The 112159-nt window shown below is 59.5% G+C and carries 112 protein-coding genes, 1 tRNA gene and 1 pseudogene (1 of these 114 running past the window's edge); 47 read left to right on the top strand and 67 right to left on the bottom strand.

Going from position 1 to position 112159, the window contains the following annotated elements:
* The 3 genes from xdhB to ACQZ5F_RS01345 all read left to right on the top strand — a co-directional run.
* Positions 1 to 2078: the 3' portion of a xanthine dehydrogenase molybdopterin binding subunit gene (gene xdhB, locus ACQZ5F_RS01355; RefSeq protein WP_225339228.1), read on the top strand. Its footprint begins 262 nt before the window's first position; the window shows 2078 of its 2340 coding nt (coding positions 263–2340); its start codon lies off the left edge, out of view; its stop codon occupies positions 2076 to 2078.
* A gap of 195 nt (positions 2079 to 2273) precedes the next feature.
* Positions 2274 to 3128 (top strand): xanthine dehydrogenase accessory protein XdhC, encoded by an 855-nt coding sequence (gene xdhC / locus ACQZ5F_RS01350; protein WP_046797884.1) that lies wholly within the window; start codon positions 2274 to 2276, stop codon positions 3126 to 3128.
* A 237-nt stretch (positions 3129 to 3365) separates the two neighbouring features.
* Positions 3366 to 4295 (top strand): LysR substrate-binding domain-containing protein, encoded by a 930-nt coding sequence (locus tag ACQZ5F_RS01345; protein ID WP_046797883.1) that lies wholly within the window; start codon positions 3366 to 3368, stop codon positions 4293 to 4295.
* On the opposite strand, the gene ACQZ5F_RS01340 is transcribed toward ACQZ5F_RS01345, so the two are convergent.
* Entirely contained in the window at positions 4271 to 4609 is a 339-nt protein-coding gene (locus ACQZ5F_RS01340) for a hypothetical protein (protein WP_046798405.1), read from the bottom strand. The two genes, ACQZ5F_RS01345 and ACQZ5F_RS01340, sit on opposite strands and share 25 nt — an antisense overlap.
* A 462-nt stretch (positions 4610 to 5071) precedes the next feature.
* Between ACQZ5F_RS01340 and puuD the strand changes: the two genes are divergently transcribed.
* From puuD to ACQZ5F_RS01325, 3 genes are all read left to right on the top strand, one after another.
* Positions 5072 to 6334: a urate hydroxylase PuuD gene (gene puuD / locus ACQZ5F_RS01335; protein WP_137085038.1), complete on the top strand. Its 1263-nt coding sequence runs from the start codon at positions 5072 to 5074 to the stop codon at positions 6332 to 6334.
* Positions 6331 to 7641, top strand: a complete 1311-nt coding sequence (gene guaD / locus ACQZ5F_RS01330; RefSeq protein WP_225339229.1) for a guanine deaminase — start codon at positions 6331 to 6333, stop codon at positions 7639 to 7641. Before puuD ends, guaD begins: the two co-directional genes overlap by 4 nt.
* A gap of 307 nt (positions 7642 to 7948) precedes the next feature.
* Complete coding sequence (locus ACQZ5F_RS01325; RefSeq protein ID WP_225339347.1) at positions 7949 to 8671, top strand: sulfite exporter TauE/SafE family protein; 723 nt, start codon at positions 7949 to 7951, stop codon at positions 8669 to 8671.
* 30 nt (positions 8672 to 8701) lie between these two features.
* Here the strand turns inward: ACQZ5F_RS01325 and ACQZ5F_RS01320 are convergent, their stop codons facing one another.
* On the bottom strand, positions 8702 to 9283 hold the full coding sequence (locus ACQZ5F_RS01320) for a hypothetical protein (RefSeq protein ID WP_448731024.1): 582 nt from the start codon (positions 9281 to 9283) through the stop codon (positions 8702 to 8704).
* Between the two features lie 177 nt (positions 9284 to 9460).
* Here ACQZ5F_RS01320 and ACQZ5F_RS01315 point away from each other — a divergent pair, with 177 nt between their 5' ends.
* A complete protein-coding gene (locus ACQZ5F_RS01315) occupies positions 9461 to 10594 on the top strand; it encodes an alpha-hydroxy acid oxidase (protein ID WP_448731025.1) in 1134 nt (377 codons plus the stop codon).
* A gap of 205 nt (positions 10595 to 10799) precedes the next feature.
* Here the strand turns inward: ACQZ5F_RS01315 and ACQZ5F_RS01310 are convergent, their stop codons facing one another.
* Positions 10800 to 11144 carry a DMT family transporter gene (locus ACQZ5F_RS01310; RefSeq protein WP_137085044.1) on the bottom strand — a complete coding sequence of 115 codons (345 nt, stop codon included), beginning with the start codon at positions 11142 to 11144 and terminating at the stop codon, positions 10800 to 10802.
* A complete protein-coding gene (locus tag ACQZ5F_RS01305; RefSeq protein ID WP_052818174.1) occupies positions 11141 to 11725 on the bottom strand; it encodes a TetR/AcrR family transcriptional regulator in 585 nt (194 codons plus the stop codon). Before ACQZ5F_RS01305 ends, ACQZ5F_RS01310 begins: the two co-directional genes overlap by 4 nt.
* 191 nt (positions 11726 to 11916) lie before the next feature.
* Here ACQZ5F_RS01305 and ACQZ5F_RS01300 point away from each other — a divergent pair, with 191 nt between their 5' ends.
* Positions 11917 to 13218: a serine hydrolase gene (locus ACQZ5F_RS01300; RefSeq protein ID WP_448731046.1), complete on the top strand. Its 1302-nt coding sequence runs from the start codon at positions 11917 to 11919 to the stop codon at positions 13216 to 13218.
* A 3-nt stretch (positions 13219 to 13221) separates the two neighbouring features.
* Here the strand turns inward: ACQZ5F_RS01300 and ACQZ5F_RS01295 are convergent, their stop codons facing one another.
* From ACQZ5F_RS01295 to ACQZ5F_RS01245, 11 genes are all read right to left on the bottom strand, one after another.
* Positions 13222 to 13965 carry a metallophosphoesterase family protein gene (locus ACQZ5F_RS01295; protein ID WP_052818178.1) on the bottom strand — a complete coding sequence of 248 codons (744 nt, stop codon included), beginning with the start codon at positions 13963 to 13965 and terminating at the stop codon, positions 13222 to 13224.
* A gap of 5 nt (positions 13966 to 13970) precedes the next feature.
* Positions 13971 to 14327 (bottom strand): hydroxyisourate hydrolase, encoded by a 357-nt coding sequence (gene uraH, locus ACQZ5F_RS01290; RefSeq protein WP_052818179.1) that lies wholly within the window; start codon positions 14325 to 14327, stop codon positions 13971 to 13973.
* Positions 14324 to 14824, bottom strand: a complete 501-nt coding sequence (locus ACQZ5F_RS01285) for an ureidoglycolate lyase (protein WP_448731026.1) — start codon at positions 14822 to 14824, stop codon at positions 14324 to 14326. Before ACQZ5F_RS01285 ends, uraH begins: the two co-directional genes overlap by 4 nt.
* Before the next feature lie 3 nt (positions 14825 to 14827).
* Positions 14828 to 15190 (bottom strand): HepT-like ribonuclease domain-containing protein, encoded by a 363-nt coding sequence (locus ACQZ5F_RS01280; protein ID WP_046797872.1) that lies wholly within the window; start codon positions 15188 to 15190, stop codon positions 14828 to 14830.
* Positions 15187 to 15480 (bottom strand): nucleotidyltransferase family protein, encoded by a 294-nt coding sequence (locus ACQZ5F_RS01275; protein WP_003509513.1) that lies wholly within the window; start codon positions 15478 to 15480, stop codon positions 15187 to 15189. The genes ACQZ5F_RS01280 and ACQZ5F_RS01275 overlap by 4 nt, the downstream gene beginning before the upstream one ends.
* Positions 15481 to 15548: 68 nt before the next feature.
* Positions 15549 to 15911: a HepT-like ribonuclease domain-containing protein gene (locus ACQZ5F_RS01270; protein WP_448731027.1), complete on the bottom strand. Its 363-nt coding sequence runs from the start codon at positions 15909 to 15911 to the stop codon at positions 15549 to 15551.
* The gene (locus ACQZ5F_RS01265; RefSeq protein WP_312361676.1) at positions 15908 to 16198 is read right to left on the bottom strand and encodes a nucleotidyltransferase family protein; all 291 of its coding nucleotides are present in this window, start codon (positions 16196 to 16198) and stop codon (positions 15908 to 15910) included. Before ACQZ5F_RS01265 ends, ACQZ5F_RS01270 begins: the two co-directional genes overlap by 4 nt.
* Before the next feature lie 53 nt (positions 16199 to 16251).
* The gene (uraD, locus tag ACQZ5F_RS01260; protein ID WP_448731028.1) at positions 16252 to 16749 is read right to left on the bottom strand and encodes a 2-oxo-4-hydroxy-4-carboxy-5-ureidoimidazoline decarboxylase; all 498 of its coding nucleotides are present in this window, start codon (positions 16747 to 16749) and stop codon (positions 16252 to 16254) included.
* Positions 16749 to 17672, bottom strand: coding sequence for an allantoinase PuuE (gene puuE / locus ACQZ5F_RS01255; protein ID WP_137085060.1), 924 nt, complete (start codon positions 17670 to 17672; stop codon positions 16749 to 16751). The genes uraD and puuE overlap by 1 nt, the downstream gene beginning before the upstream one ends.
* Positions 17673 to 17877: 205 nt before the next feature.
* Entirely contained in the window at positions 17878 to 18585 is a 708-nt protein-coding gene (locus tag ACQZ5F_RS01250) for a DUF1045 domain-containing protein (RefSeq protein ID WP_046797869.1), read from the bottom strand.
* A gap of 96 nt (positions 18586 to 18681) precedes the next feature.
* Positions 18682 to 19905 (bottom strand): NAD(P)/FAD-dependent oxidoreductase, encoded by a 1224-nt coding sequence (locus ACQZ5F_RS01245; RefSeq protein ID WP_225339236.1) that lies wholly within the window; start codon positions 19903 to 19905, stop codon positions 18682 to 18684.
* Between ACQZ5F_RS01245 and mnmD the strand changes: the two genes are divergently transcribed.
* Positions 19904 to 20659: a tRNA (5-methylaminomethyl-2-thiouridine)(34)-methyltransferase MnmD gene (mnmD, locus tag ACQZ5F_RS01240; protein ID WP_225339237.1), complete on the top strand. Its 756-nt coding sequence runs from the start codon at positions 19904 to 19906 to the stop codon at positions 20657 to 20659. The two genes, ACQZ5F_RS01245 and mnmD, sit on opposite strands and share 2 nt — an antisense overlap.
* Positions 20660 to 20692: 33 nt before the next feature.
* Here the strand turns inward: mnmD and ACQZ5F_RS01235 are convergent, their stop codons facing one another.
* Positions 20693 to 24391 carry a PAS domain-containing hybrid sensor histidine kinase/response regulator gene (locus ACQZ5F_RS01235; protein ID WP_225339238.1) on the bottom strand — a complete coding sequence of 1233 codons (3699 nt, stop codon included), beginning with the start codon at positions 24389 to 24391 and terminating at the stop codon, positions 20693 to 20695.
* Between the two features lie 476 nt (positions 24392 to 24867).
* On the opposite strand from ACQZ5F_RS01235, the gene ACQZ5F_RS01230 reads away from it, so the two are divergent.
* Positions 24868 to 26343, top strand: coding sequence for a DEAD/DEAH box helicase (locus tag ACQZ5F_RS01230; RefSeq protein WP_046797866.1), 1476 nt, complete (start codon positions 24868 to 24870; stop codon positions 26341 to 26343).
* Positions 26344 to 26504: 161 nt separating this feature from the next.
* On the opposite strand, the gene ACQZ5F_RS01225 is transcribed toward ACQZ5F_RS01230, so the two are convergent.
* The 4 genes from ACQZ5F_RS01225 to ACQZ5F_RS01210 form a co-directional block, all read right to left on the bottom strand.
* Positions 26505 to 27413, bottom strand: a complete 909-nt coding sequence (locus ACQZ5F_RS01225) for a DMT family transporter (protein WP_225339239.1) — start codon at positions 27411 to 27413, stop codon at positions 26505 to 26507.
* Positions 27414 to 27581: 168 nt separating this feature from the next.
* A complete protein-coding gene (locus ACQZ5F_RS01220) occupies positions 27582 to 27971 on the bottom strand; it encodes a DoxX family protein (protein ID WP_046798401.1) in 390 nt (129 codons plus the stop codon).
* A 241-nt stretch (positions 27972 to 28212) separates the two neighbouring features.
* A complete protein-coding gene (locus ACQZ5F_RS01215; protein WP_046797864.1) occupies positions 28213 to 28830 on the bottom strand; it encodes a L,D-transpeptidase in 618 nt (205 codons plus the stop codon).
* A 78-nt stretch (positions 28831 to 28908) separates the two neighbouring features.
* Positions 28909 to 29805 (bottom strand): DMT family transporter, encoded by an 897-nt coding sequence (locus ACQZ5F_RS01210; RefSeq protein ID WP_046797863.1) that lies wholly within the window; start codon positions 29803 to 29805, stop codon positions 28909 to 28911.
* Positions 29806 to 30282: 477 nt separating this feature from the next.
* On the opposite strand from ACQZ5F_RS01210, the gene ACQZ5F_RS01205 reads away from it, so the two are divergent.
* The 7 genes from ACQZ5F_RS01205 to ACQZ5F_RS01175 all read left to right on the top strand — a co-directional run bounded on the left by ACQZ5F_RS01205 (position 30283) and on the right by ACQZ5F_RS01175 (position 35780).
* Positions 30283 to 31692, top strand: coding sequence for a circularly permuted type 2 ATP-grasp protein (locus ACQZ5F_RS01205; protein WP_046797862.1), 1410 nt, complete (start codon positions 30283 to 30285; stop codon positions 31690 to 31692).
* Between the two features lie 3 nt (positions 31693 to 31695).
* Positions 31696 to 32637 carry an alpha-E domain-containing protein gene (locus ACQZ5F_RS01200; protein WP_046797861.1) on the top strand — a complete coding sequence of 314 codons (942 nt, stop codon included), beginning with the start codon at positions 31696 to 31698 and terminating at the stop codon, positions 32635 to 32637.
* 21 nt (positions 32638 to 32658) lie between these two features.
* Positions 32659 to 33480, top strand: coding sequence for a transglutaminase family protein (locus ACQZ5F_RS01195; protein ID WP_046797860.1), 822 nt, complete (start codon positions 32659 to 32661; stop codon positions 33478 to 33480).
* Positions 33481 to 33484: 4 nt separating this feature from the next.
* A complete protein-coding gene (locus ACQZ5F_RS01190) occupies positions 33485 to 34081 on the top strand; it encodes a class I SAM-dependent methyltransferase (protein WP_448731029.1) in 597 nt (198 codons plus the stop codon).
* 117 nt (positions 34082 to 34198) lie between these two features.
* Complete coding sequence (locus tag ACQZ5F_RS01185; protein ID WP_052818189.1) at positions 34199 to 34663, top strand: GNAT family N-acetyltransferase; 465 nt, start codon at positions 34199 to 34201, stop codon at positions 34661 to 34663.
* A 48-nt stretch (positions 34664 to 34711) separates the two neighbouring features.
* Entirely contained in the window at positions 34712 to 35128 is a 417-nt protein-coding gene (locus ACQZ5F_RS01180; protein WP_448731030.1) for a VOC family protein, read from the top strand.
* A 19-nt stretch (positions 35129 to 35147) separates the two neighbouring features.
* Positions 35148 to 35780 (top strand): histidine phosphatase family protein, encoded by a 633-nt coding sequence (locus ACQZ5F_RS01175; protein WP_448731031.1) that lies wholly within the window; start codon positions 35148 to 35150, stop codon positions 35778 to 35780.
* A gap of 161 nt (positions 35781 to 35941) precedes the next feature.
* On the opposite strand, the gene araD1 is transcribed toward ACQZ5F_RS01175, so the two are convergent.
* The 4 genes from araD1 to chvE form a co-directional block, all read right to left on the bottom strand.
* Positions 35942 to 36937, bottom strand: coding sequence for a 2-keto-3-deoxy-L-arabinonate dehydratase AraD1 (araD1, locus tag ACQZ5F_RS01170; RefSeq protein WP_448731032.1), 996 nt, complete (start codon positions 36935 to 36937; stop codon positions 35942 to 35944).
* A 115-nt stretch (positions 36938 to 37052) separates the two neighbouring features.
* Entirely contained in the window at positions 37053 to 38249 is a 1197-nt protein-coding gene (gguB, locus tag ACQZ5F_RS01165) for a sugar ABC transporter permease GguB (protein ID WP_046797854.1), read from the bottom strand.
* The gene (gene gguA, locus ACQZ5F_RS01160) at positions 38246 to 39784 is read right to left on the bottom strand and encodes a sugar ABC transporter ATP-binding protein GguA (protein WP_046797853.1); all 1539 of its coding nucleotides are present in this window, start codon (positions 39782 to 39784) and stop codon (positions 38246 to 38248) included. The genes gguB and gguA overlap by 4 nt, the downstream gene beginning before the upstream one ends.
* A gap of 90 nt (positions 39785 to 39874) precedes the next feature.
* Complete coding sequence (gene chvE / locus ACQZ5F_RS01155; RefSeq protein WP_046797852.1) at positions 39875 to 40939, bottom strand: sugar ABC transporter substrate-binding protein ChvE; 1065 nt, start codon at positions 40937 to 40939, stop codon at positions 39875 to 39877.
* 255 nt (positions 40940 to 41194) lie between these two features.
* On the opposite strand from chvE, the gene ACQZ5F_RS01150 reads away from it, so the two are divergent.
* Together ACQZ5F_RS01150 and ACQZ5F_RS01145 are read left to right on the top strand one after the other, a co-directional pair.
* A complete protein-coding gene (locus ACQZ5F_RS01150; protein ID WP_448731033.1) occupies positions 41195 to 42199 on the top strand; it encodes a LysR family transcriptional regulator in 1005 nt (334 codons plus the stop codon).
* Between the two features lie 102 nt (positions 42200 to 42301).
* Positions 42302 to 42763: a hypothetical protein gene (locus tag ACQZ5F_RS01145; RefSeq protein WP_046797850.1), complete on the top strand. Its 462-nt coding sequence runs from the start codon at positions 42302 to 42304 to the stop codon at positions 42761 to 42763.
* Positions 42764 to 42815: 52 nt separating this feature from the next.
* Here ACQZ5F_RS01145 and ACQZ5F_RS01140 read toward each other — a convergent pair whose 3' ends face one another.
* Positions 42816 to 43091, bottom strand: coding sequence for a hypothetical protein (locus tag ACQZ5F_RS01140; protein WP_046797849.1), 276 nt, complete (start codon positions 43089 to 43091; stop codon positions 42816 to 42818).
* A gap of 251 nt (positions 43092 to 43342) precedes the next feature.
* A complete protein-coding gene (locus ACQZ5F_RS01135; protein ID WP_046797848.1) occupies positions 43343 to 43849 on the bottom strand; it encodes a MarR family winged helix-turn-helix transcriptional regulator in 507 nt (168 codons plus the stop codon).
* A gap of 520 nt (positions 43850 to 44369) precedes the next feature.
* On the opposite strand from ACQZ5F_RS01135, the gene ACQZ5F_RS01130 reads away from it, so the two are divergent.
* A tRNA-Arg gene (locus ACQZ5F_RS01130) sits at positions 44370 to 44446 on the top strand.
* 333 nt (positions 44447 to 44779) lie between these two features.
* Positions 44780 to 45109, top strand: a complete 330-nt coding sequence (locus ACQZ5F_RS01125; protein ID WP_046797847.1) for a hypothetical protein — start codon at positions 44780 to 44782, stop codon at positions 45107 to 45109.
* 170 nt (positions 45110 to 45279) lie between these two features.
* On the opposite strand, the gene ACQZ5F_RS01120 is transcribed toward ACQZ5F_RS01125, so the two are convergent.
* The 4 genes from ACQZ5F_RS01120 to ACQZ5F_RS01105 all read right to left on the bottom strand — a co-directional run bounded on the left by ACQZ5F_RS01120 (position 45280) and on the right by ACQZ5F_RS01105 (position 50609).
* Entirely contained in the window at positions 45280 to 47229 is a 1950-nt protein-coding gene (locus ACQZ5F_RS01120; protein WP_052818194.1) for a methyl-accepting chemotaxis protein, read from the bottom strand.
* A 443-nt stretch (positions 47230 to 47672) separates the two neighbouring features.
* Positions 47673 to 48872, bottom strand: a complete 1200-nt coding sequence (locus ACQZ5F_RS01115; RefSeq protein WP_225339245.1) for an MFS transporter — start codon at positions 48870 to 48872, stop codon at positions 47673 to 47675.
* A gap of 2 nt (positions 48873 to 48874) precedes the next feature.
* Entirely contained in the window at positions 48875 to 49075 is a 201-nt protein-coding gene (locus ACQZ5F_RS01110; protein WP_137085096.1) for a hypothetical protein, read from the bottom strand.
* A 184-nt stretch (positions 49076 to 49259) separates the two neighbouring features.
* On the bottom strand, positions 49260 to 50609 hold the full coding sequence (locus ACQZ5F_RS01105) for an O-antigen ligase family protein (protein ID WP_175414502.1): 1350 nt from the start codon (positions 50607 to 50609) through the stop codon (positions 49260 to 49262).
* Positions 50610 to 51133: 524 nt separating this feature from the next.
* Between ACQZ5F_RS01105 and ACQZ5F_RS01100 the strand changes: the two genes are divergently transcribed.
* On the top strand, positions 51134 to 52204 hold the full coding sequence (locus ACQZ5F_RS01100) for a GNAT family N-acetyltransferase (RefSeq protein WP_175414561.1): 1071 nt from the start codon (positions 51134 to 51136) through the stop codon (positions 52202 to 52204).
* A gap of 43 nt (positions 52205 to 52247) precedes the next feature.
* Here the strand turns inward: ACQZ5F_RS01100 and uppG are convergent, their stop codons facing one another.
* Both uppG and uppI read right to left on the bottom strand, forming a co-directional pair.
* Entirely contained in the window at positions 52248 to 53327 is a 1080-nt protein-coding gene (gene uppG, locus ACQZ5F_RS01095) for a polysaccharide biosynthesis glycosyltransferase UppG (RefSeq protein ID WP_175414503.1), read from the bottom strand.
* 2 nt (positions 53328 to 53329) lie between these two features.
* Complete coding sequence (uppI, locus tag ACQZ5F_RS01090; protein ID WP_137085102.1) at positions 53330 to 54400, bottom strand: polysaccharide biosynthesis UDP-hexose transferase UppI; 1071 nt, start codon at positions 54398 to 54400, stop codon at positions 53330 to 53332.
* 212 nt (positions 54401 to 54612) lie between these two features.
* On the opposite strand from uppI, the gene uppH reads away from it, so the two are divergent.
* Both uppH and uppJ read left to right on the top strand, forming a co-directional pair.
* Complete coding sequence (gene uppH / locus ACQZ5F_RS01085; protein WP_225339246.1) at positions 54613 to 55524, top strand: polysaccharide biosynthesis endo-1,4-beta-xylanase UppH; 912 nt, start codon at positions 54613 to 54615, stop codon at positions 55522 to 55524.
* 8 nt (positions 55525 to 55532) lie between these two features.
* Complete coding sequence (gene uppJ, locus ACQZ5F_RS01080; protein ID WP_137085106.1) at positions 55533 to 56477, top strand: polysaccharide biosynthesis UDP-hexose transferase UppJ; 945 nt, start codon at positions 55533 to 55535, stop codon at positions 56475 to 56477.
* 24 nt (positions 56478 to 56501) lie between these two features.
* Here uppJ and ACQZ5F_RS01075 read toward each other — a convergent pair whose 3' ends face one another.
* On the bottom strand, positions 56502 to 56747 hold the full coding sequence (locus ACQZ5F_RS01075) for a hypothetical protein (RefSeq protein WP_052818201.1): 246 nt from the start codon (positions 56745 to 56747) through the stop codon (positions 56502 to 56504).
* Between the two features lie 239 nt (positions 56748 to 56986).
* Positions 56987 to 57781 (bottom strand): polysaccharide biosynthesis UDP-hexose transferase UppL, encoded by a 795-nt coding sequence (gene uppL, locus ACQZ5F_RS01070; protein ID WP_046797840.1) that lies wholly within the window; start codon positions 57779 to 57781, stop codon positions 56987 to 56989.
* 246 nt (positions 57782 to 58027) lie between these two features.
* On the opposite strand from uppL, the gene ACQZ5F_RS01065 reads away from it, so the two are divergent.
* A complete protein-coding gene (locus ACQZ5F_RS01065; RefSeq protein WP_003509414.1) occupies positions 58028 to 58237 on the top strand; it encodes a hypothetical protein in 210 nt (69 codons plus the stop codon).
* A gap of 19 nt (positions 58238 to 58256) precedes the next feature.
* Here ACQZ5F_RS01065 and uppM read toward each other — a convergent pair whose 3' ends face one another.
* Positions 58257 to 59882, bottom strand: coding sequence for a polysaccharide biosynthesis protein UppM (gene uppM, locus ACQZ5F_RS01060; protein ID WP_046798397.1), 1626 nt, complete (start codon positions 59880 to 59882; stop codon positions 58257 to 58259).
* Between the two features lie 257 nt (positions 59883 to 60139).
* On the opposite strand from uppM, the gene uppO reads away from it, so the two are divergent.
* The 5 genes from uppO (at position 60140) to ACQZ5F_RS01035 (ending at position 63155) form a co-directional block, all read left to right on the top strand.
* Positions 60140 to 61555 carry a polysaccharide biosynthesis phosphomannomutase UppO gene (gene uppO / locus ACQZ5F_RS01055; RefSeq protein ID WP_225339247.1) on the top strand — a complete coding sequence of 472 codons (1416 nt, stop codon included), beginning with the start codon at positions 60140 to 60142 and terminating at the stop codon, positions 61553 to 61555.
* Positions 61556 to 61593: 38 nt separating this feature from the next.
* Entirely contained in the window at positions 61594 to 61890 is a 297-nt protein-coding gene (locus tag ACQZ5F_RS01050) for a nucleotidyltransferase family protein (RefSeq protein ID WP_003520575.1), read from the top strand.
* Positions 61890 to 62243 carry a HepT-like ribonuclease domain-containing protein gene (locus tag ACQZ5F_RS01045; RefSeq protein ID WP_448731034.1) on the top strand — a complete coding sequence of 118 codons (354 nt, stop codon included), beginning with the start codon at positions 61890 to 61892 and terminating at the stop codon, positions 62241 to 62243. Before ACQZ5F_RS01050 ends, ACQZ5F_RS01045 begins: the two co-directional genes overlap by 1 nt.
* A gap of 103 nt (positions 62244 to 62346) precedes the next feature.
* Positions 62347 to 62748, top strand: coding sequence for a group II truncated hemoglobin (locus ACQZ5F_RS01040; RefSeq protein WP_052818362.1), 402 nt, complete (start codon positions 62347 to 62349; stop codon positions 62746 to 62748).
* Positions 62745 to 63155 (top strand): DUF423 domain-containing protein, encoded by a 411-nt coding sequence (locus ACQZ5F_RS01035; RefSeq protein WP_408606453.1) that lies wholly within the window; start codon positions 62745 to 62747, stop codon positions 63153 to 63155. Before ACQZ5F_RS01040 ends, ACQZ5F_RS01035 begins: the two co-directional genes overlap by 4 nt.
* A gap of 6 nt (positions 63156 to 63161) precedes the next feature.
* Here the strand turns inward: ACQZ5F_RS01035 and ACQZ5F_RS01030 are convergent, their stop codons facing one another.
* The 3 genes and pseudogenes from ACQZ5F_RS01030 to ACQZ5F_RS01020 all read right to left on the bottom strand — a co-directional run bounded on the left by ACQZ5F_RS01030 (position 63162) and on the right by ACQZ5F_RS01020 (position 64649).
* Entirely contained in the window at positions 63162 to 63449 is a 288-nt protein-coding gene (locus tag ACQZ5F_RS01030) for a hypothetical protein (protein ID WP_225339248.1), read from the bottom strand.
* Positions 63430 to 63753: pseudogene (locus tag ACQZ5F_RS01025) on the bottom strand (DUF2325 domain-containing protein); the annotation flags it as partial. The gene ACQZ5F_RS01030 and the pseudogene ACQZ5F_RS01025, both read right to left, overlap by 20 nt.
* 254 nt (positions 63754 to 64007) lie before the next feature.
* Positions 64008 to 64649, bottom strand: a complete 642-nt coding sequence (locus tag ACQZ5F_RS01020) for a TetR family transcriptional regulator C-terminal domain-containing protein (protein ID WP_046797836.1) — start codon at positions 64647 to 64649, stop codon at positions 64008 to 64010.
* 260 nt (positions 64650 to 64909) lie between these two features.
* Between ACQZ5F_RS01020 and ACQZ5F_RS01015 the strand changes: the two genes are divergently transcribed.
* The 11 genes from ACQZ5F_RS01015 to ACQZ5F_RS00965 all read left to right on the top strand — a co-directional run bounded on the left by ACQZ5F_RS01015 (position 64910) and on the right by ACQZ5F_RS00965 (position 78516).
* Complete coding sequence (locus ACQZ5F_RS01015; RefSeq protein WP_225339250.1) at positions 64910 to 66157, top strand: Zn-dependent hydrolase; 1248 nt, start codon at positions 64910 to 64912, stop codon at positions 66155 to 66157.
* Entirely contained in the window at positions 66154 to 66780 is a 627-nt protein-coding gene (locus ACQZ5F_RS01010) for an endonuclease domain-containing protein (RefSeq protein WP_225339251.1), read from the top strand. Before ACQZ5F_RS01015 ends, ACQZ5F_RS01010 begins: the two co-directional genes overlap by 4 nt.
* A complete protein-coding gene (hydA, locus tag ACQZ5F_RS01005) occupies positions 66777 to 68234 on the top strand; it encodes a dihydropyrimidinase (RefSeq protein ID WP_225339252.1) in 1458 nt (485 codons plus the stop codon). Before ACQZ5F_RS01010 ends, hydA begins: the two co-directional genes overlap by 4 nt.
* Before the next feature lie 2 nt (positions 68235 to 68236).
* The gene (locus ACQZ5F_RS01000) at positions 68237 to 68674 is read left to right on the top strand and encodes an NUDIX hydrolase (protein ID WP_052818205.1); all 438 of its coding nucleotides are present in this window, start codon (positions 68237 to 68239) and stop codon (positions 68672 to 68674) included.
* On the top strand, positions 68671 to 69465 hold the full coding sequence (locus tag ACQZ5F_RS00995) for an ABC transporter ATP-binding protein (protein WP_225339253.1): 795 nt from the start codon (positions 68671 to 68673) through the stop codon (positions 69463 to 69465). The genes ACQZ5F_RS01000 and ACQZ5F_RS00995 overlap by 4 nt, the downstream gene beginning before the upstream one ends.
* Positions 69466 to 69705: 240 nt before the next feature.
* Positions 69706 to 70581 (top strand): ABC transporter permease, encoded by an 876-nt coding sequence (locus tag ACQZ5F_RS00990; protein WP_225339254.1) that lies wholly within the window; start codon positions 69706 to 69708, stop codon positions 70579 to 70581.
* Positions 70578 to 71450, top strand: a complete 873-nt coding sequence (locus ACQZ5F_RS00985; protein ID WP_046797830.1) for an ABC transporter permease — start codon at positions 70578 to 70580, stop codon at positions 71448 to 71450. The genes ACQZ5F_RS00990 and ACQZ5F_RS00985 overlap by 4 nt, the downstream gene beginning before the upstream one ends.
* Before the next feature lie 21 nt (positions 71451 to 71471).
* The gene (locus ACQZ5F_RS00980; protein WP_046797829.1) at positions 71472 to 72464 is read left to right on the top strand and encodes an ABC transporter substrate-binding protein; all 993 of its coding nucleotides are present in this window, start codon (positions 71472 to 71474) and stop codon (positions 72462 to 72464) included.
* A gap of 363 nt (positions 72465 to 72827) precedes the next feature.
* Positions 72828 to 74021, top strand: a complete 1194-nt coding sequence (locus tag ACQZ5F_RS00975) for an efflux RND transporter periplasmic adaptor subunit (RefSeq protein WP_046797828.1) — start codon at positions 72828 to 72830, stop codon at positions 74019 to 74021.
* Between the two features lie 13 nt (positions 74022 to 74034).
* Positions 74035 to 77355, top strand: coding sequence for an efflux RND transporter permease subunit (locus ACQZ5F_RS00970; protein WP_046797827.1), 3321 nt, complete (start codon positions 74035 to 74037; stop codon positions 77353 to 77355).
* A 471-nt stretch (positions 77356 to 77826) separates the two neighbouring features.
* The gene (locus ACQZ5F_RS00965; protein ID WP_046797826.1) at positions 77827 to 78516 is read left to right on the top strand and encodes a Crp/Fnr family transcriptional regulator; all 690 of its coding nucleotides are present in this window, start codon (positions 77827 to 77829) and stop codon (positions 78514 to 78516) included.
* A 71-nt stretch (positions 78517 to 78587) separates the two neighbouring features.
* Here the strand turns inward: ACQZ5F_RS00965 and aidB are convergent, their stop codons facing one another.
* The 22 genes from aidB to ACQZ5F_RS00855 form a co-directional block, all read right to left on the bottom strand.
* Positions 78588 to 79412 carry an AidB family quorum-quenching N-acyl homoserine lactonase gene (gene aidB / locus ACQZ5F_RS00960; protein ID WP_225339255.1) on the bottom strand — a complete coding sequence of 275 codons (825 nt, stop codon included), beginning with the start codon at positions 79410 to 79412 and terminating at the stop codon, positions 78588 to 78590.
* 3 nt (positions 79413 to 79415) lie between these two features.
* Entirely contained in the window at positions 79416 to 80027 is a 612-nt protein-coding gene (gene ureG / locus ACQZ5F_RS00955; RefSeq protein WP_046797824.1) for an urease accessory protein UreG, read from the bottom strand.
* Positions 80028 to 80289: 262 nt separating this feature from the next.
* On the bottom strand, positions 80290 to 80961 hold the full coding sequence (locus ACQZ5F_RS00950; RefSeq protein WP_225339256.1) for an urease accessory protein UreF: 672 nt from the start codon (positions 80959 to 80961) through the stop codon (positions 80290 to 80292).
* Between the two features lie 3 nt (positions 80962 to 80964).
* Positions 80965 to 81450, bottom strand: a complete 486-nt coding sequence (gene ureE, locus ACQZ5F_RS00945; protein ID WP_052818209.1) for an urease accessory protein UreE — start codon at positions 81448 to 81450, stop codon at positions 80965 to 80967.
* 297 nt (positions 81451 to 81747) lie between these two features.
* Positions 81748 to 82284: a peroxiredoxin gene (locus tag ACQZ5F_RS00940; protein WP_046797821.1), complete on the bottom strand. Its 537-nt coding sequence runs from the start codon at positions 82282 to 82284 to the stop codon at positions 81748 to 81750.
* Between the two features lie 153 nt (positions 82285 to 82437).
* Positions 82438 to 83109 carry a TIGR02117 family protein gene (locus ACQZ5F_RS00935; protein WP_225339257.1) on the bottom strand — a complete coding sequence of 224 codons (672 nt, stop codon included), beginning with the start codon at positions 83107 to 83109 and terminating at the stop codon, positions 82438 to 82440.
* Between the two features lie 9 nt (positions 83110 to 83118).
* A complete protein-coding gene (gene ureC, locus ACQZ5F_RS00930; RefSeq protein WP_046797819.1) occupies positions 83119 to 84828 on the bottom strand; it encodes an urease subunit alpha in 1710 nt (569 codons plus the stop codon).
* 4 nt (positions 84829 to 84832) lie between these two features.
* Entirely contained in the window at positions 84833 to 85477 is a 645-nt protein-coding gene (locus ACQZ5F_RS00925) for a Urease operon accessory protein (protein ID WP_225339258.1), read from the bottom strand.
* Between the two features lie 5 nt (positions 85478 to 85482).
* Positions 85483 to 85896, bottom strand: coding sequence for a lysozyme inhibitor LprI family protein (locus ACQZ5F_RS00920; RefSeq protein ID WP_137002528.1), 414 nt, complete (start codon positions 85894 to 85896; stop codon positions 85483 to 85485).
* A 9-nt stretch (positions 85897 to 85905) separates the two neighbouring features.
* Positions 85906 to 86262 carry a GFA family protein gene (locus ACQZ5F_RS00915; protein ID WP_046797817.1) on the bottom strand — a complete coding sequence of 119 codons (357 nt, stop codon included), beginning with the start codon at positions 86260 to 86262 and terminating at the stop codon, positions 85906 to 85908.
* A gap of 1 nt (position 86263) precedes the next feature.
* Entirely contained in the window at positions 86264 to 86569 is a 306-nt protein-coding gene (locus ACQZ5F_RS00910) for an urease subunit beta (RefSeq protein ID WP_137085124.1), read from the bottom strand.
* A gap of 20 nt (positions 86570 to 86589) precedes the next feature.
* Entirely contained in the window at positions 86590 to 86847 is a 258-nt protein-coding gene (locus ACQZ5F_RS00905) for a DUF1272 domain-containing protein (protein WP_046797815.1), read from the bottom strand.
* An 11-nt stretch (positions 86848 to 86858) separates the two neighbouring features.
* Positions 86859 to 87161 (bottom strand): urease subunit gamma, encoded by a 303-nt coding sequence (locus ACQZ5F_RS00900; RefSeq protein WP_006315002.1) that lies wholly within the window; start codon positions 87159 to 87161, stop codon positions 86859 to 86861.
* Positions 87162 to 87272: 111 nt separating this feature from the next.
* A complete protein-coding gene (locus tag ACQZ5F_RS00895) occupies positions 87273 to 88124 on the bottom strand; it encodes an urease accessory protein UreD (RefSeq protein ID WP_046797814.1) in 852 nt (283 codons plus the stop codon).
* Positions 88031 to 89284: a CE1 family esterase gene (locus tag ACQZ5F_RS00890; protein ID WP_225339260.1), complete on the bottom strand. Its 1254-nt coding sequence runs from the start codon at positions 89282 to 89284 to the stop codon at positions 88031 to 88033. Before ACQZ5F_RS00890 ends, ACQZ5F_RS00895 begins: the two co-directional genes overlap by 94 nt.
* A gap of 254 nt (positions 89285 to 89538) precedes the next feature.
* Complete coding sequence (gene urtE / locus ACQZ5F_RS00885) at positions 89539 to 90234, bottom strand: urea ABC transporter ATP-binding subunit UrtE (RefSeq protein WP_225339261.1); 696 nt, start codon at positions 90232 to 90234, stop codon at positions 89539 to 89541.
* A gap of 14 nt (positions 90235 to 90248) precedes the next feature.
* Positions 90249 to 90767, bottom strand: coding sequence for a hypothetical protein (locus ACQZ5F_RS00880; protein ID WP_225339262.1), 519 nt, complete (start codon positions 90765 to 90767; stop codon positions 90249 to 90251).
* Positions 90768 to 90843: 76 nt separating this feature from the next.
* Complete coding sequence (urtD, locus tag ACQZ5F_RS00875) at positions 90844 to 91605, bottom strand: urea ABC transporter ATP-binding protein UrtD (protein WP_142168913.1); 762 nt, start codon at positions 91603 to 91605, stop codon at positions 90844 to 90846.
* A 7-nt stretch (positions 91606 to 91612) separates the two neighbouring features.
* Positions 91613 to 92788 carry an urea ABC transporter permease subunit UrtC gene (gene urtC, locus ACQZ5F_RS00870; RefSeq protein ID WP_225339263.1) on the bottom strand — a complete coding sequence of 392 codons (1176 nt, stop codon included), beginning with the start codon at positions 92786 to 92788 and terminating at the stop codon, positions 91613 to 91615.
* On the bottom strand, positions 92785 to 94398 hold the full coding sequence (urtB, locus tag ACQZ5F_RS00865; RefSeq protein WP_448731035.1) for an urea ABC transporter permease subunit UrtB: 1614 nt from the start codon (positions 94396 to 94398) through the stop codon (positions 92785 to 92787). Before urtB ends, urtC begins: the two co-directional genes overlap by 4 nt.
* 287 nt (positions 94399 to 94685) lie before the next feature.
* Positions 94686 to 95975, bottom strand: a complete 1290-nt coding sequence (gene urtA / locus ACQZ5F_RS00860; RefSeq protein ID WP_003520618.1) for an urea ABC transporter substrate-binding protein — start codon at positions 95973 to 95975, stop codon at positions 94686 to 94688.
* Between the two features lie 346 nt (positions 95976 to 96321).
* Positions 96322 to 96528 (bottom strand): DUF2735 domain-containing protein, encoded by a 207-nt coding sequence (locus ACQZ5F_RS00855; protein ID WP_046797807.1) that lies wholly within the window; start codon positions 96526 to 96528, stop codon positions 96322 to 96324.
* A gap of 480 nt (positions 96529 to 97008) precedes the next feature.
* On the opposite strand from ACQZ5F_RS00855, the gene ACQZ5F_RS00850 reads away from it, so the two are divergent.
* From ACQZ5F_RS00850 to ACQZ5F_RS00830, 5 genes are all read left to right on the top strand, one after another.
* On the top strand, positions 97009 to 98043 hold the full coding sequence (locus ACQZ5F_RS00850; RefSeq protein WP_046798392.1) for a glutamine synthetase beta-grasp domain-containing protein: 1035 nt from the start codon (positions 97009 to 97011) through the stop codon (positions 98041 to 98043).
* A gap of 219 nt (positions 98044 to 98262) precedes the next feature.
* Positions 98263 to 99033, top strand: coding sequence for an SDR family oxidoreductase (locus ACQZ5F_RS00845; protein WP_225339265.1), 771 nt, complete (start codon positions 98263 to 98265; stop codon positions 99031 to 99033).
* Positions 99034 to 99064: 31 nt separating this feature from the next.
* Positions 99065 to 102460, top strand: a complete 3396-nt coding sequence (locus ACQZ5F_RS00840; RefSeq protein WP_225339266.1) for a hybrid sensor histidine kinase/response regulator — start codon at positions 99065 to 99067, stop codon at positions 102458 to 102460.
* A complete protein-coding gene (locus ACQZ5F_RS00835) occupies positions 102457 to 103386 on the top strand; it encodes a response regulator (RefSeq protein WP_225339267.1) in 930 nt (309 codons plus the stop codon). Before ACQZ5F_RS00840 ends, ACQZ5F_RS00835 begins: the two co-directional genes overlap by 4 nt.
* A gap of 278 nt (positions 103387 to 103664) precedes the next feature.
* Entirely contained in the window at positions 103665 to 104189 is a 525-nt protein-coding gene (locus ACQZ5F_RS00830; RefSeq protein WP_225339268.1) for an AAA family ATPase, read from the top strand.
* A gap of 29 nt (positions 104190 to 104218) precedes the next feature.
* On the opposite strand, the gene ACQZ5F_RS00825 is transcribed toward ACQZ5F_RS00830, so the two are convergent.
* From ACQZ5F_RS00825 to ACQZ5F_RS00795, 7 genes are all read right to left on the bottom strand, one after another.
* Complete coding sequence (locus ACQZ5F_RS00825; protein ID WP_225339269.1) at positions 104219 to 104935, bottom strand: polysaccharide deacetylase family protein; 717 nt, start codon at positions 104933 to 104935, stop codon at positions 104219 to 104221.
* A gap of 132 nt (positions 104936 to 105067) precedes the next feature.
* Positions 105068 to 106186 (bottom strand): branched-chain amino acid ABC transporter substrate-binding protein, encoded by a 1119-nt coding sequence (locus ACQZ5F_RS00820; protein WP_046797801.1) that lies wholly within the window; start codon positions 106184 to 106186, stop codon positions 105068 to 105070.
* Between the two features lie 117 nt (positions 106187 to 106303).
* On the bottom strand, positions 106304 to 106657 hold the full coding sequence (locus tag ACQZ5F_RS00815) for a DUF6867 family protein (RefSeq protein WP_046797800.1): 354 nt from the start codon (positions 106655 to 106657) through the stop codon (positions 106304 to 106306).
* A 170-nt stretch (positions 106658 to 106827) separates the two neighbouring features.
* Positions 106828 to 107556, bottom strand: a complete 729-nt coding sequence (locus tag ACQZ5F_RS00810) for an ABC transporter ATP-binding protein (protein WP_046797799.1) — start codon at positions 107554 to 107556, stop codon at positions 106828 to 106830.
* Positions 107556 to 108446: an ABC transporter ATP-binding protein gene (locus ACQZ5F_RS00805; RefSeq protein ID WP_052818227.1), complete on the bottom strand. Its 891-nt coding sequence runs from the start codon at positions 108444 to 108446 to the stop codon at positions 107556 to 107558. The genes ACQZ5F_RS00810 and ACQZ5F_RS00805 overlap by 1 nt, the downstream gene beginning before the upstream one ends.
* A complete protein-coding gene (livM, locus tag ACQZ5F_RS00800) occupies positions 108446 to 109843 on the bottom strand; it encodes a high-affinity branched-chain amino acid ABC transporter permease LivM (RefSeq protein WP_046797797.1) in 1398 nt (465 codons plus the stop codon). The genes ACQZ5F_RS00805 and livM overlap by 1 nt, the downstream gene beginning before the upstream one ends.
* Positions 109844 to 109847: 4 nt before the next feature.
* Positions 109848 to 110750, bottom strand: coding sequence for a branched-chain amino acid ABC transporter permease (locus ACQZ5F_RS00795; protein ID WP_046797796.1), 903 nt, complete (start codon positions 110748 to 110750; stop codon positions 109848 to 109850).
* Positions 110751 to 111083: 333 nt separating this feature from the next.
* Here ACQZ5F_RS00795 and cysQ point away from each other — a divergent pair, with 333 nt between their 5' ends.
* Positions 111084 to 111872: a 3'(2'),5'-bisphosphate nucleotidase CysQ gene (gene cysQ / locus ACQZ5F_RS00790; RefSeq protein WP_225339271.1), complete on the top strand. Its 789-nt coding sequence runs from the start codon at positions 111084 to 111086 to the stop codon at positions 111870 to 111872.
* The last annotated feature ends 287 nt before the right edge of the window (positions 111873 to 112159 follow it).

Genomic DNA, 112159 nt, shown 5'->3' with positions numbered 1-112159 from the left:
ACGATATCTCGTCAGGCGGTCGCCACGATGAACCTTTGCTGGCCGAGACAAAGGTCGAATTCCACGGGCAGCCGATCTTCGCGGTCTTTGCCGAAACCCGCGATATCGCCAGAAAGGCGGCCCGCAAGGCAAAGATCACCTATAAGGACCTGCCGCATTTCACCGATATCGACACGGCGATTGAAAATGGCGGCGCGCTTGTCATCGATCCGATGACGCTGAAACGCGGCGATGCCAAGATCGAAATGGATGTCGCGCCGCGCCGCCTCACCGGCACGATGCGTATCGGCGGGCAGGAACATTTTTATCTCGAAAGCCACATCGCCATGGCCGTGCCGGGCGAGGATGACGAGGTGACGTTGTGGAGTTCCACCCAGCATCCAAGCGAAATCCAGCACATCGTCAGCCACATCCTGCAGGTGCCGTCCAATGCGGTTACCGTGCAGGTGCGCCGCATGGGCGGCGGCTTCGGTGGCAAGGAAACGCAGGGCAACCAGTTCGCAGCCCTCTGCGCCATCGCCGCCAAGAAGCTGAACCGAGCGGTGAAAATTCGCCCGGACCGCGACGAGGATATGAGCGCCACCGGCAAACGCCATGATTTCCGCGTCGATTACGAACTGGGTTTCGATGAGGAAGGCCGCATCCATGCTGTCGACGCCACCTATGCCGCCCGCTGCGGCTTTTCCTCCGACCTGTCCGGCCCGGTCACGGATCGTGCGCTGTTCCACGCCGATTCCAGCTATTTCTACCCGCATGTGCACCTCACCTCGCGGCCTCTGAAAACCCACACCGTCTCCAACACCGCCTTTCGCGGCTTCGGCGGCCCGCAGGGCATGCTGGGCGCGGAACGTTTCATCGAAGAAATCGCCTATGCCGTCGGCAAAGACCCGCTCGATATCCGCAAGCTGAATTTCTACGGCGAGACCGGCTCGGGCCGCACCACGACGCCCTATCACCAGGAAGTCGAAGACAACATCATCGCCTGCATCGTCGAGGAGCTGGAAACCTCCAGCGACTATCGCGCGCGGCGAGAGGCGACTATCGAGTTCAACAAAACGAGCCCGATCATCCGCAAGGGCATCGCGCTCACGCCTGTCAAATTCGGCATTTCCTTCACCATGACAGCCTTCAATCAGGCCGGCGCGCTGGTGCATATTTATAATGACGGCTCCATCCACCTGAACCATGGCGGCACCGAAATGGGCCAGGGCCTTTATACCAAGGTGGCGCAGGTGGTGGCCGATGCCTTCCAGGTGGATATCGGCCGGGTGAAGATCACAGCCACGACGACGGGCAAGGTGCCGAACACGTCAGCTACTGCAGCCTCCTCCGGCACCGACCTGAACGGCATGGCCGCCTATGACGCGGCCCGTCAAATCCGGGAAAGGCTCGTCAAATTCGCCGCCGAGAACTGGAACGTGCCGGAAGAAGAGGTCGTCTTCCTGCCGAACCGGGTGCGCATCGGCCTTGAGGAAATCGCCTTCAACGACTTCATCAAAAAGGCCTATTTCGCCCGCGTGCAGCTTTCCGCCGCCGGTTTTTACAAGACGCCGAAAATCCACTGGGACCGCGCCGCCGGCCGCGGCACGCCGTTTTATTATTTCGCCTATGGCGCGGCCTGCTCGGAAGTGTCGATCGATACGCTGACCGGCGAATACCTGATGGAACGCACCGATATCCTCCACGATGTCGGCAAGTCGCTGAACCCGGCCATCGATATCGGCCAGATCGAGGGCGCCTTCGTGCAGGGCATGGGCTGGCTGACCACGGAGGAATTGTGGTGGGACGGCAAGGGGCGGCTGCGCACCCATGCGCCCTCCACCTACAAGATCCCGCTCGCCTCCGACCGGCCGAAGAGTTTCAACGTCAGGCTGGCGGAATGGGCGGAAAATGCCGAACCCACCATCGGCCGCTCCAAGGCCGTGGGCGAACCGCCCTTCATGCTGGCGATCTCGGTTCTCGAAGCGCTCTCCATGGCCGTCGCCTCCGTCGCCGATTACAAGGTCTGCCCGCGCCTCGATGCGCCGGCAACGCCCGAGCGGGTGCTGATGGCGGTGGAACGGCTGAAGAAGGTGTGAGGGAGGACGTACCCATGCGGCCGAGCCCCCTCATCCGTCCCTTCGGGCCACCTTCTCCCCGGCGGGGAGAAGAAATATGCCGCGCCGGCTCGCCTTTCCTGAAAGCATGTAAGGTGGGAAAAGCCAGCGCTCCGGGTTTCTTCTCCCCGCCGGGGAGAAGGTGGCGCGCAGCGCCGGATAAGGGGGCCAGCCCCAATGCCTGACACTTCCTTATCCACTTTCCTCGCCCGCTCTCCCGCAACGATCCTCGTGGAAATCGAGGCCGTGAAAGGCTCATCCCCGCGCGAAGCCGGCACCTTCATGCTGGTCTCAGAGGCTGACTTGTGGGAAACCATCGGCGGCGGGCAGTTCGAATATATGGCCATAGACCACGCCCGCGCCATGCTGCGGAGCGGCGTTGCCGAAGACCGGATGGATATCCCGCTCGGCCCGGAAATCGGCCAATGCTGCGGCGGCCGCACCCTCATCCGGTTCCGGCTGATAACGGCGGAAATCGCGGCAGCGCTTGAAGCACGGGTTAAGGGCGAGGCCGAGCAGCAGCCCGCAGTCTTCATTTTCGGGGCGGGCCATGTCGGCAAGGCGCTGGCCGAGGCCCTGTCGCTTCTGCCTTTGACGCTAACCGTGGTGGAAACCCGTGAAAACGAGCTGCGCGATCTTTCTCCCGGCGTCGCATCCGTGCTGACCCCGATGCCGGAGGCTCTCGTCGCGGAAATTCCCGCAAACGGTGCGGCCATCATCGTCACCCACGATCACGCACTGGATTTCCTGATTGCGAAGGAAGCGCTTGCCCGCGACGATCTCGCTTATGTCGGCATGATCGGTTCCAAGACCAAACGCGCCACCTTCGCCCATTGGCTGGAACGGGAAGGAGAGCCCCCTTCCCGGCTTCAAAAACTCATCCTGCCCATCGGCGGCACAAGCGTGAGGGACAAGCGCCCCGCCGTCATAGCGGCCCTTGTGGCAGCCGAGTTGCTGCAAGCATTTTCCGCTGCCGAAATCCGTCGCAACGAAAATCGACACGCCCATCCTCAAGACCAAGATCACGCTTGAGCCCATCGGGCAGGCTTTCATCAGCCAGATTGTCCGGCTGAAAGCTCTCAAAGGCAAACTGTTCCGCTGTCCGCAGGCCCGCACGCAGGCGGGACCACGCGCGCAAAAGTGCTGTGCGCATGTTCGTCTCCATTCAAAAATGTCAGAAGCTCAGTTGATGAATTGAGCTAAAAATGCTCTGGTTTCAGGAGAAAAACCAATGAAACCTTTGGCCTTTGGCATAAAGAGAACTTATCCATGAAGATGTCTCGCCAGTTCCCCCTGAATGCCCTGCGCGTCTTCGATGCCGCCGCAAGGCATCTGAGCTTCACCAAGGCCGGCGAAGAGCTGGGCATGACGCAGACGGCAGTAAGCTATCAGGTGAAGCTGCTGGAGGAGAACATCGGCGAGCCGCTTTTCCTGCGCACGGCACGGCAGGTATCGCTGACGGAGGTGGGAGAGAAACTGGCGCCCAAGGTTGCCGACGCCTTCAATACGCTGCGGGAGGCCGTCGACAGTGTGCGCGAGACACCCGACGCCACCCTGACCATACATTCCACGGCCACCTTCGCATCACGCTGGCTGTCGCGACATCTGGGCGCCTTCCAGCTTGAACATCCCTCCATCGCCGTCAGGCTGGAAACATCGGGCGCCCTGATTGATTTCAACCAGTCGGACTGCGATGTCGCCATTCGCTGGAGCCGGGACGACGGCAAGGGATTGACCTATCATCGGCTGCTTCGCGGCGTTTATACGCCGATGCTGCATCCCGATCTTGCGCAAAGCATCGATGGTTTGAAGACGCCTGAAGACCTTCTGCGCCTGCGTATCATCGATCCCGGTGACGTGTGGTGGAGCCAATGGTTCCGGGAAGTCGGTATTGAAAATCCTGATCTGGAGCGTTATCCGCGCAGCCGCCTCAACGTGCAGGCTTTCGAAGCCGCAGCGGCGATCGCCGGTCAGGGTGTGGCCATGCTCACCCCTGAACTCTACGCCGATGAGATCGCGCTTGGCCGTCTTTACCAGCCCTTCGAGCATCTCAGCAGCGAAGGAAAGAACTACTGGCTCGTCTACCCCGAAAACCGCAGGAACATCCGCAAGATCAAACTGTTTCGCGACTGGATATTGAAGCGGATCGAAGAAAGCCGGCCGCCGCAGCCCCATCAATACCCCATGTCAGGCGCGTAAAAACAGCGCGGCGTATCCTCGTCCGGAAACAGGCAAAGATGATATTCGCCGTCCTCCGACCGTCTTGCCTCGCTCTGCGACCAATTGAACGTGTGGCGTCGCGTCACCATGCGATGATCGCCGGGGGCGAGCGAAACCTCATATCCGTCGGGCGTGACACGAACGCTGCGCGTGGGGATCATCTGGCAGTCGCCGGTTTCGGCATCGCCATTGCAGCAATAGCTTTCATATTTGAACCCCTTGTGGGATTCATGGGCAAGTGCTGTGGCGGTGAACGCCAGAGATAAGAAAAGGACCGTCAGAACAAGGCGCATCGGCATGGTCTCCGTTGAAAACAACGGCGGCTGCCGGAAGGTCATTGCGTCCCTTCATTCAAATTCCACACATCAACACGCACCCGGACACAACGGCACCGGGAACCGCGACACCTGCCCCTGATCTCCCCCGCCACAGGGTCCGCAGCACCCGCTTTCGGAATAACCGCCAGCGAAACATGTCATGGAAGCTTTAAAAGCTCCGCAGCCCTATATTTTAGCACATCACCAGACTGCTCACGAAATAATAGCTGAGTCGCGTTAGCCAGCTAAGCACAAACTATGCGGCAGCAAACCGTCACCGCAACTTTGCCGGGCCTGTTGTCGCAAATATTCCACCCGATTGATGTTGTGCACACAAGCGAACCGGATTGTGAACAATCGCCTCCCATCCTCTGCTTTTCCCTTCCCTAACGGCCAAATTTCTCGCAAGGTGCGCTGCACAAGGATCAGGGGAACCGCATGTACGAATATGCCATTGCGTGGGAATGGATGGCCTTTGCCGTCCGCTGGCTCCACGTCATCACCGCCATCGCCTGGATCGGCTCGTCCTTCTATTTCATCGCGCTCGATCTCGGGCTGGTCAAACGGCCGCACCTGCCGCCGGGGGCCTATGGCGAGGAATGGCAGGTGCATGGCGGCGGCTTTTATCACATCCAGAAATATCTGGTTGCGCCTGCCCAGATGCCCGAGCACCTGACATGGTTCAAATGGGAAAGCTATGTCACCTGGCTTTCCGGCTTCGCCATGCTCTGCATCGTTTATTACGGCGGCGCGGATCTCTTCCTCATCGATCATTCGGTGCTGGCGCTCACCCAGTTCCAGGCCATCTGTCTGTCGCTCGCTTCACTGGCCATCGGCTGGCTGTTTTATGATTTCCTCTGCAAATCGCCGCTCGGCAACAATACCTGGGGCCTGATGATCGTGCTTTACGTCGCGCTGGTGGCAATGGCATGGGGTTATACGCAGGTCTTCACCGGCCGCGCCGCCTTCCTGCATCTCGGTGCGTTTACCGCCACCATCATGTCGGCGAATGTGTTTTTCATCATCATCCCGAACCAGAAGATCGTCGTCGCAGACCTGATCGCCGGGCGCACGCCGGACCCGAAATATGGCCGCATCGCCAAGCAGCGCTCGTTGCACAACAACTACCTGACGCTGCCGGTCATCTTCTTCATGCTGTCGAACCATTATCCGCTGGCCTTTGCTACCGAGTTCAACTGGATCATCGCCGCACTGGTCTTCCTGATGGGCGTCACCATCCGCCACTGGTTCAACACCACCCATGCCCGCAAGGGCAAGCCGACATGGACCTGGCTCGCGACCGCGCTGATCTTCATCGTCATCATGTGGCTTTCCACCGTGCCGAAGGTGCTGACCGGCGAAGAGGAACAAAAGGCCGCCACCCTCTCCCCCATGCAGCAGCAATTCGTCAGCGACGCCCATTTCGCCAAGGCCCGCGATGTGGTTCAGGGCCGCTGTTCCATGTGCCATGCGGCCGAGCCGGTGTGGGAAGGCGTGCCCTTCACACCGAAATCGGTGAAGCTGGAAACCGACGAGCAGATCGCCGCCCATGCCCGCGAAATCTATTTGCAAGCCGGCCGCAGCCATGCCATGCCTCCCGGCAACATCACCGCCATCACCCCGGATGAGCGCAAGGTGCTGACCGCATGGTATGAAAGCGCGGTTTCCGGGGCCGGAAAAGCCGAAGGAAAGACTGAATGAGCATGGTTCTGCTGCGTGGCCGCCTGCTGAGCTTCCGCCGCGCGCCGCTCGCAATCGACGATACGCAAAGCTATCTTTACATTGAGGATGGTGGCCTGCTGATCGAAGACGGCCGGATTGCCGCCATCGGCGAATACGCCGATATCCGCAAGCAAGCCTCCGAAGATATCGAGGAAAAGGACCACCGGCCGCATCTCATCGTGCCGGGCCTCATCGACATGCACCTGCATTTCCCGCAGATGCAGGTCATTGGCTCCTATGCCGCCAATCTCCTGGAATGGCTGAACACCTATACTTTCCCGGAAGAATGCCGCTTCGTCGAAAGCGCCCATGCCCAGCGCATCGCCACGCATTTTTACGATGAGCTGCTGCGCCACGGCACCACCACGGCCGCTGCCTATTGCTCGGTGCACAAGACCTCCGCCGACGCCTTCTTCACTGAGGCCATGAAGCGCAACATGCTGATGGTGGGCGGCAAGGTGATGATGGACCGCAACGCCCCGCAGGGCCTGCTCGACACGCCGGAAACCTCCTATGACGAGACGCGTCAGGTCATCGCCGACTGGCACGGCAAGGGCCGCAACCACGTCGCCATCACCCCCCGCTTCGCCATCACCTCCACGCCGAAGCAGATGGAAGCCGCACAGGCGCTGGCGCAGGAATTCCCCGATCTCTTCATCCAGACGCATCTCTCGGAAAATCTCGACGAGATCAAATATACCTGCGAACTCTACCCTGATGCGACCGACTATACCGATATCTATGTGCGTTACGGCCTGATGGGCAAAAAGACCCTGCTCGGCCACGCCATCCATCTCTCCGAGCGCGAGGCGGACGTGCTGTCGGACACCGGCGCGGTGGCGGTGCATTGCCCCACGTCCAACCTCTTCATCGGCTCCGGCCTCTTCCCGATGAAAAAGCTGCAGCGTCGGGAAAAGCCCGTGCGCATCGCGGTTGCGACCGATATCGGCGGCGGATCGAGCTATTCCATGCTGCGCACCATGGACGAGGCCTACAAGATCCAGCAATTGCTGGGAGAGCGCCTGAACCCGCTGGAAAGCTGGTATCTGATGACCCGCGGCAATGCCGAAGCGCTTTCCATGGTCGATCGCATCGGCACGCTGGAGGCCGGCACGGACGCGGACATCACCGTGCTGAACGCCTCTTCCACCCCCGCCATGGCGCTGAAGATGGAAGTGGTGAACAGCCTGACGGAAGAACTCTTCCTGATGCTGACCATGGGCGACGACCGCACGGTGGTGGAGACCTATGTGGCCGGCAGGGCGATGAAGAGCGTGCTGGCATAGTTCGGCTGAGGCCGAAACATAAAGCTGCGGCCTCCTTTATATCGGTCACATATTGGAGTGAGCGGGTGCTGCTCGTTTCTTCTCCCCGCCGGGGAGAAGGTCGCGGCAGCGGGATGAGGGGGCAAGCTTGCGGTCTATCGCTGGCGTTGCCCCCTCATCCGACCCTTCGGGCCACCTTCTCCCCGGCGGGGAGAAGAAGCCGTATCGCACCCGCTCGATTCTTAATGATCGTCCGACGCCATACCGGCCAAAACGAGAACGACCTCTGGAGTGCGCAGTGCCGGATTTGGACACAACCACAATGCTCATGGTTTTCGCGACCTTCACCGTCGCGGGCATCGTCAAGGGCGTGACCGGCATGGGACTGCCCACCGTCGCCATGGGCGTGCTCGGCCTGTTCATGCCGCCTGTCGTCGCCGCAGGCCTGCTCATCCTGCCATCCTTCATCACCAACATCTGGCAATTGCTGGCCGGGCCTGATTTCCGGGCCATCGTGAAGCGGCTGTGGCCGATGATGATCGCCATTGCCCTCGGCACCCTCATCGGCATCCGGCTGATGACATCAGGCACCGGCGTCTGGACCACCTCGGCGCTCGGCCTGTGCCTTGCGGCCTACGCGGCCTATAGCCTGTTTGCCAGACCCGTCTCAATTCCCGCCGGGCTGGAACCGAAGCTCTCCCCAGTCGTGGGGCTGGCAACCGGCCTCTTGACCGGCGGCACCGGAATTTTCGTCGTGCCCGCCGTGCCCTATATCCAGTCGCTCGGTTTCAACCGCGATGATCTCGTACAGGCGCTCGGCCTTTCCTTCACCGTCTCCACCGTCGCGCTCGCCGCAGGCCTTGCTTCCCAGAATGCTTTTCATGTCGAGCATCTGTCGCTTTCCGCGCTGGCCGTTCTGCCAGCGCTTCTCGGCATGTGGCTTGGCCAAAAAATCCGCCATATCGTCAGCCCGGCGACGTTTCGGAGCTGGTTTCTCATCTGTCTGCTTCTGCTAGGCTTCGAATTGTTTCTGCGTGCATTCTGGAATTAACCCGCGCTGTCGCCAAGCACGGCAAGCACATTATTTCAACGGTTTGATAGCCGTGTAGCTTACGGTTTCTTCGTTACTGGTACCTTCGTCGTAGATCTTTGCAACCGTTGCAAGCAGATCCGGCGCATAAACCGCCGTCCAGCGTTCAACTTCCTCACCGTTTCTTCTGACGTCGTAAAGGACGTTGAAAACGTCATAACTGCAATAACCGATAGAAAAAGCCCGTCGTTTTGCAACGGCAAGGTCCAGAGTCCACTTCTCCTTAAAAGCATCGGCGTCCAGCGGAATGAATTCGAAAGTGCGGCGGGCACCGACTCTCAACGGCCAGAAATCGTTCAAATTCGACGTGAAATACTGATTGTAATTCCCGTCATTTCCCGAACGGAAAATTTCTATAAGCCCTTGATACAGGAAAGCCTTCTGTTTTCCACCGTCAGCAAAGCCATGTTGAACGGAAACCACCGGTCCCGATGTTTTGAATTCGCTTTGCACGCCACTATGACTAAGGACAAATCCGCTCTTATGACTCTTGACCGAAGGGCACTCCGCTGCAAAAGCAATATTTGGAACTATAAGAACGGCAGCAAAAATTCTAAGTAAGTATATAAACATGATTAAAAATTCCAATTCGGAGATATACTTATAGAATTGCCCGATACCAAGAAAATATCAACTATAATTTTGAGGTGAAAGCGATTCAAAAAAACCTTCAAACTGCGACTGTCCAACTCGCGCACCGACATCGAATATGATATGTGAAGCCATCATTTAAATGTGAAGGCTTTATCCATGGGCAAAATCCTGACCATAGCTGACCTGAAAAATCAGGCCCAGCGCCGTGTGCCAAAAATGTTTTTCGACTATGCCGATAGCGGCGCGTGGACGGAAAGCACCTACCGCGCCAATGAGGATGATTTTGCCAAGATAAAGCTGCGCCAGCGCGTGCTGGTTGATATGACCGACCGGTCGCTGACCACCGAAATGGTCGGCGAGAAGGTTTCGATGCCGGTGGCGCTCTCCCCCACCGGACTGACGGGCATGCAGCACGCCGATGGCGAAATGCTGGCCGCCAAGGCAGCGGAAGAATTCGGCGTGCCCTTCACGCTTTCCACCATGAGCATCTGCTCCATCGAGGATGTCGCCTCCGTCACCTCGAAACCCTTCTGGTTCCAGCTCTACGTGATGAAGGACCGGGATTTCGTCAACAATCTCATCGACCGCGCCAAGGCCGCGGGCTGCTCGGCGCTGGTGCTGACGCTCGACCTGCAAATTCTCGGCCAGCGCCACAAGGATTTGCGCAACGGCCTCTCCGCACCGCCGAAATTCACCCCGAAACATATCTGGCAGATGGCGACCCGGCCGAAATGGTGCATGGATATGGCTCGCACCAAACGCCGCAGCTTCGGCAATATCGTCGGCCACGCGAAAAATGTCTCCGACCTCTCTTCCCTCTCCTCCTGGACGGCGGAGCAGTTCGATCCGCGCCTGTCCTGGAAAGATGTCGAATGGATCAAGGAACGCTGGGGCGGCAAGCTGATCCTCAAGGGCATTCTTGACGAGGAAGATGCGCGCGCCTCGCTCGATACAGGCGCCGATGCCATCATCGTCTCCAACCATGGCGGCCGCCAGCTCGATGGCGCCCATTCCTCCATCGCCATGCTGCCGAAGATCGTCAATGCCGTCGGGGATAAGGTGGAGGTGCACATGGATGGCGGCATCCGCTCCGGTCAGGATGTGCTGAAAGCCGTCGCACTCGGCGCCAAAGGCACCTATATTGGCCGCCCCTTCCTTTATGGCCTCGGTGCCGATGGCAAGCAGGGCGTGACAACTGCGCTCGAGATCATCCGCAAGGAAATGGATGTCAGCATGGCGCTTTGCGGCAAGCGGCTGATGACGGATGTGGACCGCAGCATTCTGGCGTGATGTTGGAAAAGGCAGAAGACGTTCCGGAGATGCGTCGGAGGCCGCTCCATTCTCTGCCGTCATGCCGGACTTGATCCGGCATCCAGCCACGACGCGTCTGCGCCGTGAAAGAGTCTCGCGCGATCAAGGACTTGATCGCGCTGGACCCCGGATCAGGTCCGGGGTGACGGCGTGAGGATGTTGATCCCGCATACGCCCCGCCCTATCAATGCCCCACCGTCTTCGAAAACACGTTGACGATCACCACCCCGGTCACGATGAACCCAAGACCAACCACCGCAGCAATATCCAGCGTCTGGCGAAACACGAAATATCCGATGCCAGAAATCAGCACGATGCCGAGCCCGCTCCAGATCGCATAGGCCACACCGACCGGCATGGCGCGCAACGTGAACGACAGCAGATAAAAGGCCGCACCGTAAAACAGTGCCATCAGCACCGTCGGTAGCAGCCTCGTGAACTGTTGCGACTGCTGCAGGAAAGACGTCGCGATAACCTCGCAGACAATGGCCGCGACAAGCGCCCCATAGGTAAAAAGTGCCGCGTTCATCGTTCCAATTCCTTTTTCGTCTGGGCGATCATCCGGGCCTTGAGAGCCGCCCTGTCGCCACCTGCCCTGCTATCATCAGCCAAAAGATCGGCAAACCAGATGCCATCAGCCGCGAGCCGCACCATCTCCAGTACCACCCCGTCATCCGTATCTTTATGACGGGCAAGACGCCCCTCGACCCAACTGGTCCACATGCGCCGAAGCGACGGTTCACCGACCATGGAAACCGAGATCGCCGCCCATTGCCTGCCCGAATCTCGGTCACGATCATCGAAAACCGCGTTCGCATAGGCCCGCGTGAAGCATCCGTAAGCTTCACAATCCTGTGAGATCAGTGCGTCGATTTCCGCGTCCAGCGCCGAAAGAAGGTCCGCCATCACCGCCTCAAGCAGGGCCTGCTTGGAGGCGAAATGATGGAACAACCCACCTTTCGTCACCCCCGCCGCATCGGCCACGGCCTGTATCGAAAGTGCCGCAACGCCCTGATCGGCAGCAAGTTTCGCCGCGCAGTCGAGCAGGCTGCGACGCACGATCTCGGGCTGTTTCTTTCGTTCGTGAGCATTTGTCATGTCGCAAAACATACCGGATGGTAGGTTTCTTTTCAAGAAAATTGTGAGGGCAGCGGATGGGTTGAAATTCATACTTAATTAAGCATGAAAGCGATCTCTAAAGTTTTAGCAGTTTTGTTGCCGGAAAGTGTCAGTAAAACTTGAAATCAACAGCGGCGGTCAAACAAAAGGGGCGGATTATGTCGGGAACGGTCAAACGGGGAATGGCGGGAACATGGGTCTTCGCGCTCGCCTTCTTTTGCGCGATCCTCTCATTGCAGGCATCGCCCGCGCAGGCCGGCTACGCCCATTTCATCATGGATGCCAATACCGGCAAGGTTCTGGCGTCCCGCAATGCCGATGTGCTGAACCACCCCGCTTCGCTTACCAAGATGATGACGCTCTACATGACCTTCGAGGCGCTGCATGCCGGCCGGATTCGCTGGGACCAGAAGATAAAGATGTCCAAGAATGGTGCAGCCGTCATCCCCTCGAAGCTTTATGTGCGCCAGGGCCAGACCTTCACCGTGCGCGAAGCCGTTTATGGCATGATCGTCAAATCCGCCAATGACATGGCGGAAGGCATGGGCGATCACCTCGGTGGCTCCGAGGCAAGGTTTGCCGAGATGATGACCCGCAAGGCCCGCCAGCTCGGCATGTCGAAAACGGTGTTCCGCAATGCTTCCGGCCTGCCCAGCAAATCGCAGGTGACGACGGCGCGTGACATGGCGAAGCTCGGCCTTGCGCTGCAGCGCGACTTCCCCAAGGAATATGACCTCTTTGCCATGGAATCCTTCAGCTTCCGGGGAAAACGCATCCGCGGCCACAACAATCTGATGTATCGCTATCGGGGCATGGATGGCATCAAGACCGGTTACACCAATGCCTCCGGCTTCAACCTCGTCAGCGCCATCAACCACAATGGCCGCCGCGTCGTCGGCGTCGTGCTGGGTGGCAAGACCGCACGCAGCCGCGATGCCCAGATGGCCGCCCTTCTCGACAAGGCCGTGCCGCAGGCATCGAGAAGCCGCAACACAGAACAGCTCGTCGCCAGCGCCAATGTCAGCCGCACCTTCGATGTGCCGCCCGCAACCGCGCGCCCCGCTGCTGTGCCGCCTGCCTCCGTGCCATTACCGATGTTCGCCGAACGCCGCGCCGATCCGGTCGCCATGCAGATCGCCACGGCCAACAACCAGATGGCCGATATGATGCAGGTTTCGGCCATTCCGCGGACGGCTCCCGCGGCAGCCTCCGCCGGCCAGTCCACGGGCCAGAGAAGCCGCTGGGAAGTGCAGATCGCCGCAGCCGACAGCGAAGCCGCCGCCCGCTCGCTGCTCGCCAATGCCCGCTCCAACATCGGAAGCTATGCCGGGATCGCCCCCTATACCGAAGCGGTGCAAAGCGGCTCGGCAACCCTCTACCGCGCCCGCTTCACCGGCTTCGAAGACCAGTCTTCGGCGGTTTCCGCCTGCAAGGAATTGAAGGCGCAGTCTTACGCCTGCGTGGTGATGAACAGCGAGGGGTAAGTTTTACCGCTTGAGCCAGCCGCTCGCCAGCGCATCGGCCAGATAGGGAATGCCGTTGACCCGTGCCATCTCGGCCATGGCCAGATTGTCATAGCGGATATTCCGGAAATAGACCTGCCAGCCGCGCCCGGTTTCTTCCAGCACGGCATAGCTGGCAAGCGGATGACCGGCCTCGACGTGGTGGTCGAAAGGCGTATCGTCCTTCCAGCCGGGGCAGCCGACGCTGCCGGGATTGACGATCAGCCGGCCATCGGAAAGCTGCACCGCGCGGGGAATATGGGTATGGCCACACAGCATCAGCGGCTGAGTGATCCCTTCCGCCCTTGCCTCGATTTCAGCCAGCGGCCGCAATTTCAGCACACCTTCCGGCGAAAGCGTTTCCAGCCAATAGTCGAGATCGTCAAGCGGCGAGCCGTGGCAGCAATAGGCGACGTCCTTGAATACCATGCTGAAGGGCAAAGTCTGAAGCCAGTCCAGATGCGCAGCGGTCATCTGCGCATGGGCCGGCCTTTCCCAGCTCCCCATATCCTCCGGTGCCCGCTCGATAAGTTCCCGGTCGTGATTGCCGCGAATGCTGGGTATCCAGTTGCCCACCAGCACATCACCGGTAAAACCCGCCTCAAGCGGCCCGCTGAAACAATCACCGAGATTGACGATCTCCTTGATCCCAAGCCTGGCGATATCCTCCAGCACGGCTTCAAGCGCAGCGCAGTTTCCGTGAATATCGGCGATGGCGGCAAAGATCATGGCAATCAGCTTCCTCGATAGGTGGAATAGCTATAGGGCGAAAGCAGAAGCGGCACATGGTAATGGCCGCTCTCATCGGCAATGCCGAAACGGATCGGGATAATGTCGAGAAAGGCCGGTTCCGGCAGCGCCAAGCCCTTGCCGCGCAGATATTCGCCGGCATGGAAAACCAGCTCATATTCGCCCGCCTTGAAACTCTCTCCAACTAGCAGCGGCCCGCCATCCACCCGGCCGTCACTATTGGTCTTCACCGTCTTCAGCTTCTCGCGGCGATCGCCGGAGAGCCGGTAAAGCTCGATTGTCAGCCCTTGCGCCGGCGTACCATGGGCGGCATCGAGAACATGGGTGGTCAGACCGGTCATAGCTTAGGCTCCGCGATCATGAAGGGCTCATCGAAAAAATACTCTTCCAGATTGTTACCCGGCCCTTCGCGGTCAGCAACCAGAAAATCCGAAACCGCTTGCAACGGCATCAGCGGATAATGCCAGACATTGCGGCGGTAATTCACGCCCTGATCGCCACGCGCCAGAAACACCTGCGGCCGCGCCGGCCGGCCTCCGTCATCTTCCGCAACGACGACGAGGAAAGGCCTGCCGGAAAGCGGCGAAAAACTCTGGCTGCCGAGCGGATGCCGCTCCATCATCTCGATTTCATGCGGAAAGACGCGCGGCTGCCCACGGAAAATATTGAGGATGACACGCCCACCCTCGCCCGCCGCCTCAGGTGCGGCAAGCGCATGGTGCCTCTCGGTCTGGCCGCCATTGATGTGGCGCATGGAAGAAGGCGTAGCTTCGATCACATCACCGAAGGATGCGAATGCTTGCTTGGTAAGGGGTTTTATGTCGAGAAAATCAGTCAAATGTCATTCACCTTGGGCATGCCAGTTATGCAGAAGAGAGAGTTTGTCCAGAAGATCAGGTATAGCCGTCTGGGTCGTATCCCAGACCGTTTCCAGATTGATGCTCATATAGCCGTGCGCGATCCTGTTTCGCATTCCGCGCATCTTGACCCAGGGAATATCGGGAAAATCCGCCACGAAAGCAGGGAACTCTTCCATTATCCGCGCAGTCGTTTCGCCGATAATCAAAAGGTTCATCGCGACCGCCCGTTGGCGGACGAGATCAGCCAAAAATTCATCCTTTGTTTTCGGTCGAACGAAGTCGATGGTTTCCGAAGCAACCTGCCTGATATCCTGAAGATAAACGTGCAGCCGCTCGACCCTCATACAGGCTTCGCTTCCTGCAGAACCTTCACACGAACGCGCTCGGGAAAGTCCCCAGGCGTCAACAGATGAATTTCCGTGCCACGCATGATGGCCGATAGCTCTTCCAACAGGCCGCCCAGATCAAACAAAGTGGCCCCCGGCAGCGCATCCACCAGAATATCCAGATCGCTATCCGGCCGGTCCTCGCCGCGCGCAACGGAGCCGAACACGCGCGGGTTTGCCGCGTTGAAGCGTTTCGTCGCTTCGCGGATCGCTTCCCTGTTCTTTTCCAGCACCTCGGACGGTCTCATGGTTTTAATCTCCAGACCACACCACCATAGCGAAACGATCTCTTTCTTAGGAGCGCCATCTCGGAAAATCATTCACCCTGAGCATGCCAGCTGCGGAGAAGCGCGAGGCGCGCCTGCAAATCGGGAATACTCTCCGTTATCGTTTTCCACACGACTGAAAGCTCCGCTCGAAAATAATCGTGCACGATCAGATTACGCATACCCTTCATTTTCAGCCACGGGATTTCCGGGTGCTGCTGTAAAAATGCGGGGTATTGCTTGTCCAGCTTGGCGACCGCCTCGCCAATCAGGGCAAGACCCATCATGACCGCCATCTGCGTCCGCGTGTCGGAAGAAAAAGCGGCCTCATCCATATCCTGAATGAAATCCTGTATTCTGGAGGCGGCAACATCCATATCCTTCAGATAGAGCAGAAGCCGATCCATACTCATACCGCTTTGGCTTCCTTCAGAACGCGCGCCCGTATATCCGAATGCAGGCCGCCTGAGGTGACGACGTCGACCTCCACACCAAGCAGCGCCTTCAATTCCTCCAGCAGACCGCCGAGATCGAACAGGGTCGTGCCCGGCAGCGCATCCACCAGAATATCCAGATCGCTGTCCGGCCGGTCCTCGCCGCGCGCAACGGAGCCGAACACGCGCGGGTTCGCCGCGTTGAAGCGTTTCGTCGCTTCGCGGATCGCTTCCCTGTTCTTTTCCAGCGCCTCGGACGGTCTCATGATCTCAATCTCCAGACGGCGCGATTCTAGCAGAACGGCCACCGCTCGCCAATTCAACCCTCCGGCAGCATCGCGGAAAGGCGAAGCCAGGCGATCTTCTCCACCTGCGCCGTCGCGGTCGCGAGCTCTTGCGCCGCGTCATTGCCAATGCGGGTTTCGAAGGCGGAAAGAATATCGTGCCTGTTCAACCCCTTGACCGCGATGATGAAGGGAAAGCCGAATTTTTGGGTATAGGCGCTGTTCAGCTCAGTGAAACGGGCGTGCTCTTCGGGGGTAAGCCGGTCCAGCCCCGCCCCCGCCTGTTCGTTGCGGCTATCGGCCGTCAGTTCGCCCGCAATCGCCAGCTTGCCGGCAAGATCGGGATGCGCCCGCAACACGCCAAGCCTTTCGGCCTCGGAAGCGGCACGGAACTGCGCGGTGAGTGCGGCATGAACCGCCTTCGCCGCCAAATCACCCTCGACCGCACCGGCATCATAGGCACGTTCGGCGATGAAGGGCGAATGTTCGAACACGCCACCAAAACGGGCGACAAATTCCTGCCGCGCCGACATCACGGAGCCACCGGCTTGTGGTGTTCATGCCAGTGCCGGGCGATCTCGATCCGCTGCGGGATCCAAATCTTGTCATGGCTGAGCACATATTCGATGAAACGGCGAAGTGCCGCCGCGCGGCCGGGCCGGCCGACAAGACGGCAATGCAGGCCGACGCTCATCATCTTCGGCGCGCCTTCAGCGCCTTCCCGATAAAGCACGTCGAACGCGTCTTTCAGATAGGTGAAGAACTGGTCACCGGAATTGAAACCCTGCGGAGTGGCGAAACGCATATCGTTGGTGTCAAGCGTATAGGGAATGATCAGGAAAGGCTCATTCTTCGCACCCTTCACCCAGTAGGGCAGATCGTCGGCATAGGAATCGGACGAATAGAGAAAACCGCCCTCTTCCATGACGAGGCGCAGCGTATTGTCCGAAGGCTTGCCCTGATACATGCCGTAGGGCCGCTCGCCGGTTACCTCCTTATGCAGGCGCACGGCTTCGGTTATGTGCTTGCGCTCTTCCTCTTCGGAGAAATCCTTATATTCCAGCCAGCGATAACCATGGCTGGCAATTTCCCAGCCCGCTTCCTTCATGGCCGCAACGGCTTCCGGATTGCGGGCCATGGCGGCGGTCACGCCATAAACGGTGGTGGTGACGCCAAGACCTGTGAACATGCGCCACAGCCGCCAGAAGCCGGCGCGCGAACCATATTCGTAGATCGATTCCATGTTCAGGTTGCGCTGGCCGGGCCATGGCTGGGCGCCGACGATTTCCGACAGCAGCGATTCCGAGGCCTTGTCATTATCGAGAATGCAGCTTTCGCCGCCCTCCTCGTAATTGATGACGAATTGCACGGCGATGCGCGCGCCGCCCGGCCATTTCGGATCGGGAACATGACGGCCATAGCCCACCAGATTGCGGGAGTAATTGTCGGAAATCATTCAGCCACCCAAGACATCTCTCCCCAGGCGAAAACCGATTTGGGGAGACATAAACAAATCTCCAAAGCGCGCCGACCCCGGAATGGGTAACCGGCGCAAACTTCGGATATGCGATGCCGAACGGTATCATCCGCATCCGGAATGTCGAGATCAATTTTGCCGACATTCCGATGCTTTTTTGTATACGATTATGGGCAGCCGTTTCTCAGGCAATCTTGCGGGCGGACACGCGGCCCATGGGATGCAGCGAATGCACCCGGAAGGGCGCACCCGGTTCATCCTCGATGAAGAGAGCAAGGCTGGAAAATTGCAGTTCCCGGGTCAGCAACGGCTCGAAAACCTTGCGCACGGCACGCTCGATTCTCTGGCTGCTGGCAGGCTCAACACCACCCGTCAGCGACATCTGGAACCGGAACTCATCCATCACATGCGGGCTGCCCCAGCGATGCAGGTTGGTGAGCTGCGAGGCCGAAAGCCGGTCCGGATCCGCCCGTTCGATTTCCGCCTCGGAAAGCGGCGCGCGGTAACGGTCGAATTCCTGTACCACGCGGGCGGCGAAAAAATGCAGCACTTCGCAGGGGCGCTCGGGGACGAGGCTGAAGACATTTCCATGCCTTGCCACCACGAGTTGTGGAAGCGTGAAAGGATCCTGCTTGCCGGAAAAATACATCAGGTCGCGCAAAAGCGCGGCCTCGGAGTGCCCCTCGGCAAGCCGGAAAGGCGCCTTGATCGTGCCATGGAAACCGTAACGGCGTGGCAGCGCCGTGTGGTATGAAATCTCCTGCATGCCGAGATCGATCATGCCCGGCGGCTCCACCGCCTGACCGGAATAGGCATCGCGCCCCAACCACGCGGCGGCTGCCTGCGTCAGGGGGTCATTGGGGGTAGGCGTGAAATGAATGGCGTATCGCATGCGCTGTCACCTCGCCGCAAAAGCGGCCAAACCGGCCTCGTTGCAGGCCAGCAAATAGGTGATTTGCATGACAGATTAACGACGTGGACGGCCTGATCAGCACTTTCCAAAGTCCGTGACGGCAATATTCACGTGTTGTTGAAGGCGAAACCCGGCGGGCAGGTCAGGTGTCTCCCCGCACACGGTTTGCAACGCCGCATCGGCAAGAAAATGGGCAAGACCGAAGCTGACCTTGAAACCACCCGAAAGCGCAACAAGCTTCGGACAACCGGCAACCGACCCCACCATCGGGTCTCTCCCGACCGCCTTTGGCCGCAGGCCGGCCCACCGCTCGAGAACTGGTGCGTGGGCAAGCGATGGCACCACCGCACACGCCTCGGCTAGCAGCTTTTCCAGCTTTTCGTCGGTGCTGAAAGGCGCAGAAAAACAATCTTCGCTGGTACTGCCGATGGCGACGGTGCCATCCTCATGCGGCACGATGTAAAGACCGTTCAGGAAGACGACCGGCATGGCCGGGTCAACCGCCGCGTCAAGAAGCGCTGCCTGCCCCTTCACCGCCTGCCCGAGCGCAACGCCGGTCTCCAGGCCGAGCGCATCGCGGATCAGGGGGAAAGAGCCATGCCCGTTGGCGACAATGGCATGGCCGAAGACAATCTCTTCCCCCGAAGACAGCACTGCCCGCCCGGCCTGCGGATCGAGTGAGACAACACGGCGCTGCCCCGCCACCCGCACGTGATGCGCCTTGCGGAGAAATGCCGAGAGAAGGGCGATCATCGCGCGCGGCGAAACCCGCGCCGCCAGCGTATCCAGCACAAAACCCGCCTGACCCGCCGCATCATCCACCCATTCAAGAACGGAAGGCCGGTCGCCGACATGCCAGTGGAACCGGCGCTCGCCCAAAACCCAGTTTTCCCCGGCATCCCGCTCGTGCCGCTCCGCGATGCCGCGCAAATGCGGCTTGGGCAGCGGAATGATCCGGCCGCAACGGCGATAACCGGCGGAAAGCCCGGTCTCGGCCTCCAGCTCGGCAATTTCCGTTTCCAGCGCCACGAGGGCATCGAACTGGAACTGCTTCTTGTCCGACCAGCGGTCCGGCATATGCGGCATCAAGGCGCCAAGCAGCCCGCCGCTTGCTCCACTGCCAAGCTGCTCCGCCTCGACCAGCAGAGTGTCTATTCCGAGCCGTTCTGCCTTGACGGCGGCCCATAGCCCCATAATGCCGCCACCGACGATGAGGAGCGGTATGGAACCGGGCAATGTTGACACTGCCAATCTTGGAGATTGACCCTGTTCGAAAGCAGGATTATCGGCATTAGCCATGAAAAATTCCAACGACACTATCCCAGAGGCTGGCACAGAGACCGGTTCCGCAACCGGAGAAACCCGCACCGCGCTCGACTGGCGTGACGGGGATATGCCCTATTCACTGGCCTTTGACGACCATTTTTATTGCCAGACGGATGGCCGACTGGAATGCGGCCATGTCTTCCTGTCCGGAAATGGCCTGCCAGGGCGTTGGCTTGAACGGGAGGGCGTCTTCCGCATCGGCGAACTGGGCTTCGGCACCGGCCTTAATCTCTGCGAGACATGGCGCCAATGGAAAGAAGTCCGCAACGGCCGCTCCAGGCTGCATTTCATCTCCTTCGAGCTTTATCCGATGAAGGCGGACGAAATCGACCGGGCGCTTTCCCGCTGGCCGGAGGTAGATACTGAGCGCAAGGCGCTCGTCGCCCTCTGGCCGGAAGAGCCACAAGGCAGGGTCGAAATCGAGCTGGATGGCGAGACGCGCCTGACGGTGGTCTGCGGCGAGGCCCTTGCCGGAATCTCCAACAGCAACGAGAGTTTCGACGCCTGGTTTCTGGATGGCTTCGCGCCGGCGCGTAATCCAGACATGTGGTCGCTGGAAATCATGCAGGCGCTCTTTGCCAAAACGGCGTCGGAGGGCACATTCGCCACCTATGCCGCCGCCGGTTTCGTTCGCCGCAACCTCATCGCCGCCGGTTTTGATCTGGAGCGCCGCAAGGGTTTTGCCGGAAAGCGGGAGATGCTCTGCGGCACCAAACGGCCCGCCTGAGGCAATTCCGAAAACCGTCGCCGCGCCGGATGATCAGACGCCTGGCGCGTCACGGCGGGGCATGGCATCCCCCAGCCATTGCGCGATCTTGTCCTCGAGAATTTCAGGACTGATCGGTTTCGACAGATAATCATCCATGCCCGCCTGCAGGCAAAGTTCCCGGTCAGCCTCCTGCGTATGGGCGGTAACACCGATGATCGGCACATGCCGGCCGTCAGCCGCCGCCTGTTCGGCGGCGCGGATGGCAAGCGTGGCCTGATGGCCGTTCATGACCGGCATCGAGACATCCATGAGGATGATGGCGGGATTGTTTTCCTCCCACGCCTGAACCGCCTTCTTGCCGTTGCCGACGATCAGGAAACGCAAACCCGCCTGCTGCAAAATCTGGGTGAAGACAATCTGGTTGACGTCATTGTCCTCGGCCACCAGCACGTCGATCAGGCTCGGCCTGCGGCGTTCGGGAACAGCCGGGGCCGCTGGCAGAATACGCTGTTTCTTTTCAGCCAGACGCCTTTCCGGGCGCACGGCTCCGCCGCTTGGCTCCAGCGCCAGCGGCTGCAAGCGGGCACGCTTCAGCCGCACATCCCGCACCACATCGAACAGGGTGGAGCGCAAAAGCCGCGCCCGTGCCGGCTTCATCAGATGCGCCTGCACGTTGAGATCGGTAAACAGCGTCTCGTCGCCCACCACATCCATGGAGGTCAGGAACACGATGGCAATCTCATCGAAACGTTGGTCCGCACGAATACGCTCGACCACATCCAGCCCGTTCATGACAGGCATATGATAATCGAGAATGACGGCATCGATGGCAAAGCCGAGCGACACGGCCTCCTGCAGCACGGCGATGCCGGACGGGCCGTCCTCCACCGCATGGCCATCAATGCCCCATGTCTTCAGCTGCTCGGTCAATATACGGCGATTGACGTCGTTGTCGTCGATGACGAGCACCCGGATATCGTCGATCGCCACGGACATAAGCGGAACGTCGCGCCGTCTTTCGGTGACCTGAAACGGAATATTGACCTCGAAGGTCGATCCCTTGCCGACCTCGCTCACGACATTGATCGAACCGTCGAAGAGACCGACAAGGCCGACCGTGATCGCCAGTCCAAGCCCTGTTCCCTCGTGCCGGCGCGTCGCCGAACCATCCACCTGGATGAACTTGTCGAAGATGGTCTCGAGCTTGTCGGGCGGAATGCCGATGCCGCTGTCTTCAACGCGCAGCGAGAGCATGGTTTCGGACGCCTCAGCCGACTGCGCAGCAAGCTCAATCAGCACATGCCCCGTTTCGGTGAATTTAACGGCATTGCCGACGAGATTGGTGACGATCTGACGGAACCTCCCGGCATCGCCCATGACCTTGCCGAAAACCGACGGGTCGATCCGGACAACCAGTTCTATGTCCTTTTCCAGCGCCGCCGAGGAGAGGAGCGAAACCACATCCTCCACCGCTTCGGCCGGATCGAAAGGCACGCTGCGCAGCTTCATCTGCCCGGCCTCGATCTTGGAAAAATCGAGAATGTCGTTGATGATCGTCAGAAGGGCATTGCCTGACTTGACGATGATATCGGTAAAGGTCTTCTGGCGCGTATCCAGATTGGATTTGGCCAGAAGCTCCGCCATGCCGAGCACGCCGTTCATCGGCGTGCGGATTTCATGGCTCATATTGGCCAGGAATTCCGATTTGGCGCGATCCGCCGCTTCCGCCCGCGAAAGCAGCCGCTGCAACTCTTCCTCGCGCAGCTTCATCTCGGTCACATCAGTGACGATGACGAGCCAATAATTGCCGGAACTATTGGTGGCTTCCAGATTGAGCCAGGTTTTGCCTGCCACATGGATGAGCCAGGAAAACGGCTGGTTGGCGGCGATATTGTCTTTCCAGGCGGCGAGCGTCGCCGCCGCCTCCTCGGCGGTGCCGAAATCTCCGCGCTTGGCACAATGGGCAAAGAAACCCGACCAATTGCGGCCTTTTTCCAGGAGATGCGGCGGCACGTCGAACATCCGCGCCATCGCTTCGTTGGACATGATGATCGTGCCCTGCTCGACCAGCACCAGGCCCTGCGCCATGGCGCGCGTGGCGCCCTGCATATATTCGCCGACGCGCTCCAGCTCGGCCTTGGCCTTCATGATCTCTGCATCGCGCATGCGCACATCGGTCACGTCGGCGTAAGTGCTGAGGATTTTCCCGCCATTGAGGCGGGTTTTCGAGATGACGGTGACCTTGCCGCTTTTGCTGCGCACTTCGCGGGGGGCAGAGGCCTCCTTGCTGAGAAGCCGCTCCGTTCGCTGGCTATAAAGATCGTCGAAAGACATGTCGCCGTAGTCGTAAAGGCCGCTTTCGAAATTCAGCTCCATGAAGTCGCGATAACTTTTGCCGACCAGCGACTTCTCGCCGCCAATTTCGCCCCAGACCTCGTAAAAGAACGGATTGACATATTCGATGACGAGATCGGCATTGATGAGCAGCACCCCCACCGGCAGGGCGTGAAGAATCGCCTCCAGCTGGCGGTGCAGCGCCTCTGCCCTGGCCTGTGCCGCGATCAGCGCATTTTCACGGTCCTGCAACAGGCTGACATCGGTGATCGAGCCGACCAGATAATATTCGTCGTCAGGCGTCGCCACCCGGCCGAGGCGGGTGATGACGGGGACGGAGCCGCCATCCGGCAGCGGCAGGGTTTCCGCCTTCTCAATCGCCTCGCCGGTTTCAAGCAGCCGCTCGTTTTCAAGGCGGGACTGCTCGCCGGTCGCCGGAAACATCTCGTTTTCGGTCTTGCCGATGAAATGGGCGAGATCGCCTCCGACAAATTTTTCATAGGCCGCATTGGCAAAAGTCAGCCGCCTGTCGTGATCGCGCAGGAACACCGCCACCGGCAATTGCTCAAGCGCGGCGCGCAGCAGCCAGGTCTCGCGGATCTGCGTGCTGAGCAGGGTCTCATGCGCCTTGAACTCGGTCACGTCGATGCGCAGACCGACCAGCATGCCGTTTTCCAGCCGCTTGTTGACCATGCGCACCCAGCGGCCATCGGCAAACTGCTCCACCCTTTCCAGATAGGGCAGGGAAAAATCCCGCAGCTGCTCCTGCTTCCAGCTTTCAAAAGCCGGATCGTCCACTTTCGCGCGGCTGTAACCGCTGGAAAAATAGACCGCTTCCATCAGCGCTTCGAGCCGCATGCCCGGCTTCAGCGCAACACCGAAGGCACTGTAGAATTCCACGAAGCGGGCGTTGCAATAAATCAGCCGGTTTTCATCGTCATAGATAACGATACCGGCGTCGATGAGATCGATCACACCGCTGCCGAACAGCAATTCGGAGGCGTTATCGCCGCTGGAAAAGCCCTCAATGGCAACCGCCGGCATTTCCTCGAATGCTTCGAACAGGAAGAGATTGCCGTCATCGCCGATAAAACGTTCGCAACGAAGCGTATATGGCCCGGAAGACGCCGCACCATGACAGGCGATAAGCTCATCCGTGGCGAAGACCAGCGAGCGGCGCTCCCTGTCTTCCCGCTCGGCATCGCGAATATCGGCGGAGAGGGAAAGGCTCGTTTGCCCCTGAAACGCTGCGGGTGGACGCCCCATGATCCGGCCATAGGCGGCGTTGACCATGAGATAGCGCAGCTCGCTGTCCTTGATGCACGCGGGCAGGTCCAGGGCGGCGACGGCCCTGTAAGCTTTTTCCAGCAACCCGCTGCCTTCGGTCAATCGATACTCCACACCGTGCAGTTCCATTTCTGTCGAATCAAATATTTCCGGATATCGTCGTAAAAACGTTATGTGATAAAATCGCCGTTTGCTATGTACCGAGCGGCACCGCTACCCTTTTTTAACCATAATTATTCGCCCCGACGCGCCATTCCAGCCATAACCGCCCGACCTTGCGCATGGCTGCCATGCGTCGCCCGACAGCGGCATTATAAAACTATCGCTTGACTTTAACGCGCAAAACGCCCACATGCCGGTCAAGCTTTCACCTTCGGCAGCCGCGTGAGCTGCAGCGTATGTCCAGAACGACTTGTTCCAAGAGAAATCTGGCCCGCATGAAGGAAAAGCGCAACGAATACAGAAGACGGCATTTGCCGCACTGATGCGCAGAAAGTTATTCCAACCCACAAGTTCCCAATTCACGCGGGGTTCTTGACGCCGAAACCACCGGACAGCAGCCCTGCTCCGGCTGAGTTTGTTTTGGCGCCCCGAAAGGCAATATATTGACCAGTTTTAGCGAACTCGGCCTCTCCGAAAAGATCGTGGCCAGCGTTACCCAGCTTGGCTACACAACCCCTACCCCCATTCAGGCAAAAGCCATTCCGCTGCTGCTCGAAGGCCGTGACCTCATCGGCCTCGCACAGACCGGCACCGGCAAGACCGCAGCCTTCGGCCTGCCGATCATCGAAATGCTGATGAAGCAGGCCGACCGTCCGGCAAACCGCACCACCCGCACGCTGATCCTTGCACCGACCCGCGAACTGGTGAACCAGATCGGCGAAAACCTGCGCTCCTTCGTGAAGAAGACACCGCTGCGCATCAACCAGGTTGTCGGCGGCGCGTCGATCAACAAGCAGCAGCTGCAGCTCGAAAAAGGCACCGACATCCTCGTCGCCACGCCCGGCCGCCTGCTGGACCTGATCGCCCGCAACGCCATCTCGCTCTCCAAGGTCACCTATCTGGTGCTTGACGAAGCTGACCAGATGCTCGATCTCGGCTTCATCCATGATCTGCGCAAGATTTCCAGAATGGTTCCGCCCAAGCGCCAGACGCTGCTTTTCTCGGCCACCATGCCGAAGGCGATTTCCGAGCTTGCCAGCAACTTCCTGACCGACCCGATCAAGGTCGAGGTTACGCCTCCGGGCAAGGCTGCCGACAAGGTCGAACAGTACGTGCATTTCGTCGCCGGCAAGAACGACAAGACCGATCTCCTGAAGAAGTCGCTGAACGAGAACCCGGACGGCCGCTCGATCGTTTTCCTGCGCACCAAGCACGGCGCGGAAAAGCTTTACAAGCATCTGGAACATATCGGCTTCAAGGTCGCCTCCATTCACGGCAACAAGAGCCAGGGCCAGCGCGAGCGGGCACTGAAGGGCTTCAAGGATGGTGACATCAAGGTTCTGGTCGCAACCGACGTCGCCGCCCGCGGCATCGACATTCCGGCCGTAACGCACGTCTTCAATTATGACCTGCCGGAAGTGCCTGATGCCTATGTTCACCGCATCGGCCGTACCGCCCGCGCCGGCCGCGACGGCATCGCCATCGCTTTCTGCGCACCGGACGAAACCCGCCTGCTGCACGACATCGAAAAGCTGATGAAGATCGATATCCCGGTCGCGTCAGGTGAACGTCCGGCCGGCCTTGCCAGCCCGACGCGTCCCAACAACAACCGTGGCGGCCGCAACAACAATAATGGTGGCCAGCAGCGAGGCCCGCGTGAAGGTGGACGTCACAACGGCGAATCCCGCCCGTCCCGCAACCACGCACCGCGCGATGCGGACAATGATCTGGAAGTCACCTCCGACTTCAAGCGCGTGAAGCAGGCCGAAGGCGATGCAGGTCGTCCGGCCGGCCCGCGCAAGCACCGCCGTCCGGCCCGCAAGCCCGGCGGCAGCGGCGCCAACCGCCACGCACCTGCTGGCGGCAACGGCCAGGAAAAGCGCGCTTCCGGCAACGGCAATCGCGGCCGCAACCGTTAAGTTGCTTCGCGTGGATTGAGGACGCTCGCGGCCCATTTCTTCTCCCCCTCGGGGAGAAGAAACAAGCGGCACCCGCTCGGTCTATTATGCGGTTGTTCTCTGCCGAGACGCCTTCAGGTCACACCCCGCAAGCCACCGGCCTGCGGGGTTTTTCTTTGCCGTCACCCGCCCTGCACAACCGGCCGGCGCCGGGATGGCAAGGTCATGGCCAGCACGCCGGCGATCACACAGACAAGACCGACCCACATGGCAGGTGTCGGCGCCTCTCCCAGAAATGCCATGCCGATCGCCACGCCGACCGGAACCCGGAGATAGGCCTGGGAGGTGGTGCCGACCGAACCGAGCGTCTGCATCAGCCGGAAATAGATCATGAAGGCGAGCGCGGTTGAAAACACGCTCAGGCACACAAGCGAAGTGAGCGAGGCGGCCGAAGGCGACAATGTCCACGGCCGGTCAACGATCAGGCTGACGGGCAGCAGCAGGACGGCCCCGCAGATAAGCGAGCCAGCCGCCGGCATGATCGGATCGAGCCCCTTGAAGTTCTTGCTGAATATCGCCGCACAGGCATAAGAAAACGCCGCTGTCAGCACGGCAAGCTGGCTCCATATCGCCTCGCCCGCACCACTCAGCGCCTCCATGCCGATGATGAGGCACACGCCCGTCATGCCGGCAATGGTGCCGAACAGCTTGCGTCCGCTGACCGCCTCGTGCCTGATAACCAGCGCGGTGAGAAGAAAGGTGAAGATCGGCGTTGTTGCATTGAGAATGACCGCAAGACCGGCATCGATGCTCTGCTCCGCCCAGGCGATCAGCGTGAAAGGCAACACGCTGTTGATACAGGCCTGAATGAAGAACAGTCGCCAGGTCGCCAAATCCTTCGGCAATCGCAGCCCGCGCAGCCGGATCACGACCAGAAGAAGCAGACCGGCGATCAGGGTTCGCCATGCGATGAAGGTGATGGGCGGTATCGTCTCCACGCCGATCTTGATGAACGTATAAGAAGCCGCCCACAGCGTGGACAGGAGCGCGAGCAGCAGCAATTCACGGGCAATGGGACTTTGAGTGTTCACGGATCGACTTTCCAACTGCGTTCAGGATGAACCCTTCGTAGCCCGGAAACAAGCATCGGTGCTTCGGCCGTGGCCGAAGTTTCTCCCCCTTTTAATCACACGAAGCCCCGCACGGCATGACCATGCGGGGCTTCGGCAAAAAGGATCCATGATGATCGGTCGGGCAGATCAGGCCCGGCGCTCATCCACCGAGAAAGCTCCCGGACCGGCAAAGACGAAATAAAGGAATACGAAGCAGAACAGGATAGCCGCATCGCCGCCGTTCAAGGCCGGGAAAAAGCTGCTTGGCGCATGCGCCATGAAATAGGCGACGGCCATCTGGCCGGAAAGGATGAAGGCGACCGGTCGCGTGAACAGGCCGATCAGCACGAGAATGCCGCCGACGAGTTCCAGAAGCGCCGCCACCAGCATCAGGGTCGGCAGCGAGCCTTCCATCTGCGATGCCGGAAAGCCGAACAGCTTCTGCGTTCCGTGTTCGATGAAAAGCAGCGCTGCGATGATGCGCAGTGCCGCCAGAGCATAAGGCCGATAGCGAGAAAGATTATCGAAAGTTGCCATGTTCATGTGTCCCCGTTGAAGTGGTGCCGCGCTCGATACAGTGCATTTTCTCCTTTATGGATACACGTCTCGAACACCGGAAATCACGTTTCCGATATTGCAGAACTCCCTTAAATACGGAAAGGGAGGCATTCTACACATGGTTGATTTTCCAGCATAAAATTGGTCATCTTCTGAAAAAATCAACTCAAGGGTACAGGCATTTTTCGACGAGGCAAAGGCGGAAAAATCCGCCTCTCCATCACGCCTGCAGCACAACCACCTTGGAGCCGACAGGCACGCGGCTGTAAAGATCGATGATATCGTGGTTGAGCATGCGGATGCAGCCGCTCGACATGGCGTGGCCGATGGATTGCGGCTGGTTGGTGCCGTGCAGGCGGAACATGGTATCGTTGCCGCCGCGATAGAGATAAAGCGCGCGTGCGCCGAGCGGATTGTTCGGGCCGCCCGCCATGCCACCGGCAAACTTCAGGTTACGTGGATCGCGACGCATCATGTTTGCGGTCGGCGTCCAGGAAGGCCACTCGGATTTGCGGCCGATATAGGCGTCGCCCTTCAGCGCGAGACCCTGCCGGCCGACACCGACGCCGTAACGCATGGCGCGACCATCGCCCATGACGTAATAGAGCCGCCGTGCCGGCGTATCCACCACCACCGTGCCAGTCGGATGGCTGGTGTCGTAGGTGACCTCCTGCCGGCGAAGTTCCGGCTTGACCTTGTCGAGATGCATGGCGGGAAGCGGGAATTTCTCTTCCGGCTTCGCCGCATAATTAAGCCTTTGCTGGCCGATGCCGGTATTCGCGCAGCCCGCCAGAAACAGTGGCAATCCGAACAGAACCCCACGACGTGAAATAGACATGTAACCCCCGCCAAATCATGTGATTAACGAGAGGTATAATTTTATGGTTAACAAACCCCTAATATGAGGTTGCAGTAATCAACCCGCCGCAACCGACGCGGCAGGCCGGCGGTTGGCGAGATAGACCCCCGTGACCGCCAGAACCGTGCCGGCAATCATGGCTGGCGTCAGCGTTTCCCCGAAAAGCAACGCAGCTTCCACGGCGGCAAGTGGCGGCACGAGATAGATCAGCGAGGCCGCGCGCGAGACCTGACCGCGCCGGATCAGATACAGAAGCAGCGCCACCGCGCCGATGGAAATCGCCCCCACCGACCAGCCAAGCGTGGCAGCAAGCCCAAGGCTCCAGTCCACATGCCCGTCTTCCAGCAAAAGCGCAAAGGGAACGGTGACCAGCAGCGCGCCGACATATTGCAGCGTCGCCACCGCCATGATGTTTCCGCCATGGACATATTTCTTCTGATAGAGCGTACCATAGGTCACCGAGACCATGCCCAGCACATTCACCGCCACGGCATAAAGCGGCACGGACATGCCCAGTGCACCTGTGGCCATAACCTTCGGCAGCACGGCAATGGCAATGCCGGCAAAACCGAGCAGCAACCCGGCACGCTGTATGGGTGAGATTCTCTCGCCAATCATGAAACGGGCGGCCACCGCCGTCATCAGCGGCTGCAGGCCGGCAATAATGCCGCCAATCGCCGCCGGCACGCCCTGCCCGATGGCCCACCAGATCATGCCGAGATAAATGCCGTGCAGGAACACGCCGGACAGGATCGCCCGCAGGACATCAGCCCGCTTCTTCGGCCAGGAAATGGCGGACAACCGGCAGATCGCCCACAATATCAGGCCGGCCAGCAGATAACGCAGACAGAGGAAGGTCAACGGCCCGGTATAATAGACCGCATATTTGGCAGTGACCCAGCCGGTCGACCAGAGAAACACGAAAATGGCCGGAGCCAGGCGGTCAAGCGACATGGGAACATCCCCTGTGCGGCATGATCCCGCCTCTCGGACATTGCCGGGGACGCAAGGTCATGCAGCGAATTGATATTTCGGCCAAGGCACACCGGCGAAAGAGCAGGCCGGCCTGTCATCTGGCCTGCGGCGGCACCCGGACCCTTTGCCAAGGCGGTATCGCCATCCCCGCCAAAGGTCAAAGGCGTTTTCGTGATCACATCTTTCAGTTTTTCTGATGCGGCATCCGAGATCCATCAACCGAAAACGAACGAACAAATTTTGTGCATTCGCCCACAGCGCGCACAGCACCATCATGCCCTTCCGCCCTGCCGCGCCGCGCAACCATTTTGACGATGCCGCATTTATAGGCTGAAACCGAAAAAACGCTTCTTTTTTAAAACTCTAGGGCGACAAAAAATCTTCATGAGGAGGTCCGCATAGTTCTTGCATTGCATTTGGCCTTGTATTCATATGGTAAAAAAGGGGACATCGAAGTTGGCATTTGACGAAATGATAAATGCGGACAACACTCCGCGAAGCCCATATGAAAACTATAACGAGTGGTACAGCCGACAGGACAGGTCGCACCTGATCCAGAAATCAAAAGACGCGGAAAACATCTTTCGAAAAACCGGCATTACTTTCGCAGTCTACGGCCATGCCGACAGTTCAGAAAAACTGATCCCCTTCGATATCATCCCGCGCATCATCTCCGGACGGGAGTGGCGCAAACTGGCCCAGGGCATCGAACAGCGTGTTCTCGCCCTCAATGCTTTCCTCGACGATATCTACCACAAGCAGGAAATCATCCGCGCCGGCCGCATCCCCCGCGAAATCATCGAGAAAAACGAAGCCTTTTTGCCGGAAATGATCGGTTTTACGCCGCCCGGCGGCGTCTATACCCACATTGTCGGCACTGACATCGTCCGCACCGGTGAAGACCAGTTTTATGTTCTGGAAGACAATGCCCGCACGCCCTCCGGTGTCAGCTACATGCTGGAGAACCGCGAGACGATGATGCAGATGTTCCCGGAACTTTTCCATGAAAACCGCGTGCGGCGGGTGGAAGATTATCCCTATCTGCTACGGCAATCGCTCGCCTCGCTCGCCCCGCCCGGCTGCACTGGCAAGCCGCGTGTAGCGGTGCTTACCCCCGGCATCTATAATTCCGCCTATTACGAACATTCCTTCCTCGCCGACATGATGGGCGTGGAACTGGTGGAAGGCTCCGACCTGCGTGTCATGGACGGCAAGGTCAAGATGCGCACCACCCGCGGTTATGAAGCGATTGATGTGCTTTATCGCCGCGTCGATGACGACTACCTCGATCCGCTGACCTTCCGGCCAGATTCCGCACTCGGCGTGCCCGGCATCATGGATGTCTACCGCGCCGGCAACATCACCATCGCCAATGCGCCCGGCACGGGCATTTCCGATGACAAGGCCGTCTATTCCTACATGCCTGAGATCGTCGAATTTTATACCGGCCGCAAGCCGCTCCTGGAAAACGTGCCGACATGGCGCTGTTCGGAGCCGGACAGCCTGAAATACGTGCTCGACAATCTTGCCGAACTGGTCGTCAAGGAGGTCCACGGTTCGGGGGGGTACGGCATGCTGGTCGGCCCCACGGCAACGAAAAAGGAACGGGCGCTGTTTGCCGAAAAGCTGAGAGCCCGCCCCTCCAATTACATAGCGCAGCCGACGCTGTCGCTTTCCACCGTGCCGATCATGGTGAAGAACGGCATCGCGCCGCGCCATGTCGATCTGCGCCCCTATGTGCTGGTGTCGGACAAGGTGAAGATCATTCCCGGCGGCCTGACCCGCGTCGCGCTCAAGCAGGGCTCGCTGGTGGTCAATTCCAGCCAGGGCGGCGGCACCAAGGATACATGGGTACTGGAGGACTAAGCCATGCTGGGCAGAACGGCAAACGGGCTCTACTGGATGTTCCGGTACATCGAGCGCGCTGAAAACATCGCCCGGCTTATCGATGCGGGCTTGCGCGTTTCACTGACGCGCTCAGGCAGCGGCGATGAGGACTGGGACGGCGTCTTGCAAAGCGCCGGCGTGCACGAGGCCTTTCTCGAAACGCACGACAAGGTAACGACGGCGGATGCGATCGATTATCTCCTGCGGGATAAAGCCAACCCTTCCAGCGTCCTCTCCTGCATCGAGGCGGGCCGCAACAATGCCCGCATGGTTCGCACCGCGCTGACGCGCGAGACCTGGGAAGCGACCAACGAATTCTGGATCGAGCTCAAGACCAGTCTCGAGCGCAGGGTAAAGCCGGCGGACATGCCGCAGACCATCGACGGCATAAAACACCGCGCCGGTCTGGTGCGCGGCGCTTTCCATGGATCTATGCTGCGCAACGATCTCTACAATTTCTCCCGCATCGGCACCTTCATCGAACGCGCAGACAACACCGCCCGCATTCTCGATGTCAAATATTACGTGCTGCTGCCGGCTGTGGCGCATGTTGGCTCCTCGCTCGACAACGCACAATGGGAATCCATCCTGCGCTCGGTCTCGGCGCACCGTTCCTATGGCTGGGTCTATGATGCGGAATACAAGCCGGCCAATATTGCCGACTTCCTCATTCTCAATGGTCGCATGCCGCGTTCGCTCGCCTATTGTTACGAGAAGATCGCCAGCAACCTCAACTATATAGCAGAAGACTACGGCGAAAGGCACAAGGCGCATGAGACGGCCGAGAGCATTCGCGACAGCCTGCGCAAGACGACGATCAACCGCGTCATGGATGAAGGTCTGCACGAGTTTCTGGAGAGATTTATCAACCGGAACGGGCAGCTGGGACAGGAAATCATGGAAGGCTACCGCTTTTATCAATAAGCGCGTGGACGGGGACAGCTTATGCGTCTGAAAATCACCCATACGACGGAATATGTCTATGACGAGCCGATGCCCTATGCGTTGCAGCGGCTGCGCCTGACACCGCAGACCGGCCCCTGCCAGACGGTGGAGAACTGGGACGTCTCGGTCGATGGCGCCACCGTCGAAGTGACCTATGACGACCATTTCGGCAACCGGGTTGCGCTGGTGGAAACGGAGGGGCCGCAACGCAAGGTCAAGGTTGTGGCAAGCGGTCTCGTCACCACCGAAGACAAAGCCGGCGTGTTCGGGCACCATGTCGGCAATGCGCCGCTCTGGCTCTTCCAGCGCGAGACGCCGCGCACCAAGCCGGGAAAGCTGGTGCGTGAACTGGTAAAAGTCAGCACGGGCGATACCGAACTCTCACGCCTGCACGACCTCATGGAGAATATTCACCGCAAGGTGGACTATGTTCCGGGTTCGACCGACATTGAAACCACGGCGGAAGCGGCGCTGGAAGCCGGCAAGGGCGTCTGCCAGGACCATGCCCATATCCTGATTTCCGCCGCCCGGCTGATGGGCCTGCCGGCCCGTTATGTTTCCGGTTATCTGATGATGGAAGAGGTGGAGGAACAGACAGCCACCCACGCCTGGGCCGAGGTGCATCTTCAGGGGCTTGGCTGGGTCGGCTTCGACGCCGCCAACAATATCTGCCCCGATGACCGTTATGTCCGCATCGCGTCGGGCCTGTGCTACCGCGACTGCGCGCCGATATCAGGCATGCGCATCGGCCCCGCCGGTGAGACGCTGAATGTGACTGTCACCGTGCAGCAGTCGCAGAGCCAGAGCCAGTCGCAAAGCTGAGACCATGACCGGCAAGGACGACGAAACGATCGGCTTCTATACGGGTAACGCCGCGGCATACACCTCGCGCGGACAGGCGGCGGATCGTCCGCATCTCGAAACATTCCTGGCGCAGCTGCAAGAGGGTGCAAGCATTCTCGAACTCGGATGCGGCGGTGGGCAGGACAGCGAATTTATGCTGGCTGCCGGTTTCGACGTTCACCCCACCGATGGAACACCCGAGATCGCCAAGGCGGCGCAAGCCCGGCTTGGAATTCCCGTCGCGACATTGCTGTTCGAGGATATTGACGACAGGGAACGTTATGACGGTGTCTGGGCCAATGCCTGCCTGCTGCATGTGCCACGCGCAGCACTTGCCGGCATTATCGGCCGTGTTCACGGGGCACTGAAACACGGCGGTGTGTTTTACGCGAGTTTCAAGGCCGGAGAGGCGGAAGGCCGCGACACGTTTGGCCGTTATTACAACTATCCTTCCAGAGCCTGGCTCGAAAATGCCTACGGTCAATTTGACTGGACGAGCGTCGGGATCACATCCCGCCACGGCAGCGGTTACGACAAGATGCCGACCGACTGGCTGCATGTCACGGCAACGAAGTCCTGATCCATTTCCGGAACTTGCCGGTTGCGAAAGCGTCTCCCGACCGTTTAAATCGCCGCATTGATTTGAAAGCATGATCCGGCTTCAGCCTGCGGGAAGGAAGCCGGCCGGGAGACGGCCTTGTACACTATTTCCGACTATCGCGACTGCCAGTCCCACGGCCCCGTCATCGCGCAGCGCGTCTGGACGGCATGGTGGCAGGATAGCGGCCTTCAGGTCGGCGACGTCGCCGAACACCTGAAGGACATGACCAATCCCCATGCACTGCCCACCGGTTTCGTTGCCCATGACTGTGAGGCTTACGTCGGCTCCGCATTCCTTATCCATTGCGATCTGGAGGAGCGGCCGCAATATCTGCCGTGGGTTGCCGCTCTCTGGGTGGAAGAAGACCGACGGCGCTCAGGTGTGGCGCGGGCCTTGATGCAGGCCGCCACACAAAGGGCCGCCGAACTCGGCCATCACACCAGCTATCTCTGCTGCCAGCGCGATCTCGAAACCTATTACATCAATTGCGGCTGGACCGTTCTGGAACGCGGCGTCGGCAAACACGATCTGACCGTGCTGACCTTCAGCACCAAAACATAAGCGTCCCGCCACTTCCAGTGTCGGACAACAGTAGATACCGGAGGAAACATGCACCCGCCAACAGCCGTCATGGAAACCGCAATCTACGTGAATGATCTCGACGCCGCCGAGACCTTTTACCGCGATGTGTTCGGGCTGGAGATGGTGCGCAGACTGCCCGGCCAATTTGTTTTCTTCAGATGCGGCCAGCAAATGCTGCTGATCTTCGATCCGCAGCAATCCCGCCGGGCAGACCCCGATAATCCGATCCCGCGCCATGGGGCGGTGGGCCAGGGCCACTTCTGCTTTTATGCAAAGAATAAATCGGAAGTGGATGGCTGGAAGGACCGGTTCGAAGCGCTTGGAATTCCCGTCGAACATTACCATCGCTGGCCGAATGACAGCTATTCCGTCTATGTCCGCGATCCCGCGGGTAATTCAGTGGAGGTCGGCGAAGGCAAGCTGTGGGGGATTGAGCAGGCCTGAAAATACTGGAAAAAACGTTATGAAAAACATCTTTGTCGTCACGCACACTCAATCCGTGCACCATGTCGAGAACAAGGTCGGGGGCTGGTATGATACCGAGCTGACACCCAAGGGCAGGGCCGATGCGGAGGCGACAGCCGCCAAGCTTATGGCCTTGATCGGCAGCGCCCCAGTTGAAATCTTCAGCTCCGATCTTCTCCGAGCCTCCCAGACAGCTGCAATCATCGCTGAACACCTCAAGCACCCTTTTGAAAGCACAGATGACCTGCGGGAAATAAGCTACGGTTCAGCAGGCGGCATGCCGCAGGAGTGGCTCGACGCCCGCCAGATCCCCGCCCCTCATCATAACCGTATGGATCATCGCGGCGGAATTGCTGATGGTGAAACGAGACGTGAAGTGGCCGAAAGGGTGTACCGCTCTGTGAGCACCATTATATCACGCCCCTGCCCCGCGCAGGTCATCGTTACCCATGGCTTTGCTCTTACCTTCGTCATCGCGGCATGGATCAAGATGCCGATCGAAAGCGTCGGCCATGTCAGTTTTCCGGCACGGTCTGGCAGCATCACGCATTTGAAGGAAGACGACTATTGGCAAAATCGCGCCGTCGTTTCACTGGCGGATGTTTCGCATCTGACAGACGACGATGGTTGAGAAGCAATCCGCTTGAACATTGCCCGCACGCAAAGGGACAATTGGACATAAGGCCTAACCTCTAGCGTCATCCTCAGGCTTAACCCTAGGATGACGTCGAAGGGTGGGACTACCATGTGATGACCCCACCCCCCTTGGCATTCTCAAAGTCAGCCCGCAGATCAGATCTGCCGAACGGCGATCTCTTCTTCCGCGTCCACGGCCAGCGGGTTCTTAAGCGGCAGGCCGAAACCGGCTGCCTCGATCTCGAAGACGTCGCCCGCTTCCGGCTTGATGCCATCTGCGAAGGAGAGCGTTGCCGTGCCGAACATATGCACATGCACATCGCCGGGCGCACGGAACAGGCCGTATTTGAAGTGGTGGTATTCGAGGTTCGCGAAGGTGTGGGACATGTTGTCTTCACCCGAAACGAACGGCTTTTCGAAGATGACCTTGTCACCGCGGCGGATACGCGAGGTGCCGCGAATATCCGAAGGTGCGGCACCGACGCGGATTTCCGGGCCGAAGCTTGCCGGGCGCAGCTTGGAATGGGCGAGATAGAGATAGTTGACCCGCTCGGTGACGTGATCGGAAAATTCGTTGGAAACGGCAAAGCCGATACGCACCGCCTCGCCCTTGTCGGAGATGACGTAGATGCCGGCCATTTCCGGCTCTTCGCCGCCATCCAGCGCAAATGACGGAGACGTGAGTGCCGCGCCGGGCGCTGCCGCCACATGGCCGTTGCCCTTGTAGAACCACTCCGGCTGAACGCCCTTTTCGCCAGCCTTGGGCTTGCCGTTTTCAAGACCCATGCGGAACATCTTCATGGAATCTGTCAGGCTTTCTTCTGCGGCTTCCGTGGTCTTCTTGTGCATGCTGTCGCGGGTCGCGGCCGAACCCAGATGGGTAAGCCCCGTGCCGGTCAGATGCAGATGCGCCGGATCGGGATGGGTGATCGGCGGCAGGAAGCGGCCTTCGGCATAGGCCGCTTCGAGGTCGACGGCATCGCCGAGACCATGGGCGGAAATGACATCGGCAAGGCTCTTGCCGCTATTGGCGGCTTCCATGGCAAGCGCGTAGACCGACGCCGCACCCTTGACGACCTGCGCCTGTCCGCCGTCTTCGCGAACCGCTACAATGATTTTGCCACTGGCATCTTTGATCTGTGAAATGAGCACGGGATTTCCTTCCTGCGGCGCAGCGCGCCTTATCTTCGTCGGCGCCTTGCGCCTGCACCTTATGAAAGTGGCCGGAAACCGGCCACTTTTTTGATTTGCGATTTGGGTGGGCCGATCAGCCCTTGTTCTTATTGTAGACGTCGAAGAACACGGCGGCGAGCAGCACGAGGCCCTTGACCATCTGCTGGAAGTCGATGCCGAGACCGACGATCGACATGCCGTTGTTCATGACGCCCATGATGAAGGCACCAATGACCGCGCCGGTGATCTTGCCAACGCCGCCCGATGCGGAAGCGCCGCCGATGAAGCAAGCTGCGATCACATCAAGTTCGAAGCCCACACCGGCCTTCGGCGTTGCCGAGTTGAGGCGGGTCGCGATGATCATGCCGGCAAGACCGGCCAGCACGCCCATGTTGACGAAGGTGAGGAAGCTCAAGCGTTCGGTGTTGATACCGGAAAGCTTGGTCGCCTTCTCATTGCCGCCCATGGCGTAGACACGGCGACCGATGGTCGTGCGGCGCGTCACGAAGCTGTAAAGCGCAATCAGCACCAGCATCACGATCAGCACGTTCGGCAGGCCGCGATAGGTGGAAAGCTGGTAACCCAGGAACAGGATAGCGCCTGAGATCAGCAGATTCTGCACGATGAAGAAACCGAACGGCTCCACGTCGATGCCATGCTTCACGTTCACCACGCGGCGACGCCACGCCAGATAAAACAGCGCCACCGTGATCAGCAGGGTCAGGATCATCGAGGTGGTGTTGAGACCTTCGATACCACCGATATCAGGCAGGAAGCCGGTGCTGATGATCTGGAAATCGGTCGGGAAAGGACCGATGTTCTTGCCGCCGAGCACGAACAGCGTCAGGCCACGAAACACCAGCATCCCCGCCAAGGTGACAATGAAGGACGGAATACGGTGATAGGCGATCCAGTAACCCTGGGCAGCACCGATGATACCGCCGATGACGAGACAAATCAGCGCCGCCAGGAACGGGTTCATGCCCCATTGCACGGTCAATATGGCCGCGATCGCGCCGACGAAGGCAACGATGGAGCCGACCGACAGGTCGATATGCCCGGCGACGATGACCAGCAGCATGCCAAGCGCCATGATGACGATGAACGAGTTCTGCAGGATAAGGTTGGTCAGGTTCACAGGGCGGAACAGAATGCCGCCGGTGTAGAACTGGAAGAAAACCATGATGGCGACGAGCGCGATCAGCATGCCATATTCGCGGATATTCGAGCGAATATAGGATGAGATCGAGATGACGTTACTTTCTTCGCTTGTTGTGTTTGCCGAACTCATGAGTTCTTCTCCCCTGAGCGCATGATAGCGCGCATGATGCTTTCCTGGCTCGCCTCTCCCTTCGGCAATTCAGCGACGATGCGGCCTTCGTTCATGACGTAGATGCGGTCGCAATTGCCGAGCAGTTCGGGCATTTCCGATGATATCATCAGAACGCCTTTGCCGTCGGCAGCGAGCTGGTTGATGATGGTGTAGATTTCATATTTCGCGCCGACATCGATGCCGCGGGTCGGCTCGTCGAGGATCAGCACATCAGGATTGGAGAACAGCCACTTGGACAGCACCACCTTCTGCTGGTTGCCACCCGAAAGATTGACCGTTTCCTGAAAGATGCCCGAGGACCGGATACGCAGGCGCGTGCGGAAATCGCTCGCCACCTTCATTTCCTTGATGTCGTCGATGATGCTGGCACTCGACACGCCGGCCAGGTTGGCGAGCGTGGTGTTGTGCAGGATATTATCGTTGAGCACGAGGCCGAGATGTTTGCGGTCTTCCGTCACATAGGCAAGACCGGCATCGATGGCGCGGCGCACGGTGCTGACATCCACGGGTTTGCCATGGATCAGCACTTCGCCGCTGATCTTGTGGCCGTAGGACTTGCCGAACACGCTCATCGCGAATTCGGTGCGCCCTGCCCCCATCAGCCCGGCAATGCCGACGACTTCGCCCTTGCGCACGGTGACGTTGATATCGTGCAGAACCTTCCTGTCGCGGTGCTGCTGGTGATAGGCGTTCCAGTTCTTGACTTCGAGAATGGTCTCGCCGATCGGCACGTCGCGCGGCGGATAACGATCTTCCAGATCGCGACCCACCATGTTGCGGATGATGACATCCTCGCTGATTTCTTCCTGATGACAGTCGAGCGTCTTCACCGTCATGCCGTCGCGCAAAACGGTGATCTGGTCGGCCACCTTGCGCACTTCGTTGAGCTTGTGGGTGATGATGATCGAGGTCATGCCCTGCTTGCGGAATTCGATCAAAAGGTTGAGCAGCGCCTCGGAATCGCTTTCGTTCAGCGAGGCGGTCGGCTCGTCGAGGATGAGCAGCTTCACGCTCTTCGACAGCGCCTTGGCGATTTCGACGAGCTGCTGCTTGCCCACACCGATATCGGTGATCAGCGTCTCCGGCGATTCCTTCAGGCCCACTTTCTTTAAGAGTTCGCGGGTCCGGTTGAAGGTCTGCTGCCAGCTGATGACGCCGTTCGAGGCGACCTCGTTGCCAAGGAAGATGTTTTCCGCAATCGACAGGAGCGGCACCAGCGCCAGTTCCTGGTGAATGATGATGATACCAATATCTTCGCTATCATTGATGGCGCGAAAATTCCGCACTGCGCCTTCATAGTGGATTTCGCCCTCATAGGTGCCGGCGGGGTAAACACCGGAAAGGACCTTCATCAAGGTCGACTTCCCCGCGCCGTTCTCACCGACGAGTGCGTGGATCTCACCCTCTTTAACCTTGAGGTTGACGTTCTCAAGCGCTTTCACGCCCGGAAACGTCTTGGTGATGTTCCGCATTTCGAGAATGGTATTGGCCATATCGCAATCCAGCGCCCGATTAATTCCGGCGTTTTTATTTTTATGGAAAAACGGGGATGACGCCAAGTCATCCCCGCATGTGTGTCGAGCTTATTTCAGCTGGTCTTCCTTGTAGTAACCACCATCGACGAGAACCTGCTTGTAGTTCTCCTTGGTTACTGCAACCGGCTTCAGCAGGTAGGACGGAACGACCTTGACGCCATTTTCATAGGTCTTGGTGTCGTTTACCTCAGGCTCCTTGCCCTGCAGAACAGCGTTGACCATGTTCACGGTCACCTTGGCGAGTTCGCGGGTGTCCTTGAAGATGGTGGAATACTGTTCGCCGGCAATGATCGACTTGACCGACGGGACTTCAGCGTCCTGACCGGAAACGACCGGCAGCGGCTGGTCCTTCGAACCATAACCAACGCCCTTCAGCGAGGAGATGATGCCGATGGACAGACCGTCGTAAGGCGACAGAACGGCGTCAACCTTGGCGTCGGTGTAATAAGCCGACAGCAGGTTATCCATACGGGCCTGGGCCGTTGCCGGATCCCAACGCAGCGTACCGACCTTGTCCATGCCCATCTGGCCGGACTTTACGACCAGCTTGCCGCTGTCGATGTAAGGCTTCAGAACCGACATTGCGCCATCATAGAAGAAGAAGGCGTTGTTATCGTCAGGAGAACCGCCGAACAGCTCGATGTTGAACGGACCCTTGCCGTCCTTCAGGCCAAGCTTGTCGGTGATCGAAGTCGCCTGCAGAACGCCAACCTGGAAGTTGTCGAAGGTGGCGTAGTAGCTGACGTCGCCGCTGTTGCGGATGAGGCGGTCATAAGCGATGACCTTGATGCCCTGCTCGCCAGCCTGCTTCAGAACGTCCGACAGCGTGGTGCCGTCGATCGAGGCGATCACGAGGACTTTCACGCCCTTGGTGACCATGTTTTCGATCTGGGACAGCTGGTTCGGAATGTCGTCGTCGGCATATTGCAGGTCGGTCGTGTAACCGGCTTCCTGCAGCTGCTTGACGATGTTGTTGCCGTCATCGATCCAGCGAGCGGAAGACTTGGTCGGCATGGCAATGCCGACGGAACCCTTGTCCTGTGCGAAAGCCGGTGCTGCGAAGGAAGCAGCACCGATGGCACAAGCCGCCATCAGCGAAATAATGGACTTCATTAACTCTCTCCCTTGAACCCTTCTCTGGTGCCCGCTTGCTGCGGCGCACCATGAAATTCATGCCGTCAGAGGAAGGAGCCGCGTTCGGCCCGTCCCGATCTCGCAGCTGCGAAATGGAACAGATGCCGCTCCTCCCCGGCATCCCGCAAACTGTTCTGAATCCATATAACTGTCAAATAGAATATATCGGCTTATCTATATCAATTATGCTATATTAAATCGATACAATAACCGATGAGGGGTATAAAACGGCGAATGAGCAACCAGAAAGTGTATGAGCAGACGCAAACAACAGACGCGCTTTTCGTCTTTGAAGACAACCCGCTTCTGCGCGCCGGATTGAAGATGAGCCATCTGCGCATGCTGGTCATGATCGAGGAGCACGGGCAGGTCAGCGCCGCGGCAGCCGCCATGAACATAACACAGCCGGCGGCCTCGCGCATGCTTTCCGAAATGGAAGCCATCGTCAAAAGCCCGCTCTGTCAACGGGCCTCGCGCGGCGTGGTGCTGACGAAATTCGGCGAGGCGCTGGCGCGGCGGGCGCACACCATCTTGCTGGAACTGCGCGAGGCGAGCCGCGAGCTTAACCAGATGAAATCCGGCAGCGGCGGCTCGGTCTATATCGGCGCCGTCACAGCACCTGCCATCAGCCTTGTGGTTCCCGCCATCAAGCGGGCGACGGACACCTATCCCGGCATCGAGATCAACGTGCAGGTGGAAAGCAGCAATGTGCTGGCCCGGGAGTTGCTGGCCGCGCGTCACGACTTCATCATCGGCCGCATCCCTGACGATTTCGACCCCGGCCTGTTTTCCATTCATGAAATCGGCATCGAGCGCGCCTGTCTGGTGGTCGGCGAAGGCCACCCCCTGCTTGGCGGCGAGCCGGTGACGCTGAGCGATCTTTCCGCTTACGATTGGGTTTTCCAGCCGCCGGGCGCCCTGCTGCGCAGAACGATGGAAGACGTGTTCCTCACCCATGGCGTGGGTATGCCGCGCAATATCATCAACACGCCGTCCATGCTGCTGACGCTTGCGCTGATCTGCAACACCAATGCGATTGCGCCGATCGCCCAGGACATGGCCGAATTCGTGACCGGCCAGCAGGCTGACATCGGCCGCACCCGCATCCTGCCGACGGATTTCGAACTTGTGGTCAAGCCCTACAGCATCATCACCACCAAAGGCCGCGTTTTGCCGCCCAGCGCCCGGCTGCTTTACGATCTGGTCCTGGATGAAAGCCGCAAGCTGACCGGCCCATGACGACAGGCCATCACGAGAGGCCCGCAACGACGTGGAAAGCCAGACGCCACCTTCATCTTATAAACAGGCCGGATTTACGGGCCGGCGCAGGGGAACAGCCGCATGCTTTTCGGACAATCCGTCTTCCAGTCGGTCGTCGAAAGACTGAAGCAGGAAAGAGAAGAAGAAGCCGCGGAACCGCCGCCGCCAGTCAACCACCGCATCGCCGGTTTCAACTCCGGTTTTGTCGTCAGCTCACCTTCTGCTGCACCGCAACCGGGAAACGGCGGCCTCGACGCCTATTTGGCCTTTCTGGCCGATCCGGCGCCACCGCCTGAACCCCAGCCGGAACCAGAGCCGGAACCCATGCCGGCCCATCTCGAAAAGACTTCGCTCGCGGATGTGTCAATGGAACTGGCGATCCATGAAACCGACACCGCGGCAACGCTTGCGGAAAAACGCCGCGCCTTCGCCCGCCTCAACCACCCGGACGGCGTGAAACCGGAGTTCCGGCACAATGCGACCCTGCGCATGACGGCGGCAAATCTGCTGATCGACCAGGCGATCCGGATGCTGAAAACCTAAATCATGGAATGGAATGCAAGGCCGGCAGCGCCTGCAGCAGCATATGCCGATGTCAGCCAGCGTCGTTTTTGTCGACGGGCGCGTTATCGGCGGGTTCGTCTGGCGCAGATTTGTCCGCTCCACCCTTGGCCGCATCATTTACGCTCACGGGTTTGAATTTCACCAGCAGCTCATAGGCAGCATAGGCGGCGATGCCGCCGACGATCGTTCCCCAGAAAAACTCGCGATTGACGAATTCGATCACAGCCCAGGCCGCGCAAAAGCCAACGATCAGCAACCTGACCCACAAAGGGCGATAAAGCGGATGGCTGGTATCGATGTTCAGCATGGCGTTCCCGTTTCCGGCCTTTTCCGGCCGACCGAACTCTTACGGCATCGGGTGACCAAAGGCATATGCAGGTCGTCTTGGCCGTTTCACAGGAAAATTGCAACGCAAATCGAGCCGCCACCAATCAGGCTGTCGTGAAAATACCGGAAGGGCAAATCCCCATGCACGGCCCAGCGGGCCGAAAAACCGGCACGACCCGCACTATCCGGGTCGTCACCTCTCCAGAGCGGCCCCATCGCCGATAGCGGCGTTCAGCCCCGCAGACGCCCAAGCAGCGACAGCAACTGGTCGCGGGCTTTCTTGCCGCCAATCCTGTCGATCAGCTTTTCCTCACGGTCGCGCCATGAATCGGAAAGGCTGTCGAGAAGGCGGCTGCCTTCCTCGGTCATGTCGAGAAAATGAACACGCCTGTCCTCTTCCGACCGGCGACGGACAAGCAGCCCCTTCTCTTCCATGCTGTCAACGATCGCGACAAAATTGGCGCGCTGGATGCCGAGCGCTTCCGCCACATCGCTTTGTTTCAGGCCCGGATTGCCACCCACAATGACGAGAACGGAAAAATCGGCCGGTCGCAATCCCCGTTCTGCCAGCACATCGGAAAACCCGTTTGCCACGGCAAGTTGCGAGTGTCGCAAATGATAGCCGATCGCCGTCGTCAACAATCCATAGTCAATCGCTGTAAGATGCACCGGCTGCACTCCGTCGCTTTCGGCCTTTTCCGCCCGCGGCCCGTTGCTATGTGCCAATCGCAAAGCCATCCGATCCCCCGCTTGATTCGTTCCTTTACCCTGCCGAAATCATAACCGACAACGTTCCAAAACTGTATCCCAAATAAATGTAGATGATACTAATATTGTATAATAATTTGACAGTTAATCCGCAAAACCCCGAATCCCACTTCCAGGCCGCCATCTGAAGACTGAGAAAAATATGACTATTTACCCGCCGATTTTAAGGGTATGGCACCACCTGCCGCGCCGTGTTTGAAAGGCATTGCACCAATCTCGCCACCCGCTCATGATGACGGCAAAACAGCTGCCGGATCAGGCGATAACATACTACTTATAGGGGAAACCCGATTTCAACAGAAAAAGCAATACGCCAAACGACGCATTGTTTCCCCAACCCCCACAAAGGCATCAGCACCCCGCAACAAACCGCGTCTCAGCCCGGCAGAAAAACAGGTGCCGTTTCGCAAATCTCTGATTTTTAGACATTGATGCGGAAAGAAAGCTGGGGTATGAACCAACCGCTGCACGCGATTCAAGCGTGACCGCTGCACCCGTAGCTCAGCTGGATAGAGTGTTGGATTCCGATTCCAAAGGTCACAGGTTCGAATCCTGTCGGGTGCGCCATTTACCGAAGCTAGAAATCTCGCCGCATTGTAAGTTACTTCACACTCGCAAGGAAATGTGAGCAAGGCTTCGGCTTGCCTCATGTTGGCAACATTATGCCACGCCTTCCACCTCTTCAATCTATTCGATCGAGAGGCGAGATCAAAACAGCAGGGCGCGCAGTAGCGGTAAGATTTTCCAGATTTTCATTGCAAATTTCGTGAAAAACACAAAGCCGCAGCTCAGTCGTCCATATAAAAAATTATATTCCGCAAATTGGATTAAAATATAAAATTATGGATGTATACGTACATTGATAATCAGATAGCAAATACAAATATGGACGCTTAATAAATGAAAACAAAGACGATTTTTACTCTTTCGATATCTGTATTCATTCTGGCGGGATGCCAGACAGAAGCGAATTTTAATCGCGAGCAAGAAATGGTCAGCGGCAGCCCGGCCATCAAACGTGACGTGATAAAAAAATGTGAAGAAGCCACAAGGAAGGTCTCTCCAAGTGACAGCGCCGAAATGGCGAAGCTTATGAATGTCAGCCCGAGCAGCAACATTGCTTTCACCTATTGCAAGCGGACATATGATGCAGTCGCAAGCAAGCGGATTACGTATAGCGACTATGTCAATCACAGGCCGGTGTACATCCGTGTCCTGCAGGGCAAGTGATTTCGGCCTTGCGCTTCTGCGGTTCCACGCAGAGCTGCCGTGAGGGTAGAATAGGCCGATCATCCATTGTTAAAATTATGCCGCGCAAACGATTTTCGATTGCGCGGCATGTTTCCTGAACATCGGCGGGGATAACCCCGCCGACGCTCCTGCAAACAACCAGCCCTCGCTTAAAACTCCTGCCAGTCATCCTTTGACGTATCCACGGCCGCGTTGCCCGAGAAGGCGGATGCGATCTTGCGGCCCAGCGCGCGGACGGGGGATGCTACCGGCCTGTCGTTGCCGCCGGCATTGCGAACCGGAGCGGGCTGGCTCTTCTGCTGATAGGCGGCGTCGGCAAGCCTGAACTGCGAGAGCAGCTGATTGAGCGACGCGACTTCCTTGGCGAGGTTATGGCTTGCGGCGTTGGTTTCCTCCACCATCGCCGCATTTTTCTGCGTGTCCTGATCCATCTGGTTGACGGCCGTGTTGATCTGCTGGAGACCGGAAGACTGCTCCTGCGCGGATTCCACGATGGAGACCACGTGCCGGTTGATTTCCTGCACTTCTAAGACGATGGTCGTCAGCGCCTTGCCAGTGTCGCCCACCAGCTGAACGCCCTGCTGCACCTGATCGTTAGACGTGTTGATCAGCGCCTTGATTTCCTTGGCCGCACTGGCGGAGCGCTGCGCAAGCTCGCGCACTTCCTGCGCGACGACAGCAAATCCCTTGCCCGCCTCGCCCGCACGCGCGGCTTCCACACCGGCATTCAGCGCCAGAAGATTGGTCTGGAAGGCGATCTCGTCGATCACGCCGATGATGTTGCTGATCTCATTGGCGGATTTGGCGATCTGTTCCATGGCGACCACGGCGCGGCGCACCACTTCGCCGGATTGTTCGGCACCCGCCTTGGCGCGGCTGACGATCTGGCCGGCTTCTTGCGCGCGCTTGGTGGAATCGCGCACCGTGGTGGTGATCTCTTCCAGGGCGGCGGCGGTTTCTTCCACGGCTGCGGCCTGCTGTTCCGTGCGCTTGGCAAGATCGTCAGCGGCCGATTTGATCTCGTTTGCGCCGGCACCGATGCCGCCGGCATTCTGCGCAACCCTGGTCAGGGCCGCCTGCAGCTTTTCGGCCGACATGTTGAAATCGTTGCGAACGCTATCCAGCGTCGCGGTGAACGGCTGGCCGATGCGGTAGGAAACATCACCTTCCGACAGTTTCGAAAGGCCGGCAGCCAGATTTTCGACGGCGAATTTGACGTCGGCCGCTTCGTTTGCCTTCTGCTGCTCACGCTCGATGCGGTCCTTTTCCGACAGGCTGCGATTGGCTTCCGTCTCCTGCTCGAGGCGAAGGCGTTCAAGCGCATTTTCGCGGAACACCTGAACGGCTTTGGCCATCTGGCCGACTTCATCTCCGCGGCCCATGCCGTCGATTTCCGTTGCCGTCTCGCCGCCGGCAAGCGACACCATGCGCTCGCGCAGACGGGCGATCGGGGTCGTGATGCCACGCGACGCCACAAAAATCGCCAGAATGACGCCGATGGAGAAAACAAATCCAATCACGGCAAGCGATGTCAGGATCGTCGAATTGGTCTCATCCGTCAGCTCGCCACTTCCCTTGGCAACGCCGTTGACCAGCTTTTCCAGCAGCGCAGCCATATTGTCAGCCGTCGGGCGAATGGCGGCATCGGCCTTCAGCATCTGGGCTGCCGCGTCTTCGTTCTGATTGGCCAGACCCAGCTCAACCGCCTTGTCCGTGATTGCGGTAATCTCCTGCGACTTTGCAAGAAACCCGTCAATGGCAGTCGTCTCTTCCGGAAATGCCGCCTTCACATTGTTAAGGCGCATCACCAGCAGCCTCTTGCTCTCGGTGTAGAAATCCCGCGCGACCTTGATATCCGGTCCGGCCGCGTCATAGGCCATTACCTGATAGGCGCCATAAGCAACTGCGACGAGGTTTCGGTTGGCGCGCGCAAGCTCCACCAGAGCGGCGTTGTCGTTGGCAATGAAGAATGAATAAGTCGTATCCGCTTCCTTGTAGCGGTTGGACATGAATGCGGTGGCGCCAAGGCCAACGATACAGAGCGGCAGAATAAGCGACAGGATTTTGGTGCGGATACTGGCATTTTGAAGAAAGGACACGGGGAAACCTCACGTCAACAAAAGCCGCTCCTTCCCCGTGCCGGAGGTGTTCGGCAAGACTGGCATTGCACGTCGAACACCTTGATCATCAAGGTTTCACGAGACGCATCATCGGCTCGGGCCGTAATTTGCATCATGCGTGCGTCCGCGAAGGGTAATGCCTTTTCCTCAGAAATCGGCAGGTTACCATTCGTGCGACGCGGGCGGCCCGCCAGCGAGCGGGGGCGCCGGACCACATTTCGAGAAAAATGGAAGGGCTGCTTTTTGGATGCCGACTGCCATTTCTTGTCTGATAAAATGATTATAGTTAAAAACTTTACAATTCCTTCCTATCCGGACGCCCGGCAAATATAAGACGGCAAAGCGACGGCAGGGCCATCACCGCCAGCCCTGCCAAATCAAGACGCGTGCGGCGGCGGGTAGCCGCCGCCCCTGCCAGGCCCTTATCCGCTTCGGGCAAAAGACCGTGCCTTTCGCATCACCACCCAGTGCTGAATAATGGCGGCCAATGCCGCAAGACCGGCCATAACGGCAAAGACCAGGGCGATATCGCGATAGGCCGTTGCAAAACCAAACCGGGCAATCCACGGCTGGCTCGCCAGCGGCGAGATGAAATGCCCAAGGAACATCGATGCCGTGACGATGCCGGCGATACGCCCGCGTAGCCGCAGCGGTGCTAGCATGATCGTCGTGGACATGATGGCCGGCATCACAAGGCCGAGACCAAGCCCCGCCACACCAATCGCAGACAGCATGGGGACCAGCCCGTCTGCCATGGCAAGCAGCGCAAATCCCGTCGCCATCAGCACCAACCCGACGGCAAGAATGGCGGCCACCCCCATATGCCTGCGCAATCTTGCAAAATTGAGCGCCGTCAGCGCGCCCGCCAGATTGAAGATGCCAATCGCATATCCCGCAACGCTGCCGGAAAACACGCCGAGTTCACGCATGAAAAACGGCAATTGCGAGGGGATGGTGTAAAACAGCGCGTTGACGAGAAACACTGCCACCGCCAGCACAGCCACCAGCGGCCAATTGACCGCAAAAGCCGGCCCGGCGTCCCGGGCGCGGCTATCGCCCCGTGCCGGTTCCCTCAGGAAAAGCAGGGCCGCCGGCAGAATGGCGAGGGCGACGGCATAGACCGCAAAGGGTGCGCGCCAGTGAATATCGGCCAGCAATCCACCCGCCACGACAAAAAAGACGCCGCCGAACTGGGTGAAAGCCTGCTGCAGCCCGAGATAATGCTCCCGTGCCGGCCCCTCGAAATAATCGCCCACCAGCGCCGTGCCGATTGTCATGATGCCGCCGATCGCCAGACCCAGAAACGCCCGTCCAACGAGCAGACCCGCAAGGCTGTCAGCAAAAAGACCGGATATGCCGGAAAGGCTGTAAAGCAGGATTGCGCCCAGCAGCAGCCGTTTGCGGCCGAAGCGATCCGCCAGCATCCCGGCGACGGGCGCGCAGAGTGCGACGAAAACCGATGGCAGGGTCAACACCATGCGGCTCAACAGCCCGACATTGGCTGTCGACAGGAAGTTCTGTTCGATAGCGGGCAGCGAGGGCGCAACCGTCGTCCCGGCCATGATGGTGAGTGTGGCGACAAACAGCAGGGTGATTTTCAGCGCCGTGGAATTTTCAGCCATCGTCACGCCTCCCTGCAAGGGGTAGCGGAACGCGCCTGCTTCAGCACATGCGCCCACCAGCCAGGTGTGTTCATCATCGTCACCAGCGCGCTTACCACCGGCGGCCCGGGCCGCACCAGCAGCCATTTGCCGATGACGTCGCAGAACCGCGGATTGCGCCCGCTGCCAAATATGATCCGTAGGGAGAGTATGATATCGCTCATGGAACGTCCTTCAACAGTGTTCCATGCTCTGATAGTTCCTCAACTATAGTTGAGGTCAATAGCCGCGATAAAAAACATACGCCCATCAATGACGGATGGTGTCTCCAGTCCAGCCATCACCCCGGCGTAGCACCACGCGCACAAGCCGGTTTCCTCCTGCCCGATATCGTCGGCAGCCAACTGCCTATGGGTGGCGCGAAAGAGGCTTCGGCACCATCATCCCTTCACCGTCGGCGCGGGCCGGCTCCCGCCGCTTCTCATCCTGAACCAGGCTGGCAGTTGCCTGCAGATGCAGGCCCATCACGGCAACGATAAGGAAAAACCAGACGAAACCCGCACTCAGCATGAGGATCGTTTCCAGAAAGCTGTAAAGCAGCACATAAAGCCACACGCCGACATAGAGCCTTGTCAGTGGGCTTTTGCGCGTGGCCTCATCCATTTTGCCAAGATAATGAAGCGGCAGCAGAAAAATCCATACCAGCACCAGCACCAGACCCGGCACGCCACCCGCAAGCACGAGGTCGAAATAGGCATTATGCGCAGCCGGCGCGGTCGCCGCCCAGCTATTGTTTTCAATGGAACTCGATAGCAGCGCGTCGCTGCGCCAGAAGGCCTGATATCCGTATCCTAAAACCGGTCGCTGATGGATATAATCAATGGCGATGGTCCAGATATCGGTTCGGCCTGTGAAACTGGCGTCGATCCCCATTTTGGTCAGCATCTGCGAAAAGACCGGATCGACGGTGGTGCCGATCACCACCGTCGTGAAGACCACCATCAGCAGGGTCACGACCAGATATCGCCATTGGGGCCAGCGTACGATGAACCAGCCTGTGCCAATGATGATCGGCATCAGCCCAAGTGCCGTCTTGCCGCCTGACTTGACCAGAAAGATCAGCGACAGCAGCAGAACCACCAGCCCCCCGAAAAAGGACCAGCGCCTGCAAAGATAGATCCCGACGATGATCAGCACCGACATGATCGAGGCAGCCTCGTTCTTGTGATTGAAGACGCCCCGCCAGTTGCCCGCAAGAAACGGCTCCAGCGCATCGCTGACCTGATGAATCGACCGTCCGGGCAGAGCGGCGATACCGAAATAGCAAAGGAACAGGATAATCCACACGCAGAAGGCAAGCATTGTGGTGAAATGCCGCTCGGAGCGCGGCAATTGCAGGAAACCATCGGCAAGCGCACAGATGATGGCGCACATGACCAGTCGCCGCAGCGAGAACATCGGCGCTTCGCCCACCAGCGAAGTGAACGCATACCAGCCGAAAATCGCCGCTATCAGCAGGCGCGGTGCAAAGAGGATCGAGAACGACTTTTCCTTCGCCATGAACGCCACGAAACTGAAAAGCAGAATGATCGCGGTGAACTGGTTGAGAAGACTGGAGCCGGCTGCCATGGCGGAGCCGGAATAAGTGGAGGAAAGTGAAACATAGGGCGAAAAGCCGATCGTGAAGTAAAGGAAGGTCACATAAAACAATGCGTCCCGCCAATATCCACGCCCCTGTCCGTCGTCCGCTGCATCCATAAGGGGTTTTTCTCTTCCTTTTTCCACGTCGGCACACATCGTATCCGATGCTTCATCCCCGTCACAGGAATATCCTGCAAATATCCTATTTTTTAGTTATTCGTAATGCACGGAAGAATAGTAATTTCGTCATTTTCTTTTGTTAGGAAGGGATAGGCCCACAGGCAGAGAAACAGAGCCGAATTCGGCAGGTCAATTTGGAAAGTGACGGAATTTCCGCCGGAAAAAATTCTGACCGTTGAAATCAAATATTTGATTTAATTAATATTAGAACGAAATAAACCATCGAATAAATTACTTCCACCTACGCGATGGAATATCCATTTGGGCGTATGGAGGGCATAACCCAAGGCTCTCTTTAGCCTCTATTAACAACTTAAGATATATCCTTGAGTTGATCTCATAATTGCGCATAAGGCTGGAGACCTAAGGTGGACGTTCCGAGACACACCAACATGGACGATGGCGATAGCGGTCAATCGACACGGTGCCCGGACAAGCCCGGAACGGTCGGTATTCGCCCCATGCGCAGGGACGATGTCGAGGCGGTCGAGGCGGTGCTCAACAGCGCTTTCAAGAAGACCGGGCGTGAAGTAAACTTCGATTTGCGCTCCTATGTCGAAACATTGTTCTTCAGCAGCCCCATCTTTGATCCGGAGTATGGCAGCGTCGTCTATGACGCGGGGGAAAACAGGGTCACAAGCGTCATTCTCGCGGTCCCCATGCGGTTTATCGCGAATGGAAAAGCCATTACCGCCAGATTATTATGCGCTTTCGCATCGGATGGGAAACTCGGCGCGCTGGGGGCTGCCCGCCTGTCTCGCAGCATGCGGGCAGCGAAACATGACATGCTGTTTTCGGACACGGCCTCCCCCGTCAGCGCCGATCACTGGGTCGCGATCGGCGGCACCATGATGCCGATCGAAAGCCTGCAATGGCACAAGGCCCTCAAGCCCTTCTGCACAATCGCGCTGCGCATGCCGCGACGCTCGAAACTGGCCAAGACCACGCTTGCCCTGTCGGCGCTTGGATTTGTCGACGGTATCCTGCGATCATGGAAAAAAGGCTTGAGGCCGCATCAAGTCGCCGGCGCCAGGGTAAGAACCGTGGATTTCGAGACATTCCGCCGCAAGTCGCTGACGATGATCGAGCGGTTTTCCATTCGTCCGGAATGGTCTCACGAGGAGTTCCACTGGCTGATAGAAATGAGCAGGACCAATGAGAGCCTCGGTGAACTGAAAAGCCTGACCATCGAAACCGCCGAAGGCCATGTCATGGGCGCCGCCCTGTTTTTTGGCCAGCCGGGAAGAACCGCCTATGTGCTCAATCTCGTCTGCGATGCCGGTCGTGAAAACGACGTGCTCAACACCCTGTTCCGCCATTTCGACGACGAGAACTACGCCCACGTCACCGGCATGTCGCAGCCCTTTCTCATAAATGCACTGTACCGCCAGAACCATATGAGCTTTCGCCATGACGGATATTTCTGCATGGCAACCCGGGATGAAGCACTGAGGGAGCGGGCGATTGCCGGCGACATCTATATTGGCGGCCTGTGCTCGGAACGCTGGAGCAAGCTGATAACCGACTATTGAGCCGCCCCCAACGTGTTTGACGCAGAAGGCAGGCCGCAACGTTTTACGCCTTGGTGAAACGCTGGACATTCGCCGAGATCAGGTGGCGCAGCGCCTTCACGTAACGTTTGGAGCGCGTCTTGGCCGCCAGCGCGCTGGTCCAGTCCACCATCGATCCATTGATATCGAAGTCGCCCAGCTGCCCTTCGGGAACGTCACCCTTTTCGATACGTTCGACGATCGACCCCAGCGCCGCGTAGAATTCCGGCGAGCGATAGGGCGGATGCAACGAATACATGCCCTTTCCCGTACCGAGAAAATCCAGCCGGTGCACGCCCACGCGCATCATGTTGGTGCTCAGCACCTCTTCGGCGGGCATCGAGACCGGCTGCTGGTTATAGGCGTAGGAGCGGATACGCCGCTTGGCATCCGGCCGCAGCAGTTCCAGCGAGCCAATCCGTTTGGCGAAGCGGTCCATGTCAATCATGAAAAGCCGCGTGGAGACAGTAGCGAAGCGCCATGTGGGGACGCGCGATGGCAGCTTGCGCGGCTCTGGAATATTCCTCACGCCCGGCATGCCGACATGGCGGGAAATATCAAGATCGCCGCGCACGGTCGGCGGCCCGGAAAACGGCGTGATGCACAGGGCATCGGGGTTGGCCCTCTGCAGGGCAACGGCCTCTTCGAACCAGTTCTGGCTGCCGCCGCCAAACATCATGTCGCTGTCCATATGCAGCACATAACGGGCATTGGCGCGTTTCAGCCCGTAGAAATAAACATGAAACGGCCCACCATCGAAGGCCTTGGCCGGATAGGGGATCGGCGAGCGCGAAAAGAAGGTCTTTGCCACAAGATTGCGTGCCGCATCGCTGTAATCAACCACATCCACATACAGATGCGGATAATTGGTCTGCATTTCCTCCAGCATGTCGAAAAGGCGTTTGCTGGCCGCATCAAAGCCGTTGCCCTTGTAACGGCCTGCCCCGACCTGCCCGGTATCGACAGTCAGAAGAATGCGGTCGACCTGACCGCCCCAGACCCGCAGCTGATGTGGCAGGGTAAGGGCCGCATGCGGTGCGTCGAAGGGATGCAGATTGATCTGCAGTGCTTTCTGTACGGGAGGAAGCAACGTTTCAGCACTCATGCTCATGCACCACGGTTCCGGAATTCGTTGATGACGGCCATCATCGGTTTTTCGTTGAAGCTCCAGTCCAACGGCAGCGGCCGATTGGCCGTGCCGTCCCGGCGCGGATAGGCCCAGCGGATCCAGCTATATTGGTCCGAAATGCCCCAGGTCGTGATCGAGGAAAGCCCCCCACCCGCCGAGGCCGCTTCGAGAAAATCGCGGACCTGACCGTTGATCAGCATATCGCGCTCGGCCTCCGGGCCGGGCAGCGTCTGGTCCATCACATCCAGCTCCGTCACCAGAATGGCAAGGCCGTAGCTGCGCATTTCCGTGGCAAAGGCGGCAAGCTCGTCCTTGGCGATCGGCCAGCCGCCGCGCAGATGCCCCTGCAGGCCGATGGCGTTGATCGGCGCGCCCTTCTCAAGCAGTTCAAGAATGAGGTTGCGGAAGGCCGCGCGTTTGGCCGGCGATTTTTCGACGGCGAATTCCACATCATATTCGTTGAGAACAAGCTGCGCCTTCGGATCGACCGCATGGGCAATATCGAAGGCCTTCTTGATGGCGTCCGACCCCGCCCCGTAATACCAGGCATCGCGCCGCGCGCGCACATTGCCCGGCACGTCGGGGATCGGCTCATTGACCACGTCCCAGCTATGGATCACGTCCTTGTAACGCTCCATCACCTTGACGATGTGGGTCTCCATCAGTTTCTCGACCTTGCCGCCACCGCCGATACTTGCAAGCCAGGGTGCGTTGGAGGCGTACCAGATCAGCGGATGGCCATGCATGGAAAGCTTGTGCTGACGCGCAAAGTTGGCGATTGCATCGGCGGCGGCGAAATCGAACACGTCAGCGGAAGGCCGCATGACCTCCCATTTCATTTCGGTAACCGGGGTGATGCGCGAGCAATATTTGACAACAGCCGTGCCAATGCGGCTATCGGCATTAAGATCCGGCAGATAGACGGCGGCGCCATAGGGGGCGGTTTTGACCGGCGTCTTCTTCTGCGCGGCAAGGGCCGGGCCGGCCATGGCATGCAACAGGCCGGCACTTGCCGCACCGCCCAGAAAATTCCGTCGCCCGATCCGCATTTACCCGCCTCCGCAACCCTGGCGCATCAATGTCCAACAGGACGCAACCGCGCTCTAATTCTCAAAACATAACACCACGATCATGCCAAAAGGATATTAAAGATTTGCAAGGTTAACCGACGCTATACCACGTCATAATTGGCGAGGCCCGCTTAATCCGGTAGTAACTTCGCTGTGCGAATTCTTGGCCCACCCTTATGGAGTTGAAAACCTTGGTTTCCGTTTCGATTGTCATTCCCGTTCGCAACGGCGAGCGTTACATCGTGGAAGCGATCGAAAGCGTCCTGCTTCAGGGCGAGACCATTTGCGAGGTGCTGGTGGTCGATGACGGCTCCACCGATACCACCGCGCAAAAGGTGGAAGGTTTCTCCGATCCGCGTGTCAAATTGCTTGCCCGGCCGCAGGGCCGGCAGGGCGTTTCCGCCGTGCGCAATTTCGGCCTGTCGCAGGCACGCGGCGAATGGACGATGTTCCTCGATGCCGACGACCGTCTGAAGCCGAGCGCCATCGCCGCCCTTTGCGCCGGCATCTCCGGCCCTGACGTCGTTGCCGTCTATGGCGATTATGAGCGTATCGACGAAAACGGCGCCAAGATCGGCCGGCGCAATCTCATCCGCCGGCGTGAAAAGCCTGACGGTTTCATCCTCCAGCCGCTGCTGGGCGGAAACTTCATCGTCAATGGCGGCATCATGCTGGTCAGGACACGCATCTTTCAGGATTTCGGCGGTTTCGACGAGACCCTGCGTTACGCGGAAGACTGGTATGGCTGGTGCAGGCTCGCCGCTGCCGGCCGCTTTGTCTATCTGCCCGGCTGCCATGTTCTCGATTACCGGGTGCATCGGACGAGCGTGATGATGAACCGGCTTTTGACCTTCCGGGATTGCGAGCCGGCCATCGAGGCGGTGTTTTCCGACCCCGCCATCGTCGCCGCCATTTCCCCGCAGGAACTGCGGCGGCTTCGCCACAAATCCGAAAACCACATGAATGCCTACACCGTGGCGCAGGCCTTCCGCGCCCGCCGGTACCGTGAGGCCTTTTCGGCGCTTGCCGATACCCTCATTCATCGCCCCCGCCAAAGCCTCAGGGCCGTCGTTTTTTCCGCCGCAGCGCTTGCCGGTATTTAGGAGTTTCCATGCCCGAGATCATGCCGGAAGCGGTGGTGTGCATTCCCAGTTTCCGCCGGCCCGAAGGCTTGCGAAAGACGCTTTTGTCGCTCGCGGCCCAGAAGGTCGATTTCCCCTTCGCCATCGTCGTGGTCGACAATGATGGCGCAGGCCAGCAGGGCCTTGCCGTCGCGCGTGCATTTTTTGGCGAAAGCGGCATGACCGGCCAGACACTGGTGGAGCCGACGCAGGGCAATTGTTACGCCATCAATACCGCCTTCCGCACCGCCCGGCAGAGCTATCCCTCCGCTCAATGGTTCCTGATGATCGATGACGACGAGGCCGCCTCCCCCGTCTGGCTCGCCGAAATGGTCTCCGCGGCCAGGTCCTTCGGCGCCGATATCGTCGGCGGACCGGTCAACCGTGAATTCGACGCACCCGCACCAAAGGCGGTGCTGTCACATCCCCTGTTCGGCTCCATCGAAGCGCCGACCGGTCCCGTCGAGCAGATTCACGGATCCGGCAATTGCCTGATTTCGCGGAAAGTTTTCGAAAGCTTGTCAAAACCGGAATTCGACGTGCGGTTCAATTTCCTCGGCGGTGGTGATATGGATTTCTTCACCCGCTGCCGTAAGGCCGGTTTCAAATTCGCCTGGAACGCTCAAGCCCTCATCATCGAATACGTGCCGGAAAACCGCATGGCGCCGCGCTGGATCATGGAGCGCTCGCTAAGAACCGGCATCATCAATTATAGCATCGACCGCGCTCGCCGCCCTGGCCTCAAGGGTGGACTGCTGCTTGCCGCCAAAAACGTCGTCAGCCTGTGCCTGTCGCTCATCCGCGCCATTGCCGCTTTCCTGAAAACCGGGGCGCTTTTGCCTGCCACCCATCCGCCGCTGATGTCCATCGGCCGCGTGATGGCGAGCTTGGGCATCACGCTCACGCCCTATAAGGCGCCGGTGAAAAAGGCCTGATATTCCTCATTGCGGGCACCCGTGTCAGCCCAGCGTTTTTTCCCTGCCCAGCGAAATCGCATTCATGCGTTTCTGGAAACCGAAGGAAGAAAACACGGCTGCAAGAATGAGAAGCGGAACGAGAACCGGCCACAAGAAACAAAGAACGATACCGGTCACCCGATAAAAATCCCAATCCCTGTCGCGGCGGGCGCCTTCAATATAGGTCATGGCGAGAGAGGTAACAGTGCCAATCCCATAGACAAAAAGAGAAATGGACGTAATGACCATCGCTGCCCTCAAATATCTCTGATTCGAATAAATTTATAATATTTCCCCAGTGTAACGCCGTTGCGCCCAGTTGCAACGTATTTCAGCGGCGAGGCGCATCGTTTCAATACGTTAGGATTATCTCACATAGATTGGCGCGCGGCTTTCAAAAAATCCGCTGCGCAATCAAAACTGAGAATGGCAAAACTGAGAATGGCAAAACCGAGGACGGCAAAACCGCCGTCTTCCTCTCCGCTTCGTCAGCGTCCCGAAGCCCGGTAGCTGTGTTTCAGAAGCGAATATATAGCGATGGGATTGGTCAGCAGGTAGCGTTTGCCGAGGCGTCTCGGCTCAAGCATCGCCCTGTAGAGCCATTCCAGCCCCATATCCTGCATCCATTGCGGCGCGCGGCTGTTCTTGCCGGCAAGAAAATCGAACAGACCACCGCACGTCTTGACCACGGCAATGCCGGAAAGCCTGTCCAGATTGCGCGAAACGAAGCGTTGCTCCAGCGGAATCCCGAAGCCGACCCAGAGAATATCGGTCTGCGATGCGACGACATCGGCAAGGATCGCCTCTTCTTCGTCCCGGCTGAAATAACCGTTGCGCCGCCCGGAAAAAACCAGGCGCGGATAAAGCCTCTGCATTTCCTCCACCGCGGCGCGGTTGACCTCTTCGGAGCCACCGAGGAAATAAAACCGCGCACCCGTCTCTTCGGCCCGGCGGGCAACCGCATGAACGAGATCCGTCGTGGCCACGCGTTCGCGCAGTGCATTCGGGCAGAACGTGCGGGAAAAGATGACCAGTGACATGCCGTCGGCGTGAATCTGGTCCGCCTGCCGCAGCATGGCGTCAAATTCCCTGTCGTGATGGCAGAGCGCGATGACCTGACCGTTCGCCGAGGTCGAATAGAACGGCCTTGCGCCGACAGCACGCACGTGCCCCGCCCGCAGGATGAAATCCTCAGCCGTTTCTTCTATCGTCGCGTCAGTGATGGGTAAAGCCGCAAGCGGAATGACGGGCCAGGTCGTGTTCGGCCCTTTCGCATCCGGCATTTCGCTCCCTGTCATAATCTGTCCGGTGTCCAAGATAGGCATCGTTTCATTGTTATAGTCACACATATGCTTAAGGTATAAGGCTTCAAACACTACGAAGAACTATCATTAATATTTTTATAAACCCATCGTTTGAAGCGGACGATTTACACGCCCGGAGGTTGAGACCACGCTTTCCGCCTATTCCGGTTTCCCGGCCGATGGGTTAAGGAATGGCGAAACCACACCACAAAAAAGGTCCCGGCCATGGAAACCATCTCGATCGACAACCGCGGCGATTTCGGCCTCTGGGCAATAGAACGGGCAAAGGAAATCGTCGCCAACGAAGCGTCCGATCTCGCCATTTCGGTCCGCGACGGCGACGAGGCCGGCATTCGGGATGCAGGCAATGCGCTGGGTGCTGCCATCGCCGCTGCCCTGCTCGAAGTGTATGACGGCCTGATTTCGGAAGAATAGGCGCAGCGGGCCAGCCCAATCAGGCGTAGCGCGCAGCACTTTCATCGTGGTCGTTGCGGCGCAGATAACCCCAGAGCCCGAGCGCCCCGGCAATGCCGAGACCAAGGAACAGACCACCTGCACCACCGGCAATCAGGAAGGTCAGCTTGCCCGGCGGCCAGCTTCTGGAATTCGGGGCGACAGGCTGTGAAATTACCCGCACATTGGTGGAATCAATTGACTGCTGTTCGGCAAGCTGGCGCGAGCGGGTAAGATAGGTCTCGTAGATCGCGGCGGCCGAATTGGCGTCGCGCTCCAGATCCCTGAGCCGCACCTGCGCCTCGTTGTCGGTGAAGACGTTGGCCCGTTCCGCTACCGCCTTCAATCTGAGGGCATCGAGCGAGGAGCGGGCCTCGGCGACATTGGTCTTGGCCGCCTGCAGGATGCGCCGCGCTTCATCCGCCATGCCGCGTTCCAGCATGGCGCGCTCCGCCCCTGCGGTTGCCAGACGCGGATGCCGCGCGCCATAGGTCAGCGTCATCGCGCCGATCTGCTGCTGCAGGGTGCTATATTGTGCGCGGATGGTGTTCATGGTCTGGCTGTCGAAGATGGCATCGCTTTGCGTGCGGTTCTGGGCAATCGCCGCTTCCATCTGCTTCAGACGTGATTCTTCCTGAATGACGCGCTGCTGTGCCGCAAGAACCTGCGCGTTCAGTTCGCCGGAGGCGAGATTGCTGACCAGCTGGCCGTTATTTTCCTGCAACCCGTTCTCACGACGGAAATCCGCCACCCGCTTTTCGGCAGCCGTCACGTTCTCGCGCATCTCTTCGAGCCGTTTCTTGAGATCGTCGACAACGCGCTGGCTGCTGTCGGAGGTCGTCTGGAACAACTCGCTTTCAAAGGCTTTGACGATGGCCTTGGAAACCGTCACGGATTTTTCCGCATCGTTGGTCCAGACCGAGAGCGTCACCACGAAGGAGCGCGGATCGCGTTCCGCCGCCACCCGATCGCCGAGGGAACGGAGCGCCCCGACCCGGTTGTCGCCATCTTCCGGCTTCGACGAAAACATCGCCTTCAGCCGGGCAAGCGGCGGCGGGCTGATGAATTCGGCATCCTGATCAAGCTTCAGCTCATCCACCACCCGTGCCAGCACGTTGCGCGAGGTGATGGTGCGCAGCTTGCTTTCCACTTCGAGGATCTGGGTGTCGCGCTGCTGGCTCGGTGAAAACACGCCGTCATTGACGACGTTGAGATTGGAGGGATTAACAACGATATCCGTATAGGCGGTGTAACGCGGCGGCGTCATGGAAGCATAGGTCAGTGCGGCGGCGACGCAGAGAATGATCGCCAGCACGATCCAGACAATGCCGTTACGCAGCCAGATGAGGATATCGTCCACACCGATCCTGTCGATATATTTCAGGCCCGGCAGCGCGGCCGCCAGACTACCGGTCGGCGAGGATGGTTTCACTGGCTTTTCGGCTGGAGCCGGCTCGGCTGCGGCGACCGGTTTCGGCTCCAGATGTTCTTTCAGCACCGTGCGTTCGAAAACCTCGTCCTCATCCACCAGATCGTCCAGCAGGGAACCGTGGGTTCTCGCGGCGGGCGCCGTTTTTTCATCAAGCGGACGTGCCTGCTTATGTCCCGCCTTTTGAAGCCTGTACATCAGCCAATCCAACTCGAATGAACCACAAAAAGGCCGGCAACAGATGGTTTCCATCGTCGCCACAGCCGCTATAGACGGACAAGTTTAAATATGACGGGTGAATTTTAGGTTACCCGCTTCATCCCCGCAATCATCGCCCATTCGCGTCCATCATGAAAGAGAGGATTGACGTGAATGGATCGATACGGTTCTTTCAGGCGTTATATTTTTGCATTATCCATTTGAACCTCAAAGATTTTATCGAAACGGAGTTTGGCATGAGCCTGAAATTTGGAACGAGCGGCCTTCGCGGCCTCTCTGTCGATCTGAAAGGAAAAGCCTCGGCCGTGTATGCCACGGCATTTGCAAGGCACCTTCTCACATCGGGTCAGGCAAAGGCGGGCGACCCCATTCTCGTGGCCCGCGATTTCCGGGATTCGAGCCCCGATGTTTCGGCAACCTGCATCGCCGCGCTGAAAAACGCCGGTCTTACCCCCCTCGATTGCGGCACCGTGCCGACACCCGCTCTGGCGCTTTACGGCCTGTCGTTGAAGGCCGGCGCGCTGATGATCACCGGCTCGCATATTCCGGCCGATCGCAACGGCATCAAATTCTATCGCCCGGACGGCGAAATCGACAAGCAGGATGAAACGGCAATCGCCGCCCTTGCAGCCGAAGTCGAAGCGGAAGGCATCAGCGACGAGACCGCGACGGCGGAAGACCATTCCGCAATCGCAGCCGAACTGTTTTACGAACGCAACATCGCCCTCCTGCCGGAAAAGGCATTGTCGGGCCTCAAGATCGGCGTCTACCAGCACAGTACCGTGGCCCGCGATCTCTTCGTCGACGTTCTCGCCCATTATGGCGCTAACGTCGTGGCGCTCGGTCGCTCGGAAACATTCATTCCTGTTGATACCGAGGCGGTCTCGCCGGAAACGCTGGCGCTTCTCAGGAAGTGGGCCCCGGAGCATGGTCTCGACGCCATCGTTTCCGCTGACGGTGACGGTGATCGCCCGCTGCTTGCCGATGAGAACGGCGTGCCGCTGCGCGGCGACCTGATCGGGCTCATCACCGCCAATTTCCTCGATGCCGGCGTGGTCGTCACCCCCGTCACCTCCAATTCCGGCATTGAAGCGAGCGGTTCCTTCGAGGTCGTTCGCACCAAGGTCGGCTCGCCTTTCGTCATCGCCGGCATGGCAGAGGCGCTTGCCGCCGGCAGAAACGGCGTCATGGGCTTCGAAGCCAATGGCGGCCTGCTGACGGCTTCGGCATTCACGCTCAATGGAAGGGCAGTTTCGCCACTGCCGACGCGTGACAGCTTCCTGCCGGTTCTCGCCGTGCTGCTGCTGTCAGCCGAGCAGAAAAAGCCGCTGTCGGAGATCGCCGCCGCCTACAATCTGCCAGTCGCCGCCGCCGACCGTCTGGAGAATTTCGCCCAGGAAAAAAGCGCCGCCCTGATGACGCATCTGCGCGCGTCTCGCGACAATCTCGAGGCTTTCCTTGCCCCGGTCGGCAAGGTCAAGACGCTCAGCGACATCGACGGCCTGCGCGTGGCACTCACCGACGGCAGCACCATCCACTTCCGCCCTTCCGGCAACGCTCCGGAAATGCGCTGCTACGTCGAAGCCGCCAATCAGGACGAAGCCGAAACGCTTTTGAACAAGGGGCTCGATCTCATCCGCAATTTTGGGTGAGAGTGGATGCCGCATACGCGATGGTGTAAGCTGCGCGCATGAAGAGAACGGACGCAATCAGAAAACTCAAGCGACACGCCCATGCAGTGAAAAGCATGGGCGCGACGTCGCTCTATCTTTTTGGATCGACGGCCCGCGATGAGGCCCTTGCCTCCAGCGATCTGGACATCTTCATCGACTATGATCCGGGCCGCCGTTTCTCGTTGATCGATCTCGTCGGTATCAAGCAGTTTCTGGAAGAAGAATTAGCCGTGGAAGTCGACGTGACTACACGCAACAGCCTCCATCCGCTGCTCCGGAATGACATCGAGCAATCCGCCGTACGGATATTTTGATGACCAGACGCAGGGTCGGGCCGGTTCTCGCCGAAATTCTGGAGGCCATAAACGGTATTGAGACCCACACTGCAGGCCTGTCGCTTGCTGATTTCCAGCAAAATTGGCTGCTCAAGCTTGCTGTACAGCGCGCTCTGGAGATCGGTTCAGAGGCATCGCGACACATACCGGAGGAATTGCTTAACCTCGCGCCGGACATTCCATGGAAACAGATTTTCGGAATCGGCAATATTCTCCGCCATGAATACCACAAGATCGCGGACGATGTGGTTTGGGCCGTGGTGACCGAACATGTCGCGCCACTCAAAATAGCCGTTCAGGCTATTCAACGATCCGTCGGGCCCGAAAACTGAGGTTTCTATCGGCACAATGTCCCAAATGTCGCATCCCGCCTTTCCCTGTTGCTCTTCCCGCTTGAGAAAGCGATAAGAACCGAAGGGCCAGATGAGGCGGACGATGAGCGGCGAGACCATTACCCTTTATGAAGCGATCGGCGGCGATGCGACCGTCAAGGCCCTGACCCGGCGTTTCTATGAATTGATGGACACCCTGCCAGAGGCGGCGCATTGCCGTGCCATTCACCCTGCCGATCTTTCCGGCAGTGAAGCGAAGTTTTACGATTATCTGACGGGATATCTTGGCGGACCGCCCGTCTATGTCGAGAAACACGGCCATCCGATGTTGCGCCGCCGCCATTTCGTCGCGCCCATCGGCCCTGCCGAGCGCGACGAATGGCTGCTCTGCTTCCGCCGCGCCATGGATGAAACCATCGAGAACCCGAAGCTGCGCGAGATCATCTGGGCGCCGGTGGAGCGGCTGGCCTTTCACATGCAGAACCAGGAGGCGGACAGCCCATGAGCAATTCAAGCATGAGCGACGGAAGTTCGACAGACGCAACAGTGCCGCGCGAACGGTTGCGATCTTTCATTCTGCTGCTGGGCGGTTTGCTTGGGGCTGCCGGTGTCATGCTTGCCGCCGCCGCCACCCACACGGGCGAAACCTATATGCTGGGCAATGCCTCAGCCATGGCGCTGGCGCATGCCCCGGTGCTGGTGGCGCTCCATATCGGCGCGGATCGCATCAGAACCGCCATTCCGGCGGGCCTGATCCTCGGCCTCGGCACGGCGGTCTTCGTCGGCGATCTCGTCGTCAGGCATTTTTCCGGCCACAGCCTGTTTCCCTTCGCCGCGCCCACGGGTGGCCTTGGCATGATTGCCGGGTGGCTCGTGCTCTGCGCCGGGGCATTTTTGAAGCCGAAAGGCTGATCGGCCTTAACGCCGCGTCCAGCGAAATGACAGGATGTTGCGGCCACCTTCAGCCGCCTCGCCCAGGGCAAAGGACGGCGTTTCGCCGGGCTGGCGGGTACGCAGATGGGGAAAGACCACCACATTGCTGTCGGCCGCCGCCGCACGGTTGCGCCGCTCCCGTTCGCCGACGATCTCATACAAGTCCGTCAGGGCCGGATCGGTGCCCTGTTCAGCCATCTTGTGCAGTTCCACGCGGCAGGCTTCTGCTGCCGCGGGCTCATCATCATGGAAATTATTGCGCTCGTCGCTCATCGCCGGAGGTCCGTTCATTCATCGTCTGCAGCGCCCGCTCCAGACTGGATTTGCTGCCATTGCGCAGCGGAATGAACGTCTTGCCGAATTTCTTGCAACCCGACTTCACCCGCAGACACGCATCGTGGCTGATACAGTCGATCGGGCAGAAAACGCAGTCGACGGAAGGAAGAACGGTATCGATGCGCGACACCGCCTCACGCAATCCCCCATCGTGATGGATAAGTTCGGCGCCGAAATTGCTGGCGATCTGGCGAAGATGGGCAACCTGACAGTCACGGCCGCCAACATAAAGAAAGCTCTTCGGCCCGGAAAGCTGCTGTTCGGCCACGTCCTTTTCGTTTTGAGGCGTGCCCTTGCCCTGCTTGCCGCCGCGTTCGGCCTTCTTCTTTTCCTTGCGTGCCATTCCCTCACCTGCCGGTTGATTTTTCATGCCCCGGACGTTCGGGATAGCGGCACCATAATAAAGATGAGTTTTGGAGTAAAGTATAAAGGTGATCATTTTCCTCATGTTTTGACGCAAAACATCGATCACATATTCGCGAGACCCCGTCCCGCTTAGCCGTTTAGCCGCAATCCACCCATGAAAAGCTGCTCCAGATGCCGGGCCGCATCTTCAAAACGACCATCGCCGCCGTTTTTGTCACCCAGCACAGCCCGCACCTGCACATCGAAATCCGCATAGTGCTGGGTGGTCGACCAGATCGAGAAGATGAGATGGTAGGGGTCACATTTGGCGATCCGGCCGGCCTTCACCCAGGCACGGATCACCTCGGCCTTTTCATCCACCAGTTGCTTCAGCGGTCCTTTAAGCTCATCCTCGATATGCGGCGCGCCCTGCAGGATTTCATTGGCGAACAGCCGGCTTTCACGCGGGAAATCCCGCGACATTTCCAGCTTGCGGCGAATATAGGAGCGGATTTCGCTTTCCGGATTGCCCTCGGCGTCAAAAGCCCTGAGCGGATCAAGCCATGTATCCAGCACCCGCTCGATAAGCGCGCGATGCATCGCCTCCTTGGTGCGGAAATAATAAAGCACATTCGGCTTGGACATGCCGGCCGCCTCGGCAATCTGGTCTATGGTGGAACCACGGAAGCCGTTGATGGAAAATACGCTGAGCGCTGCCTCGAGGATAGCTTCCTGCTTTTCCTCCTGAATGCGGGTCCGCTTCTGTGTTTTCGCTGCGCGCGGTATGGCCATTCTCTGCTCTCTGTTTCTTTTCGATGCAATTGCCGCTACAGTATGATTAAAAAATAATCGACGCGTACAGTTTGGGCAAAATTAGTGCGATTCGTCACGAAAGTCCCTTGCTGACGTCATCGCAAATTTGCATTGTTTACCAGCCGGTCAATTTATCCATCATCGCCAGCACAAGGCAATGGCTGTTATCTTAGTCGGCAAAAACGGGAACGGCACAAGCTTTGCTTCGATAAAAACAAAACAGGTGAGGACGACATTTCATGGCGGCGGGTAAGAACTTGACGGTCAATGGCGACCGTCTGTGGGATAGTCTGATGGACATGGCGAAGATCGGCCCCGGCATCGCCGGCGGCAATAATCGCCGCACACTGACGGATGAGGATGGGGAAGGCCGCCACCTGTTCAAGCATTGGTGCGAGGCGGCGGGGCTGACGCTCGGCGTCGACCGCATGGGCACCATGTTCGCAACCCGCCCGGGCGAGGACCCGGATGCGCTTCCCGTCTATATCGGCAGCCATCTCGACACCCAGCCGACGGGCGGCAAGTTCGATGGCGTGCTTGGCGTGCTGGCCGGGCTGGAGGTGGTGCGCAGCCTTGATGACCTCAATATCAGGACCAAACACCCGATCACCGTCACCAACTGGTCCAACGAGGAAGGCGCACGTTTTGCGCCCGCCATGCTGGCATCAGGCGTCTTTGCCGGCATCCACGATCTCGACTACGCCTATAGCCGCACCGACACCGACGGCAAGACCTATGGTGACGAACTGAAGCGCATCGGCTGGCTGGGCGAGGAAGACGTCGGCGCGCGCAAGATGCACGCTTATTTCGAATATCACATCGAACAGGGACCTATCCTGGAGGCGCAAGGCAAACAGATCGGCGTCGTCACCCATTGCCAGGGGCTATGGTGGCTGGAAGTGACGTTGACCGGCAAGGAAGCCCATACCGGCTCCACCCCGATGGCCATGCGCGTCAATGCGGGCCTTGCCGCCGCCCGCATTCTCGAAAAGGTGCAGGAAGTGGCGATGGCCCACCAGCCGGGCGCCGTCGCCGGCGTCGGCCAGATGATCTTCACCCCCAATTCCCGCAACGTGCTGCCCGGCAAGGTGGTCTTCACCATCGACCTCAGAACCCCCTCACAGGCGAAACTCGACAGCATGCGCGCCATCTTCGAACGCGAGGTGCCTGTTATTGCCGAAGAACTCGGCGTCGGCTGCACGATCGAGGCCATCGGCCATTTCGACCCCGTCACCTTCGATCCGGTGCTGGTCGGCCGCGTGCGCGCCGCCGCCGAAAGACTGGGCTACAGCCACATGGACATCATCTCCGGCGCCGGCCACGATGCCTGCTGGACGGCAAGGGTCGCCCCCTCCACCATGATCTTCTGCCCCTGCGTGGACGGGCTTTCCCACAACGAAGCCGAGGAAATTTCGCAGGAATGGGCCGCTGCCGGCTGCGACGTGCTGCTACATGCGGTGCTTGAGACTGCGGAGATCGTGGAATGATCGTACCCACGATGGCAGGCCCCCTCATCCGACCCTTCGGGCCACCTTCTCCCCGGCGGGGAGAAGAAACGCGCGGCAATGTTTTCGCCACCACCACCGACGTCATAAAAACCTGCGACGGTGCCTCCCATTTCTTCTCCCCGCCGGGGAGAAGGTGGCCCGAAGGGCCGGATGAGGGGGCAAGGGTCATGGCAAACCACACCGGTAAAAAAGCATCGAAACGCCATTCCGGCAAAACCACGCAAGCCCGGACACTCCGCCGCGACGAAACCGACGCAGAATACCGCCTCTGGTACGAACTGAAAAACCGGGGACTCAACGGCTTCAAATTCAGCCGGCAAGTTCCTCTCGGCCCTTACATCGCGGATTTCGTCTGCCGCGAAAAAATGCTGATCGTCGAGTTGGACGGATCGCAGCACGCCTCTTCCGCACATGATAGGCAACGGACGTTCTGGCTCAACGCACAGGGCTATGCCGTTCTTCGGTTCTGGAACCACGAGATTTTCGAAGACATCTCCTCCACGCTCAATACCATCCTCGCCGTGCTGAACGCCGAGACTTTCCTGCCCGATCATCCCGACCGTTATTCGCCAGTCATCGCTACCGGGAACATGCACCAATGACCGCCACCATCATCAAGAACGGCACCATCGTCACCGCCGACCTCACCTACAAGGCCGATGTGAAGATCGAAGGCGGCAGGATCACCGGGATTGGACCCGATCTGACGGGCGGCACGGTGCTCGATGCCACCGGATGTTATGTCATGCCCGGCGGCATCGATCCGCATGTGCATCTGGAAATGCCCTTCATGGGCACCTATTCCGCCGATGATTTCGAGAGCGGCACGCGGGCGGCGCTCGCCGGTGGCACCACCATGGTGGTGGATTTCTGCCTGCCGGAGCCGGGGCAGTCGCTTCTCGATGCCCTGCAACGATGGGACAACAAGGCGACACGCGCCAATTGCGATTATTCCTTCCACATGGCCGTCACCTGGTGGGGCGAGCAGGTCTTCAACGAGATGAAGACGGTGGTTCGGGAAAAGGGCATCAACTCCTTCAAGCACTTCATGGCCTATAAGGGCGCGCTGATGGTGAATGACGACGAGATGTTCGCCTCCTTTTCGCGCTGCGCCGAACTGGGCGCCATTCCCTTCGTGCATGCGGAAAACGGCGATATCGTCGCGCAGATGCAGGAAAAACTGATGGCGGCAGGCAATGTCGGGCCGGAGGCGCACGCCTACTCCCGTCCTCCCTCCGTGGAGGGTGAAGCAACCAACCGCGCCATCATCATCGCCGATATGGCGGGTGCGCCGCTTTATGTCGTCCACACATCGTGTGAGCAGGCCCATGAAGCGATCCGCCGCGCCCGGCAAAACGGCATGCGGGTCTATGGCGAACCGCTGATCCAGCACCTGATCCTTGACGAAAGCGAATATGCCAATGCCGACTGGGATCACGCCGCCCGCCGGGTGATGTCGCCGCCCTTCCGCAACCGGCAGCATCAGGACAGCCTCTGGGCGGGTCTGGCCTCCGGCTCGCTGCAATGCGTGGCGACCGACCATTGCGCCTTCACCACCGAGCAGAAACGTTTCGGTATTGGTGATTTCCGCAGGATACCGAACGGCACCGGCGGGCTGGAAGATCGCATGCCGCTGCTCTGGACCCATGGTGTGGCGACCGGACGCCTGACGATGAACGAATTTGTCGCCGTCACCTCCACCAACATCGCCAAGATCCTCAACATCTATCCGAAAAAGGGCGCAATCCTCGTTGGCAGCGATGCCGATATCGTCGTCTGGGATCCGGCACTGAAAAAGACCATCAGCGCGGCGAGCCAGCAGTCGGCCATCGATTACAATGTGTTTGAGGGACAAAAGATCAGGGGACTGCCGCGCTTCACCCTGTCGCGCGGTCTCGTCAGCATCGAGGAGGGCAGCATCGAAACGCAGCCGAGCCACGGCCAGTTCGTCGCCCGCGACCCCTACCCCGCCGTCAGCCGCGCGCTTTCCACCTGGAAGGAACTCGTTTCGCCGCGCCGGGTGGAACGCAGCGGCATCCCGGCATCGGGCGTGTAACCATGAGCACTGAAGCAAGACGTGAGATCATCATCGCCGCTGCCGTTCTTTTAAACGAGCGGCGGCAGATGCTGGTGGTGCGCAAGCGCGGCACCACGCAATTCATGCAACCGGGCGGCAAGATCGACCCCGGCGAAACACCGCAACAGGCGCTTCACCGCGAACTTGCCGAGGAAATCGGCCTGATGTTGCCGGACCATGCCGTTCGTTATGAGGGCGTTTTTCGCGAGGAAGCCGCCAATGAGCCGGGGGCAGATGTCGTCGCCCATGCTTTTACAGCCAGACTTCATACCGAGGTCCTGCCGCAGGCGGAAATCGAGGAAGTGCGCTGGCTCGATCTCGACGCCAAACCCGATCTGCCGATCGCCAGACTCACCGAAACCCGCATGCTGCCACTGGCGCGCGCGGCCCTGATGGAAAGCGAAACCAAGCCACGATGAATCCGGCCTCCCCCTATTCCGTCGTTTCCGCCAGAAATCTCGGCCTCACCTTCGAAACGGGGGATGGCCCGGTACATGCGCTGTCCAATGTCGACCTGGAGGTCGGCAAGGGCGAATTCGTCTCCTTCATCGGCCCGTCGGGCTGCGGCAAGACCACCTTTCTCAGGGTCATCGCCGACCTCGAAAAACACACGTCGGGAGAGATCACCGTCAACGGCACGACGCCGGAAACCGCCCGGCAAGACCGATCCTACGGTTATGTCTTTCAGGCCGCAGCGCTTTATCCCTGGCGCAGCATCGAAAAGAACATCGCCTTGCCGCTCGAAATCATGGGTTACACCAAAGCCCAGCAGCGCGAACGCATCGACCGCACGATGGACCTCGTCAACCTCAACGGTTTCGGCAAGAAGTACCCCTGGCAGCTTTCCGGCGGCATGCAGCAGCGCGCCTCCATCGCCCGCGCGCTCGCCTTCGATGCCGACCTGCTGTTGATGGATGAGCCCTTCGGCGCGCTGGACGAAATTGTCCGCGATCACCTCAACGAACAGCTTCTGAAACTCTGGGATACGACCGGCAAGACCATCTGCTTCGTCACCCATTCCATTCCGGAAGCCGTTTATCTCTCGACGAAAATCGTCGTCATGTCGCCGCGGCCGGGTCGGGTGACGGATGTGATTACGTCCACCTTGCCGAGGGAGAGGCCGCTTGAGATCAGGGAAACGCCGGAGTTTCTTGCGATTGCGCATCGTGTGCGTGAGGGGTTGAAGGCGGGGCATAGCTATGAGGGGTGACTTGAGAAACGAGGCCTTCGCGGCAGGCGTTACCCCCCTCTGCCCTGCCGGGCATCTCCCCCTCAAGGGGGGAGATTGGCAAGAGGCGCGACCGCCGCTTCATTCGCAAACATTGAGATGGTCGAGACCTAACCACGAGTCGATCTCCCCCCTTGAGGGGGAGATGTCCGGCAGGACAGAGGGGGGTAAGCGGCGTCACCCTCGGAGCAAGCACAAATCCCACCCACGGAGGCTCCCCCAATGACCCTCCTCCGCCACCGCATCCTCCCCATCCTAACCGTCCTCCTCGCCATCCTCATCCTCTGGCACCTCGCCGTCATCTATCTCAACATGCCCTTCGCCCGCGACCAGGCCATCCGCGCCGGCCAGACGCCAAGCTTCTCGCAACTCCTGCCGCAAACCTTCGCACAGGAACGCCCGGTTCTCCCCGCCCCGCACCAGATTGCCGCCGAACTGTGGGACACCACCGTCAACAAGGCGATTACCTCCAAACGCAGCCTCATCTATCATGCCGGTGTCACACTCTCCGCCACGCTGCTCGGTTTCGCCATCGGTGCGGTGCTCGGCATCCTGCTTGCCGTCGCGATCATCCACAATCGCGCCATGGATCGCTCCGTCATGCCGTGGATCATCGCCAGCCAGACGATCCCGATCCTCGCCGTTGCACCGATGATCATCGTCGTCCTGAATTCCATCGGCATTTCCGGACTGCTGCCGAAGGCGCTGATCTCCACCTATCTTTCCTTCTTCCCCATCGTCGTCGGCATGGTGAAGGGTCTCAGAAGCCCGGAAACCATCCAGCTTGATCTGATGCACACCTATAATGCCTCGCCTGCGCAAATCTTCTGGAAGCTGCGCTGGCCCGCCGCACTCCCTTATCTCTTCACCTCGCTGAAGATCGCCATTGCGATTGCGCTGGTCGGCGCCATCGTCGGCGAATTGCCGACGGGGGCCGTCGCCGGTCTCGGCGCGCGGCTGCTCTCCGGCTCCTATTATGGCCAGACGGTGCAGATATGGGCGGCACTGTTCATGGCCGCCGGTGTCGCGGCCCTGCTGGTGTCCATCATCGGCATCGCCCACGCCGCGGTCCTGAAACGAATGGGAGCAAGGCCATGACGAACCCCGGCTGGTTTTTCGGCGCGATCCTGTTCTGGCTTGCTGCCTGGGCCTGCAACGAATGGCTGGTACGCCGCAGATTTTCCGCGCAGGCGGCAAAACGCGCAAGCCGCATCGCCGTACCCCTTCTCTTCGGGCTGGCCATTCTCGCCATCTGGGAAGGTGTGGTGCGCGGGTTTTCCGTGCCGCCCATCCTGCTGCCGGCACCCAGCGCCATTCTTGCCCGCCTTCTTGGCTCCCTGCCGATCCTCTGGGCCGATTTCCGCCAGACCTTCCTCAAATCGGTGCTGACGGGTTATGTGCTCGGCTGCGGCCTCGGCTTCATCGTCGCCATTCTCATCGACCGATCGCCCTTCCTCCAGCGCGGGCTGCTGCCCATCGGCAATTTCGTCTCCGCTCTGCCGGTGGTCGGCATCGCCCCCATCATGGTCATGTGGTTCGGCTTCGACTGGCAGTCGAAGGTGGCGGTCGTCGTCATTATGACCTTCTTCCCGATGCTGGTGAACACGGTGCAGGGGCTTGCCGCTTCCAGCCACATGGAACGCGACCTGATGCGCACTTATGCCGCCGGCTGGTGGCAGACATTGGTAAAGCTGCGCCTGCCCGCCGCCTGGCCCTTCATTTTCAATGCGCTGAAGATCAATTCCACGCTGGCGCTGATCGGCGCCATTGTCGCGGAATTCTTCGGCACACCCATCGTCGGCATGGGTTTCCGCATCTCGGCGGAAATGGGCCGCAGCAATGTCGATATGGTCTGGGCCGAAATCGCGGTCGCCGCACTGGCCGGCTCAGGCTTTTACGGTCTGGTGGCGCTCGCAGAGCGGGCCGTCACCTTCTGGCATCCGTCCGTCCGTGGGGGACGAACGTAAATAACGAAAAAGGGAACAGCGATGAAAATGAAACTTGCATCCATGCTTCTTGCCGGCGCGTCACTGATGACGGCCTTCAGTGCGCAGGCCGCCGACAAGATCACCCTGCAGCTGAAATGGGTGACCCAGGCACAATTCGCCGGTTATTACGTTGCCAAGGACAAGGGTTTTTACGAAGCCGAAGGCCTTGATGTCGACATCAAGCCGGGCGGCCCGGATATTGCACCGGCACAGGTTCTGGCCGGCGGCGGTGCGGATGTGATCGTCGACTGGCTGCCATCCGCACTCGCCACCCGTGAAAAGGGCGTGCCACTGGTCAATATCGCCCAGCCATTCAAATCGTCGGGCATGATGCTGACCTGCCTGAAAGAAACCGGCGTCACCAAGCCCGACGACTTCAAGGGTAAGACGCTGGGCGTCTGGTTCTTCGGCAACGAATATCCGTTCCTGTCGTGGATGGCGCACCTGAAAATCCCAACCACCGGCGGCGCGGATGGCGTCACCGTCCTGAAGCAGGGCTTCAATGTCGATCCGCTGCTGCAAAAGCAGGCCGCCTGCATTTCCACCATGACCTATAATGAATATTGGCAGGTTATCGACGCCGGCATCAAGCCGGAGGAACTCGTCACCTTCAAATATGAGGACGAAGGCGTGGCGACGCTCGAAGACGGGCTTTATGTTCTCGAAGACAAGCTGAAGGACGCCAAGTTCAAGGAAGACATGGTCAAATTCGTCCGTGCCTCCATGAAGGGCTGGAAGTGGGCGGAAGAAAACCCTGACGATGCGGCCGACATCGTTCTCGAAAACGACGCCTCCGGCGCCCAGACCGAAAAGCACCAGAAGCGCATGATGGGCGAAGTGGCAAAACTCACGGCCGGCTCGAAAGGCGCGCTCGACAAGGCGGATTACGACCGCACCGTCAAGACGCTGCTCGGCGGCGGGTCCGATCCGGTCATCACCAAGGAACCATCCGGCGCCTACACCACCGAAATCACCGATGCGGCGCTGAAATAGTCAAATCGAACCCCAAAGCATGGAACGCGCGGCTCCGCCCGCGCGTTTCGTTTTTCAGTGGTAACGTATTTGATGAATTGCAATATCCGGCCCTATACAAAAATGTATATCAACCATCGTGGCTATGCGGATTGATTTGCACGACAACAACAATTAGAGTCCCGCCCACAAGACTGCCAAATTTGATCTTGTAGAAAAAGCACAAGGCAAGGTGCTTGAGATTCGCGTTGAGGGGCGTTTGAATCGGGAGGATCGAAAAGGAAGTATTGTGATCCCTTGTTTCACATTCGCTATCGCATGACCTATTAAAACACGCCTCACGGCTGCAGGACATGTGATCGGATATTGCGCGAGCCAAGACACATGCAGCATAAAGTTACTTTTAACCGCTTCGTTTTCGTCCTTCTTTCCGCAACGGCCCTGCCCTTTTCGGCTGCCGCCGAAGGCGAAGCGCCGGCACCGGTCAAACAGCAGAACCTGCCCTCCATCATCGTGGCGCACGCCGCAAAACGCGATCTCGTGGACCGCATCATCGCGACAGGCACAATCCGCCCCGTGGACGAGATCTACGTCCAGCCGCTGGTTGACGGCCTGTCGATCGACACGCTGAATGCCGATATTGGCGACCGGGTGGAAGCCAATGCGGTTCTGGCCGTGCTTTCCTCCGACAGCCTTGTGCTGCAAAAGAGCCAGCTTGAGGCCAACAAGGCCAAGGCCGAAGCCTCCGTCACCCAGTCGAAAGCGCAGGTGCTGGAAGCGCAGGCCAATCTCAACGATGCCCTTCGCCAGCGTGACCGCGCCGCCAAGCTCGGCCAGAGCGGCTCCGGTTCCGTCTCCGAGACTGAAAAGACCGAAGCCGCCGCGCAGGTGGCACAGGCCCGGCTGGAGGCAGCAAAACAGGCGGTGTCCGCCGGCGAGGCTGACATCAAGGTCGTCGCCGCGCAGATCGACGATATCGATCTGAAACTGACCCGCACCGGCGTGAAAACTCCTGTCGCCGGCATCGTCTCAGCCAAGAACGCCAAGGTCGGGGCCATTGCCAGCGGTGCCGGAAATCCGCTTTTCACCGTCATCAAGGATGGCGCGATCGAACTCGTCGCTGATCTCTCGGAAACCGATATCCAGAAGGTCAAGGCCGGTCAGAAAGCCTATTTGACGGTTGCCGGCGGAGCCCAGAAAATAGAGGGCAAGGTGCGCCTCGTTTCGCCGACCGTCGATCCGACGACGCGCCTCGGTTCCGTGCATGTGGTGCTGCCGGAAAACAGCCCGGCACGATCAGGCATGTATGCCAGCGCCGAGATCATCGTTGAAGAGACGAACGCGCTTGCCCTGCCGCTATCGGCCGTCACGTCCGGACGCGAAGGCTCGACCACCCGCAAGGTGGAAGGCGACGTCGTCAAGCAGGTGAAGATCGAGACCGGCATAGAAGACAGCGGTTTCATCGAAATTGTCAGCGGCCTTGCCGCTGGAGACAAGGTTGTCGAGAAAGCTGGAGCATTCGTGCGCGATGGTGACCGGATCCGCCCGGTTGAAGCCCAGACGGCTGCGTCCAACTGACTGAGGGAATGAAATGAACTTCTCCGCATGGTCAATCCGTAACCCGATTGCGCCGCTTCTCGGCTTCGCGCTTTTGATGATCCTCGGCATGCAGGCCTTCAAGACCCTGCCGATCACCCGTTTTCCGAATATCGACGTCCCCGTCGTTGCCGTCACCGTGACCCAGAGCGGCGCTTCGCCCTCCGAGCTGGAAATGCAGGTGACGAAGGAGATCGAAGACGCGGTCGCCGCCATCAGCGGCGTCGATGAAATACAGTCCAGCGTAGTCGACGGCCAATCGACGACCACGGTCGTCTTCCGCATCGAAAAGCCGACGGAAGAGGCGGTTCAGGACACGAAGGACGCCATCGACAAGATCCGCAGCGATCTGCCCGCCGATATCGAAGTGCCTGTCGTCAGCAAGATCGACGTCGAAGGCCAGGCGATCCAGACCTTTGCCGTTTCTTCGCCGAACATGACGCTCGAAGAACTGTCCTGGTTCGTCGACGACACGATCAAGCGCTCGCTGCAGGGCCAGTCCGGCATCGGCAAGGTCGACCGTTACGGCGGTGCGGACCGGGAGGTGCGCGTTTCGCTCAGCCCCGAAAAGCTTGATGCCTATGGCATCACCGCAAGCGAGGTGAACAGCCAGCTGCGCGGCACCAACGTCGATCTCGGATCCGGCCGCGGCCAGGTCGGCGGCAATGAGCAGACGATCCGCACGCTCGGTGACACCCGCGACGTGACGCAGCTTGCCAACACCACCATCGCGCTCTCCAACGGCCGCTTCGTCAAGCTTTCCGAACTGGGTACGGTGACCGACACCTATCAGGAACAGAAATCCTTCTCGCGGTTCAACGGCAACCCCGCCGTCACCTTCGCGGTGTTCCGCTCCAAGGGTGCAAGCGAAGTCTCGGTCGCCGAAACCGTGGCGGAAAGCCTCGAAAAGGTCCGCAAGGATCATCCGGAAGTCTCGATCCAGATGGTCGATGACGCCGTCTATTTCACCTATGGCAACTACAAGGCGGCGCTTGATACGCTGATCGAGGGCGCCATCCTCGCCATCATCGTGGTCCTGCTTTTCCTTCGCAACTGGCGCGCCACCCTGATTGCCGCCGTCGCGCTACCGCTTTCCGCGATCCCGACCTTCTGGATCATGGATATCATGGGCTTCTCGCTCAACCTCGTCAGCTTCCTGGCGTTGACGCTCGCCACGGGTATTCTCGTGGACGACGCCATCGTGGAAATCGAGAACATCGCCCGTCACATCAAGATGGGCAAGACGCCTTATCGGGCAGCGCTCGAGGCCGCCGACGAAATCGGTCTCGCCGTCATCGCCACCAGCTTCACCATCATCGCCGTCTTCGTGCCTGTCTCGTTCATGCCCGGCATTCCCGGTCAGTACTTCATCCAGTTCGGTCTGACGGTTGCCTTCTCGGTGTTCTTCTCGCTGGCAGTGGCCCGCCTCATCACACCGCTGATGGCGGCCTATCTGATGCGCGCCGAAGACGCGATGGACGACCATCACGATAATGACGGCCGGCTGATGAAGGCCTATACGCGCATGGTTTCCGCCACCACCCGCAAATGGTGGGCGCGTTACCTCACGCTCATCGGCGCCGTCGGCTTCCTAGTCGCCTCCGTCATTCTTCTCGCCGGCGTTCCGGGCAGCTTCCTGCCGCCGGACGACGCATCGCGCGTGACGCTCTCGGTGGAACTGCCGCCCAATGCGACGCTGGATGAAACCGACCGGACGACGACCGAAATCTTCCATGCCATCCGTGACATCAACGGCGTGGAAAGCGTCTTCATTCTCGGCGGCGCTTCGCCCAAGGGCGATCTGGAACTTCGCCGCGCCACCGTCAACGTCATCCTCCAGCATATCGACCACTCATTGCTGAAGGTGCTGGTCAACAAGGGTCTGGGCTCCATTCCGCTCATCGGCCAATATCTTCCGAAGGTGGAAGAAAAGGGCCGCACACGTCCGCAATGGGATGTGGAGCGGGACATCTTCGCCAAGGTCCGCGCCATTCCGGATGTGCGCATCATCAAGCTGAACGACCGTGCGGAACGCGAACTGAGCTTCAACTTCCTGTCGTCAAACGAGAAGGACCTGAACGACGCCGTCGGCATTCTCGAAAGCCGCCTGCGCGCCTCACCCATCCTTGCCAATGTCAGCTCGGAAGGCGCGTTGCCGCGTCCGGAATTGCAGATCCGCCCGCGCAAGGATGAAATCGCCCGCCTCGGCATCACGCCGCAGCAGATTTCGCAGACGGTTCGCGTCGCCACCATCGGCGATATCGACGCCCAGCTGACGAAGATTTCTCTGGATGACCGGCAGATTCCGATCCGCGTGCAGGCGTCCATCGATACCCGCCGCGATCTCGCCACCATCCGCGCCCTGAAGATCAAGACCGCATCCGGCTCGCTGGTGCCGCTCTACAGCGTTGCCGATATCGACTATTCGGAAGGTCCGAGCTCGATCAAGCGCAACGACCGCAACCGCGTCGTCTCCATCGGCTCCGACGTGCCATTCGGTACGGCGCTCGATACCTCGACGGCCGAATTCAAGCGGATCGTCGAGGAAACCAAGCTGCCGGCAAGTGTGCGCCTGGCGGAAAGCGGCGATGCCAAGGTGCAGGGTGAAATGCAGCAGGGCTTCGTCAACGCCATGCTGCTTGGCCTGCTGCTGGTGCTTGTCGTGCTCATCCTGCTGTTCAAGGATGTCATCCAGCCCTTCACCATCTTGTTCTCGCTGCCGCTCGCCATCGGCGGCGTGGCCGTCGCGCTCATCATCACCCAGAACGCGCTGTCCATGCCGGTTCTCATCGGCATCCTGATGCTGATGGGCATCGTGACGAAAAACGCCATCCTCCTGGTAGACTTCGCCATCGAGATGCGCCGTCACGGCATGGAGCGGGTGCATGCCATGATCGAGGCCGGTCGCAAGCGCGCCCGCCCGATCATCATGACCTCCATCGCCATGTCGGCAGGCATGTTGCCCTCCGCACTCGGCGTCGGCGAAGGCGGCTCGTTCCGTGCGCCGATGGCAATCGCGGTCATCGGCGGCATCATCGTCTCAACCGTTCTGTCGCTGATCGTGGTTCCTGCCTTCTTCCTGATCATGGACGACCTGTCGCGCCTGCTCGCCCACCTCTTCGGCCGCTTCGTCGGCAAGAAGGAAGAGGAGGAAGAGGCTCTCTCCAACGAGAAACTCTCGGAGATCGCCCGCGAAAACAGCCTGGCACTCTCCTCGCTGGAGGCGCGGGTCGCCGGCATGGAAAAGGGCACCGGCGACAAGGCCGCAGACAAGGGCAGCAACATATTGCGGCTGCCGCCGCTTGCTGCGGAATAAAGCTTGCAGAATAAAGATTGAAACGCCGGGCCTTTTGCCCGGCGTTTTTTTGGGCGGACGTTTAAAGGGCAAAACGTCGCCGCTTGTTTCTTCTCCCCGCCGGGGAGAAGGTGGCCCGAAGGGTCGGATGAGGGGGCAACCTTGCCGAATCCCTCTACCCTCGCCCCCTCATCCCGCTGCCGCGACCTTCTCCCCCTCGGGGAGAAGAAATATGTGACAATCGCCCGCCCCATATTTCCCTCTGTGCTTTGAAACACGAACGGCCCGTCATTTCCTCTCACATAACGACTGCAACCCCGTTTGATCGAAATCAATTCGCTTTTCAGGTGAACTGCTAATCTCCCTCGCATCGGGAATTGCCGGTCGAAGGATAATGCGATGAGTTCTTTGCAGATAGGCGTGAGAGAGACGGAACATCCCCGGTTTCGTATCGCTTCGGACAGCCCGGCAAAAGGTTTGAGCGGGAGCCGGATGGACGTGAACAAGACCGTGAAGCTGAGCAACAGGGACAGGAACATTCTGCTGCGCGCGCCCTTGATCGGGATAGCGGATGACGCAGTGGCGTTGAAGCTGATGGAGGCGGCGACCATCATCAATGTCAACGCCCGCCATGTGCTCTTCAAGGAAGGCGAAGCGGCGCAGCATTTTTATTGCGTTCTGTCGGGTTATATCAGGCTTTACCGGCTGGACAGGCATGGGCGCGAGGCGGATGTGCGCGTCAGCGGTCCGGGCGATACCTTCAACGAATGCCTGATTTTCGGCAGCGACACCTATCGCTACAGCGCGCAAGCGGCGGAAAGCTGCACCGTGGCGCGTTTCGAGCTCGCGAAAATCCGGGCGTTGATCGATCAGGAACCGGCAATCGCCAAAGCCGTCATGCGCTGCCTTTCCAACAGCCTGCTTGGCACCATGGATTGCATCGCCAACGATCGGCTGCAGACCGCGCCACAACGCGTCGCCCATTATCTCATCAATCAGGGCCCGCGTGATGCGACATCCTTTTCGCTGCGGCTGCCGTTCCAGAAAAGCCTGCTTGCCGGCAAGCTCGGCCTTGCGCCGGAAGCCCTGTCACGCGCCTTCTCGGCGCTGAAAAAATCAGGCGTCACCGTGCGTGGCCGCATCGTGCAGGTCAATGACGTCGCCGCATTGAAGCAGATCTGAAGACAGCGGGAGAGGAAGAAGGGCGGGATGCCAGCCGGCAGCCCGCCTTTCGCCGTTCCGGAAAGGTCAGATCAACCCGGCTGCGGCACGAAGCGGAAGGCGTCGCCCTGCCGTTCAATATGGAAAAAGCCGCCAAGATGGCCACCGGACACCAGCCAGCCGTGATCGGCCGCCTCGGCCAGCGCCGAAAGACGGGTGGCATAGGCAAGTTCGGAATCGATATCGTAAACGAAAGCGATTTCAGGATCGTCAGCCTGCAATCCACTCACATGCAGCACATCACCCCACAATAACAGCCGGTTATCACCGCTGCCGATGAGATAGCCGGCATGCCCCGGCGTGTGGCCGGGCATGGCGATCGCCTCGATATCGTCGGCAACCGTTCCCATGGGGATCGGCCGCAGCATGGCACCACAGATATCGAGCAGCCGGGCGGCGAGATCGAAACCGCCCTGCCGGGCAGGCGGCAGGGTCTTGCGGGCATCCGCACTGGAGAAAAAGCCAAGATCGGCCTCCGGCACCCATATTTCCGCATTGGGAAAATAAGGCCGGTCGCCATCAATGAGGCCAAGCGCATGGTCGCCGTGAATATGGGTGAGGATGACACGCGTCACATCGGCCGGCTGAATACCGGCGGTGATCATCGCCGCGCGGGCATGGCCATAGGCCGCACCCCAGGCGGTGCCGCAACCGGCATCGATCAGCCAGATGCCATCAGGCCCGGAGAGCGCGAAACAATTGACATCCACATCCACCGTCTCGCCTTCAAGCCCGGCAAGAACCGCGGCCAGCGCAATCTCGCCCTGCCGATGGATGAGATGGCCGACCGGCGCCTTGTAGACGCCGTCGACAAAACGGGACACGGCATAGGGGCCGAAACGAAGAGGCGTATTCATGGCTCAGAGACCGCCCTGCTCTTTCAGGAAGCCGACGATATGCTCCACCCCATCGCCCCGCTTCATATCGGTGAAGACGAAGGGCATGGCATTGCGCATGCGGGTCGCATCATTATCCATTACGGTCAGATCGGCCCCGACGTAAGGTGCGAGATCCTTCTTGTTGATGACCAGCAGATCGGAGCGGGTGATGCCTGGCCCGCCCTTGCGCGGAATTTCCTCACCCTGACAGACGGAGATCACATAGATGGTGATATCGGCAAGATCGGGCGAAAAGGTCGCGGCGAGATTGTCGCCACCGGATTCGATGAAGACGACATCCAGATCGGGAAAGCGCGCATTAAGCCCGGCAATCGCCTGCAGATTGATCGTCGCATCCTCGCGGATAGCGGTATGCGGGCAACCGCCCGTCTCCACACCGACAATACGCTCCGACGGCAGCGCCTGCATGCGCACCAGCGCCTCGGCATCCTCTTTCGTATAGATATCGTTGGTAACGACGGCGACGGAATAATCGGCGCTCATCGCCTTGCAGAGCTTTTCCGTCAGCGCCGTCTTGCCCGAACCAACCGGCCCGCCAATGCCAACACGCAACGGGCCATTGCCCGATTTCATGCCCGATTTCACGACTGTGTTTCCTTCACTATGCTTTGCTATTTTCTCACAATAGTCCCTCAGCGGGACGCTTCAAGATATGCAAGGATCGTGCCGCTTGTTTCTTCTCCCCGAAGGGGAGAAGGTGGCCCGAAGGGTCGGATGAGGGGGGGAACGTTGCCGGATTTCGGGGAGCTCGCCCCCTCATCCCGCTGCCGCGACCTTCTCCCCTTCGGGGAGAAGAAACAGACGGCATGCGCTCGCTCCATCGATGCTGTAACTTTCAAGAGCGGAAAAGCCGCGTGCCCTGCACCTCGTGGCGCATCGCGGCCGTATCGGCGATGATCGTCGCGCTGCCGAGGTCATCGAGCGTGGATTGCGCAGCCCGCGCAGCCATCTCCTCAATCACCGCTTCGCTTGCTGCCAGAATGACGACACCATCCTTCTGGCCTGCCACGCCAAGGCGGATGCCGGCCGAAACCATTTGCGAGACGCCGGCATGTGCGAAAGCGGCAAGTGTTTCCCTGAGCGGCACTCCATGCGCGGCGGCCACGGCCCCGACGGCGACAGGATATGGACATTCCTCCGGCAACAGTTCCAGAACCGCATGCGGCCATGCGCCCGCGGCGGCGACGAAGGCATCACCCAGAAGTATCGTTTCGCGATATCGTTCCGCTGCGCCAGCCAGCGCCCGCGCCAGAGTGGCCGTTTCATTCAGGGCGGCGGCATCGCTGCCCCTGCGCCAGCCTTCCGCCAGAAACACCGCGTCGTTCCAAAGGCTGCCGTGGCGCAGAAGCGTCTCCACCCAGCCAAGAAGACCGGCTGCATCAGGCACACGCCCATCCTCAACCGCCTTTTCAAGCCCGCCGGAATAGGAAAAACCGCCAACCGGAAAGGCCGGCGACAGCCAGGCCATCAGCCGCAGCAACGCGGCAACGCCGCGATCGTCGCTCACGGATCAACCGTGATCATGATGGTGGTGATCATGCCCGTGACTATGGGAATGGCCGCCATGGGCGTGATACGCGCCGCGAGCCGGCTGGAAAGGTTCCTCCACCTCGCGCACCGTGGCGCCGAGACCTTCGAGCATGGCGCGGATGACGTGGTCGCGCAGGATGAGAATGCGCTCTTCTTCGATCTGTGCCGAAAGATGCCGATTGCCCAGATGCCAGGCAAGCTCGATCAGGTGAAGCCGATCCTTCGGCGTGATTTCAAACAGCTTTTCAGCCGCGGCCCGAACCTCGATCAGATCGCCGTTTTCCACCACCAGAAGGTCGCCATGGGCAAACAGCACGGCTTCCTTCAGGTCGAGCATCACCATCTCGTCATTTTGCAGATGCAGCAGCTTGCGGCGCAGATGCCGCTGGTCATGCGCCAGCGTGACATAACCGGAAGGCTCGTCGCCAGGGGTTCCGGCAGGATGGTAAGAGGTAACGCGCAGCATGGATGATCCGTTCGAAAACTGTCTTGGGGATCTGATTTTTGCCGGATAGGCTGGGGGATTTCAAGGCGCGATTTCAGGGCACATGGCCACCAGAATGACAAAGCCCGGCATCACAGCCGGGCCAAGTGCAAACCTCTCTCCACTTTCGCCGTCATATCCTCGGGCTTGACCCGAGGATCCACCCGTCAGGCGTTTATGGATCCTCGCCTCAAGGGCGAGGATGACGGAGGAGAGGTTTTCGCCTGCTGTCGGCACCCGAAGACACGGCATCGGTGCCGGGCCTTCACAAAACCAAAATCAGGCCGCAGCGCGGCTTTTCAGGTTTTCCAGAATGTTCTGCGGCGCGGAAACGCCGTAAGGGTCGGATTCGCAATTATCCTGATAGCCCTCTTCCTCGAACCACTGCTCCACCAGACCGTCATTGATGACGGCGGCGTAACGCCAGGAGCGCATGCCGAAACCAAGATTGTCCTTGGCGACCAGCATGCCCATCTTGCGGGTGAACTCGCCCGAACCATCCGGAATGACCTTGACGTTTTCGAGGTTCTGGCCCTTTGCCCAGGCATTCATGACGAAGGCATCGTTGACCGACAGGCAATAGATTTCATCCACGCCGAGCGCGCGGAATTCGCCAGCCAGCTTTTCGAAATCGGGAAGCTGATAGGTCGAGCAGGTCGGCGTGAAGGCGCCCGGCAGCGAAAACAGAACGACCTTCTTGCCCTTGAAATAATCATCGGAGGTCATGTCCTGCCAGCGGAACGGGTTGGGGCCGCCAACGGCCTCGTCACGAACGCGCGTGCGGAAAGTTACGGCGGGCACTTTTTTGCCGAGCATGGCTTTTCTCCTGATCAGGTGTTTTACGCGGATCGCTTGGGATCAATCCGCACGGAATTCTTTTGCCGTTTCCATAGCGCAAGATGCGCTGCGGTGCAGCATAAAAATCGGATTCAAGTCATCGAATGTACGAAATGCCGCATCGGCAGAGGATCAATTGTGGAGATCGACCGACCAGCGCAAAAGCGGCGGCAAGGGCGTCCACCAGCCTGTTCGAATACCGGCCTCGCGCAACATGGCGGCCGACCACGTGTTGCAGCCGGCCAGCGCATTAAACCAGCCATTCGCCTCGAAAAACGCGTCCGTCAGACCATAGGCGGCGCCGGGGACAAGCTGGACCTTGCCGTCATTTCTGACAAAACTTGCCCTGATACCGGCGAGAAGACGCTGATAGCCTGCTTCTGAAATACGAAGCCGTTTCACTCCGGCCATATCGGCGGGAAAGTCTCCCGTCACGTCCACATGCACCACCGATCGGTCAAGCGTGAACGAGCGCAGCACCGGCATCGGTTTCAGATCGGCCCAGGTGGGTGTCTCTATATAAAACGACCGTCCACCCCAGCCAAACACCAGATAGGCAGCTGCGGGATGATTGACGGCAATACCGTCCTCCTGCAATTCGGAGAACACCCGCCGCAGATCGTCATCGACCGGCAGGGCGATATCGGTGTGGATCGGATTGGACAATAGCAGAATCTCGCGATCCTTCGCGCCGCCGTCTGCATTGTCAGCGAAAAAGGGGCGCGGCACGAGGGTGCCGAGCACAAGAAACAGGACAATCAGCAGCACGCCGCCGCCGATCCACTTTGTGATAAATCTCAACACGAAACGCCGTTAAAACAGGAAATAACGCTGCGCCATCGGCAGCACGGTGGCCGGTTCGCAGGTCAAAAGTTCGCCATCCGCCCGCACCTCATAGGTTTCCGGATCGACCTCGATATGCGGGGTGAGCGAATTGTGGATCATCGACGCCTTGGAGATGCCGCCGCGCACATTCTTCACCGGCAGCAGCGTCTTGGCGACGCCAAGGCGCTGGGCAAGGCCGGCATCCAGCGACGCCTGCGAGACGAAAGTGACCGAGGAATTGGTACGCAGCTTGCCATAGGCGGCAAACATCGGCCGGTAATGCATCGGCTGCGGCGTGGGAATGGAGGCATTCGGATCACCCATCGGGGCGGCGGCAATCGAGCCGCCGAGTAGCACCATCTCTGGCTTCACGCCGAAAAAGGCCGGATTCCACAACACCAGATCCGCACGTTTGCCGACTTCGATGGAGCCGATCTCATGGCTGACACCCTGGGCGATGGCCGGGTTGATCGTATATTTGGCGATGTAACGGCGAACACGGAAATTGTCGTTTTCGCCGGTCTCTTCCTTCAGGCGGCCGCGCTGGCGCTTCATCTTGTCGGCGGTCTGCCAGGTGCGGATCGCCACCTCGCCGACACGGCCCATGGCCTGGCTATCCGACGAGATAATCGAAAACGCGCCGATATCGTGGAGAATATCCTCCGCCGCGATGGTTTCCTTGCGGATGCGGCTTTCAGCGAAGGCGATATCTTCGGGAATGGACGGCGACAGGTGGTGGCACACCATCAGCATATCCAGATGTTCGGCCAGCGTATTGACGGTATAGGGCCGCGTCGGGTTGGTGGAAGACGGAATGACGTTGGGATTGCCGCAGACCTTGATGATATCAGGCGCGTGCCCGCCGCCCGCCCCTTCGGTGTGGAAGGCATGAATGGTGCGGCCCCTTATGGCGGCGACCGTGTCTTCCACGAAGCCGCTCTCGTTCAGCGTGTCGGTGTGGATCATCACCTGCACATCATATTCATCGGCAACCGTCAGGCAATTGTCGATGGCGGCGGGCGTCGTGCCCCAGTCTTCGTGCAGCTTCAGCGAGGAGGCGCCGGCGAGGATCATCTCTTCCAGCGGCGCGGGCAGCGAGGCATTGCCCTTGCCGGCCAGCGCCAGATTCATCGGGAAGGCATCGAAGCTTTCGATCATCCGCTCGATATGCCATGCACCGGTGCAGGTGGTGGCAAGCGTGCCATGTGCCGGGCCGGAGCCGCCGCCCAGCATGCAGGTCACGCCGCTCATCAGCGCTTCCTCGATCTGCTGCGGGCAGATGTAATGGATATGCGCATCCATGCCGCCGGCCGTCAGGATCTTGCCTTCACCGGCAATCGCCTCCGTCGAAGGGCCGACGATGATCGTCACGCCCGGCTGCGTGTCCGGGTTGCCGGCCTTGCCGATGGCGTGGATGCGGCCATTCTTCAGGCCCACATCCGCCTTGTAGATACCGCTATGGTCAACGATCACCACATTGGTGATAACGGTATCGACAGCGCCTTGCGCCCGCGTCGCCTGACTCTGGCCCATGCCGTCGCGAATGACCTTGCCGCCGCCGAATTTCACTTCCTCGCCATAGGTCGTGTGGTCCTTTTCGATCTCGATGAAGAGTTCGGTATCGGCAAGACGCACCTTGTCGCCAACGGTCGGGCCGAACATGCCGGCATAGGCGGCGCGGGAAATCTTGTAAGGCATGGGCTCAGGCTCCTTCGGACGCGGAGAAAATCGATGTGGGAGAAATTCGTGTCAGCCGGCCCTCATTTGTGAGGGCTTCGACCAGTTGTTGTTCGGCGGCAAATGGATGGCCGCTCCAGCCCTGATGACCGAAACCGGCAATCGCCACCTCGTCACCATCGCCGCTCACACTCTCGAGAACATGGGCGATGGCAAAAAGGCCGGTGCTGGGGCAGACATAGGGCGCGGGCGTATAGGCTTCGAGCGCCACATCCAGCCTGTCATGCACGCCGCGGGGAATGACGATGTGGCTCTTGCCGGTTTCCCGCGCAATTGCAGTGAAAGCGGCGGTATAATCGGCGCAGAAATCGGTCAGTTCCGGCCAGCGCCGGCGAATATCCGGCTCCATTTCGGCAAATTTTGCCGGATCACGCACCGACCAGATGGCGGTAGCCTGCCGCACCCCATCACTGTCGCACCAGTCGGTGCCTTCCGTCATCTCACGGCCCGGCCGCCCCGTGTTGCAGACAGCCACCACATCGGTGCGCGTGCCGCCAGGCCCCAGCGACCGGCAGTCATTAAAGCGGATGACGATGTCGGAACGGTCGATGAAATCAGCCGCACCCAACGGCAATTCCCCGTTTCCGACAATCGTGATGCGCCGCCCCATGCCGTTCAGAAACCCTCGCCAAGCTGGCGCAGTTCTTCAGCGCGCTTGCCGCTCATTTCAGCGAGGCAGGACGAAATCAGCATCGGCTCCATCGTGCCGCCGCGGGCCTGAAAGCCGGAAAGGGCACAATTGGCATCGCGGAACGCCACCCAGGCACGCTGGGCCGCCACGAGCGCCTCGGTCGCGCCCTTGCCGTCCGCATCCGCCGTCTTGTCGCGCGCAGTGAGCGCCTTGCGCAGCTTCTGGTATTCGGCGTTGAGCTGCTTGTCGGCCTTTTCATAATCCTTGCCAGCGCAGATGGTCATATCCGTCTGCGTTTCCGGCGCTTTGCAATCCGGCTCATCCTGCGCCGCCGCCGGCAGCGACAAGCCGCCGGTCAGCAGCAAGGCTGCCACGAAACCGAAGTTCTTCCTGCTCATACCCATCATTCAGGCCGCCGCGCCATCGAAAGCCTGCGGCTTCAGCGCCCGGGGATCGACGCCATCGAGACAATTGGCGTTCACCGCCACCATCGGCGTTCCATCCGGCCCATCGGCATAGGCGAAACTCTCAATGCCGCAGGTGGAGCAGAAAAGATGATGAATATGGTGCTTGTTGAAGAGGTATTCCGTCAGTTTGTCCTCGCCGGAAAGCAGGGTGAATTTCTCGCGCGGCGCAAAGGCGAGCGTGGAACCCAGACGCTTGCAGCGTGAGCAATTGCAGACAATGGTGTGATCGAGATCGGCATCGACCTCGAAGCTGACGTCGCCGCATTGGCAGCTTCCATGATAATGCGCACTGGCCATTTCATAACCTCCCCATGACCTGTTGACGAAAACCGTAAACCTCACGCTTGCCGGAAAGCGGCACCAGCGTCACTTCCCGCTTCTGGCCGGGTTCGAAACGAACCGCCGTGCCTGCGGGAATATCGAGACGCATGCCGCGCGCCCTGTCGCGCTCGAAAATAAGCCCGGCATTGGTCTCGAAGAAATGGTAATGGCTGCCCACCTGCACCGGCCGGTCGCCCGAATTGGCCACCTCGATCGTCACCGTCGGCTGGCCGGCATTGAGCTCGATGGTGCCCTCTGCGGCAATGATTTCGCCTGGCTTCATGGTGCTCTCCCTTATCTGTTTCAGGCGGCGGTCGCGGCCGGACAGCCTTCGGCTTTCAGCACGCGCGTCGTTGACGCCGGATTGTTGACGAGTTTTGCCGTCGGGCGGACCGGCCTGCGAACCAGCTCACCGCCGCAATTCGGGCAGGCGCCTTGAAGCACATCCGTCACACAATCAACGCAGAAGGTGCACTCGAACGAGCAGATCATTGCATCCCGGCTGTCGGGTGCAAGATCGCGGTCGCAGCATTCGCAATTGGGCCTCAGTTCCAGCGCCATGCCACCCTCCTCTATCGGATCGGTTCGTGGACGGTCACCAGCTTGGTGCCATCCGGAAACGTCGCTTCCACCTGCACATCATGGATCATCTCGGCGATGCCTTCCATCACCTGATCGCGGGAAATCACATGCGCGCCAGCTTCCATCAGGTCGGCAACGGCGCGGCCGTCACGGGCGCCCTCGACGACGAAATCGCTAATCAGCGCAATCGCTTCCGGATAATTCAGCTTCACGCCACGCTCCAGCCGGCGGCGCGCCACCATGGCGGCCATGGAAATCAGCAGCTTGTCTTTTTCTCTTGGGCTAAGGTTCATCGTCGTCCCGCAGCTTTCGCACCTGCTCCGCAAACCACTGAGGGTTTCGGGGAACAGATCCGACTTGTTTGACAGACCCCGGAAGGTCGCCTGTCGCGGGCGATCCGGAGGTTACAGATTCCAGACTTTCGGCACTGGCGCGCCGTTTCGCAAGAGCGAAATGATCGGAAAAAGCAATTTTCTGAGGGAGAAACCATCGGCGGCAGAGACGCGCACGACAAGCTTGCCCTGCCATTCGCTGGCGCCGCCGCTTTCACCGGCAATAGCCCGGATTTTAGGCAGAAGCGCCTCGGAGAGAGGCCCGATATAAAGCAGCGTCGCAAAGGCGACCTGACCGGCCAGAACCGCCGGCCTTACGGTCAGCTCCGCCACCTCACCCTCAAGCAGAAGCTCTTCGGCATGCACCAGCTTTCCCCCGTGGCGAATGCGCCAGCGGTCACGAAAAAGACCATGCGCCATCGCCTCGCCCATGGCCTGACGCCCGAGCAGCACGGCTTCGACAGCGATGAATTCTGAAGTTGCGTCGAGATCGGCTTCCAGCCTGCGGGTCAGGGAGGCCCGGTCGAAGAGGATTGTTTCCTGCGGCAGCCAGTGCAATTTTGCGCCTGGCCCGGCGGAAACGCGGGCAGTCACAGTGGCAGTTCCGGACGAAGCCTTATAGACCTTTTCGCAGGCCTGCGTTGTCACCACCAGCGAGGTGCCGGCACCGGCCGTGGCCTGCCACTCTATTTCGTCTCCGCCGGTCAAGCCGCCGGAAGAATTGATGAGAATGGCCTCGGCTTCGTTCGAAAACGTATCCGGCAGTCGGATTTTGGCGCAGCCTTCCTGAAACAACTCGTCCAGCCGGCTGCGACCTTCAACCGCCTTGGTTACAATGCGTCCTCTGCCACGGGCGCGCTGCTGCCGGACAGGTTGAGCGTCTTCGCAACCGGAAGTGCCGATGGCTTGCTGTTGCTGCTGCACGCGGTCTCCGATGTAGTTGCGGAAGCGGACGAGGCATTGGCGCCACAATCCTTCTTGACGACGGCGTCCACCACCAGCTGCCCTTCCGTATTACGGAAGAAGTCCCACATTCTTTCGGCCGCATCAACCGTGCGGGTCACTTCGCCTGTGGGCATCTTGCGCTCCACGGCGGGTTCCGCCTTCGGCGTCTGTTCGCCGCCGGGTTTGCGGGTAACGACGGCGCTCGCGGCCAGCACTTCCGCCTTCATGGCGGCGCGCGGCCAGGCATGGTCCCAGTTTTCGATGACATAAGACTGGATGCGCGCACCGCCCTTGCAGACATCATAGGAATTCACGGTGAAGCTCTCACCCGGCTTGGTTTTGGCGCCGCCCTTGCAACCATCCATCTCGGCCCAGCGCTTCAGCGCCGTCTCACCGCCATATTGCCAATAGGATTTGCCACCACCCTGATAGGGGTTGGCGGGATCCTTCAACCCGGCAAAGGCGATGATCGACATCGGCCGCGCCGGTGCGCAGCTTGCCGCATCCGGTCCCCACTTGCCTTCGGTCTCCAGCGGATAACCCGCGCGCAGCGAAGCGACGAAACCGGCAGCGGTGAAATCCGCGCTGCCATTGCAGATGAATTGCGACAGCATGCGCCCGCCGCCGGAATAACCGGAACCGTAAAAGCGCTCTTCATCCACGCAGAATTTGCCCTTGACCATGTCAATCGCATTGCGAATGAAACCGACCTCATCCAGTCCGCCGGGGCGCGTGGTAACGCCCGGCACGTTCCAGGCATGGGTGCCGGGTAATTCGCCGTTCAAACTGCCAGCCAGTGCCACGACCATCAGGCCATCACGCTCGGCAAGCTTGTCCCAGCCGCTGCGGTTCAGCTGACCGTGCGGATTGCTGTTGGAGCCATGGAAATCGAATACCACCGGCAACGGCTTTTTTCCGTCATAGGCGGAGGGAACGAAATAGACGCCGTCGCGTTTATGCCCGTTAGAGAGAATGGAAAAATCATGCCGGCCTGGCTCCATGCCGGGTCCGGGAAGCTGACCGCAGGTCGATGCCGACGCCGCGGCACCGGCGCTTGCGCACATCGCAATGCCCAGAACGAGGGTGCGGGCGGAGCGGAACAACCGGGCAGCCCGGCCAGTTGCAAAGTCTTGATGCATTGACACGCCTTTATTGGCACTATGTCTCCGACGATACGTCGGAGGTGCATGGAATGTAAGGGATCAACTGTCGCGGCGTGCGAATAGACTTTTCCTGTGTCTCGCATGCAGCATTTGCGCTGCCAATATCACAGGCTTTTATTCAACGAAATGCTAAAATTGCGCATAAAAGCCATGCAGAGGCGCATAGGCTTTCAAAATATTAATCGGCCGTTTGCACGCCGTGATCGGCGCGAAGCATTTTTAGTCTCGATTTATACTGTCAGATGACGCCGCGCTTCCGGCGTATCCAGCGTTTCAGCCAGCCCCTCATGCACGATCTCACCGCGATCCATGATGTAAACGTAATCGGCAAGCTCACGGCAGAAATCCAGATATTGCTCGACCAGCAGGATCGCCATGCCGGTGGAATCGCGCAGATATTTGATCGCCCGGCCGATATCCTTGATGATCGACGGCTGAATGCCCTCGGTCGGCTCGTCGAGCACGAGGATCTTCGGCCGCGTCACCAAAGCCCGGCCGATGGCGAGCTGCTGCTGCTGGCCGCCGGAGAGATCGCCGCCGCGTCTTCCCAGCATGGATTGCAGCACCGGAAACAGGCTGAAAATATCATCCGGGATGAACCGTTCCTTACGCGGCAGCGGCGCATAACCGCTTTCGAGATTCTCCTGAACGCTGAGCAGCGGAAAGATTTCCCGCCCCTGCGGCACGTAACCGACACCACGCTTGGCCCGGTGGTAAGGCGCCATCCCATCCAGCGCCGCCCCTTCAAAGCTGATCGTCCCGGCACTGGTGGCGTGCTGGCCGGTAACGGCGCGCAGAAGCGAGCTTTTGCCCACCCCGTTGCGGCCGAGGACACAGGTGATCTTGCCCATCTCCGCCGTCAGCGAAACGCCGCGCAGGGCCTGCGCTGCGCCGTAATGGAGGTTGATGTTGTCGACGTTCAGCATTTCATCCACCTGTTCTAATTCAGCAATGTTCGTCTCAAAGCCTGCAGGGCATTTTCCTGCTCGCTGGTCTTGTCACCACCGACCTGGCTGACCTCTTCGGCAATATCGATCAGTTGTCGTCTTTCATCGAAATCGAGCGCATTCGCCCATAAATCGCGAAATCTGCGGATCGGGTCTTCAGGATTGACGACATTTCTGGATGCCCATTCTCCGAAGACGATAATTTCTTCCATATCCGTCGGCGAAATAATGTCTCTCATCTTTTCACGGACAACTTTTTTTGCCGCTTCGAGATACATCGGCTTTTCGTTGGCCAGGCACATGAAGAATGCCACAGCAGCAATCGCAGGATCACGAATGGACGCGATTGGTGCGACTTCGGCCTTTTTCCGAAATGCCCTGCGCTTATAGGCGCCCCGCATTTTCTCGACGGTGTCGATGATTTCGCTACCCGCCTCACGCACCATCTTCAATCGCCAATACCAGACAGCCGCCCCGCCGATTGCCATAACCAGAATTCCGATCAACGCCATTCAATCAACTCCAGATTTTAAATTTTTCAACTTAAATCCGGTTATTATTACAGGCACAAGTAGACGCCCGTTCTTTCTATCGCCCCAGATAATTCTCGATCACCTTCGGATCGCTGGACACGAAATCGATCGACCCTTCGGCCAGCACCGAGCCTTCGGCAAGGCACGTCACCTTCACCCCCAGCTCGCGGATGAAACCCATGTCATGCTCCACCACCACCACCGAACGGGTCTTGGCGATTTCCTTCAAAAGCACGGCGGTTTCGGCGGTTTCCGCATCCGTCATGCCCGCCACCGGCTCATCCACCAAAAGCAGCTTCGGCTCCTGCGCCAAGAGCATGCCGATTTCCAGCCATTGTTTCTGGCCGTGCGAGAGGTTGGCGGCAAGATCGCCGCGGCGGTGGCCAAGGCGCACGGTGGCGAGGATTTCCTCGATTCGCGCCTTGTCTTCCTCCGTCAGCCGGTAGAAGAGCGTCGCGAAAACACCGCGCTTGCGGTTGAGCGCCAGTTCCAGATTGTCCCAGACGGTATGGCTTTCGAACACCGTAGGCTTCTGGAATTTTCGCCCGATGCCGAGCTGGGCGATGTCAGCCTCATCCTTCTTGGTCAGGTCGATGCTGTCTTCGAACAGCACCGTGCCGGTATCCGGCCGCGTCTTGCCGGTGATGATATCCATCATCGTCGTCTTGCCAGCACCGTTCGGGCCGATAATGGCGCGAAGCTCGCCCGGCTCCACCACGAAGGAGAGGGAATTGAGCGCCCTGAAACCATCGAAGGACACCGAGACGCCGTCGAGATAAAGCAGGCTTTTCGTTCTGTTTTCGGAAATCGTGTTCATATCCGCCTCACTCCGCCGCCTGTTGCGCCACTGTCGAGCCGCTGTCATTGCCCGGCTGGGCGTCGCCTGCCGCAAGCGCGACCCGCTTTTCACGCCGCCCGGCCAGATAATGCTGCACGGTGCCGACGATGCCCTTCGGGAAGAACAGCGTCACCGCGATGAACAGGCCACCCAGCGCAAACAGCCAGAATTCGGGGAAAGCGCCGGTGAAATAGCTTTTCCCGCCATTGACGAGCAGCGCACCGATGATCGGCCCGATCAGCGTGCCGCGCCCGCCCACCGCCGTCCACACCACCACTTCGATGGAATTGGCGGGCGAAAATTCGCCGGGATTGATGATGCCCACCTGCGGCACGAACAGCGCGCCGGCGATGCCCGCCATCATGGCCGAAACGACGAAGGTGAAGAGCTTGATGTTTTCCACCCTGAAGCCGAGGAAACGCACCCGGCTTTCGGCATCGCGCACGCCCACCAGCACCTTGCCGAACTTGGAATTGACGATGCCCGACGCGATCAGCAGGGAGAGCGCCAGCATTACCGCGGTCGTGGCAAACAGCACGGCGCGGGTGCCATCCGCTTGCACGGAAAAGCCGAGGATGTCCTTGAAATCGGTGAGGCCATTATTGCCGCCGAAACCCATGTCATTGCGGAAGAAGGCGAGCAGCAAGGCATAGGTCATGGCCTGGGTGATGATGGAGAGATAAACGCCGTTGACGCGCGAGCGGAAGGCGAACCAGCCGAACACGAAGGCGAGCAGGCCCGGCACCACCAGCACCATCAGCGCCGCAAACCAGAACATGTCGAAGCCCTGCCAGAACCACGGCAGTTCCTTCCAGTTGAGGAAGACCATGAAATCAGGCAGCACCGGATGGCCATAAACCCCGCGCGTGCCGATCTGCCGCATCAGATACATGCCCATGGCGTAACCGCCGAGCGCGAAAAAGGCGGCATGGCCGAGCGAGAGGATGCCGCAATAACCCCAGACGAGATCAAGCGCCAGCGCCAGGAGCGCATAGGCCAGATATTTGCCCAGCATCGACATGATGTAGGTCGGGATGCGGAACGCGCTGTCTTGAGGCAACAGCAGGTTGGAAGCAGGCACAAGCACGGCGATGGCGAGAATGATGCCGATGGCGATGGAAATGCGGCGGTCGAGCGCGCGCAGGAGGAAGCCGGTAATCATGCTTCGATCGCCCTTCCCTTGAGTGCGAAGAGACCGCGCGGCCGCTTCTGGATGAACAGGATGATGAGAACGAGCACGAGGATCTTGCCGAGCACGGCGCCGACCGTCGGCTCGAGGAACTTGTTGAGCACGCCGAGAGACAGGGCGCCCACCAGCGTTCCCCAGAGATTGCCGACGCCGCCGAACACCACCACCATGAAACTGTCGATGATGTAGCTCTGGCCCAGATTGGGCGAGACATTGTCGATCTGCGACAGCGCCACGCCGGCAAGACCGGCAACGCCTGAACCGAGCGCGAAGGTGAAAGCATCCACCCACGGCGTGCGAATGCCCATGGAGGAGGCCATACGGCGGTTCTGCGTCACGGCGCGCATCTGCAACCCGAAAGCGGAGCGCTTCAGGAGAACCAGCAGCGCGAAGAACACCGAGAGCGAAAAACAGACGATCCACACCCGGTTCCAGGTGAAATTGAGATAACCGACGCTGAAGGAGCCGGACATCCAGCCGGGGCTGCCGACTTCCCGGTTGGTCGGGCCGAAGATGGAGCGCACGCCCTGTTGCAGGATGAGCGAGATGCCCCAGGTGGCGAGAAGCGTTTCGAGCGGCCGCCCGTAAAGAAAGCGGATGACGCCGCGCTCCATCACGAGGCCGACGAAGGCCGTCACCAGAAAGGCGACGGGCAAAGCGATGGCGAGCGACCAGTCGAACAGGCCGGGGAAGCTGGAGCGGATCACCTCCTGCACCATGAAGGTGGAGTAGGCGCCGATCATCACCATTTCGCCATGGGCCATGTTGATGATGCCCATGACGCCGAAGGTGATGGCAAGACCGATGGCGGCGAGCAGCAGCACGGAACCGAGTGAAAGGCCATACCAGACATTCTGCACGTAATCCCAGAAGGCAAGCGCGCTTTCGATGCTGGAAATGGCCTCGTCTATATCGGGTTTCAGGCTTTGATCCACGGAGGCCGACGCCGCCATGAGAATGCCGATGGCATCGCGCCCGCCGAGCTTCTTGATGGTCGCGATCGCTTGCCTCTTCTGTTCGAGCGACCGTTCGGAGGAGAGCAGCGAGACAGCCCGCGCCTCCTCCATCCGGGTCCGCACCTCATTATCGGCCTCCTTGGCGATGGCCGCTTCCAGCAATTCGAGATTTTCCGCGCTCGGCGCTTTCAGAACGGCATCGGCCGCAGAAAGCCGCACGGATTTTTCCGCGCAGAGCAGGGTCAGGCCGCCAAGTGCGGCGCGGATGACGCGACGCAGATTATTGTTGACCTTGATCTTGCTGACAGCCGCCTTCGGCGCTTCACCCGCACTTTCGCCCGTCAGCGGATCGATCAGCGTAAAATTGGAACCTGCCGGTGTCGCCATGAACACCAGATTGTCGGTCTTGCGCACGTAAAGATCGCCTGATGCGAAAGCCTCGAGCGCCGGCACGACACGCGCATCACCCGTGGCGGCAATCTGCCCGATCAGCACTTCGGCCTGCTTGAAATCCGCCGTGCCGAGCGCATCGATCAGCGCCTTCGGCTCGCTTTGCGCGAAGGATTGGGCTGCGATCCCCAGGGTGAGCCAGAGGAAGATGGCTCCGAGAAAAGATCGGATCGTCATGTCGGGTTCCTTGGGCGTTTTACGACAGGGCGTTTTTGGGTAATGCCACTTGAGTATGCGGTTTACCCCCCTCTGCCCTGCCGGGCATCTCCCCCACAAGGAGGGAGATCGGCAAGGTGCGCTCGCATCGCTCTATCTCGACCGAAGAGAAATGCGGGGCCTAGCCACGAGTCGATCTCCCCACCTGTGGGGGAGATGCCCGGCAGGGCAGAGGGGGGGCACGCTTGTTCAGTTTTCAACTATTGAAGCACCGCCCCCAACAACGGGAGCGGCACCCACCTCGCTAATCAGCTACCCTTGCCGCCGCACTTCCCACTGGCCACATTGAAGTTGCCGCAAGACATCGGCTTCCGCCAATCCGAGATCAGATCCTTCGAGTCCGGCAGATAATCCGACCACTCGTCACCCACGACCTGTGGAGTCTGCTGCACGATCTCAAACTGCCCATCGGCCTGGATTTCGCCGATCAGCACCGGCTTGGTGATGTGGTGGTTCGGCATGACGGTGGAGTAACCGCCCGAAAGGTTCGGCACGGAAACACCGATAATCGAGTCGAGAACCTTGTCCGTATCCGTCGTGCCGGCGGATTCGACGGCCTTTACCCAGGCGTTGAAGCCGATATAGGCGGCTTCCATCGGGTCGTTGGTCACGCGCTTGTCGTTCTTGGTAAAGGCGTGCCAGGTCTTGATGAATTCGGCATTAACAGGCGCATCGACGGACTGGAAGTAGTTCCAGGCGGCAAGGTGGCCGACCAGCGGTGCGGTGTCGAGACCGGCAAGTTCTTCTTCACCGACCGAGAAGGCGACGACGGGAATGTCTTCAGCCTTGATGCCCTGGTTTGCCAGTTCCTTGTAGAAAGGCACGTTGGCATCGCCGTTGATGGTGGAGACCACGGCGGTCTTCTTGCCGGCCGAGCCGAATTTCTTGATGTCGGAGACGATCGTCTGCCAGTCGGAATGACCGAACGGCGTGTAGTTGATCATGATGTCCTCTTCCTTGACGCCCTTCGACATCAGGTAGGCCTTCAGGATCTTGTTGGTGGTCTGCGGATAGACATAGTCCGTGCCGGCCAGAACCCAGCGCTCCACACCTTCGGTGCTGGCGAGATAATCGACGGCCGGAATGGCCTGCTGGTTCGGCGCCGCACCGGTATAGAAGATATTGCGCGAGGATTCTTCACCCTCATACTGAACCGGGTAGAACAGGATCGAATTCAGTTCCTCGAAGACCGGCAGAACCGACTTGCGCGAGGAAGACGTCCAGCAGCCGAAAACGGCCGCGACCTTGTCCTGCGAAATCAGCTGGCGGGCCTTTTCGGCAAATAGCGGCCAGTCGGAAGCCGGATCGACCACCACGGCTTCGAGTTTCTTGCCGAGCACGCCGCCCTTCTTGTTCTGCTCGTCGATGAGCATCAGCATGGCGTCCTTCAGCGTCGTCTCTGAAATCGCCATGGTGCCGGACAGCGAATGCAGCACACCGACCTTGATGGTGTCGTCAGCGGCAAAAGCGCCATGGAAGGCGGTGGTGGACAGGATCGCGCCAAGCAGCGCAGCACTAAGCGTCTTGCGGAATATCATCGGAAGAACCCCTCTCCTTGTTGGCCTCTTATCAAGGCTCAGCGGCATCTGCGGCCGCTGCTGGGAGGGACTATCGATCTCGCGAACGCGAAACCGTATACGTCAATTGACGTAGGCGGGGTGGCGAAAGGTGCAGGGGGGAGGTTTTAAGGGCAGATACGAGTAAAGGGGCCCCATGTGGAATGGGCGGCTTAAACTTGTTTCTTCTCCCCGCCGGGGAGAAGTCCGCGGCAGCGGGATGAGGGGGCGAGGGTCGAGATATCAGGAGAGCTTGCCCCCTCATCCGACCCTTCGGGCCACCTTCTCCCCCACGGGGAGAAGAAATGCGCCGCACCGTCGTCTCACATCAGGAATGCGGCTTATCGCCCCGCTCTTCATCCCGGATCGCTTCATCATGATACCAGGAACCGAAATCCACATGCGGCTCCCGCGCCTGACGCTCAAGCTCGCTAAGTCCGCTGTTGCCGAACCTGGAAAGGCCCGCGCGCCCGCCGACCGGGAATTGATAGATCGTTGCCGTCTCGCGATGAATGCCAGTTGCCATTTCGATCATCTCACTTTGTTTGCATCGAGGCACTTTTTGTCTGAAGCAAACCCGCAAAGGCCGGATTCGCTCCGTTTGATTAAAAAAAAATCACGTTGCGAAAAATATAGGCACTAAGCGACCAATCAGCAAGAAAAACCATTCCGGAAGCGCCAGTTTTTGGGGCAAATGCCGATCCGTCGCGCGCAATTGAAATCATTGCACCGCAACAGGGCATTCTCTGCCAGGACGCCGGCTATCTATCAGGATTCAATGACGAAACATGAGGGGCGAATTTGCCTTCTGCGGCGCAGCAGGAACAGGTTCCCGCAATATCGCAGCCCTTGCGCTCCAGAGCCTCTGAAAGATTTTTCGAAGAATCTGCTAAACATCGCCAATCTGGCACGCGGCATGCATCTATGGGGTCAGCCCTTGAACGCGAAAGCGCTTCCGGCGGCGAAAGCCACGGAAGCCTCAAGGCTTCGCATCTTTACCTATGAGAGGTTCGTAATGACTAAGTTCAAACTCGAGTACATCTGGCTGGATGGATACAAGCCGGTCGCCAACCTGCGCGGCAAGACACAGGTCAAGGAATTCGACGAATTCCCGACACTCGAGCAGCTGCCACTTTGGGGTTTCGATGGTTCGTCCACCCAGCAGGCTGAAGGCCATTCGTCGGATTGCGTGCTGAAGCCCGTTGCGATCTACCCCGACCCGGCCCGTACCAACGGTGCGCTCGTCATGTGCGAAGTCATGATGCCCGATGGCGTTACCCCGCACGCCTCCAACAGCCGCGCCACCATCCTCGAGGACGAGGATGCATGGTTCGGTTTCGAACAGGAATATTTCTTCTACCAGGACGGCCGCCCGCTCGGCTTCCCGGAACAGGGTTACCCGGCTCCGCAGGGTCCTTATTACACCGGCGTCGGCTTCAAGAATGTCGGTTCGGTTGCCCGTGAAATCGTTGAAGAGCACCTCGACCTCTGCCTCGAAGCCGGCATTAACCACGAAGGCATCAACGCCGAAGTGGCCAAGGGCCAGTGGGAATTCCAGGTCTTCGGCAAGGGCTCCAAGCGCGCCGCCGACCAGATCTGGATCGCCCGTTACCTGCTGCTGCGCCTTTGCGAACAGTACGGCATCGACGTTGAATTCCATTGCAAGCCGCTCGGCGATACCGACTGGAACGGTTCGGGCATGCATTGCAACTTCTCCACCAAGTTCATGCGCGAAGTTGGCGGCAAGGACTATTTCGAAGCCCTCATGGCCGCTTTTGCCAAGAACTGGCAGGAACACATCGACGTTTACGGCCCGGACAACCATCTGCGCCTGACCGGCAAGCACGAAACCGCTCCGTGGAACAAGTTCTCCTATGGCGTGGCAGACCGTGGCGCCTCGATCCGCGTTCCGCATTCCTTCGTCAACAACGGTTACCGTGGTTACCTCGAAGACCGTCGTCCGAACTCTCAAGGCTGCCCATACCAGATCGCTTCCGTCGTTCTGCAGACGATCGCGGAAGTGCCGCTCGCAAAGTCGGCTGCTGCCTGATAAGCCAAGACATGGCGTCGCCCTGAGCCGGGCGACGCCATTTTTGTGTCCACCGAACGGCCAGGCCGGACTGGCGACCTTTCACGGAACGCCGCAGACGGCATAGTCTTCCCCTACGCCAGCTCAAACAAGCTGCGTGGCTTTGACAAACAGCCTCGGATCTTCCGAAAATCGCGACATCGTTTTCGGTCCGATGCTCTGAAGCAAAAAAGGTGAGCGATGGGCATTCTCCAGAAATTCTCTCTCGAAAACCGCACGGCCATCATCACCGGCAGCGGCCGCGGCCTCGGTTTTGAAATTGCCAGCGCCTTCGCCGAAGCGGGCGCCCATGTCTGGCTGACCGGCCGCAACGCCGAAACGCTGGAGCAGGCGGCAGATGTGCTGCGCAAGGCCGGCGGAAAAGCCGATTACGCCGCCTTCGATATTGCCGACACCGCAGCCGGCAGCGCCCTTGTCCGCCGTATCATGGACGAAACCGGCCATCTCGATATCCTCGTCAACAATGTCGGCGCGCGTGACCGCCGCCCGCTTGCCGAATTTACCGACGAAGACGTGCTGGAGCTGATCCGCACCGATCTCACCTCTTCCATCTCGCTGTCGCGCGATGCGGCAGAGGCCATGAACGCCAATGGTTACGGCCGCATCATCACCATCACCTCCATTCTCGGCCATATCGTCCGGCCGGGGGATGCGATCTATCCCGTCGCCAAACAGGGGCTGACCGGGCTGATGCGCGCGATAGCCGTGGAATATGGCGCGCGCGGCATCACCAGCAACGCGATAGCGCCGGGCATGTTCGCCACCGAAACCAACGCCGCCCTTGCCGAAAATCCTGAGATGGTGGCCTTCGCCAAGCTGCGGGTGCCGCTGGAGCGCTGGGGCCGGCCGGATGAAATCGCCGGTGCTGCCCTGTTTCTGGCAAGCGATGCGGCCTCCTTCGTCAACGGCCATGTGCTGACGGTGGATGGCGGCATGTCGGTGCGGCTGTGAGAGGCCCGTTGCGGAAAGGCGCTCGATAGGCATGGCCGCACGGCAACGCATCATCCCCGTCAGGCGCGAATATAACCGCTGGGTCGCCAACCAGACGCTGGAAGATTATGCGCTGCGCTTCACCGCCAAAAGCGCCCGGCAATTTTCCTCAAACCGCATTTCCCACACCGCCATCGGCGCGATTTCCTTTCTGGCGCTGGAAGCCATCGGCGGGGCGATCACGCTTTCCTACGGCACCACCAACGCCTTTTACGCCATCCTCGTCGCCGCCATCGCCATGCTGGCCGTCGGCCTGCCGATCAGCCGTTACGCCATCCGCCACGGTGTCGACATCGATCTTCTGACGCGCGGCGCGAGCTTCGGTTATATCGGCTCCACCATCACCTCGCTGATCTACGCCGCCTTCACCTTCATGCTCTTCGCCATCGAGGCGTCGATCATGTCCGGCGCGCTGGAACTGGCGCTCGGCATTCCGCTGTGGATCGGCTATATCATCTCGGCCGTCATGGTCATTCCGCTCGTCACCCATGGCGTGCGGCTCATCAGCCGCTTCCAGATCATCACCCAGCCCTTCTGGATCGTGCTGAACGTCCTGCCCTTCATCTTCATCGCCTTGATGGACTGGGAAAAATACGATCTCTGGCGGGCCTTTTCCGGCATTCACCACGCTTCCGGTCCACCGGGCACGGTGGCGGATTTCAACCTCGTGGAATTCGGCGCGGCCTCGGCCGTCATCCTTGCATTGATGTCACAGATCGGCGAGCAGGTGGACTTCCTGCGCTTCCTGCCTGCCGAGGGCCAGAGCCGCCTTCGCCACCGCATTGCCGTCTTCCTGGCCGGCGCCGGCTGGGTCGTCGTCGGCGTGCCGAAGCTGCTCGCCGGTTCCTTTCTCGTGGTGCTCACCTTCAGCTCCGGCGTCTCGGTGGATCGCGCCGCCGATCCGGCCCAGATGTATCTCACCGCCTTCGGTTACATGATCCCCAACGAAACCGCCGCCATGCTGCTGATGGTTGCTTTCGTCGTCGTCTCACAGCTGAAGATCAATGTCATGAATGCCTATGCGGGTTCGCTCGCCTGGTCGAACTTTTTCTCGCGTCTCACCCACAGCCACCCCGGCCGCGTCGTCTGGCTGGTCTTCAACGTGGCGATCGCGCTGCTTCTGATGGAACTCGGCATTTACCGGCTGCTGGAAGAAACGCTCGGCATCTTCTCCATCATCGCCATGGCGTGGCTCTGCACCATCTCAGCCGATCTCTTCATCAACAAACCGCTCGGCCTTGCCCCGCCGGGCATCGAATTCAAGCGCGCCCACCTCTACGACATCAATCCCGTCGGCGTCGGCTCCATGGCGCTTTCGGCCACCATTGCGCTGATGGCGCATTTTGGCGCCTTCGGACCGCTCGCCGCATCGCTCGCGCCCTATCTGACGCTGATCGTCGCTTTCATCGCTTCGCCGCTGATTGCCTGGGGCACGAAGGGCAAATTTTATCTCGCCCGCAAGCCGCGCCAGAAATGGCGCGAAGAAAGCACCATCACCTGCTCCATCTGCGAGCACCCTTTCGAGCCGGAAGACATGGCATGGTGTCCCGCCTATGCCGCACCGATCTGTTCGCTCTGCTGCTCGCTGGACAGCCGCTGCCATGACATGTGCAAGCCGAAGGCGAAGCTCAACTATCAGGTGGCGACCGTCGCGAAATCCTTCCTGCCGGATCAGCTGGTGGCCAAACTCGCCACCCGGCTCGGACGCTACGGCATGGCGGCGGCGATTGCCGTCACCGCCATCGGCGGCATATTGGCGATGATCGCCCATCAGGTCGGCACCGCCTCGCCGGAAACGGCCGATGTGGTGAACCGCACCATCCTCATCGTGTTTTTCGTCTTCGCCGTCATTGCCGGCATCGTCTGCTGGTTCCTCGTGCTTGCCCATGACAGCCGGGTGGTGGCGGAAGAGGAATCCTCGCGCCAGAACACGTTGCTGCTGAAGGAAATCGCCGCCCACAAGAAGACCGACGCCGCCCTTCAGGACGCCAAGGAAACCGCTGAGGCCGCCAACCGCGCCAAGAGCCGTTATGTGGTGGGCCTCAGCCATGAATTGCGCACGCCGCTCAATGCCGTTTTGGGTTATGCCCAGATCCTCGAACGCGACGACACCATCCCCCCGCCCCGGCAATCGGCCATCAAGGTCATCCGCCGCTCGGCCGATCACCTGTCGGGCCTGATCGACGGGCTTCTCGATATTTCCAAGATCGAGGCGGGCCGCCTGCAGGTCTATTCCAACGAGATCAATATTCAGGATTTCCTGGACCAGATCGTCGATATGTTCCGCCCGCAGGCGCAGGCCAAGGGGCTGGAATTCCGGCACGACCGCTCCCCCGCTTTGCCGCAATATGTCCGCACCGATGAAAAGCGGCTGCGCCAGATTCTCGTCAACCTCATCTCCAACGCCATCAAATTCACCGATGAGGGCGCCGTCACCTTCGATGTCGGTTATCGCAGCCAGGTGGCGAGCTTCACGGTCTCCGATACCGGCCGCGGCATCGCACAAAAGGACCTCGCCCGCATCTACGAACCCTTCCAGCGCGGTGAGGCGGAAAGCGTGCGCCCCATGCCCGGCCTCGGCCTCGGCCTCACCATTACGAGGCTTCTCACCAATACGCTGGGCGGCGAAATCTCCGTTTCCAGCGAAAAGGACAATGGCTCCACCTTCCGCGTCCGCCTCATGCTGTCTGCCGTGCACCGGCCAAGCACGGCGCCGGCGCCGGAAAAGACCATCCGCTCCTATTCCGGCCCGCGCCGCACCATCGTCGTGGTCGATGACAATGAGGACCACCGCGAGTTGATGCGGCAGGTGCTCTCACCGCTCGATTTCGTGGTGCTGACGGCGCAAAGCGGGCCGGAATGCCTGACGCTGATCGAAGGCGTGAAGCCCGACCTCTTCCTCATCGATATTTCCATGCCCGGCATGACCGGCTGGCAGCTTGTGACGAAACTGCGGGAAGCCGGGCAGACCGCCCCGCTCATCATGCTCTCGGCCAATATCGGCGACGGAACCGTGGCGGGTGCGGGAGAAGACAATCACAACGATGCCATCGCCAAACCGGTCGATATCCGCCACCTGTGCGACAGGCTCGCCGTGCATCTAGGCCTCAAATGGATTTACGATACCGACCTGCCACCGGCACCCGCACAGCAGCCCCCGGCGCAGATCATCCATCCCGGCGCAATTCATATCAAGGATTTGCAGCGGCTCGGTGAAATAGGCTACATACGCGGCATAGAGGCGAAACTCGCCGATCTTGCCCGCAACACGGATAACCTGCCCTTCACGCAGGAGCTCGGCACCTATGTGCAGGCCTTCGATCTGGCCGGTTACGCGCATTTTCTCAAACGGTTTGCGGATAGTGACACGGGGGACGGCACGACATGAGCGGTCAGGCGGCGGCAGCCCCGAGAGACATCGTATTGCTGGTGGATGACAGCCCGGAAGCGCTTGGGTTCCTCACCGACGCGCTGGAACAGTCCGGCTTTTCCGCCCTCATCGCCACCTCCGGCCAGGCAGCCCTCAACATTGCCGAACGCATTACGCCCGATATCATCCTGCTCGACGCCGTCATGCCTGTTATGGACGGTTTCGAGACCTGCCGCCGCCTGAAGGCCAATGCGGCGGTGGCGCAGGTGCCTGTCATCTTCATGACCGGGCTGACCGAGACAGAACATGTGGTGCGGGCGCTCGAATCCGGCGGCGTCGATTATCTGACCAAGCCGATCAATATAGACGAGCTGCGCGCCCGCATCCGCGTGCACCTTTCCAATGCCCGCTCGGCCCAAAGCGCCCGCGTGGCGCTCGATGCCGCCGGTCGCCACCTGCTCGCCGTGCGCGCCAATGGCGCCATCCACTGGTCCACACCGCAGGCGACAAGGCTCGTCAACGCCGCCACCGGCCGCGATGACGGGCTGGAGATCGTCGTTGCCCATATTTCCGGCTGGCTTTCGGACAGGGCGACGGTGGATGCCGCCCGCGACACGCCGCTGACGATCACCGAGGCCGGCAGGCCAGCCCTGCAACTCTCCTTCCTCGGCGCGATGGGACCGGACGAATATCTCTTCCGCCTGACCGCCGCCAACGAGAAATCCGACGACCATCTGCTGAAAAGCCATTTCGCCCTGACAACACGGGAATCGGAAGTGCTGCTGTGGATCGCCAAGGGCAAATCCAACCGCGATATCGGCGATATTCTCGGCCTTTCCGCGAGAACCGTGAACAAGCATCTGGAACAGATCTATGTGAAGCTCGGCGTGGAAAACCGCGCCTCGGCGGCTGTGAAGGCGGCGCATATATTACATCAGGGGTGACGACTGCCGTTAATATGCTAAGGTTCGTCCGGCATATATTTTCCGCTTGAGCGCGCAACGTCCGCTCATTCGTCGAGCGGCGGCCCCTTGTTTCTTCTCCCCGAGGGGGAGAAGTCCGCGGCAGCGGGATGAGGGGGCAAGCTCTCCGCAAATCCGGCGACGTTTCCCCCTCATCCGACCCTTCGGGCCACCTTCTCCCCCTCGGGGAGAAGAAACTCGCGGCGACCCATCACCCAAAATCACAGTCCGATCCGCTGACCCAACAGGAACAAACACCCATGGACCGTTTCATCATCCTTTCCGGCTGCTCCGGCGGCGGAAAATCCACGCTTCTGGGCGAACTTGCCCGACGCGGTTTCGCCACCGTCGAGGAACCGGGCCGCCGCATCGTCATCGAAGAAACCCGTAACAACGGCACCGCCCTGCCATGGATCGACATGGAGGCCTTCGCCCGCCGCGCCATCGCCATGGCGCTCGAAGACCGACAAAAGGCCTCGCCGGAAGGCCCCATCTTCTTCGATCGCGGCCTCATCGACGCCGCCTCAGCGCTTCGACACATAAATGGCGATGCCTTCATCGAGACGCTGCGGGATGCACACCGGTATAACCGTCTGGTCTTCTTCACCCCGCCATGGCCGGAAATCTACAGGGGCGACAGCGAACGCAAGCACGATTTCGATGCGGCGGTCGAGGAATACGAGCGTCTGCTCCGCGATTATGACGCGCTTGGCTACGACACCGTCGTGCTCCCGAAATCAGGCATCGAAGAACGTGCAGACTTTATCTTGACGCGGATCGGTTGAACGGCACCCCGCAGGCAGCTGAACCGGCCTCAGCGACTGTCCAGCAATTGCGAAACGGTGACGAACTCAAACCCGCGTTGACGCAGACCGTCGATGATCAAGGGCAAGGCCTGCCGGGATATCTCGCGGCTTCGATACATGACATGCATGATGATGATCGAGCCGTTTTTCGTTTGCTCGATAACGTGTTTTGCAAAGGCAGCCGTATCCCCGGCGACATCAGGAAACGATTCCGGCTCAACATCCCACATGATGGTTTTCCGCTCATGCCGGGAAAGATACCAGGGCAAGGCCAGCAGCTTCTTGCCATAGGGCGGCCGGAACATGATCTCGCCTCCGTAGCCCGCGGCCCGAATGGCCACGTCGGTACGCTCAATTTCCTCCCTGATCCGCGCCGGTCCCATCAGCATCATGTTCGAATGCGCATAGCTGTGATTGCCGAGCTGATGCCCCGCGCCCACGATCATCCGCGCCTGCGGCAGGTTTTCCTCGGTTTCCTTACCCGTCAGGAAAAAAGTCGCTTTCACCCCGCGCTCCCTGAGGGTCGTCAAAACACTCTCCGTGAAGCGCGCCGAAGGTCCATCGTCGAATGTCAGCGCCACGACGGGCTTCTCCGTTTCGACCCTTGCGATGATGGTCCCGAAGAGTTGTGTCGTGCGGGATTTGCTGAAGGCGTGCAGGCCGAGAAGCCCCCCCGCCAGCACGGCAAGAACAAGGAACAGAAACAAGGCCCGCTTTATCGTCATTGCCACCCCCCATTGCAGTTTTCGTGAGAGGCTTTTGTTTCCCGCCTTGTTGTCTCCAGTGTGGCAGGCAGAAGCAGCAAAACAAAAAGCCCGGCATCGCTGCCGGGCTTCGATCGTGTATCGCAGAAAGGCTTAGCTGCCCTGCTGGATGTAGGTGAACTTGCCGTCCGGACCCTTCTTCCACTCGTACATGACGTAGCCGGGAAGCTTCGGGTCGCCCTTTTCATCGAAGGAGATGTCGCCGAGTGCAGTCGGGAAGGTACCCTTCTTCAGAGCTTCGGCAACCTTTTCCGGCTCGACGGAACCGGCGGCCTTTGCCGCGCCTGCGATCGACTGCAGGGCTGCATAGGAGTAGAGCGTGTAGGCTTCGGGGTTGAAGCCGGCGGCCTTGAACTTCTCGACCAGCTCCTTGTTTTCCGGGCGCAGCGTCGGATCGGGACCGAAGGTGTTGAGCGTGCCTTCGACAGCGTCACCGGCGATGGACGCCAGTTCGTTCGAAACGATGCCGTCACCCGAAATCAGCTTCGCCTTCAGGCCCTGATCGGCCGCCTGGCGGATGATCAGACCGGCTTCGGTGTGCAGGCCACCCCAGTAGATGACCGTAACGCCGGCTTCCTTCATCTTGGAGATCAGCGCCGAGAAGTCCTTGTCGCCGACATTGACGCCTTCATACATGACTTCCGTCAGGCCGGCCGCATTGGCTGCCTTCTTGGTTTCATCGGCAAGGCCCTGACCATAGGGGGTCTTGTCGTGAATGACGGCGATCTTGGCGTCCTTGAAGTGGTCGGCAAGATATTTACCGGCAATGCCGCCCTGCTGGTCGTCACGACCGCAGGTGCGGAAGGTGTTCCACAGGCCGCGCTCGGTAAAGACCGGGTTGGTTGCAGCCGGCGTCACTTCGAGAATGCCGTTTTCGGCATAAACTTCGGAAGCCGGAATGGAAACGCCGGAGTTGAAGTGACCGATGACGAATTTCACGCCGTCGGCAACGAATTTATTGGCAACCGAAATACCCTGCTTCGGGTCGGATACGTCATCGCCCAGCACGATCTTGATCTGCTCGCCATTGATGCCACCGGCGGCATTGATGTCTTTCGCAGCCTGTTCGGCACCCTTCTGGATCTGAGCGCCAAAAGCAGCGTTCGGGCCGGTCAGCGGTGCGCCGACAGCGATCACGACATCGGCCCAGGCCGAACCGCCGAAGGCGACCATGGCGGTCAGCGCGACAGCGGAAAGAAGAGACTTCTTCATTACTTTACTCCCAGTTCCTTGGATGGGTTGATTGCAAGGACCTGTTCGGTACCCACCTTAACCGAACAGAAACCGTTCCACTCTGACGAGCATTGTGCAGCCGGAAAAATCCGCCTGTCAATCTTTCTTCTTGTAGGAAAATGCCGACGTACGATCGTAAAGCCAATAGTAGTTATTGACCATCTGGCTTGTCCGGCGCATGCGGAAACCGATGCTGGAAAAGACCAGAAGAAGAACGACGTCAAACACGTAATAAAAGCCGTTGATGAACGGCCCGTTGAAGAGCGCGTGATGCAGGAAGCGCATCACCAGCCCCAATGCCAGCGTATAGATCACCACACGCGTATAATCGCCCCAGCCATCGGCGACGGACTTGCCCGTGCGCCATGCCGTCCAGAAACCCAAGAGGACAACCAGTGCGCGCAGAACATAACGCACGCCGTTATCGGTTTCGAAAAAAAGGCCCTGCATCTCTTTCCCCATCAGTGCCGGGCGAAAATGCCCAGACCCTGCCTTATCTGTCGTCCCGCCGTTTTGCCGGTGGGCATTTTATTGTTTTGTGTGCAGCCGTTGCACGAAGGCAGCGGCTGAACACCGTTTGCAGTTTTGCGCCGCAAAATTTGCGGCGCAAGTAAAATCTTTCAGTGCCGTCCGCCTTCCAGATAAGCGGCGCGCACCTGCGGATCGGCCAGCAGTTCCTTGCCCGAACCGCTCATCGTCACCTTGCCGTTGACCATCACATAAGCGCGGTCGGAAAGCTTCAGCGCGGCAAAGGCGTTCTGCTCCACCAGGAAGACGGTCAACCCTTCCTCCTGGTTGAGTTTCTTGATCGCCTCGAAGATGCCCTTGACGATCAGCGGCGCGAGACCGAGCGACGGTTCGTCGAGCAGCAAGAGCTTCGGCCGTGCCATCAACGCGCGGCCGATGGACAGCATCTGCTGCTCGCCGCCGGAAAGCGTGCCGCCCCGCTGGCTCTGGCGTTCCTTCAGGCGCGGGAACATCACGAAGATTTTCTCGACGTCTTCCTTGAAATATTTGAGGTTATCGAGATTGGCGCCCATCTGCAGGTTTTCCAGCACCGTCATGCGCGGGAAAATCCGGCGACCTTCGGGCGACTGGGCAATGCGCTTGCGGGCGATGAGATGCGTCGGCAGCTGGGTAATGTCTTCGCCGTCGAAGATCACCTGGCCGGCACGCGCCTGCGGGCTGCCGCAGATGGTCATCATCAGCGTCGACTTGCCGGCGCCATTGGCGCCGATCAGGCTGACGATTTCACCCTTGTTGACCTCGACATCGACACCGGCCAGAGCGCGGATATTGCCATAATAGGTTTCGACACCCTGGACTTTCAGAAGCGGTTCACCGGACATCAGGCCGCTCCTCCGTCGAGTTCTTCCGCAATCACGTCTTCCACTTCATCATCCTCGACACCCAGATAGGCGGCGATGACCTTCGGGTCGTTCTTCACATGGTCCGGCGTGCCGTCGGAAATCTTCTGGCCATATTCCAGAACCACCACATGGTCGGAAATCTGCATCACAACGGACATGTCGTGCTCGATGAGGAGCAGCGACGTGCCTTCATCGCGGATGCCGCGCAAGAGCGCATTGAGCGCCAGCGATTCCTTCGGGTTGAGACCGGCGGCCGGCTCATCGAGGCACAGAAGCTCCGGCCCCGTGCACATGGCGCGGGCGATTTCCAGACGGCGCTGCGCGCCATAGGGCAGATCACCGGCCGGGTCGTCGGCGCGGTCGATCAGATCGGCCTTTTCCAGCCAGTATTTGGCTTTCTCGATCGAGCTTGCAACCGCCCTCTTATAGGCAGGCAGGCCGAGGAGACCGAGAATGGTGTAACCCGAGGCCTTCATCAGCGCATTGTGCTGCGCCACCAGCAGGTTTTCCAGAACCGTGAGGCCCGAAAACAGGCGGATGTTCTGGAAGGTGCGCGCCACCTTCGCCTTCTTGGTGATTTCGAAATCCGGCAGGCGCTCGAGAAGATGCGCCTCGCCACTTTGCTGGCGCATGGTGATCATGCCCATCGTCGGCTTGTAGAAACCGGTGATGCAGTTGAAAACCGTGGTCTTTCCAGCGCCGTTGGGGCCGATCAGCGCGGTGATCTCACCGCGCTTCGCCTCGAAGGAGAAGTCGTTGATGGCCATCAGGCCGCCGAACTTCATCGAGAGATGTTCGACCTTGAGGATCGTGTCGCCAGTCGTATTGCCAGTCGCATTGGATGTCATGTTCATCGTTCCGGAAGCCATCAACCGTGACCTTCCTTGGTAAAGCTGCCGGACACGGCCTTGCGCTCCTTGAGGAAGGCCGTGGGTTCACGCGAGCCGACGAAGCCGCGCGGCTTGAACAGCATGACGATGACCATGGCGAGGCCGAACAGCAGCATACGATAGAGTTCCGGCGTGAAATCAGGCCCGAAGATGTGCTTCAGGAATTCCATTTCACGCAGAAGCTCCGTGCCGCCGACCATGACGAGGGCGGCAATGGCGATGCCGGTCAGCGAGCCCATGCCGCCAAGCACGACGATGGCGAGGATGACGGCGGATTCGAGGAACACGAAGCTTTCCGGCGACACGAAACCCTGACGCGCGGCGAAGAACGAGCCGGCAAAACCGCCGAACATCGCGCCCGTCGCAAAGGCGGTGAGCTTGGTGATGACGGTATCGATGCCGAGTGAACGGCAGGCGATTTCGTCCTCACGCAGCGCTTCCCAGGCGCGGCCGATCGGCATGCGACGCAGCTTGATCGTGACGTAGGCCGTCAGCATGCACAGAAGCAGGATCACATAGAACAGGAAGATCTTGTAATAGGCCGATGACATCGACAGGCCAAACGCCTTGGCGAAGTTGTTCGGCGCACCGACATCAAAGGACCAGATGCCGAAGACGGAAGCCTTGGCGATGCCGGAAATACCGAAGGTGCCCTTGGTCACATCTGTCCAGTTCAGCAACACGAGACGGATGATTTCACCAAAGGCGAGCGTGACGATCGCCAGATAGTCGCCGCGAAGTCTCAGAACCGGGAAACCGAGGATGATGCCCCAGAAGCCGGCAAGAATGCCGGCAAGCGGCAGAAGCACCCAGAAGGACAGGCCGAACTGGCTGGACAGCAGCGCATAGGAATAAGCGCCAACCGCATAAAAGGCCACGTAGCCGAGATCGAGCAGGCCGGCCAGCCCGACGACGATGTTGAGACCCCAGGCCAGCATCACGTAGATGAGGATCTGGATGCCGAAATTGTCGACGAATTTCAGCGAACCCTGAAAACCGAACAATTGCACGGCGATAACAGGGTAAAGCAGCAGCAGAACCAGCGCCAGCTTGAGGAAGTGCTTATGGAAAAAGCCCTTGTCCTCGGAGATTTCCAGAATGCCGGTTTTTGCCTTGGCAAGCCTGCGGCGATCCATCGACGGCTTGAAGAAGCCGACCACGAGGAAACGGCCAATGGCGGCGACGGCGACGAAGATCGCCAGCAGCCCCCAGCGGGTGCCCCAGATCAGCTGGTTGTTGATATCCTGATAGGTGATGATGCCGATGTAGAGAATGAACATGCCGAACGAGACGACGCCGGCAATCAGCCCCTCCTTCACCGCCGTTGCCATCAGGCTCGGGCTGGAAGCGGCATTTTCGGAAGCGATATTGGTCATGGGATCACACCTTCTCGACTTCCGGACGACCGAGAATACCGGTCGGCTTGAAGATCAGCACGAAAGCCAGGATGCCGAATGCCGCGACATCCTTGTAGGCGATGGAGAAATAGGCCGACCACAGCGATTCGATGAGACCGATCAAAAGGCCGCCGAGAACGGCGCCCGGAAGCGAGCCGATGCCGCCGAGAACGGCCGCGGTGAAGGCCTTGACGCCGGGAACGAAGCCGTCGCTGAACGAAGCCACGCCATAATACATCAGATACATCGTACCGGCGACAGCAGCCAGCGCCGCACCCATGATGAAGGTGATGGAGATCGTCTTGTCGACATCAACGCCGAGCAGGGCAGCCATCTTGCGGTCCTGTTCGGTGGCGCGCTGCGCCCGGCCGAGCGGGGTCTTGTTGACGATGTACCAGAAGGCGAACAGCAGCACCGAGGTAACGACCATGATGATCAGCTGTTTCAGCGATACGGTGATGGCGCCGAAATGATAGCTTTCCGTCACCATGGACGGGATCGGCTTGTTACGCGGGCCCTGGGTGACCTGGATGAAGTTGGACAGCGCGATCGACATGCCGATGGCGGTGATCAGCGGTGCAAGCCGGAATGAGCCGCGCAGAGGCCGGTAGGCGACGCGCTCGATGACCCAGTTCCACAGGCCGGTCATCAGCATGGCGACGACCATCATCAGAAGCAGAAGAAGCGCCACCGGAATGCCGGCGAAAAACGATGTTGCAATCAAAAAAACGATCAGCGCGGCGAAGCCGCCAAGCATGAAAATATCGCCATGAGCGAAGTTGATCATGCCGATAATGCCGTAAACCATCGTATAGCCGATAGCGATGAGGCCATAGATCGATCCAAGAGTCAGCCCGTTGATGAGCTGCTGGATAAAATACTCCATGTCTTTCCCCCGGGTATGGCCTCAAATGGGCCACGCCTCGTTATGTTAATTATAGGGGGAGCCCCTGCGGGCATCCCCACTCCCAAAATGCATATCGTGTTCGCTAAAAATGTGAAGTCAAAAACAGGCGATCCTGCACAAAATTTGGAATTTCCACACCATCTGCCCGTTTCCCGGTCAAAAGAGCCATGATTTCGGCAGGAAGTGCTGAAAAAATGACGCTGGAATGCTTATTTTAGTCTTGTCTACCGCCATTATTTGACGGGCGACGGGCAAAGGAGTAGCGACATTGGGGATCGAAAGATCCCGGCACGGGATGGCAACGGCAAAGAGATGATCGACATATTGACGAAAGCGGCGCTGGACGCCGGGCAGGCAATCATGGCGGTCCATCGCGCCGGCCCGCATGTGTCTTATAAGGATGACTGCTCGCCGGTGACCGAGGCCGATCAACGCGCCGAAACAATTATTCTTGCGGCGCTGGCCGCTCATTTTCCCGACATTCCCGTGATCGCCGAAGAGGCTGTCTCAAACGGAATTCTGCCGGAAACGGGCAAGGAATTCTTCCTGGTCGATCCGCTTGACGGAACCAAGGAATTCATTTCCGGCAAGGACGATTTCACCGTCAATATCGCGCTTATCCGCAACGGCGCTCCGGTTGCGGGCGTGGTTTACGCACCCTGTCGCGGGCAGGCATGGACTGGCGAAGGCAACAAGGCCGAAAAGCTCGCCATTTCCGGCGAGGGAGCAATCCTTTCCCGCCACCCCATCCGCGCGCGCCAGCGCGGCGCTTCGCCCGTGGCGCTGATCAGCCGCTCGCATTGCACGGCGAAGACGGAAGCTTTCGTGGCCGAACACGGGCTGAAAGACTGCATTTCCGTCGGCTCCTCACTGAAATTCTGCATGCTGGCGGAAGGGGCCGCCGATATCTATCCCCGCTTCAGCCGCACCATGATATGGGACACGGCCGCCGGCGACGCCGTGCTGCGTGCCGCAGGCGGCCGGACGCTCGATTGCGAAGGCCAGCTGCTCGCCTATGCGGTGAGGGGTGATGGCGAGGATGCGCTGGCCAATCCGGATTTTATTGCCGAAGGGGCGGTGGCGGCGGAAGTCGCGGGGTAACCGCCAGAACACGCCGTCTCTAGGGGGCTGTCGCAACAGCGGCATCAGATTTCTGCTTTGTTCGCTTCGGCGTGCGTGGTTCACCCCCCTCTGCCCTGCCGGGCATCTCCCCCTCAAGGGGGGAGATCGACTCGCGGGCGGGTTTCGCCCATCTCAACGTTTGCGAATGAAGTGGTGGCAGCGCCTCCTGCCGATCTCCCCCCTTGAGGGGGAGATGCCCGGCAGGGCAGAGGGGGTTTGCCCGCAGCCCGAGCGGGGCGGGATAATTCGGCTAGAACCTCATCGAG

The organism is Agrobacterium sp. 22-210-1, from assembly GCF_053522525.1.
Note: the sequence above shows the minus strand (reverse complement) of the source record. Positions and strands in the feature narration are given on the sequence as shown.

Excerpts from the sequence above, each read along its gene's own strand:
- ureE (WP_052818209.1), bottom strand. The coding sequence starts at position 81,450 with ATGCTGCGCGTTACCTCTTACCATCCTGCCGGAACCCCTGGCGACGAG.
- ACQZ5F_RS00995 (WP_225339253.1), top strand. The coding sequence starts at position 68,671 with ATGAATCCGGCCTCCCCCTATTCCGTCGTTTCCGCCAGAAATCTCGGC.
- ACQZ5F_RS01295 (WP_052818178.1), bottom strand. The coding sequence starts at position 13,965 with ATGATCTTTGCCGCCATCGCCGATATTCACGGAAACTGCGCTGCGCTT.
- uppG (WP_175414503.1), bottom strand. The coding sequence starts at position 53,327 with ATGAGTGCTGAAACGTTGCTTCCTCCCGTACAGAAAGCACTGCAGATC.
- ACQZ5F_RS01045 (WP_448731034.1), top strand. The coding sequence starts at position 61,890 with ATGACCAGACGCAGGGTCGGGCCGGTTCTCGCCGAAATTCTGGAGGCC.
- ACQZ5F_RS01180 (WP_448731030.1), top strand. The coding sequence starts at position 34,712 with ATGCACCCGCCAACAGCCGTCATGGAAACCGCAATCTACGTGAATGAT.
- chvE (WP_046797852.1), bottom strand. The coding sequence starts at position 40,939 with ATGAAGTCCATTATTTCGCTGATGGCGGCTTGTGCCATCGGTGCTGCT.
- ACQZ5F_RS01100 (WP_175414561.1), top strand. The coding sequence starts at position 51,134 with ATGCGCAGGGACGATGTCGAGGCGGTCGAGGCGGTGCTCAACAGCGCT.
- ACQZ5F_RS01190 (WP_448731029.1), top strand. The coding sequence starts at position 33,485 with ATGACCGGCAAGGACGACGAAACGATCGGCTTCTATACGGGTAACGCC.
- ACQZ5F_RS01270 (WP_448731027.1), bottom strand. The coding sequence starts at position 15,911 with ATGAGTATGGATCGGCTTCTGCTCTATCTGAAGGATATGGATGTTGCC.
- ACQZ5F_RS01135 (WP_046797848.1), bottom strand. The coding sequence starts at position 43,849 with ATGGCTTTGCGATTGGCACATAGCAACGGGCCGCGGGCGGAAAAGGCC.
- ACQZ5F_RS01300 (WP_448731046.1), top strand. The coding sequence starts at position 11,917 with ATGGCGGGAACATGGGTCTTCGCGCTCGCCTTCTTTTGCGCGATCCTC.
- ACQZ5F_RS01065 (WP_003509414.1), top strand. The coding sequence starts at position 58,028 with ATGGAAACCATCTCGATCGACAACCGCGGCGATTTCGGCCTCTGGGCA.
- ACQZ5F_RS01210 (WP_046797863.1), bottom strand. The coding sequence starts at position 29,805 with ATGTCGCTTGACCGCCTGGCTCCGGCCATTTTCGTGTTTCTCTGGTCG.
- urtD (WP_142168913.1), bottom strand. The coding sequence starts at position 91,605 with ATGAACACGATTTCCGAAAACAGAACGAAAAGCCTGCTTTATCTCGAC.
- uppJ (WP_137085106.1), top strand. The coding sequence starts at position 55,533 with ATGCCCGAGATCATGCCGGAAGCGGTGGTGTGCATTCCCAGTTTCCGC.
- ACQZ5F_RS01035 (WP_408606453.1), top strand. The coding sequence starts at position 62,745 with ATGAGCAATTCAAGCATGAGCGACGGAAGTTCGACAGACGCAACAGTG.
- urtB (WP_448731035.1), bottom strand. The coding sequence starts at position 94,398 with ATGACGATCCGATCTTTTCTCGGAGCCATCTTCCTCTGGCTCACCCTG.
- puuE (WP_137085060.1), bottom strand. The coding sequence starts at position 17,672 with ATGATTTCCGACAATTACTCCCGCAATCTGGTGGGCTATGGCCGTCAT.
- xdhC (WP_046797884.1), top strand. The coding sequence starts at position 2,274 with ATGCCTGACACTTCCTTATCCACTTTCCTCGCCCGCTCTCCCGCAACG.
- uppI (WP_137085102.1), bottom strand. The coding sequence starts at position 54,400 with ATGCGGATCGGGCGACGGAATTTTCTGGGCGGTGCGGCAAGTGCCGGC.
- ACQZ5F_RS01110 (WP_137085096.1), bottom strand. The coding sequence starts at position 49,075 with ATGAGCGATATCATACTCTCCCTACGGATCATATTTGGCAGCGGGCGC.
- livM (WP_046797797.1), bottom strand. The coding sequence starts at position 109,843 with ATGACCAATATCGCTTCCGAAAATGCCGCTTCCAGCCCGAGCCTGATG.
- ACQZ5F_RS01140 (WP_046797849.1), bottom strand. The coding sequence starts at position 43,091 with ATGCTGAACATCGATACCAGCCATCCGCTTTATCGCCCTTTGTGGGTC.
- ACQZ5F_RS01195 (WP_046797860.1), top strand. The coding sequence starts at position 32,659 with ATGCGTCTGAAAATCACCCATACGACGGAATATGTCTATGACGAGCCG.
- ACQZ5F_RS01075 (WP_052818201.1), bottom strand. The coding sequence starts at position 56,747 with ATGGTCATTACGTCCATTTCTCTTTTTGTCTATGGGATTGGCACTGTT.
- ACQZ5F_RS00805 (WP_052818227.1), bottom strand. The coding sequence starts at position 108,446 with ATGGCTTCCGGAACGATGAACATGACATCCAATGCGACTGGCAATACG.
- gguA (WP_046797853.1), bottom strand. The coding sequence starts at position 39,784 with ATGGCCAATACCATTCTCGAAATGCGGAACATCACCAAGACGTTTCCG.
- ACQZ5F_RS01175 (WP_448731031.1), top strand. The coding sequence starts at position 35,148 with ATGAAAAACATCTTTGTCGTCACGCACACTCAATCCGTGCACCATGTC.
- ACQZ5F_RS00795 (WP_046797796.1), bottom strand. The coding sequence starts at position 110,750 with ATGGAGTATTTTATCCAGCAGCTCATCAACGGGCTGACTCTTGGATCG.
- ACQZ5F_RS00970 (WP_046797827.1), top strand. The coding sequence starts at position 74,035 with ATGAACTTCTCCGCATGGTCAATCCGTAACCCGATTGCGCCGCTTCTC.
- aidB (WP_225339255.1), bottom strand. The coding sequence starts at position 79,412 with ATGAATACGCCTCTTCGTTTCGGCCCCTATGCCGTGTCCCGTTTTGTC.
- ACQZ5F_RS00845 (WP_225339265.1), top strand. The coding sequence starts at position 98,263 with ATGGGCATTCTCCAGAAATTCTCTCTCGAAAACCGCACGGCCATCATC.
- ACQZ5F_RS00910 (WP_137085124.1), bottom strand. The coding sequence starts at position 86,569 with ATGAAGCCAGGCGAAATCATTGCCGCAGAGGGCACCATCGAGCTCAAT.
- ACQZ5F_RS00850 (WP_046798392.1), top strand. The coding sequence starts at position 97,009 with ATGACTAAGTTCAAACTCGAGTACATCTGGCTGGATGGATACAAGCCG.
- ACQZ5F_RS01105 (WP_175414502.1), bottom strand. The coding sequence starts at position 50,609 with ATGGATGCAGCGGACGACGGACAGGGGCGTGGATATTGGCGGGACGCA.
- ACQZ5F_RS01315 (WP_448731025.1), top strand. The coding sequence starts at position 9,461 with ATGGGCAAAATCCTGACCATAGCTGACCTGAAAAATCAGGCCCAGCGC.
- ACQZ5F_RS01040 (WP_052818362.1), top strand. The coding sequence starts at position 62,347 with ATGAGCGGCGAGACCATTACCCTTTATGAAGCGATCGGCGGCGATGCG.
- ACQZ5F_RS01125 (WP_046797847.1), top strand. The coding sequence starts at position 44,780 with ATGAAAACAAAGACGATTTTTACTCTTTCGATATCTGTATTCATTCTG.
- urtE (WP_225339261.1), bottom strand. The coding sequence starts at position 90,234 with ATGCTGAACGTCGACAACATCAACCTCCATTACGGCGCAGCGCAGGCC.
- ACQZ5F_RS01200 (WP_046797861.1), top strand. The coding sequence starts at position 31,696 with ATGCTGGGCAGAACGGCAAACGGGCTCTACTGGATGTTCCGGTACATC.
- ACQZ5F_RS01345 (WP_046797883.1), top strand. The coding sequence starts at position 3,366 with ATGAAGATGTCTCGCCAGTTCCCCCTGAATGCCCTGCGCGTCTTCGAT.
- ACQZ5F_RS00820 (WP_046797801.1), bottom strand. The coding sequence starts at position 106,186 with ATGAAGAAGTCTCTTCTTTCCGCTGTCGCGCTGACCGCCATGGTCGCC.
- ACQZ5F_RS01050 (WP_003520575.1), top strand. The coding sequence starts at position 61,594 with ATGAAGAGAACGGACGCAATCAGAAAACTCAAGCGACACGCCCATGCA.
- ACQZ5F_RS01265 (WP_312361676.1), bottom strand. The coding sequence starts at position 16,198 with ATGAGACCGTCCGAGGCGCTGGAAAAGAACAGGGAAGCGATCCGCGAA.
- ureG (WP_046797824.1), bottom strand. The coding sequence starts at position 80,027 with ATGAAATCGGGCAATGGCCCGTTGCGTGTTGGCATTGGCGGGCCGGTT.
- ACQZ5F_RS00900 (WP_006315002.1), bottom strand. The coding sequence starts at position 87,161 with ATGAACCTTAGCCCAAGAGAAAAAGACAAGCTGCTGATTTCCATGGCC.
- ACQZ5F_RS00830 (WP_225339268.1), top strand. The coding sequence starts at position 103,665 with ATGGACCGTTTCATCATCCTTTCCGGCTGCTCCGGCGGCGGAAAATCC.
- ACQZ5F_RS00940 (WP_046797821.1), bottom strand. The coding sequence starts at position 82,284 with ATGCTCGGCAAAAAAGTGCCCGCCGTAACTTTCCGCACGCGCGTTCGT.
- ACQZ5F_RS00905 (WP_046797815.1), bottom strand. The coding sequence starts at position 86,847 with ATGGCGCTGGAACTGAGGCCCAATTGCGAATGCTGCGACCGCGATCTT.
- ACQZ5F_RS00835 (WP_225339267.1), top strand. The coding sequence starts at position 102,457 with ATGAGCGGTCAGGCGGCGGCAGCCCCGAGAGACATCGTATTGCTGGTG.
- ACQZ5F_RS00965 (WP_046797826.1), top strand. The coding sequence starts at position 77,827 with ATGGACGTGAACAAGACCGTGAAGCTGAGCAACAGGGACAGGAACATT.
- gguB (WP_046797854.1), bottom strand. The coding sequence starts at position 38,249 with ATGAGTTCGGCAAACACAACAAGCGAAGAAAGTAACGTCATCTCGATC.
- ACQZ5F_RS00890 (WP_225339260.1), bottom strand. The coding sequence starts at position 89,284 with ATGCATCAAGACTTTGCAACTGGCCGGGCTGCCCGGTTGTTCCGCTCC.
- ACQZ5F_RS01015 (WP_225339250.1), top strand. The coding sequence starts at position 64,910 with ATGGCGGCGGGTAAGAACTTGACGGTCAATGGCGACCGTCTGTGGGAT.
- uraD (WP_448731028.1), bottom strand. The coding sequence starts at position 16,749 with ATGTCGGCGCGGCAGGAATTTGTCGCCCGTTTTGGTGGCGTGTTCGAA.
- ACQZ5F_RS01010 (WP_225339251.1), top strand. The coding sequence starts at position 66,154 with ATGATCGTACCCACGATGGCAGGCCCCCTCATCCGACCCTTCGGGCCA.
- uppL (WP_046797840.1), bottom strand. The coding sequence starts at position 57,781 with ATGCCGGATGCGAAAGGGCCGAACACGACCTGGCCCGTCATTCCGCTT.
- ACQZ5F_RS01220 (WP_046798401.1), bottom strand. The coding sequence starts at position 27,971 with ATGGCAACTTTCGATAATCTTTCTCGCTATCGGCCTTATGCTCTGGCG.
- ACQZ5F_RS00810 (WP_046797799.1), bottom strand. The coding sequence starts at position 107,556 with ATGTCCGGTGAACCGCTTCTGAAAGTCCAGGGTGTCGAAACCTATTAT.
- ACQZ5F_RS01340 (WP_046798405.1), bottom strand. The coding sequence starts at position 4,609 with ATGCGCCTTGTTCTGACGGTCCTTTTCTTATCTCTGGCGTTCACCGCC.
- ACQZ5F_RS01275 (WP_003509513.1), bottom strand. The coding sequence starts at position 15,480 with ATGAGACCGTCCGAGGTGCTGGAAAAGAACAGGGAAGCGATCCGCGAA.
- ACQZ5F_RS00855 (WP_046797807.1), bottom strand. The coding sequence starts at position 96,528 with ATGATCGAAATGGCAACTGGCATTCATCGCGAGACGGCAACGATCTAT.
- urtA (WP_003520618.1), bottom strand. The coding sequence starts at position 95,975 with ATGATATTCCGCAAGACGCTTAGTGCTGCGCTGCTTGGCGCGATCCTG.
- ACQZ5F_RS01215 (WP_046797864.1), bottom strand. The coding sequence starts at position 28,830 with ATGTCTATTTCACGTCGTGGGGTTCTGTTCGGATTGCCACTGTTTCTG.
- guaD (WP_225339229.1), top strand. The coding sequence starts at position 6,331 with ATGAGCATGGTTCTGCTGCGTGGCCGCCTGCTGAGCTTCCGCCGCGCG.
- ureC (WP_046797819.1), bottom strand. The coding sequence starts at position 84,828 with ATGCCTTACAAGATTTCCCGCGCCGCCTATGCCGGCATGTTCGGCCCG.
- hydA (WP_225339252.1), top strand. The coding sequence starts at position 66,777 with ATGACCGCCACCATCATCAAGAACGGCACCATCGTCACCGCCGACCTC.
- ACQZ5F_RS01145 (WP_046797850.1), top strand. The coding sequence starts at position 42,302 with ATGCTTTTCGGACAATCCGTCTTCCAGTCGGTCGTCGAAAGACTGAAG.
- ACQZ5F_RS01030 (WP_225339248.1), bottom strand. The coding sequence starts at position 63,449 with ATGAGCGACGAGCGCAATAATTTCCATGATGATGAGCCCGCGGCAGCA.
- ACQZ5F_RS00975 (WP_046797828.1), top strand. The coding sequence starts at position 72,828 with ATGCAGCATAAAGTTACTTTTAACCGCTTCGTTTTCGTCCTTCTTTCC.
- puuD (WP_137085038.1), top strand. The coding sequence starts at position 5,072 with ATGTACGAATATGCCATTGCGTGGGAATGGATGGCCTTTGCCGTCCGC.
- ACQZ5F_RS01000 (WP_052818205.1), top strand. The coding sequence starts at position 68,237 with ATGAGCACTGAAGCAAGACGTGAGATCATCATCGCCGCTGCCGTTCTT.
- ACQZ5F_RS00825 (WP_225339269.1), bottom strand. The coding sequence starts at position 104,935 with ATGACGATAAAGCGGGCCTTGTTTCTGTTCCTTGTTCTTGCCGTGCTG.
- ACQZ5F_RS01250 (WP_046797869.1), bottom strand. The coding sequence starts at position 18,585 with ATGCGATACGCCATTCATTTCACGCCTACCCCCAATGACCCCCTGACG.
- uppM (WP_046798397.1), bottom strand. The coding sequence starts at position 59,882 with ATGTACAGGCTTCAAAAGGCGGGACATAAGCAGGCACGTCCGCTTGAT.
- ACQZ5F_RS00920 (WP_137002528.1), bottom strand. The coding sequence starts at position 85,896 with ATGAGCAGGAAGAACTTCGGTTTCGTGGCAGCCTTGCTGCTGACCGGC.
- ACQZ5F_RS01310 (WP_137085044.1), bottom strand. The coding sequence starts at position 11,144 with ATGAACGCGGCACTTTTTACCTATGGGGCGCTTGTCGCGGCCATTGTC.
- urtC (WP_225339263.1), bottom strand. The coding sequence starts at position 92,788 with ATGATTACCGGCTTCCTCCTGCGCGCGCTCGACCGCCGCATTTCCATC.
- ACQZ5F_RS01325 (WP_225339347.1), top strand. The coding sequence starts at position 7,949 with ATGGTTTTCGCGACCTTCACCGTCGCGGGCATCGTCAAGGGCGTGACC.
- uppO (WP_225339247.1), top strand. The coding sequence starts at position 60,140 with ATGAGCCTGAAATTTGGAACGAGCGGCCTTCGCGGCCTCTCTGTCGAT.
- ACQZ5F_RS00925 (WP_225339258.1), bottom strand. The coding sequence starts at position 85,477 with ATGGGGCGGCGCATCACGATTGTCGGAAACGGGGAATTGCCGTTGGGT.
- cysQ (WP_225339271.1), top strand. The coding sequence starts at position 111,084 with ATGATCGACATATTGACGAAAGCGGCGCTGGACGCCGGGCAGGCAATC.
- ACQZ5F_RS00880 (WP_225339262.1), bottom strand. The coding sequence starts at position 90,767 with ATGGCGTTGATCGGAATTCTGGTTATGGCAATCGGCGGGGCGGCTGTC.
- ACQZ5F_RS00990 (WP_225339254.1), top strand. The coding sequence starts at position 69,706 with ATGACCCTCCTCCGCCACCGCATCCTCCCCATCCTAACCGTCCTCCTC.
- ACQZ5F_RS01280 (WP_046797872.1), bottom strand. The coding sequence starts at position 15,190 with ATGAGGGTCGAGCGGCTGCACGTTTATCTTCAGGATATCAGGCAGGTT.
- ACQZ5F_RS01320 (WP_448731024.1), bottom strand. The coding sequence starts at position 9,283 with ATGTTTATATACTTACTTAGAATTTTTGCTGCCGTTCTTATAGTTCCA.
- ACQZ5F_RS00815 (WP_046797800.1), bottom strand. The coding sequence starts at position 106,657 with ATGCAGGGCCTTTTTTTCGAAACCGATAACGGCGTGCGTTATGTTCTG.
- uraH (WP_052818179.1), bottom strand. The coding sequence starts at position 14,327 with ATGACCGGTCTGACCACCCATGTTCTCGATGCCGCCCATGGTACGCCG.
- ACQZ5F_RS00915 (WP_046797817.1), bottom strand. The coding sequence starts at position 86,262 with ATGGCCAGTGCGCATTATCATGGAAGCTGCCAATGCGGCGACGTCAGC.
- ACQZ5F_RS01020 (WP_046797836.1), bottom strand. The coding sequence starts at position 64,649 with ATGGCCATACCGCGCGCAGCGAAAACACAGAAGCGGACCCGCATTCAG.
- mnmD (WP_225339237.1), top strand. The coding sequence starts at position 19,904 with ATGAAAAATTCCAACGACACTATCCCAGAGGCTGGCACAGAGACCGGT.
- ACQZ5F_RS01235 (WP_225339238.1), bottom strand. The coding sequence starts at position 24,391 with ATGGAACTGCACGGTGTGGAGTATCGATTGACCGAAGGCAGCGGGTTG.
- ACQZ5F_RS00985 (WP_046797830.1), top strand. The coding sequence starts at position 70,578 with ATGACGAACCCCGGCTGGTTTTTCGGCGCGATCCTGTTCTGGCTTGCT.
- ACQZ5F_RS01150 (WP_448731033.1), top strand. The coding sequence starts at position 41,195 with ATGAGCAACCAGAAAGTGTATGAGCAGACGCAAACAACAGACGCGCTT.
- ACQZ5F_RS01245 (WP_225339236.1), bottom strand. The coding sequence starts at position 19,905 with ATGGCTAATGCCGATAATCCTGCTTTCGAACAGGGTCAATCTCCAAGA.
- ACQZ5F_RS00980 (WP_046797829.1), top strand. The coding sequence starts at position 71,472 with ATGAAAATGAAACTTGCATCCATGCTTCTTGCCGGCGCGTCACTGATG.
- ACQZ5F_RS01305 (WP_052818174.1), bottom strand. The coding sequence starts at position 11,725 with ATGTTTTGCGACATGACAAATGCTCACGAACGAAAGAAACAGCCCGAG.
- ACQZ5F_RS01115 (WP_225339245.1), bottom strand. The coding sequence starts at position 48,872 with ATGGCTGAAAATTCCACGGCGCTGAAAATCACCCTGCTGTTTGTCGCC.
- ACQZ5F_RS00840 (WP_225339266.1), top strand. The coding sequence starts at position 99,065 with ATGGCCGCACGGCAACGCATCATCCCCGTCAGGCGCGAATATAACCGC.